A 100,736-nucleotide genomic window follows, 5' to 3' on the forward strand; every position below is an offset into this window, starting at 1 on the left:
CCCACAGCGTTAAGCTGGTAAGACCCCTCATAGACGATGAGGTTGATAGGTTCGGTGTGGAAGCGCGGCAACGCGTGGAGCTGACGAATACTAATCGGTCGAGGACTTATCCACACACTCTTAGCAAACATGCAGATCCAGTTTTCAGGGAATGAACGAATATAGTTAGTGAAGAACCGTGCAGAAATATCTGCACGGTTTTTTTGTTGTTTCTTTTTTTTGTCCCAACCCCTTCCTTTACGCTAGTAGCAATTGAGAGGAGGGAGAGAATGTCAGTTCATCCGCTGCGGTTATTGGCCCTGTTACTATTGGCGACATGTATCGGAATCGGTGCCTACACCATTTTAAAACCGCATGATGTGACTTATATTCAGTTGCGGCCAACGGTGGAAAAAGAAAGCGGACAATTGTTGGAGGCAAAAGATATGGAGCCGCTGACCTTGGCATTGGAAGGTCTTTTTCAAACAACTTCTGATCCCATTCCAGGACTGATTCCATGGACAGAGGCACAGGACCTGATCGGGCTGCCCTTTTCGCGTCAAGTGAAGGGAGGAAGACCTTTGTTGCCAAGTGATTTGGAGCTAGGCAATCAGAAGGGAAACGAAGCCTCGTTGGGAGACAAAAGAACCGGGATGAGCATTCCGGTGGATAATGTGGCAGGCGTCTCACCGCACATTTCCGCAGGAGAAAGAGTGCATGTCTACGCCTCGTTTGAAGATGAGGCAGGGGCGCACTCCGGTTTACTCCTGCAAAATATGCCTATTTTGGCCGTTCAACGGGAGATGGAAGGAGATCAACCGAAATTGCAGGCTGTTACCCTTTCTTTGACGAGAGAAGAGGCCGTTTTGCTAACGCATGCTCTTCATTACGGCAAGATCAGATTGGGGCTGGCTGCGGTAATGGACGACCACAAGGCGGGAATAGGCGATGCCAGCTTCGCCGCTGAGTTGATGAAAACCAAAAAACGAAGGGGCTTGGAAAAGGAGGAACAAGGGTGAAAAGGCGATTACTCATTGTAGACGATGATCGAGAGGCAACGCGTCTGCTAGCCAACCAGCTTGCGGGCAGTCAGTTGATCGAAATATGCGGGGAGGCTGCCAGCGTAGACGAGGCATGGGCAAAGCTGCAGCAATCCAGGCCGGATCTCGTTCTTTTGGGAGGTGTAAAAGAAACGGAAAGAGGCGTTTTGTGCCAGCAATTCCGCCTTGCTTTTCCTCATCTGTCTTTTATAGCAGCATGCTCGGCCAATGAGCTGGTGTGGGAGCCGTTTTTTCGAAACCTGGGTATTTGGGTAATCGCCAAACCGGTACAATCCGGACAAGTGGAAGCGCTAGCCATGATGGCTCAGAGCCCGGGCTTGGACGCCAGGATTCCAGCACAGCCTCCGCAACATTTTCCCAAAGAGCAACAAGGAGGCATGATTGACCCGCAAGACCAGTTTGCAGAACCTTCACCGGCGTTCAACGGTCAAACCAAGGCAGGGATCAAGCACCTCATTACGGTGTACGGCCCAAAAGGCGGCGTCGGAAAAACGTTTATTTCGCGCGAACTGGCGATCTTTTTTTCCACGCAAAAAAAGGAAGGGCGCCCTTTGAAAGTGCTGGCAGTCGATTTCAATCTCGACTTGGGGACGTTCGCCACCACATTGAATCTGCCCAGAACGCCCAATTTGTTTACGTGGGTACAAGATCTCGATAGCCAGCTCCACGCATTTGCTCAAAAGCGCGGCCTAGACCCGTATGCTGTCCGGCAAGAGGAATGGCAGGAGCTTGCTTCCGTGTTGCCGCTGTCTCCACAGCAGATCGAAAAGTACGTCGTTGAGCATACGGAATCGGGTTTGGGCGTGCTTACTTCCCCGAGAGATATTCGGCAAAGCTTTGAAATTCGCGATTATCATTTGTATCTCATCCTGGAGACGCTCAAACAGAGTAGCTACGATGTCATTTTGATTGATACTGCGCCCGATACGACTGATGCGACGATCCAAGCCCTCTTTTTTGCCGAGCATGTTGTGATGGTAGGCACTCCTGTAGTGGATTCGATCGAAAACATTCAACGCCTGCTGAAGCTGCTGAGAGAAGCAGAGTATCCGGAAGAGCGAATCCAGGTGTGCATGAACCGCTTGCAGCGAAAAGAAATGTTTACGCTGGAAGAAATCCGGGCTTATTTTCAGCTCCATCCAAGCAAGAGGATTTTTTCCATTCCTGACGATGGAGAAGTGAAAAAGTCGATTAACACAGGAGTTCCAGTCATGATGCAAGCCGGGCGAAGTGCCGCCAGGGAGGCCATTGAAACGTTAGGAAAGGCATTGTTTCCGGTTGACGAAGAAACAAAAAAGCCCGCTGTAAAAGGGAAGCAGAGCGAGAAGCCATCCCTTTTGCGCTGGTTGTGGGGCTAGGGAGGCGCTATGTTCGACAAACGACAATTGCTGGGGATATCCAATCAGTTGCCAAGAGGCCAGGAGCAGCGAACGATCGGGCGGGAAACGTCCGGGCCGCCTGCTACCTTGTTTGAAAAAAAGCAAGAGCCTGCACCCAGTCAGGAGCGGTCGATTGGCAGCGAGGCAGAAACGTTTGTTCGTACCCAAATTGTGGAGAAGTACGGCAGGCGTTTGTGGGAGGATAAGCATTCTCCCGCCTTCAAGAAAGAGTTGACAGCCGACATCAGAATGCTGTTGGAGTCGCAGGTGCCGCTTTCGTCCATGCATTTGGAGGCGGAAGTAAAACGACTGCTGCATTCCTTGACTGGCTGGGGAGCGCTTGATGAGCTATTGGAGGACCGGGATATTACGGAAATTTTGTTTCATCGCCATAATTATCTGGTAGTGGAACGCAAAAGTACCGGAAGGCTGGAAAAGCACGAGGCTGTCGTATTTCGCGACGAAGAAGAAATGCTGCAGTTGCTGGAACAAATTGCTGCGACGATGGGCCGGGAGTTTAATGAGACAAAGGCGGAGCTGCATACACAGCTTCCTGACGGCTCAAGGGTGGCAGCCACGCATCGTTCCATTTCGCCGGACGGGCACACGCTCACCATTCGCAAACACCGCGAGCTGCTCAGTGAAAGCGACTATTTGCGTTACGGGTCGATTTGCGCACCGATGCTCTTGTTTTTGCAAAGAGCCGTCGGTTTATCCAGAGCGTCCGGGATCGTCAGCGGAGGAACAGGCTCAGGCAAAACCCATATGCTGAACCTCATTTCCCAATACGTTCCTGAACATTTGAGCATCATCACGATTGAAGACGTGCTCGAGCTGAAGCTGCAGCATCCTTTTGTCCGCAGGCTTTTGGCAAAGCCGGCCAACTACGAAGGAAAAGGCGGCTTCTCCATTAAGGATTGCGTACGTTTATCGCTGCGCAAGCGTCCTGACGTCATTATGGTGGGCGAGACACGGGGAGGGGAAATTGTCGATATGCTGTGGGCGATGAATACGGACCACCCCGGTAGCTGGAGTACAGCGCATGCAAACTCGCCGCGAGCCTTGGTCGACTCTACGTTGCCGATTTTGTTTGGCAAGGCAGATGAAGTGTACAGTGCTGAGGAACGCAATCTGATGATTGGCTCGGCGTTGGATTTGATTGTCCAGGTAAAGCGGTTTGAGGAGGACGGCAGCCGCAAAGTGGTTGCCATCACGGAAGTTGTCGGCACAGGCCAATCGCACGAGGAATGGATAAAACGAGCGTGCAACGTCAAGCAGGTTGTGCCGGACCGGGTGTATTTGCAAGATATCTTTGTGTATGAAGCGACGGGGATCCAGGACGGAAAAGTAAAAGGGCATTTCAAGTGGACAGGCTATAGGCCTGAACGAATCATCAAGCGCTGGCAGGAAAAAGGATTGTCGCGGGAAGCAATTGAGGAAGTATTTTTTACAACGCCGATACAAGTCTAGGAGGGAAGGGACTTTGGCTGACATCAGCATGCCTGTCGCCATAGGAATTGGTTTTGCCACATTTTTGCTCGTCATTCCGCAAAACATGCATGTCCGTGAGCGAGCGGGCAAGCACGAGATTGTGGGATTGCTTCAGCGGGACAGAAAAACGGTCTGGAATCGGTTGGAGGAAAGGCTGGCGAAGTCACGCTCAGGCTGGGGAATCAACCACTATGTCACGCTGTCTTTTTTCTTGGGGGTTCTGTCGTTTGGGATAAGCAGCCAACTACTGCAATCGTGGTGGCTGGCGCTTCCCGCCTTGCTTGCTGGCGTCTTGTTTACAGAGCGTTTGGTCAGCGTGTGGGGAGCCAAACGCAAAGACAAATTTGAGGCTGGCAATATAAAAGCGATCCGCCTGATGGCAAGCTCGCTGCGTACGTCGCCCTCTTATTTGCATGCTTTTGAGCAGGTTGCGGCAAGCCCATTTTTAGACGGGATTGTAACGGCAGAGTATAGGCGAATTGTCGAGCTGCTCCGGGCACAGGTGCCATTGGAGCACGTTATGAATGACTTTTACGAGCGAACGGGATCAGCCGATGTCAAATATTTGGCTACGATTGTGCAAATCCAGCGAGAAATGGGTGGAGACATGGCGAAAACGTTGGATTTGGCGGCTTCCTCCATTTTGCGCCGCAGACAGTCGCTGCGCAGGCAAAAAGCCGCTATGGCCCAAATTGTCGCGCAAGTGAATCTTTTGAGCGTGATGCCCTTCATCTTCATTTTGGCGCTGTATGCAAACAATCCGCATCATTTTGATTCGCTGACAGCAACCGTAGGGGGGCGGCTGCTCATTTTAGCGTGCCTGGCGAGTATTTTGCTAGGGGGAGAAGCGATTCGCTACATGGCGCACAAAAGTGTGCACCGGGGAGGGTGAGCGTATGCTTGTGATTTGCGCTCTGATTGGGTTTGCCATCTTTCTTTATGGACTCCCTGCTTGTCTGGGCAAGGGAGCTTCTTTTTTCTCTAGCTTGTTTAGTCGAATTGAAATCGAGCAGCAGGCAGAGCTCGATCAAGCATTCGAGCGCCGACAAGCTCGCTGGACACTGGTTCGTCTGCTGGAAAGACACCCGCCGCTTCTGCAGCGGTTATGCAGATGGACGGGCATCCATGCTTCCAAAACGGAAGAAATCATCTCGCGGCTCCACCTGCCGATTCGTTTGGTCGAAGTGGTTTTGGCGAGGCTGATTTGCATGTGTCTGGTCGCCTCCTCTCTGTTAGCTCTTTTGCTGAAGCTGGCCCAAGGGGAAATGCTCGGGATAAAAACAGGGTATCCGTTGATGCTCAGCTTGGGGCTGTATTTGTTGCCGACGTTTTATCTCGACTGGATGGATAAGCGGGCAAAAGCGGAAATACGCGAACAAGTGCCCGTCTTTTTTGGGATCGTCCAATCGTTGGTCGAGGCAGGTATGCCGCTGCAAGGGGCGGTAAAGCAGACGGCTCGTCGCTTCAATGCCAGGCTGGGCCAAGAGCTTGCCAAACTGGAGGTCGCGGAAAAACGGCATGGATCGTGGAGAAAAGCATTGGAGGAACTGGCATTCCGCTGGGAGGTCGATGCGCTGACCACGATCGCTTTGGAGATGAATGAGGCAGTCACCAAGGGCGTCAGCATTTCGCAAATGCTGTCCGTGCAAATCGAGGAACAGGTGAGGCAGCAAGAGGATGAAGCAGCAGCTCATATGAACCGTTTGAACATTCGCCTGCTCCCTTTTGTGATTTTGTTTATGGGGGTTCCTTTGTTATTTCTCGTGATGGGCCCGGCATTGATGGGCATCGGAGAGCGGTTGTAAATATTTTTGCAAGGCTGCGCTGTCTTTTGGCAAAGTGAAAGTACGATCTGATAAAGGAGTGAAGGAGATGTTATTTATCGCAAGCTATTTCCAACGCTTTTGGAGCGAGGAAGACGGCGTAACGATTGTGGAAATGGTCATCATTGTGGCGGTGATCCTTATCTTGATTATTCCGACGCTGGCATCATTAGGGGAAGCTGAAGACGCCAAGCTGAAGGAACTGCAAGAAAAGATCAGCAAATGACAAATGTGCTTGTAGGCGGTCTGCTGACAATCGCCGCATGGTTTGACTGGAGGCATCGCAAAATTCCTAATACGCTCACGTTTTCCGCGATTGTGCTTGGATTTTGCTATCAGTGGCACACTGGATCGTTGTGGACGTCGTTATCAGGTGTGATGGGGGCATTTCTGCTGGCGGCCATCCCTGTAGCCAGCAAGGGCATGGGAATGGGTGACTTGAAGCTGCTCATGGCGATTGGGGCATGGAGCGGCTGGGCAGAGGTGTATCCGCTATTTCTTCACTCGATAGTTTTGTGCATTTTATTTGTCTTGCTTTATCCGCGCAGATGGTCCCGATTGGGAAAAAATTTGTTTGTGATGGCAGTGGGATGGACGGCGCATCGGCAGCTTTGGCTTCCCGGCGTAGAGAAAACGGCGTTCGCTTTTCCTTACGCCGTATTTTTGCTGGGTGCTTTTTTGCTCCGCCAGATGCTGCATAAGGTGGGGGCAGCCTGATGAAAACAATGCTGAGGCGATGGTTGCGGGACGAGCAGGGCAGTCAATTGATTGAGTTTGTCTTGATTTTTCCATTGGTTTGGCTGCTGATCGTGTTTTCGTTCGATCAGTTCACGATTTTGTACAACCGCCAAAAGGCTTTGGCAGCGGCATACGAGGCTGGCCGAATCGCTGCTGTGCAGCCCAATTTTGGACTGGCAAAATACCACGCGAGAGAGAGGGGCATGGCCGAGCTTGACCAAGGCATGGAGGTTGCCGAGCGCGATATTGTGCTGGAGCTGGACGGAGGCGGCTGGAAAAAAGGAAACCACTTTAAAGCTGAGGCGAAGGTGAGTTTTCGCTTGCTTGCCACGGGCGCGGTTTATGAGCTGTCCGAAAGCTATTACATGATGGTCGAAAATGCGGAGGACAAAAAATGACCGGGCTGTGGCAGCTTGCGGAGATACGCGCAAAAGAAGAGAGCGGGGCCACGATGATTACGATGCTCTTTTTTCTCTTCTGTTTGGGCAGCTTGTTGTCTTTGCTGTTGTTTTCGGAGCAGGCCGATTTTTTGGAAATGAACGTTCAGCATACTGCCGATCTGGTGACCAAAGGAGCGCGGGCTGCAGGTTTGTGGGAGTACACGGATACTGATGGGGAGACGCAGAGCAGACTTTATGCAACCAGTCAGGAAGCCGAGCAGGCAGATGCTGAAGTAATCAGGGGCGCTCGTGAGGAAGCAGCTATTTTATGGCGGCTGAACAAGTCCTCACTGGAGAGCAGGGCTGCCGGGGTTTCCGCCGTGCACCAAAAAGGGGAGCGAGCCTATTTGTATCGGCAAGGCATTTATCATTTGCAAGTAGAGGTAGAGCAGCGCATTCCTGTGTTTTGGGGAGAGCTGGATGTAAAAATAGCTCGTGTCTCGCAATCGGGAGTGTATGACTAAAGGGCTGGATAACGAAGCCGAGCACTGTTATTTTTGTCCCAATCACTCGTGGTAATTTAGGAGTATATTCCAAAAATGGGGATAGGAGTGAGGGGCAGTGCCGTCCAAAATTGTCGATCGGTACAAACGCATTCTTAACGGAGAGCAGAAACGCTTTTCCCCGTATGAATTTGAAGATGCGCAGTACCGCAAGCAGAAGGTCCAGTTAATCGTCCGCTATGCGATAGAAAACGTCAAAAAGTGGACGCCTGAGCAGGCGAGACGCGAGTTGAGTCTGGAGGATATAAAGCAATTGAAGCTGCATTTGATCCGCGAGTACATCGAGCCGCCGATCGAGGCAAAGGCGGAAGATGTGTACTACATTGTGGAGTAGAAGTGTTATTTGGTGCCGTTTTGTATCGCTTGGTATGACAAGGATTTGCGGGTGCTAAACGAGGATTAGATTGGTTATTTTTTGTCCCCAGAAGCAAAGTTTGTCCCCAGTTTGTCCCCAGCAGCAGCCTCTAGCATAGCCCCCAGCTTTTCAGCTGCAACCTGGTCAACAGTTCGCAGGAGGTGGCTGTAGATGTCCGCTGTGGTAGCCATCGTGCTGTGCCCTAAACGTCCGCTGATGACCTTCATTTGCACGTCAGCAGCGATTAGCAACGAGGTGGAGGTGTGGCGCAATCCGTGCGGGGTAAGGTGTTTCAAATTGTGTCTTTTGATAAAACGGCGAAAAATACCGCCGTTGTGTTCGGGATACCGGAGTTTTCCGTTGCTGGTGACAAACAGAAGATCGTCCGCTTTCCAAAGACTGCCGAGCGATAAACGAAGTTCCGTCCATTCTTTGCGATAGAGGCGTAGTATATCAAACACAAAGCGCGGGATCGTTATAGTTCGTTCGCTGTCTTCCGTCTTGGTTTTCTCTATCTTGACGCCCTGTCCCGAATAAGTTTTCGCAGCCCGTTCGATGCGAACCGTGGATGCCTCAAAGTTAAAGTCTGTCCAAGACAAAGCGGACAACTCGCCCAAACGCGCGCCCGTTGTAATCGCCAGCCACACAAAGACTTGGAATTGCAAAGATTCCTCCTTAAGTGCATCTAGTAGGAGGGAAATATCCGGCAAGTCGTAGTAAGTCTGCTGCGGTTTCTCTTTTTTCGGCCCCTTTACTCGGCGACAAGGGTTATCTTTAAGAATCTGCCAGTCAACCGCGACCGTGAACATGTTCCGCAGCAAGCGCAGCCGAAGTCGAATCGTGTTGGCTGAAAGCAGTCCTTCCCCGCGCGATCGTTTAGGGACTGTCTCCAGATATTTTACAAAGTCCTGGATATGGAGAGGTTTGATATCTTCCATCTTCATGTGTCCAAACAGAGGACCAGCCAAGTCGATCAATTGACGGTAGTTGATCTGTGTCCGCATCGCCAGCTTACCCGCCGAGTCAGCCATAAAACGCTCGGCAAACTCGGCAAACGTCATCTTTGCGGGCGCCACATACGTACCTGCCTCTACTTCTGCAACAAATTGAGCCAACATCTTTTCTGCTTCCCGTCGGCTCTTTGCCTGGACGGTCCGTTTGTGCCGGATGCGCTTGCCATCCGGTCCAAATCCACCACTTACAACAAGGCGCCAACTATTTTCTCCGCGTTTTTCGATTGACCCAGCCATGTTTACTCCTCCTATATAATAAATTCATTCATCTGGAGGAGCTCCTCCAGATCGGCCACCTGGATAACAAGGTTCTCCACTTCCCAGTAGTCCACCCCGCCATCGACTGCGCGTTGTCGGAGAGGCGGTAGGAAGATCCCAAACTTACCTGGCTTGTCCGCGCTCAAAATCATGTTCTCTAACGAAACTGTCATAGCCAACGAATCAGGAAGGAAATCTTCGATACCTAAACGTTCAAAGGGGGCAGCTACAGGGACGAAGACTTTCTCGCGATCCCACGGCAACTCGCCCTTGCGAAATGAGATCATGTATTTCTGTGGCACAAGACTCCCTTCGTGGTAGTCATAATAAACGCGAATTTTCATCGGATTATCACTCCTTGTCCTTTTTGCAGTTTTCGGTCAATAGCCATTCGAAACATCCGCTTCGCTTCATCACACCAGGTCGCAGGTTCAGCTTTCCGGTAGCGATTACGCTCACGTTCAATGCATGCTTGCTCCCATCGTCCTGTATTAATTCTGCGCTTGATCTGTTCCCAGCGGTCTTTTGCCATATCAAGCGGTACCCGGAAAGTGGATGCAATCAGATGGGGGAAGTCCCATTCGTATTCCGGCAGCGGCAACGTCTGGATCATGTGGTAAGGCATCATGGCATTTTTGGCAAAGTGTTCTGCTTGCTCTTCCAGGAGACCTCGGAACAGATCAGGAAAGCGAGTTTGATCGCCCGAGTGGCCTCGGAAAAGGTGCCCGAGTTCGTGGAAGAAGTGCTTGCGCTGCTCGTCCGCTGGCAGTGTGTTATCAATCACGATGCAGCGGAATTTCCCTTTTTCGAACGAAAACGAAGGAGCATCTTCGTAGCGAAGTTTGATATCAAGTAGCGATGCGATTTGCTCTTCTTGTATGTCCGCAGGCGACCCAATACCTATCGACTGGTAAAGCACTTGAATACGTCTTTCGATTTCGGTCGGCTTGTAAAAAAACCATTGCAGCATGTGTTTCCCCCTCAAAAACAAGAATATATGTTCGTATATTTAGTTGAAAAGAAAAGCCCAAAAGGGCTTTCATTATTGTTGATTATGAATGCTACTTCTTGTTGTTTTCTTCATCAGCTTCTTGTTCCAGTATCTCAATCAGTTTCAGTGCTTGTTTTCTTCTTTTTTCGTCCAACTGATCCCACTTGTGATACATGATCGTAGTAAGCTCATCTGATGACTGTTTATTGGAAGGAGATGGGTCGTCGGTACGCCCCAAAAGGTAGTCAACTTGCACTTCAAAAAAGTCAGCTATTTTTTGGAGAGTGGCGTAATCTGGTTCTCTTCTATCTTTCTCATAGTGGGATAGAGCTGCACGGGTGATTCCGAGTCTCTTGGCAAGTTCATCTTGTGTAAGTTTTAGTCTGGTTCGTAGTTCGGATATCCGTTCTCCGTACGCCATTGTATCACCACCTTATGGCTCCATTTTACTCTACAAAATGTATCGTAAAAATAACTGCGACGAAATGTATCTAAATTAGTTGACATGCTACGTTGTGTATCGTATTATTAAATCAACACCGATACACAACGTAGCAAATCAAGGAGGTGGCTAAAATGCGAACTAAGATGCTTAATCGTCGCAAGGCTTTGAAACTCACGCAAGAAGATGTAGCAAAGCGTGCGGGTATGACAAGAGCTAACTACGCTCATATAGAGCGCGGTAGACACAACCCAAGCATCGAACAAATGAAAATGATTGCAAAGGCTTTGAAAGTTAAACCTGATTTAAATTTTTTTGAAAAAGATTGCGACGAATCGTATCAAAAAAACTCTGACGAAGAACCACAAACCGCCTGAAAGGGCTTGGGTTCGACCTGTAAAGGAGGAAACAGCCATGGACCAGGTTACAATGACCGCGAAACAAACCGCCGAATATCTTGGGATCAGCTACTGGAAGCTGACCATGATGTGCAAGGCAGGGGAGATTCCTCATCTGCGTGCTGGCAACAGGATTCTGTTTCGAAAGGAAACCGTGGATCGCTGGATGGCGAACCAAGAAACGATGTCAATTCAATCCAAAAGTGATCTGCCGATAATCAGACTTGCAAGATCATAAGGGTGACGGACAAACACGAAAGGAGGCTCTCATGAACTTCTCAGACATCAACAGCCTGCACGAAACAAACAGCGCCAAGGAAGCAAACGAGTTGCTTCAAAAAGGATGGACACTCTACGACATCGAGAAGAAAAACGGTCGTTACACCTTCCTGCTGGTGAAGCTGTAGTAATCCATTTTAATATCCCATCCACACACAACTGCATAGAGCGCCGAAGAGCGGGAGCGAGCGACGATCCGTAAGGGGAGCCGTACCGGAATACATACAACCGTGTTAGCTGAGCAAGGTCAAAGGTCAGGTAAGGGAAACGGTTAGGTCACTGCCAAGACTCGACGCTGTATGCAGTTGTGTGACGAAAGCGAGGTGAAACATATGTCCAAAGTGCGGTTTCCCGAACTGGACGAAGCTATTGAAAAGTTCGTGAGCGCTCAAGCCGCCAAAAACATTGAAATAGTGTGCCTGGCCGACGAAGAAACTGCTCTATCCGATGACCTTTACGTAAGAAGTGTGTTGCTCACGGACGAGAGGGAACTGGTTCACTTCTATCAGATCTGCTTGGTCAGTGGATCGCGCTATAACTATACAGCCGTCGAGACAAACCGCATCAGTACGAGGTACATCCGCATGTACACGGAGTATCTGGATAAAAAAGAACGCCCCATCGTAACCGAGGGGGAGTCTGGAAGATGAGCATGTCCTAATCATACCTTGAAAACCAAATAGAAAAGAGGGGAACAGATGGGGAACAGTAGCACTACAGTTTCGCTTTACGCCCGTTCACGGATACACGACATCTGCGAATACGCATTCCGTAACCAAAGAACAGGCGAACACATGACGTACGAATCGCTTGGCAAGCAAATCGGCCGATCGGCCAGATGGGTGTCAGACGTGATTAACGGCCGGGCTACGCCGTCCCGAGAGGACGCAGAAGAATTCGTCAGGATCTGCGACAACCACCGCGCCATACGCATGCTGAAACACATGTACGGGGATGCCCCGCCGCCGACTGATCCGCGACTGCTAGGAGACTTTACAGGCGCTTTGTACAACCTGATTAAGCAGTGCCAGGACGTAATCGAGGCAGCCAATGAGGCAATCGAAGAGGGGCGACAGCAGCGCCCGTGGCAGCCAGTTACAGATGCTTATGAACGGAGTCTAATCCACCTTGGAAAGCAAATTGAGGACCTTTTCCAAGTGGGAGACGACGTACATATCCTGATGGACGAGCGGTACGGAATCGATCCGGTAGTGCATCAGAAGAACTGGTTGGTTGAGGCAAGGGCGAACGAAATTGTCGTGACCGATCCGCGCGAGTTGATGCGCAGAGAAAGGCAGGAACTTCTCTTTGCGGGAGGGACGTTGGTATGAGCCATCTGGAATGCTTGGATGGATTGGACGAAGAGCAACTGATCCATATTGTTGATGCGCTACTGGACACAGCTCGACGAAGTGAGCAGCACGGCATGATGGTGGACGCCCGAAAAAAACGGATCACTGCGGAAAAGGTGCTGCAGATCAAACAGCGGCGCGAAGAACAATGGATGAGGCGATTCTTCGGAAAGGAAAAGGGGGAAACAGCGTGAGCACTGAGACACTCCGCAAGCAATTGATCTTTTATCAGCGAATGATGATGGTTGCCAAAACCGCCGGAGATATGGTGGCTCACGAGGTGTACAAGCAAATTACCCGGAAGATCGCAGAAGAACTCAAACAAAAAGAAACGACGGCCTGCTCTCAACAGACCGCCTAAACAAATCAAACAAATATTCGATACTGGTAGCTTATCATGCCGCCGGAGAAAGGACAAGCCCATGAGCAAAACATTGTCTTCGCAGATCGCTGACATTCAGCGGGAACTGACGAATCTGGAACGGGAATATCGCGCCGCAGACGAAGAATGGCGTGCCGTAGACGTGGAATACGTCCGGTTGAAGCGGCTGCGCGAGGAACTAGATGTGCATAAGCGCGAGCTGTCGCATGAGATTGAGTGGCGGACGAGGGAGTTGACCGCGCTGCAGGAGGTGCTGAAACATGAGCGCATCATTGCCTGATGCTTGATTAGTCGAAACTGGGGCCCGGAGCCTCAGTCTGCCGGAACTGACCGCCCGGCACTGATGAGACAGGTCGTACATAAGCGAGGCAAGAAGTGTGGCGCAGTCTGTGGAGCTGCAACCGCCGCGTAGAGGTTGGGACGCGGCAGCCTCGTGACTAAACGAAAGGGGGTGCAAGCGTTGGAACGTGTAGGACGAGTCATCGAAAAAGTTCAGTATCTGTGCGACAGGCTGGAGAGACTTGAACGGCAGACGGACGATCATCACCAAACCACCGGACATATCTTGCGTGCATTTGCTTTTACGAAGACGAATTGGATGATCTGATTTCGGATGTCAAGTGGATCAAACAACAACTGGAAAGCTTTGTAGAAGATAGCGAGAAAAACGAATAAGACCCAGCGCGGCAACGCTGAGTCTCGGGTGAAACGTACGAAAAAACGCTTACCACTATCGTAACGGAGTAGCCCTCACAAATCAATAGGAGGGGTTCGCATGACAAAAAGTATCAGGTTGGTAACTCTTACCTTGAGGAACTTCAAGGGAGTGCGCGACTTCACGCTTGACACACAAGGAAGTGTGGATGTGTACGGAGACAATGCAGTAGGAAAGACAACGCTGTTCGACGCTTTTACTTGGCTCCTGTTTGACAAGGACAGCCAGAACAAGAAAGACTTTCAAATCAAGACGCTGGACGCACGCGGAAATGTGCTTCACGGACTGAATCACGAGGTGGAAGCCACGCTTTTGATCGACGGCAGCAAGACAACGCTGCGCAAGGTCTACTCCGAAAAATGGACGAAGAAGCGCGGTTCGGCGACCCCTGAATTCTCGGGTCATTCGACAGACTACTTCGTTGATGGTGTGCCAGTGAAGATGAACGAGTACAAGGAACGAGTAGACCAGATTGTCAGCGAGGATGTGTTCAAGCTCCTGACAAGCCCGACGTATTTTAACGAGCAGTTGAAGTGGCAAGATCGGCGCAAAATCTTGCTGCAAGTATGCGGGGACGTATCCGACGACGATGTGATTGCGAGCAACGTAAGTTTGGCGAAGCTTCCAAGCATCTTAAACGGTCGTAGCTTGGAGGATCACAGAAAGGTTATCGCCGCGCGCCGGGCCGAGATCAACAAGGAGCTGGATAAAATTCCAGTGCGGATCGATGAAGTAGTGCGATCAAAACCTGATACAAGCGGACTGGATGAACGTGATATTGAAGAGAGCATATTCACTTTGAGGATGCAAATCGAAGGAAAAGAGCTTGAAGAGTTTCGTATCCGTTCCGGCGGCGAGGTAGTGGTCAAGGAAAAGCGATTGCGGGAAATCGAAGGCGAACTGCTGGAGATTAAAAACCAACTGCAATCCGGCACACTGGAGAAAGTAGCAGCCAAGCGGCAAGTGGTATCAACCCTAAGAGGTCAGCACGACGACATCCAGCGGCAAATCAGCGACAAACGCTGGTCCGTCGACCGGAACAACCAACGTATCATTGCTACACAGGAGGAAGCAAGTCGACTGCGCCAGCAATGGCATGAAGTCAACAGCGAAACGTTTGAGCATCATCACGATACGAACTGCCCAACGTGCGGCCAGGCGCTGCCAGAGGAACAACTCCAAGCTGCTCATCAGAAGGCACAGGCTGATTTCAACCGTCGGAAGGCAGAACGGTTGGAGCAGATCACGGCAAAAGGAAAAGCCGCGGCGGAGGAAGCGAAGCGGTTGGAGCAAGAAAATGCCGCGCTGGCTGATGCGATAGCGGCTTTGGAACAACAAGCCGCTGTGAAAGAAAAGGAAATCCAATCCGCCGAATCAGAATTGACTGACCTGCAAGCAGGCGTCAGAGACGTAGAAAGCGATTCGCAGTACGTCCAGAAGAAGCAGGAAGCTGTGGTCATCCAACAGGAGATTGACCAACTCCGCGCATCTGTACAGGAAGCCGCGGCGAAAGTCCGGGAAGAAATCGCTACCATGAAAGCGCAAGTCCAAACCTTGGAGCAGGAGAAAGCGAAGTTTGCCCAGGTGCACGCAGCCGAACAACGTATCGCGGAGCTAGCGGCACGCGAAAGAGAGCTGGCCGCAGAGTACGAGCGACTTGAACAAGAGTTGTTCCTCACCGAAGAGTTTATCCGTACCAAGGTCAATCTTCTGGAGGAAAAGATCAACAGCCGATTCCAGTTTGCTCGCTTCAAGCTCTTCGAGCAACAGATCAACGGTGGACTGGCGGAAGTGTGCGAGACGACATACAACGGCGTCCCATACTCTGGCGGATTGAACAACGCAGCGCGGATCAACGTCGGTCTGGACATCATTAACACGCTATCCGAACACTACGGCATCACAGCGCCAATCTTTATCGACAACGCAGAGGCCGTGACGAGCCTCATCCAGACAGCCGGGCAGCAAATTCGCCTCATCGTCAGCGAAAAGGACAAGCAGTTGCGGGTCGAAACGGCAAACCGGGACATGAAGGAGGCGGTGTAGATGACTGACCAAACAAACGCAGTAGCGCAAAGAGAACTGACTCAATCCGAGCGGTTCATGAACAAGGTCGTTTCTGAGTTTAGTGCAAGCGTCGGAGTGATCGCCTTAACCGACTTTCAAAAGCGACTGGCTCAAAACTACTTCGTCGCGCTGGATGCCGTTCTGAAAACAACCGAAGAGAAACGCTTGAAAAAAGCAGAAAAGTACCGTGATCCACTGCCAGTTACTTGGGCCAATGTAAACATGGAGAAGCTAGCCCGCGATGTCGTGGCGATGGCTAGAGTCGGATTTGACCCGGCTCAGCCCAACCACATCAACCTGATACCCTTCAAAAACAACACTACGAACAAGTACGATATCGCCTTTATCGAAGGGTATCGCGGCATCGAGCTCAAGGCAACAAAATACGGTCTCGACGTACCTGATAACGTGATCGTCGAGTTGGTCTACTCCACAGACAAGTTTCGGCCCATCAAAAAAGACTGGAGGAACGAGTGCGAAGGATACGAGTTTGAGGTCACTAATCCATTTGATCGCGGAGAGATCGTCGGGGGCTTTTACTATCACCAGTACACACAAAAACCTCAAAAGAACAAGCTGGTCGTGATGAGCCTCAAGGATATCTTGAAGCGCAAGCCAGACCACGCAAGCCCGGAGTTTTGGGGCGGCCAAAAAGATAAGTGGGAAAATGGGCAAAAGGTAGGCAAGGAACAGGTCGAGGGCTGGTACGAAAAAATGTGCTGGAAAACCGTTTACCGCGCTGCCTATAGCGATATCACCATCGACAGCCAAAAGATCGACGATGACTACTTGCGCCTGAAACAACTCGAAACGGAGTATGCGGCAGCGGAAGTAGCTCGGGAAATTCGGGAGAACGCCAACAAAGAAGTGATCGACATCGAATCGGAAGTAACGGTCGTCGAGAATACATCGTCGAGGGTGCACGAAGATCAACAACCTGATCTCTTTGCTGCTCAACCTGCCGAAGGGCCTGGTTTCTGATGATCGAGATCAAACCACTCGGCTCCAGCAGCGCCGGAAACGCCTATCACATAACGGACGGATACACCGCCTTGCTGCTGGAGGCGGGTATTCGTTACAAAGACATTCAGCGTGCTTTGAACTTCCAAACCACGAAGATTGCGGGTTGCCTTATTAGCCACGAGCACGGCGACCATTGCAAGGCTGTCGCGGACATCGTAAAGGCTGGTATAGATGTGTACGCGTCCCAGGGCACGCTTGATGCTCTGGGGCTATCCAGCCACCGCGCCAAGCGGATTCGCGCCAAACAGCAACTCAGAATCGGTACATGGACCATCCTACCGTTCGATGTACAGCATGATGTGGCAGAGCCACTTGGTTTTCTGCTCGCGAATCAAGCAGGCGAGAAACTGGTGTTCATTACAGACAGCTACTATTGCCGATATAAGTTTCCTGGGTTAACGCACATCATGCTGGAGTGCAACTACAGCATGCAGATATTGGACCAAAACATTGAGTCTGGCCGCGTGCCAGCCATCATGAAAAAACGTCTTCTGCGGTCACATTTCAGCTTGGAGAACGCCAAGGACTTTCTGCTGGCAAACGATCTGTCCAAGGTGCAGGAAATTTGGCTGCTGCACTTGAGCGACAACAACAGCGACGAAGGGCTCTTTAAGCGCGAAATACAGGAGCTCACTGGCAAACCCGTTTTCGTTGCGAGGAGGTAGCCATGTGCCAGGAGACACGGTGGTTTCCACTCCCGGACCTGTACCGCACACTGGGCGATCCAGATACGCTCAAGCGATTTGCCGCAGCGTACATGCGGAGCAAGCATCCGGGGTGGAAGCCCACAAAACTGAGCAACTACAGAGTTTTGGCAGAAAGGAGCAGCTCTAATGGCCAGAAAACGCATGATTGACCCCAACTTCTGGATCGACGAAAAACTCGGTACATGCGATCCGATGGCACGCTTTACGTTCATGGGTTTGATAAGTCAGGCGGATGATGAAGGCAGATTGAACGGGCACCCGGCATTAATCAAGTCGTTAATATTTCCGTACGACTACGGTATTACTACTGAACAAGTAAATGAATGGTTAAGCGCTCTTCAAACCAGAGGTCTGATCGTTAGGTATGAGGTGTCTGGGCAGTCGTACATAAGCATCCCAAACTTCCTCAAGCACCAGACAATCAACAAGCCAACAGCCTCGAAACTACCAGCACCACCAGACGGAAATCAAGGCCCTGGCGGCGGTGGAGGCAACGATCCAGAACCACTACCGGATGACTACGGTAGCACTCCCTCCCAAAAGAAAAGAAAAGAAGTAGAAAAGAAAGAGAAAGGAAAAGAAGTAGAAGCAGAAGTGGAATCGACAACTGCCGACAACCCCTTCACTTTTTACGAAAAAAATTTTGGAGTGCTGGGATCATTCATTGCAGAAGAGATCAACGAGTGGTGCAAAACGTTAAGCGATGAATTGGTGATCGAAGCAATGAAGCGAACACTCTCTCAGAATCACCGCAAATGGAAGTACGCTGCTAGCATACTGAGAGATTGGCACGGAAAAGGGATTAAGACCGTTGCGGAGGCAGAAGCTGAGAAACAGCAGTTTCAACAGCAAAAGGGGCATAAAGTGGTTCCTCTTCGCGACAACCTCAAGGTGGACAAGCTGCCCGAAAGCGTCCAGTGGCAAATGCAGCAGGAGAAGGACGGGGCTATCCAACCGAGCAAAGGAAGGCTTCTGCAAGACGATCCTGTGATGATGGAAAAGCTCGAACGCATGAGAAAGTCAAGGACAGCAAGCAGGTAGGGGGGATGAACTTGAAACGACTTCAAACCTTTACAAACACTGAATTTGGTCAAATTCGCACCATCGACATCAACGAAAAAACATATGCGGTCGGAAATGACGTTGCAAAGTCTCTTGGATATGCGCGGCCATACGAAGCTGTCACCGCACATTGCAAGGGGGCGGTAAGTTACCGTGTCCTTACGGAAGGCGGAGAACAGGAAGTCAAGGTCATTCCAGAAGGCGATATCTACAGGTTGATCGTGAAAGCGGCAGATCAAAGCAAGAACCCAGCGATCAAAGAAAAGGCAGAACGTTATGAACGTTGGGTGTTTGATGAGGTTTTGCCCTCCATCCGCAAACACGGCATGTACGCCAAGGATGAGTTGCTGGACAATCCGGACCTGCTGCTGGAGGTCGTCTCCAAACTCAAGGAGGAGCGCGACAAGCGGATTGCAGCGGAAAGGCGTATCGAACTGGATCGTCCCAAGGTTGTCTTTGCAGAAGCACTAGAAACATCAAATTCAAGCATCCTGATCGGCGAACTGGCGAAAATACTCAAGCAGAACAGAATCGACATTGGCCAGAACCGTCTGTTTGCCCTCCTACGAGAGCAAGGGTACCTCGGCCGCAAAGGGGAGTATTACAACATGCCAACGCAGCGATCCATGGAACTCGGACTGTTTGAGATCAAGACACGTACCATCAACAATCCAGACGGAAGTGTGCGAGTAACCAAGACGACGAAGGTCACGCCCAAGGGACAGGTGTACTTCGTGAACAAGTTCAAAAACGAGAAACGGCCGGCATAGGAGGGTGACATGGGAATCAGAGTGAGTCAAGCGAATCGCGGACAAGCATTCGAGGAGGTACTGAATTTTACGAACGGCCAGTACGAGAGCGCAGGCATCGCACTCATTCACAAGCGGCCCACGCCGATTAAGGCAACGAAGACAAAAGGCAGCCGCGTGCTGGCCGGGTACTTCGAGGAGAAATCAACGGTCGATTATGACGGGGTGTACCGGGGCCGGGCCATCTACTTCGAGGCCAAGAGCACGCGTGAACGAACGAGATTTGACCTGGCGAACATCAGCAACCACCAGATTGAGCATCTGGAAAAAGCGGAACGAAACGGAGCTGTATGCTTCTTCTTGATCGAGTTTGCTGCCACGCACGAGGTATATCTTGTGCCACTTGCAACCATGAGGCATTACCTGCTTCATGCAGCGAATGGCGGGCGCAAGAGCATTCCCAAGGACGAGTTTGACGTATACGCGTTCGCGGTCGAGCGGACAAAACGAGCAGCACTGGACTATCTCCTGCTGGTGGACAAGCTACTGGGTCACGGTGCTGCATAGAGAATGAGGGAGAGTGTGGAAGATGAGCAGAGCGCGTACACCCAACAGATTCGGAACAGATATGCGGGCGCGCAGAAGAACAGAGCCAGCGCAGGCTGCACACAGCGAGTGCATCACCCGGCCTATGACGCCGGAAGAGCGCGCCTGGTTGGAGTCGCTGCCGAAGCCTCACAAAAAAGACAGGATCATCGGCATGAGCATTGCAGCGGAAAAGGCGATGAAACGCAAGCGCGGTCACACCGGATAACTCCGGCCGTGGCTACCAAACAGATCGAGGACAGACTTGTAAACCCGAACGGGCACAACAGGAAACACAAAAACAACGTGTCCGGCGGCCAGCTGTAACTTGTCGGACGGCTGCTCGATGGCAAACGGTATCTCCATCGCCTGCAAGGCATCTTTCAAGTAGGTTGCTTCTGACCATTGGACTGAATAGTAAAACGACTTTTCCATACGAAACACGCTCCTTTTTCACATCATATCGCACTAGGGAGGGTATCGCATGAATTATGTTGAGCCAATCAGGGACAAAGCAAAACTGGAAGAGCTGAAAGCACTCTTGAAAAAGCAGTCGGCGCGCAACGGATTTCTTTTGAACTTTGGCGTAAACACGGGTCTGCGGATTTCAGATATTCTCCCCTTGAAAGTTCGGGATGTGAGAGGTAAATCGCACATTTTGATTACCGAGAAGAAAACGGGTAAGCGAAAGAGGTTTAAGATCAATCAGCAGTTGCAGGCAGCAATTCGGGATTACACACATGGTATGGACGATGACGAGTACCTGTTTGCGTCCAGCAAGCGACCGCGACCGATCACACGGGTACGGGCCTACCAGATCATCAACGGAGCTGCGCGTAAGATCGGCTTGAGCGAGATCGGGACGCACACGTTGCGCAAGACTTTTGGGTACCACTTCTACCAGCGGACGCGGGACATCGCGACCCTGCAGATGATTTTTAACCACAGCCATCCGTCGATCACCCTGAGATACATCGGCATCACTCAAGACCTGATCGACGAGGCGGTAGATGGCTTTAGCTTGTAAGATACAAACGCTCAATTATGTTAAATCGGGGGTAAATCGCGTGAGAATGCTGTCTCTCTGCTCGGGAATCGACGGTATCGGTTTGGCAGCAAAATGGGCCGGGATAGAGACAGTGGCCTTTTGCGAGATCGAGCCGTTTCCGCAGAAGGTACTCCGCAAGCGATTCCCGGGAATACCGATATTCGATGACCTGCGGAAGCTGAACAGACAAAAACTGATCGAGGCAGGGGTGATAACCGATGATGGAAGCCGAACAATTGACCTTATTTGCGCCGGATACCCTTGCCAGCCTTTCTCCCACGCCGGGAAGCGACTTGGCGAGGCAGATGACCGCCACCTCTGGCCGGAAGTGTTTAGACTTGTGTGCGAGATCAGGCCCTCTTGGTATTTTGGAGAAAATGTTGCTGGACACGTCACATTGGGCCTCGACAGCGTACTTGCTGACCTGGACAGCGCGGGTTACACCGCAAGGGCGTTCCTACTTCCGGCTGCAGCCGTCGGTGCCCCGCACAGAAGAGACAGAGTTTTCATTGTGGGCTACACCGAGCGCTTCGGATTCAGTGGGTAGCCACGGGGGCGGACAGGGGAGATCGCTCAGGACCGACATAGCGAACTGGAAGAAAGGTGTGTGGCCTACTCCGCAAGCAAGAGATTACCGCAGCGGCGACAATCCAGACTCTCCGAGGGTAGCACGTAAAGCGGAGCAGGGATGGAGCCCCAACCTGAATGATGCGGTGAAGCTCTGGCCCACTCCCCGGGCGAACGATGCGGAAAAACGCGGCAATATTAACGCTGATGATCCGAGGAATGGGCTTCCGGCGGCTGTAAAACTTTGGCCGACCCCAAAAGCTACACTACGTGGGGATTGCCCATCCGAAAGAGAGCGGCGAACGCCAGACTTACATGCAGCCGTGAAGATGTGGCCGACTCCAAATGCCTCCGACCATAGGGATAGAGGAAATCTTTCAAGTCCGTGCATACAACGACGCATAGAGATTGGAAAGCAAGTGGAGCTGTCAATGTGTGTCTCGGATAAGAGTGGACAGCTCAATCCAGACTGGGTAGAAGCTCTGATGGGCTTTCCGATTGGTTGGACGGACATAGACCGCGACGAAACCGAGTCGCACTGGATCGACGAGCCGAGGTGGCCGGCAGGGCCGCAAGAGGAACAGCACGAGTGGGAGCCGCCGCGAGTGGCATCAGGTGTAAAGAACCGGGTGCCAAGGTTGAAAGCATGCGGCAATGCAGTGTTACCGGCGCACGCTTACCCGTTCATGGCGGCGATCAAAGCGGTGCATGATTCGGAAATATCTTAACAAACTGCTCAAAGAGGAAAGGAGAGGGAATCTTTGATTGTTGAGTGCATGGAAAAGCGTGCTGGAAAATGGGTTGAGGGCAATTGCTATGAAGTGCAAATAGGCCGCGATAGTAACGGCCGTTACATCAGAACGGCAGATGATGAGTTTATGTATTTCTACCAAGCAGATCAGGCTTTGATTCAAGGCGTAGAAGCAACATTCGAAATTCACGAGTAGTTTTACAAACTGTGTAGGGAGGAAAGACGGATGGACGAAAATCGTTGCGCGATTTGCGGAATTGAGCTTGATGAAAGTAGTTTTTATGATGACACCTGCGACGATTGCGCGGTCAAAGAAGGGCTGTTGGATACCGAGGATACACAATAGTTAGGGAGGCAAGCGCATGGCAGTCATGGAGTCGATGTATGATCTTGCGTCTAGGCTCCAACAACAAAGATTCAGCACCACGCAAGAAAAACTCACACAAATGGAGGTCGAGCGTTTCCTAACATCCGAAGGGATTCGCTTTGAACGAGAAAAGCACCTCTCCGATAGAGACATTCCGGATTTTCTTATTCAAACTCCATTCGGCAACGTGGTTTTGGAAGTTAAGACGCGATACCCTCGCAAGGCGATATACCGCCAGCTTGAACGGTACGCTGGACATCAAGAGGTAAAAGGATTGATCCTGCTGACAGGAACAAGCATGGGATTGCCGCCTATGATAAATGGAAAACCATCTATTGTTGCATCTCTAGGGGCAGGTTGGCTATGACCAAAACATACGGAAAACTTGCACTGATAAATGACAAGTGGGAAATGCGAGACATTCCGCCACACATCGCTATAAGGCTCAAGCAGTTATTTCCACGTATTCCGAAATGGCAGACGGGTACGTACACTTTTCCGAACGATAAGAGTCATTGCGCCGATCTGTCATGGTTCATAATCCGCTATCCGATGCGCATGTCTGATAGAGATCGAGAGGTTTTGGAAGGTGGACGAATCCAGTTTGAGAGGGACCAGGAACGAATGGAAACTATCATGCGGCCGGATTATGTTCCACCGTCCCGGGCAGGATTGCGGCCGGGCCAGAAGATCAGGCAGTATCAAGCGCAGGCCATTGAGTTATGTCTCACTCGACACTCTCTCCTGCTCGGTGATGACGTGGGACTCGGCAAAACCTACACAGCGGCAGGCATGCTGTTGGAAGGACAGGCACTACCAGCTGCAGTGGTTATGCAAACTCACTTGCAGGGTCAATGGCAAGAAAAAATCGAGGAGTTTACAACGCTGAAGGTTCACAAGGTCAAGGGAACCAAGCCGTATGACTTACCTGCAGCAGATGTCTACCTGTTCAAATATAGTCAGCTTCTGGGATGGATTGACACGTTCGGCGATGGCTTCTTTAGAACCGTTGTTTATGACGAGATACAAGAATTAAGGACAGGGACAGACAGCGGAAAAGGCCAGGCGGCACGACGACTATCCGAAGCAGCAACATATCGCCTTGGACTGTCTGCAACCCCGATTTATAACTATGGGGTGGAGATTTGGAATATCATGCAATTCATCGAACCGCACATCCTTGGAAGCTACGATGAGTTTTTAAGGGAGTGGTGCGTTGGCAGTCGTGAAGTTCGTGATCCAGATGCACTGGGAACATTCCTACGCGAACAAAACGTCATGCTACGGCGGACTAAACGCGAAGTGGGCCAGCAAATGCCACCTATCAACGTGATCGTCGAACATGTAGAACCAGATAACCAGACGCTCAAGTCCGTCGAAGACTTGGCGAGGCAGTTGGCTGTCAAAGCCACATTCGGCTCATTCACAGAGCGCGGCCAGGCTGGGAGGGAACTGGATCTACTTATGCGGCATGCAACAGGTGTCAGTAAAGCAAGGGGAGTGTCCAGGTACGTCAAGTTGCTTTTGGAGGCAGATATACCTGTACTGCTTATGGGCTGGCACCGTGACGTCTACGAGATTTGGCTGGAGGAGCTGGCGGATTATCAGCCTGCCATGTATACCGGCAGCGAAAGCGAGCGGCAAAAGGCTGAATCAGTTCGGAGGTTTGTGGAAGGCGAAACCAATCTGTTCATTATGTCGCTTCGGAGTGGTGCAGGGCTTGATGGACTGCAACATCGTTGCTCAACTGTCGTCTTTGGTGAACTGGATTGGTCTCCGAAAGTCCATGAGCAAATCATTGGTCGTCTTAATCGGGAAGGGCAGCAGGAACAGATCACGGCTATCTATTTGAATACTGACGAAGGTAGCGATCCTCCCATGGTCGAGATACTCGGAATCAAAGCGTCACAGGCCAAGGGGATTATTGATCCGGGCCAACAGCTTGAAGCCAAGCATTCGGATAAGAGTCGAATTCAAGCGCTGGCTCAACGATATCTGACAAAGGTGGAGCAAGCGCGAATAGCTGTGAATGCTGCGGCGATTTGACAAATCGGTAACTCAGGTAAGGAAGGAGCCACTACATGGACGACAACAAGGTCAAAATGAACCAAGATAAATGGTTTGCAATCATGGTGATCGGTATCGTCTTTTGTGTATCGGCTTGCACAGCAGTAGTTGCGTTTGCAGGGAAGTAACACAACATTACTTTTGGAAAGGCGGGATACGATGGCGGCAAAAGGAAGAGTCATTACCACAGTCAAATCAGAATTCCGCCTTTTCAGGCAACCGCACAAAATTGGTGATGTGATCGAAGTAAACGAGAAGTCCCTTCTCATCCTCGGGATCGAACGCTTCACTTTATACGGCTCAAGGTTAACGGTTTGGTACACATGCCAAAACCTTATGATGACGGACTATGTGTCGATGAAAAAGGCATATAAAGAACAGCATGCTGTCGAAGCCCACGTGAGACTAAAACATGATGATGATCGGATAAAGTGGTTCGAACTTGGAACTGTCCACTACATCAAAGGCCATGCTTACAAAATCCAGGAGTACACTGAAATACTCATCAAAGGGACGGATATCGAGGTTAGTTTCATAGTTCGGCCGATCTATCCGATCGACCGGAAAGAGGCAAAGGCGAAGCTGTTTTCAGAACGACGGAAAAAGCTGCAAATAGAAATTTTATAGGAGGGGAACGGGATGCAAGGACGTGAGATCAAGTTTCGGGCTTGGGATGGAAGCAAACTCATCAGCGTTGTGTATCCAAAAAGCAACTACAAATTTGAAGTCGATTGGGATGGGAAATTTAAACTCCATACCTTCCATGAACGTCAGGAGATCACTGACGAACACGGAGAGACTTGGAAGCAACCTATTTGGGAAACGGTAGAGAATGCTGTAATCATGCAATTCACCGGACTCCGTGACAAGCACGGCAAAGAGATTTACGAGGGCGACTTCTTTAAAATGGAAAATGATCTAGGCGTTGTTAGATATCGTAATGGTGGATTTTACGTTGACTGGAGTCCTCCAGTGACATTTGGATTACACGGTTATTTGTGGCTTGTACACGATAGGGGCGAAGTGATCGACAACATCTATGAGAACCCGGAACTGCTGGAGGTGGGCAAATGAAAGCAGGAAGGGAACTTGATGCGAAAGTAGCGGAGACGTTGGGGTGGAAAGTAGTCTACTACGACGGTATCCCGAATGTGTGGATAGGCGGCACTGATAACAGCAGCGGGGAGAACAAGGGGCTTCTCCCCCACTTCTCCCTCACCTGGGAAGGCATGGTCGTGCTGGTGGGGGAAGCGCGGAAGCAAGGTATCTATCTTGAATACTCGCACTCGCTGAACGGCGGGTACTACGGCGGAGCATACAGTTTTGATGACGGCGAGTATCAGATGGATTACTCCACAGAGCAAGCAGTACCGACAGCGCCACATGCTGTAGCTCTGGTTTACCTTATGGCAAAAGGAGTGATCGCGAATGCGTGACGCAGCAGAAGACTTGGCCATGTGCGAGGCCGCCACGCCGGGGCCTTGGAAGACGTCACAACACGATCAGTATTCGCTCGATATTGTCAGCATGCCTGAACAAGAGACTATTTGCTGGACCGATAGTTTTGGACAAGGTGCGCGTGATGGTCATTTCATCGCCGAAGCCCGTGAAGCGCTGCCGCACTGGATACAACGGGCGGTTGCGGCAGAGGCGGAAGCCCAGAGGTTTCGCGCAGCCTTAGAGAAAATTGACATTCATATCCGTTCAACTAGCGATGCTGTTCCGCACATCATTGAGACGTTGAAAAGAGCGCTGCCTGAGTATAAAGACTGGTGGGACATCGGAGAATAGCTTAACAAAAGAGAAATTGTGATGAGGTGAGGGCGTGAATAATCTTTGTGAGGTATGCCGGGAACATGAATATACACGGCTTTGCGATTATGCGGAGGGTACGGGAATCGTAACGAGTGTAGATTTTCAAGAAATGACGGAAACATGTGATAAGAAAATTTGCTCAAAATGCGCTGTAAATCTTTGGGCTAATTGCGATGTTTGCCCCGATCACGCTGAACAGGTTAAGAAAAAACTCACTTGATGAAAGTCCGCCAAAACAAAAAACAGCCCCCAGCCGGGAGCGCGTATATATGTTCGCCAAAACAATTATACCACGAGCAAACGGACAGGGGGAACGGAAGATGAGTGCTGTTGAAAAAGCAGAAACTGTGGTAAAATATCCCTTAGAAAAAGGTGTCAGGGTCATCATCATTGAAGACGGGAATGTCGTGGAGAACTACAAGCTCGAAGCTCACCACAGGTTTACGATCATCACCCAGGATGACAAACTGCTTGATACCGAAGATACCAGACGCAAACGTTATCGCAAAGCTAAATAAATGCCTGACTGAAAAGCAGAGGGCGTCAGAATGTTCACCCAATACGGGTGTGTTCTGGCGCTCTCTTTTGTTTTGCCCACCAAAGGAGGAACGAGCCATGGCGAAGATTCGCGACATCCTACAGTTCAAAAAGCGAAAAGAGAACAAACCGATTAGTTTCACGGATCATCTGGAGCGCGCAACGGAGCGCCAACGCAAGCCGCCGCCGAACAAGCCAGCCGAGGTTCTGACGATCGAGCAGCTTCGCAGGCTGATGGGTGATACCGGGCCAAGGCAGTTTCTAAAAGATAAAAACAAAGCACGCAAATAAACGCATTGGGGAGGGGTTCTCATGCACGATTTGCTTATGGATTATAAAAAGACTCGAAAAGGACTAAACGCCGCCTACGAGGCGCTCAGAGCGTCTGCTGAGGCCGGAAACGAAGATGCCATGGCAGAGCGTCAACTGATCGGCGAGATGCGCGGTGAAGTGGAGTGGATCATTGAGTGGTTGGAGACAGGTCGGCGTCCAGGTAACCGTCGTGGAGCAGAGCGCCAGGCCGCTTATCAGAGGGAGAAGCTTATGGACCCTGTCAAGATGCAGGCGTACGTTGCGCGAAGCACAGCAGGTAGCCCGGTGAACCTAACAGAGTGGGAAATGCAGCAGATCGAAGAGGCATTGTGCGTGTTGAGTGAGAGGGAAAGAGAGTGCTATGTGTTGGCTCACGGAGAGTGCTTCTCGTATGAAGCCATTGCCGATATGTTAGGAATCAGCAAAAGCAGCGTGGCCACGCACATCAAGCGTGCGCAGGCGAAAATATCTGAGCGACTGATGAACAGCTTATTCCTTGTGGGATAAGCTGTTTTTGTCGATATAAGGGGTGGAGGCGATACATATGGCATTAGACTTGACTGTAGATGCGCCGTGGATAACGACTGGTGCGATCAAGCTGGGGGTGTTTGTAGTAGGGCTTGCTGTTGCCCTGGCGTTGGTAAACACGCTAGCGCCAAAGTGGTTGCGGGGGATTTTGAGCGCCGCCGTCATGTTAGGAGGAATCTACCTGTTTTCTCTGTGGTTGAGTTGAAAAGCACGATTTTTGTCACACGAAAGCCACCTATAAGTGAAAGGAGCTTTTTCTTTCGTGAGAACCCCTTCCGTTACCGCCTCGGAAACGGGGCGGAGTTTTTCGTTAAGAGATAAACAGACCTCAGGTGTCAAATCAAAACTATCAATTAGGAAAAACGTACCAATCCCGTCTACATTATGGTAAAATAGGGTAAACAGATATAAAGGGCGGCAGTTCAGATGATGGACAAGTATTTTGGATTTAGAGCAGGATATATCCTTCTGGCGTACTTTGTTTTGAGAACGACGTTATTGGCTGGCAACGTTCCGTTGGCTGTTACTTTTGGATCGCTTGTACTTTTTCTGGTGCCTTTTGTGTTTGAATACTCAAGTATGCTGTCAGCTTCTTCTGTGGGAAGGATTGTTAGGGAAGTTGGGTTTTGGTTTTCAGTAGCAGGATTTTGCATTTCGCTCACATCGATGTTTTACGGAATTTATTTAAACCATTCATCAGTAACAGAAAATAAGATAGTGCACATATTAAATTACCCGATATCACTTGAAACCGTCTGGAAATTGTGTGGGTTTTGGTTAGTTTTGGGCTTGATTGATTGGATTGTATATAGCACTGAAGAAGAAAAGCGGTTCAGGGAAGAATTAAGGAACCGGGAACGCGAAAAACATGGTGCTATTTCGTTTCAAGAACGCGTAGATCATTACAAAGGACGAAAAGCAGAGGGTTAAGGCAAGGGAGGGGTTATAATGGATATGTTCGTCCACATTGCCCTGTTGGTGTATGTTGGGTTAGTCGTTGGTATTTATCTGAAATTCTTAGATAGCGGAGTTAAAGTGCGCCGGAGATCGCTATTATTCGTCTCAGCACTTCCGTTTATTATTGCTTACCTGCATGGTGGGGTGATGATTAAGTGCATAAAAGAACAACGTTCTGTTAGATTAAAACAATTCTTTTTTCCTGCGTTGAAGTTCCCTTTGCTCATAGGTGTTTTTATTGAATTATTCCTAGAAAAGCAAGCGCAGGCGGTTGCTGCTAGGTCAAGATCAATAGACAAAACCCGACGAGCAAACAAGAAAATCAGGAGCATTAATTCAGCTAGAAAATCAGTGGAATTTGACTTTAATATTATCAGAGATGCTACAAACTTGTATAAGAAAAAACTTATGCCAAAAGAAGCAGTGTAAAAAGCACCTGAACTATGGTGCTTTTCTTTGTGCTCACCAAAATGGTGGTGGTTATGTAGTGATGATTGAAAAGGTTGGCGACTACTTCGTTGATACAAGCACCGGTGAGAAGCTGATCCCCGAGACCATCCTCCGCCGTCAAACTGAAATCGTCAAGGTGTTCGATGCGTCAAAAGGCGGTCGGATGCCCAAGCATATAAAACTGCGTTCAGCAAGGGAGCAAAAGCGGTTGTACTACAATCAGCTTGACTTGCAGGAACGCGGTTTTTTGTTTTCGCTGTTATGCCTGATGGATTGGGAAACCAACCTCCTCGTTGGGGATGGGGAGAATGGCGAAAAAGGGAGGCCGCTATCGTGGTCCATGATAGACCAGATCGTCGGCGTATCCAAACCGTTTCGCATCAGGGTTGTGCGAAAGCTAGAGGAACACCGCGTCATCGGGTATATGGTCGTGGGTGGAAGGCGAGTGGGGATCGTGATTAACCCGCGCTATGCGCTGTTTGGGAGACATCCGGACGATGCGCTGCTGCAGGTGTTCGAGAGCGCAGCGGATGTGTGGGACGAAGATGATCTGGAGGCAGAAACAGCCGCGGATAATAGATATTTATAAGATATTCCGCGAGAGTTGAGAGCGATTGATCCCTAGAGTTACAAGGGTTTGATCGTGATTTCAGGGGGTAAATGCCGTTTACCTTTTTGGGCTGAAAGGTAAATCTCGTTTACCTCACTAACTTTTAGTTAGCAGATGATTTTCAAAACAAACTCAATAGGTGGTGGTGATGATGTAGATGGCAAAGGCGAGAAGCCCGAACCGAGAACGCGCCCTGCAAATATGGCTGGAACGCAAGGGCGACATAACCAATCGCGAACTTGCTGAAATGCTGGGCGAGAAGGAAAAAACGATCAGCAACTGGAAGAGCCGTGACAAGTGGATTGTAGTACTACAAACAGGTGAATGTAGTACTACAATCAAACGTGAGTCAAAGGCCGGAGCGCCAAAAGGGAACAAAAACGCCGTGGGAAACTCGGGAGGAGCTGCGCCGAAGCGCAACTCGAACGCCGTCACCCACGGCTTTTTTCGTAAGTTTTTCCCGGAAGAGACACTGGAGATCATGGAGCAGATCGAAACTAGGTCTCCACTGGACATGCTCTGGGACAACATTGTGATCCAGTACACGGCGATCATCCGGGCGCAGCAGATCATGTTTGTCCGCGATCAACAGGACGAGACGCGAGTGTTAAAAAAGCAAAAGGATGGCGAAACATCGTTTGAACAAGAGTGGGAATACCAGCACGCTTGGGACAAGCAAGCGACGTTCCTCCAGGCGCAGTCACGCGCTATGGCGACGTTGCAGTCGTTGATCCGGCAATACGAGGACATGTGCAACAAGGGGCTGGCGACCGAAGAGCAGCGCTTGAGGGTGGAGAAGTTGAAGCTGGAGGTTGGGAACCTGCGTGGGGATTCCGACGGCGATGCACACGCTCAAAACAGCGGGTATGCTGCGGCACTGGACGCGCAGGCAGCAGAGGTTTTCGCGGATGAGGTGAACAGCAACGATGAAGAGGCGTAAGAAAACCACGTCGTTCAAGTTCGTGCCTTTTAGCCTCAAGCAAAAAAAGTTGCTAATGTGGTGGACGGACAGCAGTCCGTATCGCGACTATGACATGGTGATCGCCGAGGGTGCGATCCGGTCGGGTAAAACCATCGGTTGCATTGATTCGTTTATCACCTGGTCGCTGGCAAAACATCGCCAGCAAAACTTCATCGTGGCCGGGAAGTCGATGGGCGCGCTCAAACGTAACGTCCTGGAACCGATGTTTCAGATTCTGACGGCGAAGGGAATCGACTATCACTATCACCGCTCAGAAAACCCGCATATCATCATCGGCACGAACACCTACTACCTATTCGGCGCCAACAACGAGGCCAGCCAGGATACGTTGCAGGGGCTGACGGCAGCCGGAGCATACCTGGATGAGGTGGCGCTGTTTCCGCGCTCGTTTGTCGATCAGGCGATAGGCCGTTGCTCGGCAGAGACCGACGGCAACGGGGCGAAGATATTCTTCAACTGTAACCCTGCCGGGCCGTATCACTGGTTCAAGACCGATTTCATCGACAAAGCGAAGGAAAAGAAAATCCTTGTGCTCCACTTTACGATGGATGACAACCTGAGTCTCTCCGAGCGCACGAAAGAGCGCTTTCGACGAATGTTCAGCGGAGTATTCTTCAAAAGGTACATTCTCGGTTTGTGGGTGATGGCTGCGGGCATCGTATATGACATGTTTGATGAGGATGTTCATGTCGTTGACGAATTGCCTGATTCGTTCGATAGGCTGTTTGTCGGCGGTGACTACGGGATGAACAACCCGACGACATTCCTGTTGATTGGCCAGAAGGGTACGGACTTTTACGTCATCAGGGAGTATTACTACGGGGCTGGTCAGAAGAAGAAGAGTACGAGCGAAGAAGAATCACAAGCGCGGCAAAAGACCGTTTCGCAATATGCAGATGAGTTTATTCACTTTCTTGGCTCGGACAAGCCCGAGTATATTTTCCTTGATCCATCGGCAGCAGCGCTTATCATCGAGTTCAAAAAGCGCGGTTTCTCCATCAAGGGCGCGAGTAACGATGTGATCGACGGCATTCAATTGGTCCAACAGTTACTGGATGGACATGAAGGTCGTCTTTTTGTGCATCGTTCATGTGTCAACCTAATTCGGGAGTTTTTTTCCTACCTATGGGACCCAAAAGCACAGGCAAGGGGAGAAGACGAGGTGGTAAAAGAGAACGACCACGCGCTGGACGCGCTGCGGTATGCACTGTATACCATGTGGCATCTGCTGCGTAAGACGTCCAAACGCGAAGAAAGACGACGTAACGGGGGAGGAGGCTGGATTTAATGTCGGACGCTACAGGGTGGTACCCGATTGGCAAGGCAGAGAGTGGCGGCGAAAGCCAGCAGCTAGTTACCGATCAGTTTGAACATGAGTACGACGAACACAAGCTGATACGACCAACACTTGACCCGTTGGCATGCGTGCAGGTAGTAAAGCAGAGCAATATCATCCCGCAGTGTGTCGAAGCGTACAAGACAAACGTCACTGGATATGGCTATTCGCTGGAGTACCTGCCAGGCCAAAGTGATGACACTGCGAAGGCTGAATGGGATGTTGCCGACCGTTTTATGCAGACAGCCAATCTGGAGGAATCGGTTGAACAACTGTTGAGCCAGCTAGTCGAAGACATTGAGCATTGCGGTAACGCGTATATCGAGGTGGCGCACGGCGGCGGATTGCCTGCCATATACCGGATTCCGCCGGAGTATATGCGCTGCACGGCACCGCTAGAAAAGGTTGACATGAAGTACCGACGATTGGTGCAGGGAAAGGTTGAAGAATTCACGCAATCCAAATGGGTGCGAAGATACGCGCAGAAGAGAGGGGCCAGCATTACGTGGTTCCGGGAGTTCGGAGCACCTGGAGAGGGAAACGAAGTCATCCACCTGCAGCTCGGCAACGGTACGTATGGCGAGCCGCGATGGTCGGGCAACTCGCCGGGCGTAGTCGGTTCGAGGAAGGCGGAGGAACTGAATCTCGACTACTTTGACAACGGGCGCATGCTGGCGATGATCTTGACTGTCATGAACGGGGAACTGGCCCCGAAGTCGATTGAGGCCCTGAAGGCAGCAAAGGGGAAGGGCTCACACGGCGGTATCCTATATCTCGAAGTACAGGGCTATGACAAGGGTCTTACGGGCGAAGAAAAGGAGAAAACGAGCATCAAGCTGGACAAATTGAACGACCTTCTCCAGCAAGATGCTCTTTTTCTTGAGTACAACCGAGAAAAGCGGAAGGAAACACGATCTTCTTTCCGTCTGCCGCCTATCCTAACTGGCGAGTCGGAGGACTACAACCGTGCGACTAGCGACAATGCCCGCCGTATCGCGGAGGAACAAGTCTTCCAGCCATACCGAAAGTGGCTCATGGACGAGATTTTCAACAAACGCCTACTTCCTTCGATCGGTGTTTACCGGGTAAAGGCGATCCTTCGCAGCCCGAAAATCAGTGACCCAGAAGAGCGCAAGGCCATGCTGGATTACCTGGCCGACCGGGGGATTTTGGTTGTCCGTGACCTCATTCCGATCGCAGAAGAAGTGTTGGGAGCTGTCATCGACGAGGGCCGTTACCCAGCAGGCTATCTGGACACGCCGATCTCGCAGCTTACCCCTGCACCTGATTCGTTCGGGGTATTGGAACATGGCGCAGACCCGGAAGAAAAGCTGGCTACGGTTGCCAAGCGATTGCTCCGAGAAACGAGGGATCGCCAGCATGTGTGACCAGTGCCTGTACCTGATTGCCAAAGCTGACGATGATGATTTTCTCGATAGCCTTGACCTGACCCATGCCGAGCGCGCGTTGCTGGATAAGCTGTACAAAGAGGGCGAGGAAGCAATCGCTGACATACTGGAGTTGCAAGGAAAGGCACTCGACGAAGCGATCCAGGAACTGAGCGACGAGTTGGCTGTAGACGCTGATGAGTTGTGGAAAGTGATTGTCGCTGTCCAGGCAGGAGACTTTTTTCAGGAGAAGTTCGAACAAGCTGTTTATGACGCATTCATGCCGCTGTTCCATCTTGCAGGAGAATCCGAGGCAATAGGGATTAACCCGGAGGCAAAGTGGGAGCAACAGAACAAGGCAGCAGCCAAGTTCGCCAAGAAGCTGAAAAAGCTAGTACCTGCCATGAACAACACTGCAGCCGATCACATGCTGCGTTCTTTCCAGCGCGCGATCGAAAGCGGCGAGACACCAGCAGAACGCGCTATGCTGGTCAAAGAGGTAAGCAAGCAGGCAGCCAACGGCGAGGAAGGGCCGTTCTCGATGACTCGCGCCGTGAGGGTATCGCGGACGATTTCTACTGCGGCGGCAAACGGCGGTAAGCTGGAGGGCTGGAAGCAGTCTGGTCTTGTCAAAAAGAAGCGCTGGCGTGCTGCGAACAACAAGCGCACGCGTGATACGCATAAAAGGGCTAATGGCCAAGTCAGGAAGCTGGATGAGCCTTTCAAAGTAGGAAAGAGCAAACTGATGTATCCAGGTGACCCTGACGGCAGACCGGAAGAATTCATTCATTGCCGTTGCACGATGCAATCTTTATTCGACTAATAAAAGGGGGTGAGAAAGATGAGGTCGATACCAGGTAGCACAGAAGATGTAATTCTTACGCGACCAGAGAGGGGGTGAATATAGTGCCATATGCACTAAAGGACGCAAAGATTACGCATATCTCCTTGGTAGACAAGGGAGCCAATGGCCGCCCGTTCGCGATCATCAAGGAAGAGGGCAAGGAGCCGTTGCAAAAGGATATCCGCATCGCCAAAGCGGACAAAGCCAAGCAGATCGTGTACGGCCTTGTCTATGAGCCAGACGTCGCAGATGCTCACGGTGATATGATGACCGCCGAAGAGATCGAAAAGGCAGCTCACGGCTTTATGGAGCGACAGAACACCTACAACATCGACAAGCAGCACGATCTTGAAGCTGATAAAGGCTATGTGGTCGAGTCGTACATTGCCCCGCTGGACATGGCTCTTGGCGATCAGGAAATCAAAAAAGGGTCATGGGTCGCTGGTGTTAAGGTGACGGACGCCGATACATGGGAACAGATCGAGAAAGGCGAAATCACTGGTTTTTCCATGTGGGGAGTGGGGAAACGGGAGAAGATTGAGGGAGCCTCTTCGGATACCGACGATGAAACGGTAGAGAAGGGGCTTTTGCATTCGATTGCCAAAGCTGTCTCCCGCATCATCAAAGGTGATGTCAAAGACAAGTACGAGCGGAATAAAAAAACAAACGACTTTTGGAACGCTTGGAATGCCTTTGAAACCACTATCCGCCGTTACAACTGGCAAACTGATCGATATGAGTTTGAAAGCGATCCTGAAAAGGCAAGGGAAGCTATTCAGGACTTTGCTGATATTTTGCAAGAAATTCTCGGCGCAAGCGATATTGCCAAAGCGTTGGGCAAACCGCCTGTAGAGATTGCCAAGGCAGGCAAGAAGCTATCCGCAGCTCGCTTGGACAAATTGAAGCAAGTCCATACCACAATCACTGACCTGCTGGCCGAAGTAGACGACCAGACAGGAAACAAGGAGGACGATGACGTGAAAGCAGAAGACATTCAAAAGGCAGTAGAGGCGGCTATGACGCCTATTACCAAACAGTTGACCGACCTGCAAGCAGAAGTGGCTGAGTTGAAGAAGGCCGAAAACGGCGGGGAGACTGGCGGACAACAAACCGATCCGGCCACTGCCGCGTTGACTGACGCGATCACAAAAGCGCTGGAGCCACTCTCGAAGCAAGTCGAGACACTGGGTCAAGAAGTGCAGTTTATTAAGAACGCACGTGGTGCCAGCCAACAGACACCAGGTGATGGCACAATCCAAAAAGATGACGGCAGTTCCTTTGCTGGGCTGTTGTAAGGAGGAATGAAGAGCATGAATAAAAACGGACAGATCATCAAATCTGCAACAGTAACAACAAACGACTCTTCGGCGCTCAACTATAAACAAGTCGAAAAGTTCATGGACATGGCGTATGACTCCACAGCTTTCTTGAAAGGTATCCGACACGAGACGCGGACGTCGGCTCAAGGAACTATCGACAAGATCGGGGTGACTGGTCGGAATCTCCGTTCGAAGGTTGAAGATGTCATGGCGACGAACACAAAAAAGCCAACCTTCCCACAAGTGCCTTACTCGGTTACGCCTGTTGTTCTGCCGTTCGAGATCACGGAGGAGTTCATTCGTCAGACGCAGCGCGTGCGCGGACAAAATGCGGAAGAAGTCATTCTTCGCCACATGACACTGAACTATGGCGACAATATGCAGGACCTGGGCTTTAACGGCGACACCGCAACAGATTCCGGCAACCCTGACTATGACTTTTTGAAGATCAATGACGGCTGGCTGAAGCTGGCGAAGGCAAACGGGAACTACATTGATTGGGCAACGATCTCCGCCAGCGAGAAAAAGGGTATTCTGTTTGAGTTGGAGCGTGCCATTCCGACACGCCAGCGCACGGGCGGCACCTTCAAATACTTCATGCACCCGAACACCTACTCCAAGCGACTGCAAAAGCTGGCGGAGCTGGATAACTCGGCGGCAGTGCAACTGCAAATCACTGGCGGAGTGAAAAAGATCAACGCCTACGACGTGGAGGAAGTCCCGCACATGCCAGAAGGCGCGATCCTGTTCACGTACCAGCCGAACTTTGTCATGGTGCATACCTATGACATGCAGATTCGCAAGACGACGGAGGGCAAAGAAGCCATCTACGCTGACAAACGTTTCTACGCGATCCACTCCGACTTTGACCCGATCTTCGAGGAACCAGCAGCGGTTGCCTACGTCGAAGGGGTGGAGTTTTGATGCTCGTTAAATTTATCGGAGCAAACGCCTCGCTGCAAGCTTACGGTTATCGTTTTGAGAAGGACAAGCTTGTGCGGGTGGATGACGCCAAGGTTCTTGCGAAACTGAAAGAACGCAAGGATTTTGAACTGCTGGAGGAAGTGAAGCCTGCTAGCCGTAAGAAAGCTGAGGGCAAATCAGAAGAGGGTGGAACCGATGCTGACGCCGGAGAAGGTAAAGCAGCAGAGTAGCACACGGGCCGTTCAGGAAATGACTCCTGAGCGGCTTTCTTACCTCATCGACGAGGCCAAAGTGCGCATTGAGTTGTTCACATCGCGACCGTTCGTAGATGATGACGGCCGTCTGGAAGTCGCTCATTTTCGCTTGGTCGAAGCGATGGCCCTCACGGATAATGACGAGGTACTTGGTGCAGAGGCGCGCGGCATCACATCAGAGTCCGATCAGGGCTACTCCTGGTCGGTTGATCGGGCAGCTGTGACGACAGGCAGTCCACTGGTCGACTCGCTGCTGCGCCAGTGGATGGCATACACAGCTGAGGCGACCGATGGCGGTAACATAAAGGTGATGCTGCTGTGAACCATCGGATGAACGATCAGATCGTTCTGAGACGCACAGAAACGGCCAGAGACGCGCGCAACAGGATTAGCACAATAGAACTACCCTCCCGAATAGTTATGGGCTGTATACGGGCCGTAGAGTCGTCCTGGCAACGTCCGGCGAACGCTGACCCGGTGACATGGGAGTATAAAGCCACACTCGGGTTTTTGCTGACCGAGGATGTCCGCAAAGACGACGTGCTGGAGTTACCGGGACGGGGTGATTTTGTGGTTGTAGCAGTGACGCCCGGCCGCCGCCTGCTGTCTGTTATCGCCATCCAGGAGAAGCGAGGTGCCGAGTAGTGGACTTCCGAGAGTTTCAAAAACGGATGGAAAAGCTGCATCGAGGCGCGCCGCAGGCACTTGAGCGTATCATGTACCAGTTGGGCGAAGAACTGCTTAACCATGTCATCGAGGAACTGAGCCGCCAGGACTTGATCGATACCGGGACACTCTGGAACTCCTTTTCTCAGGGCGATCCCAACAACGTCTGGGAGTTTGACGGAGATCGAGACACCTTGACGCTTGAGGTCGGCTCCAACCTGACATATGCCGAGCACCTCAACGACGGGTATACGATCAATAAGCCGTATTTCGTGCCGGGGTACTGGAACAGTGTGGGTAGGTTTATTTATGATCCATCCGCAAAGAGCGGTTTCACGGTGAAACCACGTAGTTTCATCGGCAGGAAATACTTTGACATCGCGCTGCAAAACTTCCGGGGCGGGATGAAGGCACTGCTAGAAAAACTGCTGCAAGCTGAACTGGAAAGGATGGTGAAGTGATGGAAAACCGTGAGTTGTCGTGCATCATCGACTTGTTAAACGAGGCGTACCCGGACCTCGCCATCCTGGATAGCTTGGATGTGTGGCTATCTGGCAAGTTTCAGCCGCCGATTGTGTTTGTTCAGACGCAGGAAGTGACTGAGCGCGGCAACACTCTGACGTCGTACAAAGTGATCTCCGACGCCGGGATCGTGTTGCACCACCCAAAACGTAAGGTCGGCGGTCAAGAGGTGTACGAGCCGATCTCTACCGATCCGCTGCGGCAACTGCTTCGCCGCGAGCGATACAGCTACCGGGGCAAGACGGACGGTTTGTATATCGACATCGACAACACGTCGTTTCGAGTCCGCTCGGACAAAAAAGACCGGACGGAAATCACCTTTCGGTTCGAGTACAAAGTAGCGATTCCGCGCCCGCAAGTCGAGAAAATCAACACATTTGAAATCGAGGGGGACTGGTCATAGTGGCTGTCCGAAAAGAACAGAGTAACGATGCTCCTGAGATCAGCAGAACAAAGCAGGAGTGGATTGAGAGCGCAGCATACATCAAGGCAGAACGCTTTGAAGTAGCGGGCGCTCTTTTTGATGTGAAAGACAATCAAGCGGTGGCCGAGAGCGAAGTAAAGCGTCGGATCGCCAAGTACAAAGGCGGTGTGTAGTCATGACCATTCAACGTGAACGGCCGGGGGTAACGGTCGAACTGATCGCAAAAGCAAAAGAACGCGTCGTGCCAAAGAGCGGCGTCGTGCTGGTTCCGTACCAGGCAGAGTGGGGGGCGCCGGATACAATGGTCAAGATGACCGGGTATGACGAGCGCATTTCAGAAACCTTTGGCGAGGTTGATGTGATCGAGCTGGCAGCCGAGGGCGGGGCAACCATCATCGGCTATCGCATGACAAACGGCAACGCGGTAAAAGCGGCCTATACACAGGCTGATGCTATCCAGATCGAGGCGTTGTATCCGGGCACAAAAGGCAACAGTATCGCCGTATCCATCAGTGCTTCAACGGCAGAACTGGGCAAAAAAGAGTTGCAGGTGAAAGGGCCGATCAAGACCGAGAAGTTCTCCTTTGCTGATGCGACAGAACTGGTAGCCAAGACTGCCCAGTCCATCTACGTTCGTGTCTCCAAGATCGGAGACACACCAATCACAGACGTTGCCGAAACTCTGCTGACAGGTGGCGTCTCTGGCAACGCTGGCCTGGCTCCAACCGATGCCACCAAGCTTTTTGCTGCTGTATCCGGCGCTGACTTTGATGCCATGTATCTGCCGTTCGACGATCCGGCTGTGCAGGCGGCAGCCAAGCAGTTTATGAGCGATCGTCGTACGCTGAATAAAAAGCTGAGTACACTGGTCATCGGTGGGAGCAGCAATGACGACGAAAACATGACCAAGCACACGGAACGCTCTGTCGCGCAAAACGCCCGTTTTGTCGTCAATTGCGCCATCGCAGGCCAGCACAACAACGGAAAAGTGTACGGCAGCTTGCAGTGGGCGGCGTGGGTAGCGGGCATGATCGCGGCAACGCCTGCCCACGAGTCTTTGACCGCGGTCGTCGTGCCGCTGAAAAAGGCACTGAAGGATTGGGGCCACACCGAAATCCTGAACGCCCTCAGCACCGGGACATTGATTGCGACACGGGATGGAGACGTGTACATCATCGAGAGTGCCGTAAACACACTCTCCGTACTCGGCCCGAAAGACCGCGAAGACTACGGCAAAATCCGCGTCAGCATGACACTCGATCAGATCGTCAACGACATCAATGCCGTGGGCAAAAAGTACAAAGGCAGATTGAGCAACAACGACCTGGGCGGCGCGGTGTTCGTCTCCGCGGTCAACGCCTATATGACCGTTCGTGAGCAGCAGGGCGCGATTGATACGGGCTGGTCGTTTACGGACCTGAAAAACGGCGAGGGCGACCGCCGAGGCTTCTTGCTGAAAGCCAAGCCGCTCGATGCCATCGAATACTTCGACATCGACTGGGAGGTGCTGTAGATGGCTATTGCACGCGATATCAAACTGAAAAACTGCCAAGTCTACGACGACAACGGCGATCCCATCTACGGGACGCTGGAGGGCAGATTCGTCCTCAAAGTCGAGTACGGCGACACGAACCGTCTGCAAAAAGGCAAAATCCAGACGATCAACGACTGGCACGTCGAAGTGACCCTGACGATCACGGCAACCAACGCCGCGCTGAAATACTACTGCGTTGAGCAACTGACACAAGGCAAGACACCTGTCCTGCCGTTTTTGATAGGCGAGACACTGGACAAAGAGGCGGGCAATACAGAGCGCGTCCGCATTTCCAACATTGTGCTGAACCCAGAAGAGTTGACCTTGTGGGAAGCGAAGGCTGATGGCAACGATAACGCGACGTATGAGATCAAAGGCATGTCCAACGAGAAGCCAGACTATCTGGACGAGCTGCCTGAATACATCGAATAGGGGGAGAAAACCATGAGTAAACTGGAAAAATACTTGGCGAAAGCACAGGAGCCTGTACAACGTCGTTCAGTCACCGTCACCATCGACGGCGAAGAGTGGAATGTGCGGCAACTCACACTGCTTGAAGAGCGCGTTTGCTTCCGACATGCGGTCGATAGGGAGGGTGGCTTCGACTCTTACAAGTACAACGATGCTCGGATCGTTAAGGCCACCGAACACGACTTCCCGTGGAATAGCAAAGAGTTGTTGCTGGCGTATCGGGCAAAAGACAAGTTCGACCTGCCAGCAAAACTCTTTGAGCGTGATCCAGAAGGCTATCTGGCACTGTTGCAAAAGGTAAACGAAGTGAACTCGAAGGTGAAGTCAGAGCAGGAAGTGGTGGAAGAGCTAAAAAACTCATCCGAACCGACGGAGAAGCAAGCCACCTCTGTCGGGCTTTCCTCAGCGGACGAGGACGACCAGTCGATCTCGTAGAGTACGAAGTCGAGCCGTACATGCAGAAGCTGTTTATCATGGCGTGTCAGGCAGTAGAAGCTGAGGAGATGGAGAAGGCGGGGCAATAGCCTTCTCCAACATTTAAGCGAGGTGATAATGAAATGTTCCTTTCTGAACGACGAATTCGAGAAATCGTGCGAGAAGAGATTGCAAATCAGCGTGCGGTTGACATCAACACAACCATAAAGATGGTGCAAGATCCAATCTTGTCTGAAAAGATAAAGGAAAGCGTTATTCAGTCTCTGACCGAGTCGCTTGAAGCTGCTTGTGATACTCCATTACGGCATACGTAGCCAGTCGAGCCGCCAATTTTGTCATTGACACAGCAAATTCACTCTCTGGATTTTTGAGTGAGTTGATGTGTTTTTGGATGATTACTTCTTCAATGGCTTGAAAATCGATCTCTTTCATTTGTCTCACCCCCTTCCAGCAGCTACCATTCAACAGAAAAGATGGGGAATCCTGTCGGAAAGTGTATTGATTCTACCTTCTTAAAACATGTGGTCACGAAGAGAGAAATAACGAAGACACTCCCGACCGAGAGTGTCTTCGTGCTATAATCTTCCATGTACAATAGAATCGGCTCCTCAAGGGTGGTCGGCTCATCCCCAGTAGAAAGGGGGTGAGGCTGATGGAGGTCTATCAAGCGCTGTCATTGATGTTCATGTTCGGTATGTTCATCTTGGCTTTGCTGACTTACCTCAAAAAGAAATAGACCGCCCTTGAGCTTGGAAGGCCAGGCGGTCTTTTCGCTGATTAATTGAGCCGCCCCCCTGGGGGGAACGTCTATTGTGCAGGCCGTAGGTGTTGCGAGCACCTACGGTCATTTTTATTGTAAGCGAGTTATACGACTTATATAACCAATATTACTGCAATGTTTCAGTTACAGCAATGTTTTTAATTCTTTATTTGCATAGAGCAATTGGTAACAGAATGAAACGATAAAGACGCTCTCACTCGGGAGCGTCTTTTTGTATCTCTTCGATACTTCGGATAAGTTTAGTCTCATAACTGTCTTGTTCGCCAGTTGCAGTTTCGTATCTTTTGATCCAGAACTCCTTTTGTGCATACTCGCCGTCAATACCCGGTATTTGAGTCAGATAATCAAAAAACTTGTTCAATGCATTTTCTTCTTTGGACTTCAACTGTTGTAGTCTACTCCTGATATTAACTATCGCGTTAAGGTGTGATTCGAAATTTGGGCTTGATTCATCATAAAGTTCTTCAACTACTTTTAACTGATGCTCAGCATCTTCGCGGTTCATCCTAGCTTCAATATACTCATCGTACAGTTCTTCTGCCAGATAGTCTTCTAGGTATACACCTAATAAAAAATCGAGTGATTCACCTAGTATGTACCTTAATTTAAACAGAGTTTCAAGGTTAGGTTGCCCTGCTCCTTTTTCAAATCGACCATAATACTGCTGAGATATGCCTAGCTTTTCAGCCATCTCCTTTTGGGTGAACCCTTTTTTCTCGCGGAGCCACTTTAAACGTTGCGAAAAAATCATCATAAAAAACACCTCATAGTATTGACCTTAAAACATATAGTTGTATAATTAAAACATAAAAGTGAAAGGAGGAAATCAAATGGCTATACCAAAAAACAAAATTGAATACTATCGAAGGATTAATTTCCTTACTCAAAAAGAAGTTGCTAAGCACTGCGGTATTTCTCAGCAATACTACAACAAGATCGAAAATGGAAATTGCCGGCTATCTATCGACATCGCTGTAAAGCTAAAGGAATTGTTTAAGTTAAGTACTATTGATGAACTGCTTGGTGAAGTTGCGTAAACATATTGTAGTAAAAGGTAAACAAAAGGGCAAGGAGGCTGGAAAATGAGCACTCAATTAAAATTATTTGAAGGTCAAGAAGTGATGATACTGTTTAAAGAAGATGTTAATTTTGACTTTCACGGTGATTTTCTAATCTTGGCTAAAAGCGTTTCGACAGTTCTTGAATATGCAAGGACCGAAGAAGTAACGAAGTTTTGCAAAAAAGGACAAGTGTTCATTGTTAAAAATAGCGATATTTCGGTTTCGGCGTTAAACCGAATCCGAAAATTAAATAACGCAGGTGAAGCATTTATCACAAACCTTGCATTGAATCGTGTTCTTGGTAAGTCTGAAAAACCAAAGGCTGAGCCGTTTCAAGATTGGCTATACGAGGACATGCTTCCATCCGTACAGAAGCACGGCGCATATCTGACGCCAGAGAAGCTAGAGGAAGTTTTGCTGAACCCTGATACACTAATACGTCTGGCGACTGATCTGAAAGCAGAGCGCGAGGCACGTATCGCAGCACAAAAACAAATCGAAGCTGACAAACCAAAGGTCATTTTTGCAGAAGCTGTCACTACAAGTAAGACAAGCATTCTGGTTGGTGAACTTGCCAAAATCCTTAAACAAAACGGCATACAGATTGGACAAAATCGTCTTTTTCAATGGCTGCGTGAAAATGGCTACCTGATAAAGAGAAAAGGAACTGACTACAATATGCCGACACAAAAGTCGATGGAAATGGGGCTTTTTGAAATCAAGGAGACTAGCGTCACTCATTCAGATGGTCACATTACCATAAGCAAGACGCCTAAAGTTACGGGGAAGGGGCAGGTATATTTCATAAACAAATTCAAAGATGGAAACGTCGCATGAGGGGATATGATAACCATGGTAGAAAAACAAAATAAAAAGTCCATCTTCTCAGTTCTTGGCGGGACAAGAAGATGAACTCATAAATAACCGGGGCAACGCCCTTTACATAACAGTATATCACAGACAGCACGGTTGTAAACGTGGTGTTGCCTCCGAAGTTTAAGGAGGAACCGGAGTTATGAGCAAAGTCATAGGCTCGAAAGAAATTGATTTAATCAAAAAAATATACCAAACCCACCCTCCAAGAGACATAACAACATATAGTCAGATGTTCCACCACCTCAGATTCGATTGGAGGAAAGTTGCCGAAGACAATAGATATATATCGCCACAAGTGATTGTTGACGTACTTAAAGATCAGCCTGATGACATTCGATTGGACTTTCTTGCCCAAGTGATATGGGCCATCATAAAAGGGAAATACGAGCAACTGCTCGACTATGCGTTTGGTCAGCCAGTTCACTAAATCGCGAAAGCACACTCAAACTCGGGTGTGCTTTTTGTCGTATCTTGTCGGTTGTTCCCGAACTGTTTGGACTGACTCATTAAAGGAGGTGGGGTAGAATGTAGGCGGGAGGGGAAAACATGCTAACCTTATTAGGTTTCATCCTGATTTTTATCGGTGTAATACTATTTTTCATAAACTTAATAAGTGGTTTGTTTAAAAAAACAAAACATGTAGAAGGTAGATTTTTGACCAATTTACTAGCCGACACAGTTGGTTTTCTCGTAAGTATTACATTGCCGTTATTAATTGCGTTACTTGGTTGGTCAATTGTTTACTACACAATTTATTAGTGAAGGCACCTATCAAGGTGCCTTTTGCTTTGGATTAAAAGGGGGTAATAAAGTGGGTACCGTTGTAGGAATCACCGCGCAATTACAGGCACGAAACCGCATTACACCAGAGCTTGCGGAAGTTGTCAAAATGACCCGAAAAACCGTAAAGGAAATGATGGGGCTGGATGATGCCACCGAACAAATGATAAAAGAAATGCGCAAGATGAAGCAAGAGGCAGAACGGAGCGCTTATGGTTTTAACCGTGAATTAGAAAAGATGCAGCGTGAGATTCAAGACTTGAAGCGACAACTAGGTGGACTCGATTCCACAAGGGCAATGCCAAAGGTCACAATCGATGACCAGGCAAGGCGTGAGATCGAAGCGATCCGTCAAGAAGTGCAAGCGCTCAATGCAGAAAAAGCCAGAATACAAACCGAGGTAGCAAATGCAGGTGGAGGATTAGCAACAGGCGGAATGATAGGAGCAGCTTCTGCTTATTTCGGGGCTGGATATATCGATAGCCTAATCCTGGAGACGCAAGCCAACGCCAGACGAGCGTTGTTGGGAGATACACCGGAAGAGTTGGCTCAGTATCAGCGGCAAGCTCAAGAGTTGGCGATGATTAATCCCAACGTGGACCGCACCTATATCAAGGACTTGATGACGCAGGCAACACGCTTTGACGGTGTACATGGGGCTGAAATTACAAAGCAGGCTTTGCAACTCAATGCGATCAGACCAGACATGGGCGGCGTCGAAGAGTATCAAAAGGCGATGATCGCGATGCAACAAGCGTGGAAGGATATTACGGATGTCGGTAGGTTTGGGGATACGCTTGCCGAGATTACGCGCACAACAACTGACATTCGCGGAGAAGCGCTAGACTCCATTGTTGAATATTCAACCCAGGTAACTAAATTTTTGGACACGCCAGAAAAGTTGGCAGCGCTCATGAAAGAAATGAATCAACTTTGGTCGATTGATAAGGGGTTCGACGCTTTAAAAGAGTCAACGTTGAAGCTGTACAACCAAGGCGACCTAACAAACGTACTCAAAACGGCATACGAGACCCAAGGTCTGTCTGCGGAGGAAGCCCAAAAACGATCTGAAGCTGAAGCCAAGAAAATCACAGAGCTAATTAACTCTGGGTCTGCAGCAGATCAGCAGTTCGCGGTAGGTGCGTTGATGCAACAGTTCGGGGGGATTCAGAATCAAAAAGTTCTCCAGAATTTACTTAACGAGTTAGGGGGTGGTCCTGGAGAAGACCTGGGGAAAGAGATGTACCAGAAAATGATAAGTGCCGCTGGGCGTATAGGGATGGCCGACCCAAGTCAATTCAATTACAACGGGGTACTGGAGCAGTCGTTTAAGACGTTTCAGGCAAATGATCCACTGAGAGGATTTTTGGAGGCTAAAACCATGCTGTCCAATGAGCTTATCGCATTAGGGACAGTGATAGCGGAAGACCTTGAACCAGCTATGAGATGGGCTGCGGATGCAACAAAAAAATTCAAATCATTTTTGGACGGACTTCCAACTGGTGCAGCAGTCGGAGTTTTAGGAACAGGGCTCATTGCTACTACAGCCTCCCTGTATTTATTCAAAAAGGCTATCGAAGGGGTGGGAGATCGCATTAGAAGAAGTGTGGGCGGCGAAATGCCAGACGTCGATCTCCCCGGCGGCCCCGACAAGCGAGGAAAAGGTGGCAAAGGCGGCGGCAAAAAGCGCCAGTGGTGGAACCCAATGAGCTGGGGAGGTAAAGATGATCCGGCAAAGAAAGCGTGGCAAGCGGCAGAAGAGACCAAAAAGATGGCATATGGAGGTTCGGTGCCACCGGAAGCCACGAAGTCCGGCTGGCGCGAAAAGCTAAGGAGCGTCGGCGGGCTGCTACCGGACGGTGATACAGTTGCAAAAGGCGCAAAAAGCGCCTGGGAAGGAGTAAAGTCAACCGGGGGCTTTCTCGCTCGAAAACTGCCGTATATCGGCGCGATCATTGGCGCGGGCCAAATACTCACCGCTGATGACAAACTGGATATGGCGGGCAAGGTCGGCTCAGAAGCGCTTGGGGGCTGGGGCGGCGCTGCGGCAGGCGCTGCGATAGGTTCGGTTGTGCCTGGGCTTGGTACGGCCATCGGCGGGATTGTCGGCGGCATTGCTGGCGCGTTTGGTGGCGGCGCTCTCTTTGACAAAGTGAAGACGTACTGGCAGGAAGCTCCGCCAACCCCAGAAGTACCGAAAATGTACAAGCCCGTGCCGCAAGAATTTCGCGATCAGATTCGTGCACAGGTACAGCCGCCCGTGCTTGGGCCGCCGATTCCGGTCGTGCCGCCAGTGAAGGCGCAGGAAGAAAAGCCGAAACTCGCTTCTCTGACGATCTCAGCTATGCCGATCACACTCAAAGCGGATGGCGTGCTGCAGGATGTCGCTGGCATGCTCCGGCTGCTACGTGACCCGTCCGTCTCGAACGAAATCAAGAGAATCATTGAGAAGGCCTTCATCGACTCACTGGAAACACGAGGGGGTGCGGTGACATGATACGACTTCAAGGAAAGTACCGCCTGACGTTCCCGGTCACGCCTGCTGAAATCGAGTTTCGCGGATACGGCAACGACACAGAGAGCACGACAAGCATCACGCTGCTGACATCAAACCGCATATCTGGCCGCCGCCCCAAGTCAATTGCCTTTGAATTTTTCTTGCCGGGCGACATCGAGGCTGACTTTATCGAGGTGCAGGGCTATCAGGGGCCGCGCGCCTGGCTTGCAGGTATCGACCGACTTGTTGGCACTGAGGTGCTCTTGACTATCGACGAGCTGGACCTTGCGTGGAATGTGTTAATCGGCCCTGTAGATGGTCGGTTCACGGGCAAATACGTCGACTTTCATGGCTCAATTGAACTGCCGTTGTTTGTCAAAGACGAGTTCGTCACATGGAGCAACCAGACACAGGTTTTGAGTCCGGCCAGCGTGATTGCCAAGCAACAAAAGGCACGGCCCAACACCAGCGGGAAGAAAGCTAAAAAGGCGAGTACGACAGGGTTTATTAGCGACCCGGCCCTCCAGCAGATACAACGTAACCGTATCGACAAGAAGATACAGGACTTCAAGCTTTCGCGTGTACAGTGAGGTGATTGAACATGAAAGTCATCTACGGCAAAGAGTCGGCGCGCTACGACCTGACCAGTCACGTACTGGAGCTGTCTTGGTCCTCGTCGCGCGGCCAGATCGCACAGAGCTGCGACTTCAAGATACGAAACGCCCCGCCGTTACAATCGGCGGGTTTTTTGATGGTCTTTTCGGGTTATGACCTGAAAGAATCGCAGCAGTTTTTTCACGGCCCTATCGTACGCTTTGAACGCGACGACAAGACAGGTGACCTGTCCGGCACCGCCTACGAGCTGAGTTGGTATCTGCAAAAAAACGAAACCTCCCGGATCAAGCTGAACGGCGATGCCGGAACCGAGCTGGCGCGCATCATCAAGGCGGCTGGGGTCAACTTCAGTTGCCCGCCCTTTGGCTTTACGACCAAAGAGCGCATCTCGCCGCAATCGTACACGGCGCTGTTTACCTCGCTGACCGAACAGGCCTACGAAAAGACTGGCTTCCGGTACTTTGTGCAGCACCAGCGTGATGAGTTGACCGTCCTGCCGGAAGGCCAGAACAGCGTCGTGCCGATGTTCAAGGCAAGTATGCTGGAGAACAGTTCGACAGGCGAGAGCATCGAAGAGGTGTACACGGTCGTGACCGTTGAGAGATACAAAGATGACAAAGTGGCCGCCAGCGCCACGAAAGAGAGTGCAGACCTTATCAAGCAGATCGGCCGCATGGAGAAGGTCGTCGACGCGGGCGAGGACAAAAATGTAGCGGCGATTGCTTCAAGGCAGTTGGCTAACCTGTCAAAGCTGCCAAAAACGCGGTCGATCACGGCCAGGCATGAAGACAATAACGCAGCCCGTATCCGCGCGGGCTGGGCTATCAAGATCATGGAAAAAGACAACAAGACGATCACAGACTGGATCGTGACGAGCTGCAACGCGCACTGGAAGGGCGGCCAATACACGATGGACTTGCAATTGGAAAGGAGGACGTAGGATGCAGTCAGTCATTGCAAAGCTGAAAGGCCAGGCTCAAGACGGCCTGCAAAACACACAGGGCGAGTTTGGCGTGCTGCTGTCGCTATCGCCCTTGTCCGTCAAACTCGACGAAGACCCGGCGCCGCTGGAAGAGGACGAGCTGGTTAAACTCAACCCGACGTCATGGCTGCCGGAGGATGTAGGCAAGAAAGTGGCCCTGCTGCGCTGTACAAACGGCCAGTACCTTCTGCTCGGGGTGGTGGGGTAGATGTTTCCTGAACTGACAGGCGACGAGTCTCAACTGGTGCAGTCTCCTGATAACCCGATTCCATGGACGTACAAGTTCGACTGGCAGACGAAGCAGTTGATGCAGGGCCCAGACGGTCGCTATCTCCGCACGGCGACATACGCGGAGTACCTGGAGGAGACAGCAAAAAAAATCCTCAATACGCGGCGTTTTCGGTACGAAATCTACTCCGAGCGATACGGTGTGGACTATCTCTACCAAGTCGGACGCATGCCGTCCGGTATGTCTCTGGCCGTCATCAAGACACAGGCGGAGGAAGCTCTGGAGGCACACAGCGAGATTGAGCGGGCTGAGGTCGTGGATATCAGGTTTGACGGCAATCGGATCGTATTTGGCCTGGAGATCGAAGGCACACGAGGCACAACCAGGACGGAGGTGGACGCATGGCAACGATAGACAAACCAGAAATGCCGATTTTGCGAGAGACACCCGATCAAATCTACCAGCGGATCGCAAACCGGATGGCGGCACTCGCCCAGCAGCGAGGGGATACGCCCCCAGCGACGGAAGAGGGCGAGGTATTCTACGACTTCGACTACCCGATCGCGGTAGAGATCAGCGAGCAGCAGCAGCTTTTCGAGTATGGCTTTCTCCAGCGTTTCTTGCCGTGGTCGGACGGCGAATTTCTGGACGCAACAGGCGTATTTTTCGGGCTGCCACGCAACGAGGAAGAAACAGACGATGCCTACAGGCAGCGCCTCATCGACCGGGCGCGCAGCGATGAAGGCGACGGACGCCGCCAGGACTACGAACGTTGGGCGCGAAACGTGGACGGCGTAGGCGGAGCCGTTGCGATTGAAAAGGCGCGGCACGATCTTTCCATCGATGTGTATATCACGGATATGGAAGGACAGCCAGCCACGCCTGAATTGGCCGGGCAGGTTCGCAGCAAACTGGAAGACAAACGGCGTGCGCTGCACGATCTGCAGGTGCTTCCGGCGAATATTTTCCCCGTAACGGTCGCCGTGAAGGTAATTTTGCGACCGGAAGCCGAACTGGCCCAGGTCGAAGAACAAATCGCCTCGCAAGTGAAAACATACCTGAAAGGGCGTTCCCAGATCGTGTACCAGCAGATCGGATCGCTCTTTTTCGTGGACGGCGTAGAGGACTTCACCGACTATACGCTGAACGGCGAGGAAGCCAACCTGACCGTGCCTGCTGATTCTGTCGCCACTCTGCAACTGGTGGTGACGACATGATCCCTGAACGGTACAGACAGATGGTGCCGCCTTACTGGTATGAGAATGAGGTTGCGGAGTATCATTTCGAAGGAACGGCTTCAGCGGTGGACGCTTTTCACGCACAGAGGGAGGACCTGCTGCAGCAGCTCACTCCGTGGTCGGCCACGTGGGGATTGGATATTTGGGACTGGATTTACTTCGGGAAAAAGCAGCTTTTGAGCGTGGAGGAGCGGCGCAAGAACATCCAGCAGAAGCATTGGGCGTACCTTGGGTTTACACCAAGCGTACTGCGGGCGATTGGCTACAGTTCATCGGCCAGCAAGCAAGTTCAGATGGTCGAGGATTTTGACAAGAAAGTAATCCGGTACGTCTACCCGGTCGAGGACCGATTCGATACCAAAAACGCGGTTCAGGCCGTCGAAAAAATCCGGCCTGTTCATTGCAATGGGGTTGCTTTTGAACCTGTGTCAGCGGAGCGTATCGAGCTGCGGGACGTGCTGATCGTTGGCATCAAGGAGTACCACAAGGTAAGGGAATTTCGCGTGGGGATGACCCCGATTAAAAGATACGAGGAGGTCGTCAGATGATTGCACAAAGCTACTTGCAGACTGTACGCGACGATCTGCTGGCGCGGGTGACGGGCGGGGATATTTTGTTGAACAACACCGTCTCTGTCCCCGTTCAGGCTGTAGCGATCTCGTCGCATCCGGTTGCTGGTATGCAGGATGCGATTGCGCTGCAGGTGTCCGCGCAGCACGTTGCCAGTGTTCCGGTGATTACGAGCGCAAAGTTGCGGACCAGCACGGGTGCGGTCGTTGCGGAAAAGACGGCCGGCATCGAAATGAACGGCGCGCAGTTTGTGAACCTGACGTTTGTTTTTGAAGTGAAGGGAGGGGCGTAGGGTGACGTACATTGCGAAAACGGACTGGAAGCAGGATGATCCGGTAACGGAAGTGGATATTAATCGGTGGGAGAAAGGAATCGCAGACGCACATGCAGCCATCGACACGATGCAGCCGATGATCTACAACCACGAAACCCGTATCAAAGCCCTGGAAAGTTCCCTGGCGAACGATCTCCGCGACAACCTGTTTTCTTTTGATTTCGCGTCGACTGTGGGGTTGAAGATCGAAGCAGGCTGGTTAGATCAGGCGCATGCGCAGTTGGTGATAAAGGCATGAGTGTAAGATCATGGAATCCTGCCAATAACGGCCATTTGCGGAAGGAAGGGGGAGGAACATGCCTGTAGTTACGTTACAAAAAACTAATTCCGTTGCAGTCGATACGTATTTGTATCAAGGAAATCCAACAAGCAACAATGCAACTTCCGATACTCTTTGGGTTGGTAATGGCGCGTCAGTCAATACCGTTGGGCGTGCACTTTTAAAGTTTGATCTTGGGTTGATTCCTAACGATGCAATTATTAACAGCGCAACTCTAAATATCACTATATCATCAACGCCGACATCTTCACGCGAATGGCGATTACATCCTCTTGTTGCGGATTGGGTAGTTGGTTCTGTTACCTGGAGCACACAGCCAGCCTTCGATTCATCAAAGTATGTGAGCAAAATACAATCCAACACAACAGGCGCAACTACAATTGATGTAAAAACATTAGTACAAGATTGGGTCAACGGGTCATACGTCAACTACGGATTTTTAATCAAAGATGCCGACGAAACTACCTTAAACACTTCGTTTGCGTTTCGTTCCTTCGAATACGTAACAGCAGCCAACCAACCTCAACTCACCATCGACTACACAATCCCGACAACAGGAAAAAAACAGGTTGAATATATATCAACCAGAACACCCGTTTATCAGTCAAGTTCAAGTAGCATAACAATCCCATGGCCCACTGGTGTACAGGTAGGGGATACTGTTTTCGCTCAAATTGCAATTTCTTCAAACTCCTACACAGTGACTCTTCCTTCTGGCTGGAAGCTCGAATATACCGTTAATTCATCACCGTATCGTTTCATTATTGCCTCCAAAGTCCTAGAATCAGGAGATACATCACCGACTTTTTCGGTAACTTCTCCTGTAACGTGGTACGGCACGTTACATCTATTTAGAAATGTAAAATCTGTTAATAAAATCACTGGCAGGGAGTCGGGCAATACGACACAATTACAACCGACACTTTCCAGCCTGACGGCTACTGTCCCAAACACAATTGCCGTGATTTTTAACGGTATGTATTCTTCTTTGCCAGGTAAAACAGTAACGGAACCTCTGAATTTCGCTGAAAAATTGGATACCGGCTCTAACGGATACTTCCTTCAAATGTGCTATAGGTATATGCACGAAAAGCTTACACTCACTCCAAGTGAGGTAGCGTGCAACACCAGTTCTAGCACATCTTATAACGGAAGCTTTTTAATGATGTTAGAGCCGATTGCAAATAATCCACCAAAGCTCACACTCACGTCACCTGCCGATAATCTCTCATTAGCGGAAGGTAGCACGTTTCCAATCGCGGGCGAGGCCAGCGACGCCGACAACGGCAATGTGGTTACTGTAAAGTACAAGATCAACAACGGCACAGCGAGGGCTATCGCCTCCGGCGTATCGGACGGCAGCAGCCCTCTTTCGTTTGCCAAGAGCCTTACCTACAGCAACAAGCGTCTATGGGACGGCGCGGTCGATGTTACCGGGGCGGACCTGGCTGAAAACGTCGATCACGTCCTTACCGTATGGGCCGAGGACGACCAGGGCGACAAGAGCGAGGAAGTGACCCGCAAGTTCCAAGTGATTTGGAACCGCCCGCCTACGATCAGCGGCGAGAACAGCAACCTCGGCATCATGGAGGAACCGCCATCGGTCGAGTATACCGTCACAGACCCGGAAACCAACCCGTTTACGATCACCGAGAAGATCAACGGCGAGGTGATCCGCACGTTTGCTGGCGCAGCCGGGCAGCAGGAGACGGTCACGATACCGCCTGATATGTGGCTGCGGCTTGAGCCAGGCGTGCAGCACGCGCTTACGATAGAGGCATCGGACGACCAAGGCATGACCTCTACGCGCACCTACACGCTGACGCGCTTCGTGGACAAGATCGTGTTTTCGCTGGATTTCGCGACTATGCAGCAAGAGACGAAAGACTTTTTCACGACAGACGTTGCCGCGAAAAGACTTCTGCTCACACCGATTTGGGACCTGCCCCCGGGCGCAATCCTGCTCGTCGAGGTCTGCAACAACGCCTACGATGCGGAGCCGACGTGGGAAGACGCAACCATTGTGGTCAAGCTCAACCGCGCGCATCTGTTTTCTAACGAGACAAAGACGGCAGACAAGTGGGGTATCAACTTCCGGTTCCAGATCGAAAAAGGCTCTGCCACACAGCCTATCTACCTAAAAGGCGTGGGAGGTGCTTTCGATTGAACATCCAGGTATCAAACGTCCGGCCAGTAAGCGCGATCCAAGAGGAAAAGCTGACACTGGAACAAGAAAAAGCGGTTCTCCAGCAGAGAGTCTCGGAGCTGTCGCAAGACAAAACAACGCTCATGCTGGCTATCACGGACATGTACGAGATGATCTTATCGTTGCTGCCGGAAAATCAAGAAGACTAGGAGGGGCTGCACCATGCAATCTATCGCTCAGATTTACGCTGACCTCATTCGCGATGGACTTAAAACCATCGAGCAAGTACCCAACAAAATTCGCGCCGAAGTCGAGGCGCTGGTAAACGCCAATGCAGACGCTTAAACAAGCTGCAGAGGCGTTTTTATTTTGGCTGTTGCTGAGCTTGAAAGGAGGTGAAACGCGCATGGCTATCGCCACCATTTACGCAACGCTGATCCTTGAGGGATACAAGACCTTTGCGCAAGTACCTGCGTTGATTAAGCCGGAGGTCAAGCGTCTGCTGGAGTCCCTGGGCTATCCAGACCTTGCTCAGTAGCTTATATTTTGACATCAAGACTGTCAGCCAGCCTCGTGCCTAGCGAGGCTATTTTCGTTGCCCAGACGGGAGAGAGGAAGAGAGTGAATGGAGAACTTTATCAAAACGGGAGTTGCTATCGGAGGCGCGGCAGCCTCTTTTCTTTTTGGCGGCTGGTCAGCACTGCTTTCCGTGCTGTTGACGTTCGTGGTCATCGACTATATCAGCGGCGTGGTCGCAGCGGGCGCAGAAGGCAAGCTTAAAAGCAAGGTCGGTATGATCGGTATCGCTCGCAAGGTCTTTATCTTTGCAATGGTTGCTATCGCGCACTTGGTCGATACGGCGCTGGGAGATCAGCACGTTTTGCGTGACGCGACGATCTTTTTTTACTTGGCCAACGAGCTTCTGAGCATCATCGAAAACGCAGGGCGCGTAGGGCTTCCAGTTCCCGCGCCGATCCAGAAAGCGGTTGAAGTGCTGAAAAGTAAGGGGGATGCACAACGATGACCCAACAGGAGTTTATCGCAAAGATCGCTCCGGCAGCCGTTGCAGACATGCGCAAAACGCGCGTGCCTGCCTCGCTGACTATTGCGCAAGCCATCCTGGAGAGCAACTGGGGCAAAAGCGGTTTGACGACAAAGGCCAATAACTTGTTTGGCATAAAGGGCACAGGGCCAGCGGGCAGCGTCTCTATGCCAACAACGGAGTACGTGAGCGGTAAGGCCGTCAAAGTAAACGCCAATTTCCGGAAGTACAACTCTTGGGCCGAGTCCATCGCTGACCACTCAGCGCTGATCCTCAAAGGCACAAGGGACAAGCCTACGCGCTATCATAGCGTGCTGGGCGCAGACTACAAGACAGCCTGCCAAGCGATCTGGAAAGGTGGGTACGCGACCGATCCGGCGTATCCTCAGAAGCTAATCGCTTTGATCGAGCGGTATGGTCTTGCTCAGTACGATGTGGATAAGTCACAAAAAACTGTAGATAACCCTGTAGATAAGGTATCGGTCGAGATCAACGGTAAGCGCCTGGCGGTGACGGGCCACCTCAAAGACGGCGTATCTTGGTTGCCAGTTCGCGCGGTTGCAGAGGCAGTCGGCGGCAAGGTGGAGTGGTGCGCCGCGACCAGGCAGGTGACGGTCAACGGACAGGACGTGACCGAGACCATCGAGAGTGGAGCAGCGTATGCTCCGGCGCGCGAGCTGGCAGCGATACTTGACCTGCAAGTGGCATGGAATCAGGCTACCAAAACAGTGGAGCTGTCAACTGGACGTGCGTAGCATGAAGAAGACCATAAAACAGGGGGATCAAGATGTCGTCCAACAAACAAGCCGATCAAAAAACGAAAGAGGCATTGCAAGTATTGCAGAGCGCAGGAGTCATCCAGACGCCGGCATATTGGCTCCAAAACGCCTACGAGGGCGGCACTGTACGGGGCGACTATGCTGCCCTACTCATCCAAAACATGGCTAAAAAGCTGGCTACCGACACGCCAGCCCCGGCGCAACCCAAGCCAGAGCAACCGAAACCCGAGCCGCAGCCGGAACAGCCAGCCAAGCAGCCGTTGCCCTGGAACGAGATTGAGAAGCTTACCAAGGCAGCGTCCGTGCATATCGACGTTGGTTTTGGCGGCACAGGAGTGCTGCTGGCTGGCGGTCTGATATTGACCGCGCGGCACGTATCTAAAGGCCGGACGTCTATCCGGGTTAAAACAAGCTCGCGCACCTGGCTGGACGCCACGCTGGTTGCTGAGCGTCCGCCAATCGGCAAAGATAGCGTAGATATTGCGCTGTATCGAGTCGAGAGTCCACCAAAGGGACTGCCGTACCTGCCACTGTCTACCGTACCGATCAGCAGCGGCCAAAAGCTCCTGACTGTTGAGGCTGAGTACACAGAGTGGATCACGCGCACGGGCGAGCTGTGCCAGGTGAGCACGACAAAAGAGCCGTGGGAGTTTGATTGTTCGATCCCAGCCCAACATGGAAACAGCGGCGGCGCTGCGGTCAACGAGTACGGCGAGGTTGTCGGTATCCTCGTCAATATCGCATCTGTGGGCATCCAAAGAGGTAGCGTGCGCCAAAGTGTACCAGGCTGCGAAGCTGTAAACCTACAGCATCCCGTGGTCGCTGCGTGGCTACAGAAGTATGTGTAAGTAGCAAAGCCCTCCTTTGCGGGAGGGCTTAAAATATCTTTGCGATAACAACAGCATCTTTTATCAGGATTTCTCCATCGTCCGGATCGTCATGCTGACCTTTTTGGTTGCCAGCTACTATGTAGCAGTGATATGTTGTAAAGTACTGTTCGCACTTTTTGGTAAGGTCTGCACCTTCCAAGCGACCAAACCCAGGAAGGTAAGGTCTGGTTTCGCTAAAGTCTCCCAAGTACCACGCCGAAGTGCCGTCCAGTACTTCCAGTTCTTCGTACTCTTCTGTGCCATACTCCGGAAACTCTCTTTCGTCCTCACGGTCTGGGTTGTGGCGGCTCCATTCACATTCTTCGCCGATCTCACGCTCTTTATCTTCGTACCGGATGCCGAGGTAGTAGTACTTGTCCTCGTTAGCGGCGTAGATTTCTTTTACCTTTTCGTACATTTCCACGATGTTCACTTTTGTTCACTCCCCTTTGTTTTTGTTTGTCATCCCTTGTTGTTATCTTTATTATACCTATTCCTTTACTTTAGGTAAAGGGGAACAGATGCGAACGCAATGTTAACTTTTTGGTTCGAACAGATGCTTGATCGTCTCATACCGCCACCTTTTGCCTTCGTCGAACGGCGGCAGCGTACCACGGTTTTTGCGATCAAGTATCGCCGACTTTGTAACGCCCAAAGCTCTTGCAAGATCCGCCTGATTGTACATGCCGGCAATATCACCAGGCGCATACTTACGCCCGTCAGGGCTGACGAGATAATCGTCAACGATCTTCCAACCACTCCACACTCCGGTTCCTGTCCACTCATTGCTGCTCATTTTTTCGTTCCTCCAGTACTTCTATATATGGTCTATGGTATTTTTCTTCCAATCTTCTTCTCGCAGATATTGCATCCTGTAGATCAGAGTATCTTCCGCCGTACATCCGTTTGCCCTTGATTGATATACTTACTTCGTAAGCCTCTTTGCCTTTTCTCACTCGCTTATGGATGCCTTTGTAGCCAGTTCTACTATCGCTCCGAACTTTTTTCGTGAGTAGTGGCACTTGCACGCCGTCTACAGTATGTTCTTCTTGCAAAACCTTACGAGCCGACTCTGCCTGGTCTACACGCCCGCATCCACAAGTAACTGCTTCGCCTCTGCGCAGGGTCGTTGCGTTGGTCTTTATTTCTCCGCCGCAGTCACATCGGCAGAGCCAGACTGCACTCCCGCTGGCGGTTGCTCCGTCCCGTTTTATGACCGTCAGCTTGCCAAAGCGTTGACCAGACAAGTCCAGAGCGTTTTTGGGCGTTTGTGTTTTGAGACAACCACAAGACTTTTTTCGACCACTAAGCAGTTGGTCTTTTGTCGCAACCGTTTCGTTGCCACAGTCGCACTTACACAACCATGCTTCTTCTTTACGCATTTTTTCCGGCAGTCTTTCGACGGCGATCAGTTTGTTGTACTGATCCCCTGGAGATACAGAGCGTGGTGCGTTTAGTTTGGGTTCTTTTTGCCCTTTTTTAGCTTTCGCGACACGGCGACCGCCGCGAAGATGTCCGCATGATAACGTGTGACCGCTGCGCAGAGCGTTGCTTGACACTACTATCTGCTTACCGCAGTCGCAGCGACACAACCAAAAGGAGTGGATAGCTTTGCCTGCACTCTTCTTTTCGTAAGATCGTTCCAGGACGGTCAAGTAGCCATACCTGTGACCAGTCAGATCGATCACCTGCGTTTCTGACACACGCTCACCCTTGAAGCAACCGCAAGACTGTGTGTTGCCGCTTCTGAGGCTTTCCATTCGCGCAATAATTTCTTTTCCGCAGTCACACCGACACAAATAGCGGCGTTTGGTCTTTATTTGCTCCACTTCTTTTATCACTGTGAGGCGTCCGTACTTTTCGCCCGTTATGTCTATCTTTTTTGCCATTACGCGAACACACTCAAGACTTCTTGATAGCTTACATCTTTCCAATTGCCGTTATCGACCTTCACGTATCCGCGCTCCTTGGAGTTATCGTACTGGTAGTAGCCGTTTTCCAACTCAAAGTACTTGTTGCCCAGCCAGTCAGTCTCGTCTGTCTCGATAAAAGTGCGTGCCAGCTTGTAGGTTGGGTGTGTCCCGGTGATTTTCGCCAGCCATGTTTTCTTGCCCTTCTTGTCATTGCGGAGTCGGAACGGCGTCTTTACGGTTTTAATCTCTGCCCAAGCCTGGCGGAGTGCTCCTGCCAGATACTCGCGGACTTTGCCGCCAAACTTTGCAATTGCGCTCTTTGCGATCTCCCATGCTCTTGCCATGACTTGTTTCATGCCTTTTCGCTCCTTCGTTGATTTCTTGTCTTTATTATACTCAACCCTTTACTATAAGTAAAGGGGAACGAAGGCGAACATAGTGTTAACTTGCATAAGAGAACAAAACCCGCTCTGGCGCACGCCGGGCGGGTTCCTTTTTCTGAGTCGATCTTTTGTTATGCGTCATCGTCGAATAAGTGAGGCTTATGATACTTTTCTTCTGCTGCTTTCCGCGCTGCGATCGCATCCTCTTTCTTGGCATAATAGCCAAGGCTGACTTGCTTGCGCTGTATGCCGATGTATGCCCGCCACTTTTGCTTGCTCTCAACCCATGTAACGCCTTTGTGCCCGCTCTTGTTGTCTTTGTGCATCTTGGCGATTAGCGCCGTTTTTCGAGTGCCGTTTACACGATCTTGGGCCAGATGTTGCATCATGCCTTGATGTCTCTTTGCTGCTTGTTTGCATCCGCAGCTCTTGTAGCGACCGGCGCGTAGAGACACTCCCAGCACGTAGGTTGTGTTTCCGCACGAGCATAAACACTCCCAAAGTAGGGTGTTGTACTGGTTTCGGCGGTCGCTAAGTTTGATGACTGTTAGATCGCCGAACACTTGCCCGGTCAGGTCTATGCGCCGCGAATCTATCCGTTTCATGACTTGCTCACCTCCGACTGCGTTACTTCGCAAAGAAGGACGAATTGAAAGATAATGACTTTGAAAGGTGATCTGCAGTAAGGGGCGGTTCGCAAAACATAAGAGGATAATTTGTGCATAAAAAAATACAGACCCCGAGCAGAAGGAACCCACGCCTTTCAGCGCTGCCGTCATAGACGACCTTCTGTTAGTCTCGCGCACGTCTGTACTTATATTATAGACACCAGCAAGGGATTTGTAAACATTATTTTCTCACAAATTCCACAAAATGGTTCATCCAAGAATACTCTTTGTGTAACTCTTCATCTGTAATCGGCACAGGGAATAATTTCAGGCCATAAGATGAGTAGTTTCCATCACGTTTATAAATGAAAGGTTTAAGCTGTTCGATGTACGTAGATTCATGTAGACCTAATTTGTTTATTTCAAGCGCTTGAAATAAAGAGCTTACTATGGCATCTGCGAGCTGAAGATTTTTTGATTGTCCTTTGGCCACAGGTTTAACTGATTGAATTACATTCTTTCGAATCTTATTACCTTTTTGATTTGTTACCTCGTGTATGTACTTCTCCAAGTCAGCATAGGATGTATTTGTTCTATTTTCAAATATGAGATTAGCTTTCCCGTAATTGTCCCCGATTAGCCATGTAACTCTCTCTAACAAATACCTTGTGCAATAGTTGTACAATAATGGTCTTATTTTTAATCGAGTATGTTCACCTAAAGCTTCTTTCTTCATGGCAACATAGGTGCAACGAAATAAGCCAGCGTCTGTGATAGTCTTTATTACAAATTTTCGTTTATCATGAGACAAATTTGTGAAATGCAACGGCTTAGTTGACTCGATCCGCATGAAACTCTTTCCTGTTTTGTGGAACAAATGTATGATAGGAGAAAAATTACATTGATCTGATGCAAATATCAGGAGGTAATGGCATGTACGTGCTTCGCGTAATGAAACCGATTCCCTATGAACATGTGGAGAACATACTTAACGTCCCATTTCAAATTACATATGACCATGACCGGGGAACGATTGTGTTGGTGGATGGTGACGGCAAAGTGGTTGATACCGAAACCATGAAATGGATAGGCCATTATCTCGTCTATGCAGCCGATAAAGCGAAATCAGATAAACATCTGCACCTACACGAAAATGATTGGGATAATGCTGAAATCAAGCAACGCCTTTTTAATCGTCAAAAAGGTCGTTGGTATGTATACTGCGATAACTGTCAGGCTCGACTCGATTCTTATAAGGATTATTCGTATTTTACATTATCAGTTCCATACAAACGGCAATCTGGAGGAATCTGGACTCGTCACTGTTCAGAAGAATGCGCCAACGATTACATGGCAAAAAAGCAATAATCGCGCGAGTCATCCACATCCCTCATCATACTCCACTAATGTGGGGTATTTTTTATTTGCATGCTCGCATCTTGTTCGCATATAATACGAACATAAGTTCTGTTTTGGGGGGGCGAACAGTATGAAAAAGCAACTGCAACGAGCCATAGACCAGCAGCATCATATCCAGATCATCTACCTGGGCAGCGACGGCCGGACGACAAAGCGCACCTTGCGGCCGCTGGAGATCGTTGGCGACAGATTAAAGGCGTACTGCCTCACAAGGCGAGCGCCGCGCGTGTTTTTGATCGACAACATCCTCGCATGCCAGGCGGTGGTGATCCGCCATGCTGTCTGATACTGAGCGCAAGGTGCTGCGGATCATCGGCAACTACACGGTCGGGCGGCGACGCACGCCTACAGTTGACGAGCTGTGTATCAAGACGGGCCGTAGTCGCGGCGGCATCATGACCGTGCTGGAAGTGCTGGCGCGCGAGGAATACATCGAGTGGAACCGTATGCAGCCGGACGACATTGAACTGCTCGAAGCATGGGAAAGGAACGGTGTGTTGAAGTGGCCTCTAAGATAAGAAACCCGACCGTTGGTCGTTTTGTCCTGCCGCAACAGCGGGAACTGTACCTGCAGATGCGCGAGGACGAGAAGCTGGTACCGATGCCAGTGCTGGAGCAAGACGAGCTGGAATCAATGCAGTACCTCATCCGCGACTCGGCGCGTGAAGATTACGCCGTCACAGTGACCTGGTGGCAGCCGACAAAAGGCGATCTCGGCAAAATCTGCTCCATGTGGGGCGTCGTAAAGTGGATCGACCAGAACGGCCGGAGAATCAAGCTGGCGAATGATGAGGACTGGCGGTGGATACCGATTGATGCTATCGTTAGTGTTCGTACATAAGCAGGAACCCGCCTTGTTTATAGGGCGGGTTATTTGCTATTCAAATCTCCTAATCTCCCAACTCAAAAGATTTACGAAGTCGAGGAGATCTGCGCAGGCAGTCATCACAAATTTGCGGGCGTGGTTGTGGTCTACCGCACTTTACGCAGTTGGTCATATGCTCTTACCTACCTGTTCCAACACCTTGATAAACAGGGGAGACAATTGGATCAGGATGTATCCAAGTCCCGCGTTTTGGATGGTTGACCAAGCCCGATCGGCCTGCCCAAACATGAAGAAGAAACAACCTCCGATCATGACCACAGATGCAACAGGCAGCGAAATGGCAACAAGTATCTGCGTCAGTGGATCGAGTGCATGAGCTAGCACCTGAAGCGTTGTGCCAGCCACAACCTGTGTAGCGGACGCTGTAAGGCTCTCTGCGGCGCTTGCATGGGCAGCCGTGGTGAGGGCGAGGGGGATCAAAGTCCCGGCCTTCACGAGCGTATCTGTAACCTTTTTCAACTCCTTCTTTTTCTTCTCTGGCAGCTTCCACGTCCCATCCATAAAATCCCGAAACTTGATAACCTCTGTTCTAGCCATTATGACCACTCCTCACTTGATGTCTTCGATGCAGTAAACCTGCGCGGGTAGCCCCTTACACATCTCCTCGAAGCGTCTTACACGGCTCTTGCTGACCGTGACAATGTGCAGAGTCGGAAAGTAACCGAATTGCTTCTGAAAGCCCCCTCGATCAAACAATTCCCGATAACGCTTGATCTTTGCCGCGTTCTCCGTCATGGATTGCGTGTTATCCACTTCCAAAAACTGATGGACTCTGTTCTTTAGGAAGTGAACGTCTGTGATGATCGTGGTGGTTCCGTCCGTAACCTTGATCTCATGCCGCCAGTTGATGGGGCAGCGCATGTAGAAGAAGAAGTCGTTACGCATAAGTGTATGCCTGACCTGCAGCGTGCGCTTGACGATCTTTTGGGATCCGATCATCTGCCTGCCAGCTCGGTTCAGGTGGTAAACGGCCCCGTATCCTTCCTCGCGAAAGCTGCACAGGTAATCTTCCATCTGCTTGAGTACCTTCTGCGCGTTCCTTTCGCCGCCGAGTTGATGCAGCCTCTGGAGATGGCTTCTACTCAAAAAACCGAATCTGTCCAAGCTGTGCAGTATCTGTTCTTGTCGCTCTATTCGCTTCGCTGTTGCGGTCAACATCGACATGCTCCTTTCTTGGCCTGATAACAACATGTGGCTTTACACTCTGCCGGATGGTTTGTGGCTCGATAAACGGCGTCTGCACGATCTGCCGCTTGTCGGCCGTCTGGTATATGGCGCGGCCCCTGATCTCCGGCAGCAACTCGGCTCCGGTTTCGTCGAGTACGACCCGGGATGCAGTTGCTGTCTGCACACGAAAGCATAGCTTGGCGTCGCTGTTTTGCTTGCACTGGCGTGGTATGACGTCACCCGTCGGGTACTGTGTGGCGAGTATCTGTCGGTAACCAAGCCCGGCACCAAGCCGCGCAATCTGGCTCATGTAAGTCTGGCAGCGTTCCTTCAAAGCTCGTTCTTCTTTGGTTACGGCCTCATCCGGGTTCAGCTCTCCGACCTCGTCAACGATCACAAAGTGCCGAATCGGGTCTTTTGCCTCCTGGACGTTCTTGACTCCGCACTGTTTGAAAGTCTGCTGTTTTGCTCGCATTTCTTCGACAACAGCCAGCAACGCCGCCTCTGCCTCTTCGGGTTCCTCTGCATAGTGAACGACCTGCTTTATATCGCGGTAGCCTGCAAACTCCACGCCGCCTTTCAGATCGACCAGCGTAAAGCGCACATGTTCCGGCTGCTGCGACAACAGAGTGGCAATCAGCATGTTCAGGTAGTTCGACTTGCCGTACCGGGTAGCGCCGCCGACAACCATGTGCGGTATCTGCTCGAAGTCATGCTGGATGATAGTGTTGCCTTCGCGTATCTGGCCAACGGGTACAGACCAACTGCCGGACGCCGGAACGTCCTCATACCTCACCAGCGCGGGTAGAGGGCGGTTGTAAACCTTCACTTTGAGTAGTCCGTCATACGACAGTTCCACTTCTTTCCTCGCTGCCTTTTTCTTCGCGAGCAGTTCTTTAATCTGGGGGAGCAGGGGCCGCTCGCGATCCAATGCCTTGACGTCTGACCAGGTAAACTGCAACGTTGTCTTACGGTTATTCAGACCGTCTTGGATGTGGTTCAGCTTCGCCTGGTAGTCCTCGAAACTGCGACCGAGGGGAATCCTGTACCTGTACTCTGTTCCCCATGCGTGATTCACTTTTTTGACGAGCTGCGCCGTGTAGGTTTTGTCTTTGTCTCTGACGTTGAGGCCAGTCAAGGAAAAAATCTTGTTCAGTTTCTCACTGTCGTTCGATACACCAGACTGTCGAAGATGAGCGTACAGCGCCACACTTCCCATGACTGCCGACGACACGATTTCCAAAAGCAAACTGCACCACCTCACTGTTGTTTCTGCAAGAAACAGTTGCGTAAAAAACGAACTCGTACTCTGGCGCAAAACAATTGTGGCTGCCGCGTTTTCCTGTTCGTTCTCACGTTCGCGGGATACGCCAGCGATGCGAATGGTAAAGCGAACAGCGTTGCGAATCATCTTTGGAACTATCTGATGCTGCACGGATTGTCCGATATTCCAAAATAACTTTCCGAAATGGGTTTAAAATTTATGAACTTGTCCAACCCTTATGATGAGGTGATCTTATGTTTGGACTAGGAAAGGAACGTTCGAAACTTGGTAAATACTTGGACAAAAAAGGCATTTCGCAGCGATGGCTAGAAAAAGCAGCTAAGCTCAGCAAGACAACGGTCAGTCATTTGTGTTCAAAGGGGGATTACATCCCTTCCGGAAGCACAATGAAGAAAGTATTAGACGCTCTTCGTAAAGAAGGGCATAAAGTTGACCAAAAGGATTTTTGGCGAATGTAAAGAGCCCCTCCCGAACGGGAAGGGCATATTTTTTGCGAATGTTTGTTTGGTTTTGCGGGGTTTGTCCCCAATTTGTCCCCAATTTCCTTTTAAGATCGCGATTAATGCTGATATTACAAGGTTTTTTGTGCTTATTGTGTACTACATTGTGGAGTATGCCTACCCGCATCTACCTCGCCTGCCGGAGAAGCAACGGGTGCTGTGGGTTTATCAGGAGGTATTGTCAGGCATTCGCCGCCATTTTCCTCCTGCCTATTTCCAGAGCGTCAAGGGCGAGGAGCGCGCCAAAGTGTGCGTCGATTACATGTGCCAGCACTTGCTGAAGCTGTCTGATATGCGCGAGCTGCCCAGACTGTTCAGCAAGACGGAGCGGGCTTATTCGCTCCTGAAAAAATTCAAACTGAAAATTCTTGTCGATACGCTGTACTTTTCTCCTTTCGACATGGTGACGGAGATGTACCCGGAACTGAGCGATCCGGTTTATTGGGAAGCTGAGTAAAAATATTTGCCAACGCCCTCTGTCTTTTTTTACGGTATACATAGTTTCATTGGCTTATAAGCACATGAAACGGCCGTACTCTACAGGTGAGAGAAGGAGGCGTTGCGCATGGCAACAGTAGAGGCTCACCACCAGCGCTCTGCATCCGTGGAGCAGCTTCTTGGGCGGCATGTACGCTATCAGAAGCACAAGCCCGGCAGGCACCTTTCATTGGAAAGGCTGCCGCTGGGAAGTTTCCAAATCGAAAGCTTTCATCGATTTGGGGACAGGGTTGTACTCAATGACGGGCTGATTGTGATGGAGAATGCTCCAACCGTCATCGAGCGGGGAGGAAGAATTGCACTGCTTTTCGCTACAGGAGAGGAGCTTTACCTGTGGGCTGAGTAGTGCGAAAAAATCGCCCTTGCACGGATGCGTGCGGGGCGATCCAAAATTCACAAACCCGTTACAAAAATTGACAAAAAAGATTTGACGAGTGACGAAAGATGTTACAAAATGTCTATTATTATATAAAATTGTAAAAAATTAGGGGGTGCTTTAACGTGTTGGCAAAGAGCGCAATCGAACTGGTCAACCGCTGCTATCAGGAGACAAATGGTCTGAAATTGGTGTCATTGGAAGAACTGAAAGAGGCATTTATCGCTTACGTTTTCGGCGACTACCAGGAGGAGTTCATGGTTCAGTATGATCTGGAAGAGTTTTATGAACATCTGAATCAGCTCCAACTGTCCAACTGCCGCAGAGACTTTGATAAGGCAGTAGAGGAATGGTATATCGTCGAGTATGGAAACGGTTATAGCGATGCGAACTATCACGACATTCTGTTCACGCTGGTGAAAGACGCAGTGGTGCAGTACCAATCGCAAAATCGGACAGCACTCATCCGAGACGTAACCAAACTTTTAACCATGCCAGATGGATTTGTCGCCAGGTGGAAGAGCGGCTTGCTGAAAGAACGTTCACTGCCTCACTACTTTAAATACTTGATGAAGCTGGGGGTTCGCAGTCAGACAGATATTGAAACATTGGTTGATATGTGGCTGCTTGAATACCCAAACGCCTTTGATAAAAAGCAGCAGGAGTTGTTCGCCAACCCACCGCGCAGAGGGAGACCGAACAATGTAGAGCTAGCGCTGCTCATTGACCTGGCAACCAAAGTCAAGCCGGAAATGACCCCACAAGAGCGGGAGCGTCTGCGGAAAATTTACTACTACCACCGCAAGTCACTCACTGTCAGGGAAATGGTTGAGAAATTCGAGAAATACCTCATGGGAAAAAATAAATCGAATGATTCCCAGGTGGGGTAGTCATGTTTCACCAAATGAGCCGTTTCGTCTCCAAATTCCGTGATTTGGAACAGCAGGAGTTTACGCATACTTCCGAAGAAGAACGGCAATGGAGACTGCTCAAGGAAAAGCTGGCTTCCCCTCATACGGTGGAACAGCAAGAGGCGATCATTCGCAAATGCATCGCTGTAACCAGCTTGTACCCGCAGGCAGGCGCCAGTTTTGTGGCCGGCAATATTGCGTACGCCTGGGCGGGACAAGGAATACCCGTGACGCTCTGCGAGATGCCAAATCAAACTTCTTACTTCTACTTCGCTCTTGATTACGAACGCAGAGTTCGATCACTCAAGAATTTTTCTCCAACATCATTGCTCCTCATGCAAAATAACCAACTTCGCATCCAGATCGACACCCCTTTTCATGGTCAGCAAGAATCTTCCCGCATGGATATAGCCAACTGGATACTTCGAGTAAGCAAAGACAGTCCGATTGTTTTCATAGATATCTCTTCTCACTGGAATCAAAGCGAGGCAAGGCAAATTTTCGAAATAGCTGATGAAGTGTGGGTTGTTTTTGATACAGATATCGCACGTCTTACTCGCTTGTTCCTGGTAGAGACAGCCCCGAGCTGGTGGGTGACAGAGAAAAGCAAATTGAGATTTATCGCAAACAAATGGAATGCACATTTTGCGCGTTCAACTGTCATGAAAAAAGTAAAAGGGACGCTCTCACTCTGGGGCCAGACCTTTCCGCAAATTGATTACCAGATTCCACTCGTTGATGAAGAGAAAGCCGCGATGGCACACGTAAAGGCCAACTTTTTGCTGGAGCTTTTTCCAGAACAAGAAAGTGAGTTTCAATCGCTGATTTACGCTCACAAAGGAAGGGTGTTATGAAAAAGCAAACGATGCTCGTTATCTGCCTGATCTCGTTTCTCCTGGCAGGCTCCTCCTTCTATGCAGCCACCCAGTATATTGATGCGCTGGCAACGGAAAAACTGTTTGCCCCAGTCGTAAAAGTGGCTGCCGGAAAGGAAATTTCTCCTTTTGAGCCGATTACAGAAGACGATGTGGTGCTAGTACAGGAAGAAATTGATGAAATCCTCCCAGAAGCGGCACGAGATATAACCGCTGTGATTGGCAAAAGGAGTACGCAAACCATTTATCAAGGTGAGCAACTGTTAACAACCAAGCTGACAGATTCACAGCTTCTGCCGGAAAAAGGTGAGGCGCGGTATGAGTTTCCATTGCTCTCGATTCAGCCTTTGACAGAGCTGCGCAAGGGCGACCACGTGAAAATCTGGGTCAAGTACAAGAGCCTGGCCGAATTGCAGGATTACCCTGAGCCTGTGCAATTCAAAAAGACGAATGACACGGCGGAGTTTCTGTTTGAGAGCCAACTGGCCAGCGTAAGAGACAGCAATGGCACCGAGATCTACACTCTGAAACCAAGCCTGTTGCCTTCTCCAGATCAGATGGATGCGGTCTTCAACGGCTCTCGCGAAAAGCCTCAGTCGAATAGCGAGAAAAAATATCACGATTATCGGGTGCAGCCCACCGCACTACCTGCTTTTCTAGGATTCAATCTAACGGATCGAGAGTACGTAATCCTTAACGAAGCAATGTCATACGGCATGCTGCAGGTAGGCCATATCATGGTTTCAAAGGAGCAAGCGTCATGAAAATTTTAGTTTGTTATCCGATGAAGTCGTTAGCCAAGACGTATATGCCGACTGCGAGCGAGGTGTTGGTGGCTGAATCATCTGAGGAGTTCCCCCGGTTGGCTCACCTGTACCAGCCGGACGCGACCGTCGTTTTTTCCGAGATGTATGCAGCACCGGCGTGGGAATGGCTTCCCTCCGTTCGAAGTGTACTGCCTGCTCACTCTCCGCTGATTATCGTTCCATTGTATCGGGATGAGCAAATCATTGCCCAAGTCACAGAGAAACTGGAGCTTGAAATGGTGTACGTACTGTCTGCCCAGCTTTCACAGGAAGAGATTCGCAGCAAAATCAGCCTGATCCTGGGCTTTGTCCATGAAAGGAAGGAACACCAAAGCAGCGAAAGCGGCGGCCAGGTCTACGCCCTCATGAGTTATGGCGCATCGGGAATTACTACGTTTTGCATCAATTACCCGATTTTGCTCGCCAGACAGTACCCGACCAAAAGTATTGCCGTTCTTGACATGAACGTTGCAAAACCCGATTTAACCCGCTTTTTCAAGCTTCAGCAGCATCAGTTATCTCTGTTTCGTCCAAATTTATTGGATTACCAGACAGCACTTAGGCGAAACTGGCGCAGCGTCTGCAAACAGAGCGCTCATATGCCCAATCTGTATTACGCGCACGCAGCCAGCAAATGGCGGAGTGCGGAGCTAAGCAATATGCTTGCGGCTTTTCGCCTGCAATTCGACCATGTGTATGTCGACTGGGGGTACTGCTTCCCGGAGTCAGAGACCATGCAGCGTTTGCTTTTCACGGCTGATCGCAATCTGTTGTTTGTTCGCGCTGATCCCTTTGGCATCGAAAGCGCGAAAGAGTGGCTTAAGCATTGGCGAGAAAAAGGTGTACAGTGCGAGGTTTTGCTAAGCCATCAGGAGCCAGGCCAGCCTTATCGGATTGGAGAAGATATCCCGCTCTACGGTGTGGTTCCTCGCATATCGCCAAGCAGGCTGATGCAATCCCAGCGAAGCAGCAGTGTGTTGATCGAAGAGTTTTTCCCGCCCAAATCGTACATCAGCAGTCTCAAGGAAATTGCCAAAGCAGACCTTGCTGAAAAAAGCGTGGTGTACAGTTGATGAGAGTAGCAGAGCTGAACAGGGGCACAGCCAATTTGCACGACATTGAGGAAATAAAGCAGGCGGCTCGAGATTACTTGAATCACTTTGGCAAAACGCGCGAAGAAAAGCTGGAGATGCAGCAAATTCTCTCTTTGGCCGAGCAAGGAGACCGCGACAGCCACAACCATATTATTTTGCGCTTGCAGCATTACTTTGAAGAAGTGCTCAAGCGTCCGATATCAGAGGAAATTTTGCCGCATGTCAACGGCTACGAAGGCCTTGTGTTTTCGACCTATGGCTGGGGAATACTTGACGCCGTTCTGCATTTGTCTCCGTGGGTAGAAGAAGTGCGGATAGGCGCTGATCGACGAGTAGCGTACCTGGAACAAGGAGTGAAAAAGTTTCTCTCTTACACTCCTACCTGGAAGGAAGTCGAGATACTTCAACAAAAGCTGACGAATGCTGCCGGTCTGTCTTTTAACGAGAAAAAACCTCGTCTGAGCGGGTATCTCCATGCTCTTAAAGCTCGGTTAACCATGTTTACTTTTCCATATTCAAGAGTGCCCACGATTCTTGTCAGGCGGTTCACGACTCCGGATTTCTCGCTTGACCAGCTTCGGACACAGCCTCGGCCGACTTTTGACGAGCCTGTGCAATGGCTGCTCGAACAGCAAGTGCACGGACGGGGCAACGTTCTTGTCATTGGACCGATGGCTGCCGGGAAAACAACCTTGATGATGTGCATGTTGAAGCTCAAGGACCCGCTGACAGAGTACATTACCATTTTCGAAAGCGAGCATGAGATGCGATTCGCCGATGTATGGCCGGGCGAAGTCATTGAACTGCAAAATGTGGAAGAAATCGGCATTGAGCTGAGCAACTGCTTCAAAGATATGTACCGTTCAACAGCCAATACGATTTTGATCGGTGAAATCCGCGAGCCGATCGAAGCGTACCATTTTGTCAATGCGGGAATCAGAGGGACGGATGCTACGATTGCGGCAATGCATGAACGTTTTCCCCATAAAGCTTTACATGACCTGACAGACCTCGTTTATCAGTATGGGGGACGAAGTGTCGAGTTGACGCAAGAAAGGATCAGCAGGGCAGTCAATTTTGTAAACTCGCTTACCTATCGAAATAACGGTCACCGTTTTGTCGATGCCATTCATGTTACGGAATGGAACGACACTTTCAATCGCGTCGAATCGATCCCGCTAGTCAGTCGCAATGTGCAAACGGGTGCATATGAATGGACAGGAAAGCAGCTAAGTCCTCATCTGGTGGAGTATATGTGCTACGTCGGGAGAGCGAACATTGATGTATTGAAAGAACTACGTCTTACTGATCTGGGCAGGCAGCTATGATTTATTCGCTACTCATTCCGATGGTCGTCTGTCTGTTTATCGGTTTTATGTTCACCGGAGTGTACTTGTACCATAACTGGACTGCTCCCCGAGTTTTCTTTCCCCGCACGGTAGAAGCATGGAGAGAAAAATTTTTGCAGCATGCCACCAGGCGGATGCTGTATGAGCGATACGATCGGTGGTGTCAGATAGGGGGAGGTACACCCGTGGCTCATCTGCTGCTTTCCTTGATTGGTGGTGTCGCGGGATTTGCTTCGGGAGTCTTGCTGGGCAACCTGATTGTCTCTCTGTCTTTGTTTCTCTTGTTTCTTTTACTGCCTACTCTTTTGCTGTACGCCCGTTATACGGTTCGGATCAACAAAAAAATCAGTTCATTTTGCCGCTTTGTGGAGCTTTTTGCCCGCTATTATAACAGCCGGAAAAATATTGTGCTGACTTTTCGGGAAATGATTGAAGAATGTCCGAAGGAGCTTCTGCCAGATTTGCTCCTGCTGAACAACACCCTTGCCGATGGCGGGAATCCTACAGTAGCGGTAGAACGCTTTGCGCAAAGGCTGGATCATCCATGGGCATTTGATTTTGCCATGTACATCGCCAGTGGGTTGGAGGGGGAGACCGAAGACATTCAGGTACCTCTGAACCGATTGACGAATGAAATGTTTGTGCAGCAGGACGAAAAACATGAGCGGGACAGCGAAATATACTCGATCTGGATCAGCCTTTTAATCGTCATTGCCATCTGCATATGCTTGATTCCTTACAACCAGGGATTGTTGAAAGATTCGTATCGGCTTTATTTTTACACCCCTGACGGACAGGCTATTTTAGCGCTGGCGGTAACCGTCTGGTCATTCTCCATCCTGCTTGCGTTCATTTGGGGGAGGAGGTATCGGTAATGCAGTTGCTCGTCATGTACACGTGGTTGGGTTTGGGTTCTTTATTTATGTTTCTCGCTGTCTTCTTCGTCGGAAAGTATTTGGTGCAAAGCCAAAGGCCTGCGCTGTTCATCTCTGCGAAGTGGTGGAAAAAGTGGGAGAGGACGGTCAAATCTGACGAAGATGAACAATGGGAACAGTTGCTTTCCCGGGCAGGGAGGCCATTTGGTTGGGGAAAAGCCGAGTGGCTGTTTCTGCAACTGCTGTGTGGAAGTGCCGTTTGCATTCTCGTTCTTCTCTGGGCAATTTTGTGCCGTGTTGAATCATTTCCGCTTTTGTCGATGTGTCTTGCTTCGGGAGGGGGGTACTTCCTTCCGTACCTGGCTCTGAAGATGTGGGCGGGCAATCGCGAGGATATGCTGAGCACAGACATAGCCCGCTTCATCAACCGTTATGTAACCTTGCTGGAAAATCAGGTGCCTGTCTACAATGCCATGGTAAAAGCGGCAAGACCTACGAGAAAGCTGAAAGAGTATGTCCCAACTTTGTCAGAGTGGAACAAAGATCCGGATGAAGCGTTGGAAAGCTTCAAACGCAAGCTGGGGGTCGATGATGGCGTTATTCTCGTTTCCAGCATGCGCACTATTGAGCAGCTAAGCGCGGGACAAGTCAGTGTAACGATGCAGCGCATGGAATGGGCCGTCGATCAGCGCAGGATGTTTCGCCATCGCAAAAAAATAAAATCGCTAGGTATCGGCTACAGTGTCATCGTTTACCCGGCTTTTTACATGGGGTTGTTGGTTGCTATGTTTCCCTGGTACAAGCTGCTGACAGAAATTTTGGCCAAGTATTTAACCTAAAGGGAGGCTAAGCGCTTGACCAAACTGTTGTCCATTATCATGTGCATCGTATTCACTTTGGGAATCATCGTGTCGAGCCTCTCGCACATCAACGCATCAGTTGTTCAGGATGGCGGACTGCGAGATCGAGCAGTTGATTGGATTGATAAAGCGATACCGTAGCATGGCTTTTCTAGTTAACTACTAAAAGGAGAGTGCCACAATGTCGAAAATGTTTTTTATTTTCCTTGCGTGCGTCATGGTCCTGGGGATCGGTGTAAGCTCTTACGGCAATGAACTATCGCCCGCTGCAAACGATTCTGCCGAAAGCATTAACCGTTCCATCACATCACTGAATTACGACACAAGAAATGAAAACATCAACTTCAAAATGCAGAACGGCACAGCCTATACGTCAAACTGATGCTGCACCATCATGTTTTTCTCATTATCGTCGTAATGGCAGGGAGCTTGTGCGCGTTCCTATGGAACTTGCAGCCAGAAGAACAGCTTCGTGAGACTCAACAGGAAAGGGTGTATCGAGCTGCGACGGTTATCTTTCATTAAAAAAGAAAACAGTCGTCTCGTAAGCGATGGTCAAAGCAAAAGTATTTCTCGTTTGCCTGATGGTGCTGCTGTTCGTAATTTCCGGAGTAGGAGCCTACCATCTGTACGCCATGGAGAGAGCCATTGCTCGTGGCATATATGCGGATATTCTCGATGACATGCAGGATATCGGCTATTTGGACCCGGCTTTGGCAGAATACTATACCAAAAAAATGGCCGAGCTTGGCTGGGACGTAACAGCAGATGTATTTGCGGGTAGCTGGCCGCGAACGATGGGAGAGCGGGCACGTAAAGAGCAAAAAGAGTCCGTCACGCTTACTGTTACGGTTACGCCGTCCAACGTGGCAAAATGGCTGAATGCATTTGTGGAGGGCGATACTGCCTTTTCTTTTACAGGGAGCCGCCCCTCCGAATATTTTGACCCAGGGTGGTAGTCCATGAATAAAATGATTAGCATGTTGGTTTTGCTTGTTCTCGTACTGCCTCTTACGGTGGGGGTGCTTTTTACAGGTCCCGACAACCTCCTGTCGGCTTGCAAGCAGTTTTTCGGTGATCTGCTCGTCCAGGTGACGAGATTCGGTACAGCCTGATGGGACAGCTTGTTGCCGTTATTCTCAATGTCATGCTGTTGTTGATGGTGAGTCTGGGGCTATTGCAGGTACACACGGTCGTGCAGGCGGAAAATGAGCTGATGGAGGTCAGCGCTGCTGCTACAAAATACATCAGCAACCGCGGAGGGACCAATGAAAGCTTGCTGCAGGAGGAAGTGCGGGCTTTTATCGCAAAGGAACTGGTGGAAAAGCGGTTTTCCTTGTCCGAGCGGGAGATGTCTGTAAGTGTGACGCGCACGCATTCGGCCGATCCTGTTTTATGGAGTCATGCAGACGAGTTTTCCCTTGTTTTGACCATTCCCTATCCCGGTTTTACTTCATGGATTCTCGCACCTGCTGAAACGTTGCAGGTCACTCGCCAGGGGACGATTAACGTCATGGACTACGATCTGTAAACATGTGCACTCTCGATAGACGAGAGGACTGCATTAGGAGGATATTCATACGGGGATTAACATTTTATCTATATCGGCGCTGTTGCTTTTTTTGCTGATCGGTACGTTTGTCGTCGATGCTGATATGGCGATGCAGAAAAAAACGGAAATAAAAATGCTGCTGGAGCTGGCCAATCATCATGCCACCTTTGCAATTGATCCTGTCTTGAAGACAGAGGGCGTCATCGATTTGCTGGAAGACGAGGCGCTACAGCGCTTTGACCGCAGGATGAGCGAAAATGGCGGGTATCAGCGCCAGCTCCATTCATACGTGCCAGGAGCGAAAAGCGTGACCACCGACCCGATTCCATTTGTGCGTCATTACGTGGATTTCCGCGCTTGGCGGCAGGATCTGACGTTGCGGCTGCAGTACAACGGAGACAGCTTCGTCACCGTGAGCGCGACGCCAGGAGCTGTCCGCCAAGGGGGCGGTCAACTGCAAATTACAGTTGTGACCGAGCGGGGAGAAGAGCTGCAGCTCGCTCCGAAAAAGATGGTGGGACCGTCCCACATCGTTGTCGCTTACGTGGACGAGAGGCCGTTCCTGCCGATGCTGCCTGGGCATTCCTTTCCAGTGGTTTCGGTGGAGGAAGTGAAGTTTTAGCTTGAGGCGGCTCTGGTGCTCTGTCCATCGATGCCGCCATCGTCTGCTGGACTGACTGTCAAGCACTGATTTTTAGATTAAACCAAAAAATATTAACTTTTTTATGAGTGTTTGACAAATTTTTACAAACAACGACATCGTGAATTTATTAACATATAATTATGTCGGTATATTTACAATTAGGAGTGTGGGTTGCGTGTTGGACTGGGAGAAAGTTGAACAAGAGTATTTAACAGATCGTCACTTCCATCTTACATACTGTGAGGATGGGTACGATATCGAAGGAAGCGTTTGGAAAAAGAAAAATAGTCAGGGATGGGATGTATTATTTTCTGATAACTTTCATGATCTAGGTTCATCAGATACATCAGAAGATATAGTTATCTTTCATTATGAAAAAGATGAACTGGATGTAGAAGAGATTAACAATCTGTTTGCCAGTTGGGTAAATGAGGTCTTGTTACCTCGTGCTAAGGATAAGTCGCAATATAAATATCAGGAGATGTAAGAATAGAATGGAGGATGCACGTTTCATATGTTCAAAAAGATAACAGCGCTACTATTAGCTATAGCTGTATTTACTGGTTGTGTAGGGATTTCTGAAGTGGCTTCTGCCAAAGAATTTAAAACACAATCAAGTCCTGTTGTGGACTCCAAGAATAAAGTTGAATTAAAGAGTAATAAAGAAAAAAGAGTTGCACCAATTGTTGCTAGAATTATTGTGTCAGCCGCAGGATATGCCGTCAAAAAACTTGGAAAAAAGGTAGCAGATGATGTTTGGCCGGTAGTCAAAAAAAAGCTAGATGATTTGTTAGAAAAAGCTGAGGATATCTCGATAAAAGGCCCTGGTGGCGGAGAAAGGGTCTTTGCAATATTCGATAAAAATAAAGAAATTTTCCGTTTGGATGCTAAGTTATTAAAAAAACCGGATGGCTATTACCTGTGGGTTCATTACCATATTACCCCTGATATGTCTGAACATCATGATATTGCTGAAATTTATATGGGCAAAAATAAGCCAGCCGGATGGTAATGCATATCTTTTTTTGATAGGTAATCTGACCAAATATTTCCTGGTGTGTACTCTTTAAGTGACCTATGCACAATTAGTTAGGTTAAAAATGCCGACAAGAGTAGTAATTCATTTTAAAATTCCCTCGCTACGGCGGGGATTTTTTTCGTTCTGTCGAGTGATACAGGATAGGAATGTCCTTTGAAGAATCCCTTAACATAAATTGTAAGTTAGGGGTAAATAAAAATGTTCGATGAGCGAGTTGCAATCCCCTAACCTATTTCTCATCCACCCAAAACAATTTTAAAACAGCTCCAAAACAGTCGAGCCAGCAAAAATCGCCCATTTGCACAAATAACAAAACCCGACAGTAACGACATACTCAAACAGCAAATCCTTGAAAACTAACGGTTTTTCCTGTTTGGTGAAGCTGTACTTGCATATCATGAACCCTGCGATGCCCGAAGCAATTGACAGGAGGTCTTCCATATTTCTCTCCCCTTTAGAACAGACAAGCGTACGTGCCATCAAAAAAGCTCAATACATTTTGGTAACTTATTCCACATAAGAATATAAGTCCCTGCACAATCCTGCATCATCTAGGCGCTGGCGCGAATCAAATTTATACCGTTATCCACAACCAAAGCACCTAAAAGGTACCACGAGCAACTTGCAAGCTCCTTCTGAATCACTGGCCAAAATCTACCACCGTAAATCATAGCATCGAGTCTTTGCCATAAAGTATCGCTAAAAAGCACGCCCCCAAAGCACGGTCCCAAAGCACGCCCCCAAAGTACGGCCCTAGAACACGGCTCCAAAGCACGGCTCCAAAGCACGGCTCCAAAGCACGGCTCCAGAGCACCGCCCCAGAGCACGGCCCCAGAGCACGCCCCCAGAGCACGGCTCCAAAGCACGGCTCCAAAGCACGCCCCCAAAACATGCCCTCAAAGCACAACTCCAAAGCACCGCCCCAACCCATCCCCCACCCCCCACGAAAGATTAGTCAGACTTATTTACAAATTGCGAATTATTCTGTTAATATGTAAGAAAGTGCTTAGCCAGCTTGCGATTGTAAGGAGGTAGCACTCCGAACGTCCCGCATGGCCGGTCCGTTAAGCATGATAAAAGTGGGGTTTTTGATTTGTTTGATAAAGATACCATTTATATCGTGGGCGATGCGCAATCTTCATCCAACAATCCGATAACGCAGCAGTTCAGTGCTTTTTTTATCGGGTTGGTCGTGGATACTACCAACGACAAAATCGTAGATGCGGCTTGTTCGTCTACGGTGCAACTGACGTCTGACTTTGCCCGGTCGATTTTTATCGGCCACTCCATCTTTGCGTCAGAGGAGATTGGGGAAGAGATTCGCTATCGGTATTTTGGATCTTCGCAAAAAACATTGATTGCTGCATTCAAGGATGCGCAAAAGAAGTACAAACAGGCTGTTTCCGCGAGAAGTAAAGCAGAAGTCACCAAGTGAATAAGAAAACAACTGCTGCTTTATTTATTCGTATGCACGGCATACACGTAAGTAAAACCCAGCAAATGCCATGAGGAGTGTGCATTTGCTGGGTTTTTTGCTTATAGGGAAAGTCCGTCGCTTCCGCCCGGGATGCGAACAAAACAGCTTTTGCCCACCAGCTTGTTCACGGATTTCTGAGTTAAAGGAGGAGAGTCCTTGCTATCTTTTGTCTTCCGCAGATTTATCTCCATGATCGTTACGCTGTGGCTCATTGTTACCGTTACTTTTTTTCTGATGCACGCGGTGCCCGGGTCGCCTTTTGAAAAAGAAGGAAAAGCGCTGAACGCGACAGTGGAGCAAAACCTCAACGCCTACTACAACCTGGATAAGCCGCTCGTTGTCCAATATGTTTTGTATTTGCAAAAGCTGGTGCAGTTTGATTTGGGGCCGTCGACGGCGAATGCTTCCGATACCGTCAACAAAATGATTGCCCGCGGTTTTCCGGTTTCGTTCCAGCTTGGGGTGATTGCCGTCGTGTTTGCCATTTTCTCGGGGGTAGGGCTTGGCGTAGTTGCTGCGTTGCGCCATAACCGTTTGATTGATTACGCCGCGATGGTGATTGCCGTTCTCGGGATATCCATTCCCAGCTTTGTCGTCGCGCCTTTGCTGATTAAATATTTGGCTGTCGAGTGGAAGCTGCTTCCGACAGCGACATGGGGATCGTGGCAGCATGTGGTGATGCCTGCGCTGGCGTTGGCGTTTGGGCCGATTGCGATTATCGCTCGTCTGACGAGGACAAACATGCTGGAGATATTGACGCAGGAGTATATCGAAACGGCCAAAGCAAAAGGGCTGAAGCCTGCCACGATTGTGTTCAAACACGCCTTGCGCAATGCGATTTTGCCCGTCGTCACGCTGCTTGGTGCGCTCATCGCCAACGTGTTGACAGGGAGCTTTGTCATCGAGAAAATTTTTGCGATTCCGGGGATGGGCAAATACTTCGTAGCGGGGATTATCAACCGCGACTATTCCGTCATCATGGGTACAACCGTGTTTTACAGCGCCCTGCTGATTTTCATGATGTTTGTCGTCGACGTTTTGTACGGCATTATTGATCCGCGAATCAAGCTATATCGAAAGGAGAGCGAAGGATGATCGTTTCTGACGACTTGTTTATCCCGATGCGCAAAGACAACCTCAATTCGGAAGCGATTGTGCGACCTCAACTGACATTCTGGCAGGAAGCCTGGCAGCGGCTGAGAGGAAACAAGCTTGCTTTGATGGGACTTGTCATCATTATTGTGCTCGGCGTCATGGCTACCATTGGTCCTTTGATATCGGGACACGAGTATGCCAAACAATCCATTCTCATGAAAAACAAAGCGCCGTCCGCGACGAACTGGTTTGGTACCGATGATTTCGGACGCGATGTATTTACCCGTGTATGGTACGGGGCGCGCATTTCCTTGTTTGTCGGTTTTATGGCTGCACTCATCGACTTTTTCATCGGTGTCTTGTATGGCGGAATCGCTGGTTATTTGGGTGGGCGAGTCGATAACATCATGATGCGCTTCGTCGACCTCCTCTATGGATTGCCTTATTTGCTGGTGGTCATTTTGCTGATGGTAGTCATGGGGCCAGGGCTTGGAACAATTATCGTCGCGTTGAGCGCTACGGGCTGGATCGGTATGGCTCGGACCGTTCGCGGACAGGTGCTGCAAATGAAAAGCTCCGAATACGTGCTGGCGGCAAAGACGATGGGAGCGAAGCCGTTTTACATCATTCGCAAGCATTTGCTGCCCAATACGATTGGCATCATTATCGTCTACGTCACTTTGTCGGTTCCATCCGCGATCTTTGCGGAGGCGTTTCTCAGCTTCCTCGGTCTCGGCGTGCAGGCTCCGATGGCGAGCTGGGGCGTGATGGCCAACGACGGGCTTTCGACCATTTTGTCCGGTCACTGGTGGAGGCTGTTTTTCCCGGCCTTCTTCATTTCATTGACGATGCTTGCGTTCAACGTGCTCGGTGATGGCTTGCGCGATGCGTTCGACCCGAAGGCAAGGAGGTAGACGACGTGGAGAAAACGGAAAAATTGCTGGAAGTAAGCGGTTTGCGCGTCACGTTCAAGACGCACGGAGGAGAAGTGAATGCAGTCCGTGACGTGAGTTTTTCCTTGAACAAAGGGGAAACGTTGGCGATTGTCGGCGAGTCCGGCTGTGGCAAAAGCGTAACGGCCAAAAGCATCATGCGCCTCGTACCGGAGCATATCGGAAAAATCGCTGGCGGCAGTGTGATGTTCAAAGGCAAGGACTTGGTTGCGTTGCCGGAAAAAGAAATGCGCGAGCTGCGCGGGCGGGAAATTTCCATGATCTTTCAGGACGCCATGACCTCGCTCAACCCGACCATTTCCATCGGAGAGCAGATCATGGAAGGGATCATTCGCCATCAAAAAGTCGCCAAGAGCGAGGCGAGGCGGCAGGCTATCGAAATCCTGACGCTGGTCGGAATCGCCAACCCGGAAAGCCGTCTCAAGCAGTACTTGCACCAGTTCAGCGGCGGGATGCGTCAGCGGATCATGATTGCGATTGCGCTTGTTTGTCGACCGTCCATTCTCATAGCGGATGAGCCTACGACCGCACTCGACGTCACGATTCAGGCGCAAATCATCGACCTGTTCAAAAGCATTCAGCAAAAAACAGGGGTATCCATCATCATCATTACGCACGACTTGGGCGTCGTCGCCAAGATTGCCGATCGGGTCAACGTCATGTACGCGGGCAAAGTGGTAGAGTCGGGGCCTGTACGCGACATTTTTTACAATCCGCAACATCCGTACACGAAAGGCTTGCTCGCGTCGATGCCGCGTCTGGATGCGGATCGCTCGATACCGCTCAGTCCGATTCCCGGCACTCCGCCTGATTTGTTCGCACCTCCGCTTGGATGCGCGTTTGCGGCGCGCTGCGACTATGCGCTGGAGGTGTGCCGGAACTATCAGCCGGCGGAAACGAACGTGCACAACAAGCACTCCGTATCCTGTTGGCTGCAAGATCCGCGTGCGAAAAAAGTGCTGGCCGCCATGCAGGCGCCGACGGGAACTTGAGTCGGCGGCACCGGGCAGCATCTGACAGCACCTGGCAGAGATAGTGAGGCTCGCCATCTGGTGTAAAAGAGGGTGTCGTCTATCGGCGCTATCCTTTTACGACATATAAAAACTATAAGGGGGAAGAAAAAAGTGAAAAAACTATCGACTATCCTGCTTTCCGCTTCACTGGCTGTTTCCGTGTTCATGGCCGGATGTAGCTCGGGGCAAGCGCCAGCGAACAACGAATCGGCACCGCCTACGGAAAACAATCAGCAGACGCCTTCGCCAGAAGACCAAGCGGCAAAGCTTTTGCTCCTGAACAACATCAAAGAGCCTACCTCTTTGGACCCGCCGCTCGGATTTGACGAGCCGTCCTACAACATTTTGAACAACCTGATGGAAGGGTTGACGCGCCTGGACGAGAACCAGAAGCCGCAGCCGGCAGCAGCTTCCGAGTGGAAAATTTCCGAGGACGGCAGGACGTACACGTTTACTTTGCGCGACAACAAATGGAGCAACGGCGAGCCAGTAAAGGCACAAGACTTCGAGTACGCCTGGAAGCGCATGCTTGACCCGGCGCTTGCCTCTCCGGCTGCCTTCCTCGCTTTCATTATTGAAGGGGCAGAAGCATACAACAGTGGCAAAGGCTCTATTGACGATGTAAAAGTAAAAGCACTGGACGACAAGACATTGGAAGTCGTACTGGCGCAGCCTGCTTCCTGGACGTTGCTTCTGGCGTCCAACCCGGCGTTTTTCCCTGTGCACAAGGCGACAGTGGAAAAAGACCCGAAGTGGGCGGCTGAGGCTTCTACCTTCGTGGGCAACGGGCCGTTCAAGCTGACGGAGTGGAAGCATGACAGCGAATTGAAAATCATGAAAAACGAGAACTACTGGGATGCGGCAAACGTAACGTTGGCCGGCGCTGTCTGGAAAATGATCGACGACGAGAATACCGAGTACCAAATGTTTACGAACGGAGAGCTGCACAGAACTACAACCGTTCCGGCAGACATGGCTGACCAACTGTTCAAGGAAGGCAAAGTGTACGTAAGAGACGGCGCAGGCACCGAGTTCTACCGCTTCAATGTGACCAAGGAGCCGTTTGACAACGCCAATATCCGTAAAGCGTTCAGCCTGGCGATTGACCGCCAGACTTTGGTTGACCACGTGTTGATGCGTCAGCAAAAGCCGGGTACCGGATTCGTTTCCTTTGGCTTGCCGGATGCCAACGGCGCGGGTGATTTCCGTCAGGTAGGCGGCGACCTGGTGAAGTTCGACGCAGCAGAAGCAAAAAGGCTGCTGGAGCAAGGGATGAAGGAAAAAGGCTACACCACCTTGCCAGAAGTAACGCTCACCTATCGCAGCGGCACAGCCAACGAAAAAACAGCCCAGGCCGCTCAGGAAATGTGGAAGCAAACGCTGGGTGTAGATGTGAAGCTGCAAAAAGTAGAAGGGCAAGTATTGACCGATATGCAAAAGAAACTGGAATACCAGATCGCCCGTTCTTCCTGGTTGCCTGACTTCGGGGATGCGATCAACTTCCTGGACATCTTCCAGTCGAAAAACAGCAGCAACCGCACTGGCTGGGCTAATGCGGAGTACGACAAGCTGATCGAAGGCGCGTACAAAGAGCCAGACGATGCCAAACGTCTGCAAATGCTGCATGACGCTGAAAAAATCTTGCTGAACGAGGCGCCAGTAGCTCCACTCTACTTCTACAACACTTCGCTTTTGACCAGCGACCAGGTCAGCGGAATCCAAAGCTCTTCTCTCAGCTACACGGATTTGAGAAAAGCGGTCGTGAAGTAAACTAAGTTGGCCGGGAGAAGTCATTTCAGGCGGATGGAATGACTCTCCCCCCTTTTTTGCTGAATTTTTCAATAGTGCTATAATTTAGTTTGTCTTAGCGAAAAAATACAGATAAAGAAAGCACACGTGCTAGAAAAGATGGAGGAAAATATGATTATTCAAGCCATCGAAGTGAAGAGAATTTCTGTTCCGCTCAAAAAACCGTTTAAAACGGCATTGCGCACGGTGAACAGCCTGGAGTCCGTACTGGTCAAAATCACGTGCGACAATGGCATGGTTGGGTGGGGAGAGGCTTCCGCTACGGTCGTCATTACCGGGGACAGTATCGAGAGCATCGAGTCCGCTATTTTGAACACGATGAAGCCGCAACTGATCGGCCTCAACCTGGTTGCCTACGAGTGCGTTTTCCAGACATTGCACCAATCCATGGTGGGAAACACGAGTGCCAAGGCGGCGGTGGACATCGCGCTGTACGATCTGATTTCCCAACGGGCGGGCATGCCGCTGTACCAGTTTCTCGGCGGGTACCGCGACCAGTTGGAGACCGACTATACGGTCAGCGTCAATTCGCCAAAAGAAATGGGCGAGGATGCAGCAGCTTATTTGCAGCAAGGCTTTAACGTGCTGAAAATCAAGGTGGGCAAGGACAATATCGAGGATGACATTTTGCGCATCCAGGAAATACGCAAATCCGTGGGCAATCAGGTGAAGATTCGTCTTGATGCCAACCAGGGATGGAACGTGAAGGAAGCGATTCAGTCGATTCGCAAAATGGAGGACATGGGACTGGGCATCGAACTGATTGAACAGCCTGTAAAAGCGCATGATCTGGAAGGCTTGAAGCGGGTTACAGATTCGGTCGATACGCCGATCATGGCTGACGAAAGTGTATTTTCGCCGGCGCAGGCGCTGCAGGTTTTGCAAAACCGCGCAGCCGACATGATAAATATCAAGCTGATGAAGGCGGGAGGCATTTTCAAAGCGCAATTGATTAACCAGTTGGCTGAAGAACACGGCATTCCATGCATGGTTGGCAGCATGATCGAATCGCGTCTGGCCGTATCGGCGGCAGCGCACTTCGCAGCCAGCAAGAAAAACATCACCCGCTTTGACTTCGATGCTCCGCTGATGCTGTTGCACGATGGCATTGATGGCGGCGTGACCTACGAGGGCCGCCTGATGACCATGCCGGAAGCGCCGGGACTCGGCATCCGTTCGGTCAGCTTGTGGGAAGGGGGAGAACAGGAATGAAATCAGCAATCGTATCCGTTTCGGTCGCGACTGTATGGACAAAGCCGGAATCTCCACGTGACATCGATCAGGCGGCTATCGCCGTTCCGGTTGACGCGCGCGGCTGGCTGCAGTCGCTGTCTATCGACGAAAAGCTTGGCTTTTACGACAACAACGCCATTCAGACGCAAGCGCTGTTCGGCACTCGCGTAGAAATCGTCGAGGAGCAGGGCGAGTGGGCACACGTCCTGATCCCGGACCAATCGACCAGCAAAAACGAGATCGGCTATCCGGGCTGGATTCCGTCACGCCAGCTTTCTCCATGGTCTGCTGCTTTTGACGTACAGGATGGGCAAAAGCTGGCGATGGTGACGGCGGCCTTTAGCCGTTTGCACACGCTGGAGCGAAAGCCGGGCATCGAGCTTGCGTTCCTGACCAGGCTGCCGCTCGTCGAGGACGGCGCCGAGTGGGTGAAGGTAGCGGTACCGGACGGCGAAGCGCTTTTGCCAAAAGCAGACGTAGCGATCGTACGCGCAAACGAGCCGATCGAGCTGGCTGGCAACCGCGGCGAAGCCATCGTGGAGGCCGGCAAGCGTTTCCTCAACCTGCATTACTTGTGGGGAGGCATGTCCTCCTACGGGTATGACTGCTCCGGCTTTGCCTACAACATGCACCGCTCCGTAGGTATTCAGATTCCCCGCGACGCCTCCGATCAGGCGAGAGACGGCCTGCTGGTGGAAAAAGCAGATTTGCTTCCGGGCGACCTGCTGTTTTTTGCCCATGAAGAAGGACGCGGCAGAGTGCATCACGTCGGCATTTACATGGGCAATGGCGAAATGATTCATTCGCCTGACTCGCGCAGCGCTATCGAAATCGTCAAGCTGGATGGCTACAAGCTGAAAAAGGAGCATGCAATCTCCAGACGATACTGGTAAAAGGATAACGGGGGAGGATTGGCCAGATGGAAAGAAAAAAGCTGGTCCAGGTAAAGAACCTGACAAAAACCTTTACGCTTGGCAAAGGACTCTCGCTGAAGGCGGCTGACGACGTCTCCTTTGACATATACGAAGGGGAGACATTTGGACTGGTAGGCGAATCTGGCTGCGGAAAATCAACGACAGGCCGCACTATCATCGGTTTGTACCAACCGACCTCCGGGGAGGTGCTGTTCGACGGGCTGAACGTGCACAAAGCCTCTGCGGGCGAGCGGAGCAAGATTACGAGAAACATCCAGATGATTTTCCAAGACCCGTACGCGTCACTGAATCCGCGAATGAATATCGCCGAAATTATCGGAGAAGGTCTGCAGTTGAACGGGCTGTACAAAGGCAAGGAGCGGGCGAAGCGGGTCATCGAGCTGCTGGAAATGGTCGGTTTGCAAAAAGAGCATGCCAACCGTTTCCCGCACGAGTTCAGTGGAGGGCAGCGGCAACGGATCGGGATCGCCCGGGCGCTTGCCGTCAATCCGAAATTCGTTATTGCGGATGAGCCGATTTCGGCATTGGATGTTTCGGTACAGGCACAGGTGGTCAATCTGATGAAAAATTTGCAGCGGGAGCAAAACTTGACCTACTTGTTCATCGCCCACGACCTCGCGATGGTCAAGCATATCAGCGACCGGATCGGCGTGATGTATTTGGGCAACATGGTCGAGATGAGCACGAGCGAAAAGCTCTATGAATCCCCCAAACACCCGTACACGCAAGCATTGCTGTCGGCCATTCCCGTCCCCGATCCCGATCTGGAAAAAAGCCGTGAGCGGAAGATTATCGAAGGCGATGTCCCAAGCCCGATCAACCCGCCCAGCGGCTGTGTGTTTCGCACGCGCTGTCCGGTGGCAAAAGAGGTGTGCGCCCAGAAAAAGCCTGTCTGGCAGGAAGTGGACACCAATCATTTTGCTGCTTGTCATCTTTATCAATAAAAAGCATATCGCTGTTACAGCATTCGACATTTTTCTTCAGCCGTCCCTCATGCAAGGGATGGCTTTTTGTCGAGCGGTCGCGTTTCTATATTAAGGAAGGTTTACCAGCAAGGATTTAAGGGGAGAACTGTTAATATTCTGTAAACTGGCAGGAATCAAACAAGTTTTGTCGAAATACGGTTACAGTAAACAACTTCGTAACTCGCCTAACTTCATCGTGAACTCCCATTCCAGAGAAGTGAGGGTTGCATATGACTTTGAGTACCTCCTCATTCCATTCCACTCCCCGTCGCTGGCGGGAAGTAGAAACACAGTTGGGAATCGTCGTGCCCAGGTCGCTCCGATCTGACACTTCCGCCCTGCTGTTTTTGGAAAGCGTCGCTGCAACACCCATGTTGGACAAAGAAGAAGAGTTGGCGTGCCTGATTCGCTATCAGCAGCACGGCGATATGGAGGCACGTGAAACGATTGTGCGCGCGTATTTGCGCTATGTTGTCAGTACAGCCTTGCGCCATTTGAAAAGAGGCATGCCTTTCCTGGATCTGATTCAGGAAGGCACGATTGGATTGTTTACCGCCATAGACAAATTCGATGTGGGACGCGGCGTACGTCTCTATCATTACTCGCATTGGTGGATTTCCCAGGCGATCACCCGTGCGATCAACGACAAAGGCACCTTGATCCGCATTCCTGTCCACATGCATGAACAGATTCGCCAATATCAAAAGCAAGTATTGCATCTGATTCACGCTCTGAACCGCACCCCGGATCGACACGAGATTGCAGGACTGCTCGACATACCGTTGGAAAAAGTCGACGCGATCGAGCAGGCGCTGATGATGAAAATGGAGTCGATTGATGCCGAGCTGGACAGCGAAAAATGGCAGGCAGAGCATGACGAAGAATGTCTCAGCTATGCCGAGATCATGGACGATGGATTGTCCTCGCTGGACGACTGGATTGAAAAGGTGGACTTGCGTTCGCAAATGCATGCGGCATTGGAACGGCTCAGTCCCCGCGCCCAGGAGATTATCTCCATGCGCTACGGCCTTCACGACGACCATGTGTACACGCTGGAGGAAGTGGGCAAAATGTTCGGCCTGACCCGCGAGCGAATCCGCCAGATAGAAGCGACGACGATTGACCGACTGCGAACGCAAAAAGCGTCGAAAGTGTTGAAAGACTATTTGACCTGATGTCTTCACCAGCCCCCTCTTTTTTGGAGGGGGTTTTTTTGCATGGAAACGTGCAAGTGTCAGTTCAAACAGCGGAAGGCGCGTACGTTCGTCTTCTTGTGGTAAACTGATAGAGGCAGTTTGATTTTTGCATGGAAGAAGGAGGATCGCCAGATGAGCGATTATTTGATAAGAGCAACCGGATTCAACGGACATGTGCGGGCTTTTGCCGCGCGCACAACAGGGATTGTAGAAGAAATGCGCCGTCGCCACGACATGTGGAACACAGCAACCGCCGCGACAGGACGCACATTGACGGCGACTTTGATGATGGGCGCCATGTTAAAAGGAAACGAAAGCCTCTCTGTCAAAATAAAAGGGGGAGGGCCGATCGGCCAGATCGTCGCGGAGGCCAATGCCGATGGAGACGGCATCGCCTACGCTACCAACCCGCAGGTTCATTTTGAGCTGAATGAAAAAGGCAAGCTGGACGTTGCGCGCGCAGTCGGGACAGATGGCTTCGTGTACGTGACGAAAGACCTTGGACTGAAAGAGCCGTACCAAGGCAGCTCGCCGATCGTCTCCGGAGAGATTGGCGAAGACATCACGTACTACTTTGTGACGTCGGAGCAAACGCCGTCTGCCGTAGGGGTGGGCGTGCTGGTCAATCCGGAAGATCGCTCCGTTTTGGCGGCTGGCGGGTTCATTCTCCAGCTTTTGCCGAACACCCCTGAAGAAGTTGTGGCGAAAATCGAAGAACGGCTGGGGCAACTTCCGCAAGTATCCCGCATGATCGGCGAGGGGCTGACGCCAGAGGAAATTTTGGCGCGCGTCCTGGACGAGCCGAAGTACCTGAGCCGCACAGACATTCAATTCAACTGCAAATGCAACGAGGACAAAGTCATCCAGGCTCTGATTAGCATGGGACGTGAAGAGATGGAGAGTCTGCTTGAAGAACAGGGCGAAGCGGAAGTTCACTGTCATTTTTGCAACGAACGATATCATTTTGACAGAACCGCGCTGGAAGACATCATGAAAGACATGTAGGCAAAAGTCGCGCGGCGTCTGCTAGGGGAGAGGATGGCATGACCAATGTAAAAGGGTTGTGGGCATTCATCGGGGCGCTTGTTTTGTTGCTGCTTGCCGTGACCTGGGCCTGGTACCAGTCGTCAGGCAAGCTGCAGCCTGCGGCCATCGTGGGGGATGTGACCATTAGCGAAGCCGAGTACGTGTCAGCGCTCAAGCAAAAATTCGGGAAGCAGGTGCTCGACGACCTGGTGAATCGCGAGGTAGTTTTCCAGGAGGCAAAACGGCTGGGAATCAGCGCGGATCCGAATCAGGTCGAGCGGGAGCTGGCGCAGATTCGGGACAGCTACGGCAGCCGGACAGACAGCGAGTTTCAACAGGCGCTGCAAAAGCAGGCTGGAACGACTGTCGATGCCTTGAAGCGGGAGATTACCTATCAAATTTTGCTGCAAACGTTGGCCACCAAAGATATCTCCATCAGTGACGACGAAGTGTTGAAAGTGTACGAAAGCAGGGCAGAGCGCTATACGCGGCCGATGCAGCTACGCCTGTGGCAAATTGCGGTCGCATCGCAAAAAGAGGCGGAGCAGGTTCAGGCCGAACTCAAGCAGGGCGCCAACTTCCAGACGCTCGCCAAGGAACGCTCCATCGACAGCAGAACAGCGGCGATTGGCGGCGATTTGGGCTGGGTATCGTTGCGCGACCACCAGTTGCCTGACGAAGCGTGGAACGCGATAGAAAAGCTCAAGGCAAAAGAAAACAGCGAGCCGGTCAAGGTCGACGACAACTACGTGATCTATCACCTGGAGCAAAGCAGGGAGGCTACACAGCGGTCGTTCGAAGAGGTAAAAGAGGAATTGCGCCGGGAAATTGCTTTTGCGCAGGTAGAATCTCTCGATACTGTCCTGGAACGGTTGCGCAAATCGGTAGGGGTTCAGATTTCTGGGCAAATGCCTCATTGACCAATTGGGCAACCGTTGATATAATTATGACAATAAATCCTAGCGATTTACTCGGTTATCAAAAAATAAGGGGGCAGGACATATGCGCGTGGCGAATTCCATTACTGATTTGATTGGATTTACTCCGCTTGTGAAGCTGAATCGTGTTGTCACCGAAGATATTGCAGACATTTACTTGAAGCTTGAGTTTTTCAACCCGGGCAGCAGCGTGAAGGACCGTATCGCGCTGGCGATGATCGAGGCGGCCGAAGCAGACGGCAGCCTGAAGCCGGGATATACCATTATTGAACCGACGAGCGGAAATACAGGGATCGGACTTGCGATGGTGGCTGCGGCAAAAGGCTACCGCGCTATCCTGGTTATGCCGGAGACGATGAGTATCGAGCGTCGCAACCTGCTTCGCGCATACGGCGCTGAACTGGTTCTCACCCCAGGAGCGGAAGGCATGGGCGGGGCTATTCGCAAAGCCGAAGAGCTTGCGAAGGAAGACAGCACCTACTTCATCCCGCAACAATTCAAAAACAAGGCCAACCCGGCCATCCACCGCGATACGACAGCGCGCGAACTGCTGGAGCAAGCAAAAGAAATCGGCGGCGTGGACGCCTTTATTTCCGGAATCGGAACAGGCGGAACGATCACAGGTGTCGGGCAGGTGCTGCGCGAGCACTATCCGAACGTGCACATCGTAGCAGTCGAGCCGGCAGCTTCCCCGGTTTTGTCCGGCGGCAAGCCAGGTCCGCATAAAATCCAGGGGATCGGAGCGGGCTTTGTTCCGGAAATTCTCGATACGCAAATTTACGATGAAATCATCAAGGTAGAGAACGAGGAAGCTTTTGAAACAGCGCGCCGCGTTGCCCGTCAGGAAGGCATTCTGGGCGGCATTTCCTCCGGGGCGGCGATCCATGCTGCGCTGCAGGTGGCAGCGAAGCTCGGCAAAGGCAAAAAAGTCATCGCCATCATCCCGTCCAACGGTGAACGCTACCTGTCCACTCCTCTGTACCAATTCGAGGATTGATTGGCAGCAAAATACGAGAGGCCACGTCATGCCATTTTGGCGGCGTGGTCTTTTCTTTTTGCCTGGCGCGACTATATAATGAACGGATAAATAGTGAAAAAACCGGAGCGTGAAGCGAAATTGATGTTCCCTACCTTTGCAGAATGCCAGACGTACGCTTTGACATATCCATTGGTTCCGCTTGCTCTTCGCGGCAAATGGTCTTCTGAAATCGACCCGTGGCAGGTGCTGACCACACTGCAGCCTTCCGTGCAGGATGCCGTCTTGCTGGAAAGCGGCCGAGTGGGAAGGTACACTTTTTTGGCCTACCAGCCTGTAGCTACGTTGCGCAGTCAGCGGGGCGAAACGATCGTGGTCTATCCCGATCAGCAGGTAGAAAATATGGAGGCGGAGCAACCGCTTGATGCATTGCGCAAGCTGCTTGCCCGCTACCGTACGCCTGTCGTTCCAGATATGCCTGATTTTTCCGGCGGAGCAGTAGGCTATCTCAGCTATGATATGAACCGCTTTTTTGAGCCGACCCTTCCCCAGATCGCGACGGACGACTTACAGTTGCCAGACCTGTATGTTATGATAATGCAAGACCTTGTTGTCTTCGATCATCAGACGCGGGAGATCGTATGTCTGACTCATTTGTCTGCAAAAGAGTTGAGCGAAGAGACTTATCGACAAGCCGCAAAGCGACTGGAAAAACGGTTGGCGTCACTGGAAAAGCTCGTCGCCGAAGCCGATACGGTGGACTGGGATGCGCTGCGCAAAAGACCGTTGGTGCAAATGACGCCAGCGTCTGTGTCGTTCGCAAAAGACCAGTTCGAAGACGCCGTGCGCCGGGTGCAGGAGTATATTGGCCAGGGTGACGTGTTTCAGGTGAATCTGTCCGTGCGGCAGAGCAAACCGATCCAGGTGACTGCGCCCGATGTGTACAAGGTGCTGCGCAAGCTGAATCCGTCCCCGTATATGGGCTATCTCAGCTTTCCGGAATTTCAGTTGGTCAGCGCTTCCCCGGAGCTGCTGGTCAAAGTAAAAGGCGGCGAGGTTCACACGCGTCCCATCGCAGGCACTCGTCCGCGCGGGCAAACCGACGAACAGGACGAAGCATTGGCCCGCGAGCTGATCGACAATGAAAAGGAACGCGCAGAGCACGTCATGCTGGTGGACCTGGAGCGCAACGATTTGGGGCGCGTCTGCCGCTTTGGCAGCGTGGAGGTCAGCGAGTTCATGGTCGTGGAGAAATACTCCCACGTCATGCATATCGTCTCGCACGTAAAAGGAGAGCTGGCAGAGGGCAAAGATGCTTTCGACGCCGTGGCCGCAACTTTCCCTGGCGGTACGATTACAGGAGCGCCAAAAGTGCGGACGATGGAAATCATCGAGGAGCTGGAGCCAGTCAAGCGCGGCGTGTACACGGGATCAATCGGCTGGTTTGGCTTTAACGGAGATGTCGAGGTCAACATCGCGATCCGGACGATGGTCGTCAAGGACGGGATGGCTCACGTGCAGGCAGGGGCAGGCATCGTGATTGACTCTGTCCCGGAGGCAGAGTACGCCGAGTCGCTGAAAAAGGCAGAGGCGTTATGGAAGGCCCTAGAGATTAGCGAGCAGAGAACGATGAGTTGAGAGGAGATGAGTGTAAGATGATTTTGATGATTGACAACTACGATTCCTTTACGTACAACCTGGTGCAGTATGTCGGTGAGCTGGGCGAGGAACTGCAAGTGTACCGCAACGACAAAATTACGCTGGCAGAAATCGAGCGGCTGGCACCTGATTACTTGATGGTGTCGCCTGGTCCTTGCACGCCGAACGAAGCGGGGATCAGCATGGAGGCCATTTCTCATTTTGCCGGAAAAATCCCGATTTTGGGCGTGTGCCTGGGACACCAGTCGATCGGCCAAGTGTTTGGCGCAAAAGTCATTCGCGCCGAGCGATTGATGCACGGAAAAACGTCTCCGGTCTTTCACGACGGCAAAACGATTTTCCGGGATATTCCTTCCCCTTTTACAGCGGCACGCTATCACTCCTTGATCGTGGAGGAAGCCTCCATCCCGCGTGAGCTGGAGATTACGGCCCGGACGGCCGAAGGGGAAATCATGGCGATTCGCCATCGCGAGTATCCGATTGAAGGTGTGCAGTTCCACCCTGAATCAATCATTACGGAGCACGGCAAGCAGCTTTTGCAAAATTTCCTCACCACCTATGCGCGCCATACGACAGGATAACGTTAGATAGAGGACAAAAACCGCCTTTTTTCGGGCGGTTTTTTATTTTACAGACTCTTCATGCAAGGTTTACCATCTCTCGACATTCGGCTTGTACAATGAAGCAAAAGATGGCGAAAGAGGAGAGATGAAGAATGGATGTAAATCGTCGACAGTTTTTGACTTATCTGGGTGCAGGTACGGCAGCGCTGGCATCAATGGCAACAGGGATTCCAGCCTTGGCAGCAGGCAGTACCTTGTCTGGGAAAACAGCCGATCATCTGTTTGGTCTCGATACGAAAAACCACAACTTTAACCCCAAATTCAAAGAAATTCATCCGACGACAAAAGACGATGTCGTGCTGCCAGACGGATTCAAGTACGATGTCATCGCTTCCTACGGCGATAAAATCAATGCGGCCGGAGATACGTTTGGCTTCAACAGTGACTTCACCTGTTTTCTGCCGATTGAGGGCAAGTCAGACCACGGACTGCTGTGGGTGAACCACGAATATTTAGGAGAGTTGGAATATTACGTAAACGGATACGACTACTTGCATGCCGATCCGGACGACAACAAGCGCACGCCTGAGCAAATCCGGAAATACTTGTACGCGCTCGGCGGCTCCGTCATCGAAATCAAAAAAGAGCAAGGAACGTGGAAACTGGTTGCCGACTCCAAGTACGGACGCCGCGTCAGCGGGCTGACTAAGCACGTCCTCACTGGCCCGGCCGCTTCCATCGCGAAAGAAGTGACCGGAACGTTTGCAAATTGCTCCGGTGGAGTGACTTTATGGAATACCGTTCTTTCCTGTGAGGAAAACTACATGGACGTTGTAGGCGATTGCAAGCTGCCTGAGGCTGAGCATTATGGCTGGGTCATCGAAGTAGATCCGTTTGATCCGAAATCGACGCCGAAAAAGCATACGGCTCTCGGCCGCTTCTCCCACGAGAATACAGCGATGGTGCTGGCGCCGACAGGACAACTGGTTGTGTACATGGGCGACGATGCCAAAGACCAGTATGTGTACAAATACGTCTCCAAAGCGAAGTACGATCCGAAAGCAGGGAAAAGCAATTCGAAGCTGCTGGAAGAGGGGACGTTGTATGTAGCCAACTTCGGCAAAGGAAAATGGATCGCTTTGGATTACGTCACCAATGACGCTTTGAAAAAAGCGGTGGATGGAGAGGGCAAGCCGCTGTTTGCCTCCCAGGCTGACGTGTTAATCAACTGCCGCGAAGCCTCCAAAGCGGTAGGGGCAACACCGATGGATCGCCCGGAGGATCTCGAAGTCCATCCGATCGACGGTTCCGTCTTTATCGCCCTCACCAATAACGACAAGCACGGCAATTTTTACGGACAAATCGTGCGCCTGTTCGAAAAAGACAACAACCACGCCGGCGGAGAGTTCAGCTTTGAAATTTTTGCAGCGGGCGGTCCGCAAAGCGGTTTTGCTGCGCCGGACAACATGGCGTTTGACAGCGCAGGCAACCTGTGGGTCGTGACCGATATTTCTTCTTCCTCCATGAACAGCGGTATCTACAAGTCGTTTGGCAACAACGGGGTATTTTTCATTCCGACCTCGGGCAACAACCAGGGACAAGCCGCACAGTTCGCCTCTGCTCCCGTAGGCGCGGAAATGACAGGACCGTGGTTTACGCCTGACGAAAAAACGCTGTTCTTGTCGGTACAGCATCCAGGCGAAAACCTCAAGGACTACAGCCAGCCAACCAGTCATTGGCCAAAGGGCGGAAATGCAGTAGCTTTGCCGAGCGTGATTGCCATTACGGGTTTCTAGGACAAGGAGTGTAGTGCACCATGCTATCGAGCATCGGGATTCCCGGATTGATCTTGATTTTGATTATCGCGCTGGTCATTTTCGGACCGAGCAAGCTGCCGGAGATCGGCCGTGCTTTTGGCCGGACGCTGACAGAGTTCAAGTCAGCTACCAAAGACTTGACCAAGGACGACGACGAGGCAAAAGACAAAGCCGTGGAAGAAACGGCCAAACGAATCAACTAATCCGGCTTTGAGGCTTTGTGGAAAAGGCGGTGCGTGCAAGAGGCGCACTGCCTTTTTGCAGCACAGCGCGTAAGGGGGAGTGCGTGTGAACCAAGAGATGCCTGTTCTTGAGCATGTGACTGACTTGCGGCGCAGGCTACTGATTGTGGCAGCGACGCTCGTCGTCAGCATGATCGTCTGCTTTTTGTTTGTCGATCACATATATTTGGCATTGTCGAATCATTCGGGCGAAAAACTGGCGATTCTCGGTCCCAGTGACATTTTGTCGATTTATGTAAAGCTGTCTGCAGTCGGGGCGGTGGCGATCACGATTCCTGTCGCTGCTTACCAGGCGTGGCGCTTTGTAGTCCCGGCGCTGGAGGAGCGGGAGCGAAAAGTGGCGCTCATGTATATCCCCGCCCTGTTTCTGCTGTTTTTGTTCGGCTTGTCTTTCGCTTACTTCGTCTTGTTTCCGCTGATGTACCAATTTGTGCTGGGGTTGTCCAACGGGAATTTTGAGCTGGTGATTACGGCCAATGACTACTTCACCTTCATGCTCAATCTTTGTTTGCCGTTCGGGCTTTTGTTTGAATTGCCGGTGGTGGTTCTTTTTCTCAGCCATCTGGGCATACTGAATCCGCAGCGGCTGGCGAAAATGCGCAAGCCCGCCTACCTGGTGCTGGCGATCATTTCGATTACGATTACGCCGCCTGATTTTTTGTCCGATATTATGGTGATCGTGCCGCTGATCGTGCTGTACGAAATCTCCATTACCATCTCGCGCGTCATACATGGAAAACGCACTCGGGAAACTGCGCTTTCGCCGGAAAATATGGTATGATGCTCTCGACTATGTTATCGGGAGAGGGCAAAGATGCACGTTTATGTAAACGGGACGATCTGTCCGGCACATGAGGCGAGCGTATCGGTTTTGGATCACGGGTTTTTGTACGGCATCGGGCTGTTTGAGACGATGCGTGTTTACGACCGTCAACTGTTTTTGTGGGACGAACATTTTGCCCGGCTTCATTCCGGGCTTTTGGCGTTGCAGATTCAACCCATATGGTCAAAAGCGGAGCTGGCGGACGCGATTCTGCAAACGGTTGAGGCCAATGAACTGCGGGATGCGTATGTCCGCCTCAGCGTTACCGCCGGACCGGAAGGAGTAGGCTTGGTGACAGGCGGCTACGAGCGTCCGTCGCTATTTGTATTTGCCAAGCCGGTTGCGCCGCTTGCATTTCCGCCCCAGCCCAAGCGGTTGCAGACTTTAGCGCTTGTGAGGCAGACGGCGGAAGGACATCAGCGTTTCAAATCGCACAACTACCTCAACAATGCGCTGGCTCGCCAGGAGCTGGGTGCGCGCACGGATACGGAAGGGCTGTTTTTGACGCACGACGGCTTTCTCGCGGAAGGCATCGTCAGCAATCTGTTCTGGGTCAAGAACGGGCATCTGTTCACGCCTTCGTTGGATACGGGCATTCTCGACGGGGTGACCCGCCGCCATGTTTTGCGATTGGCCGAGCAGTTGGCGATCCCGACAACGGAAGGACGGTATCGGCTGGAAGAGTTGCTTGCGGCCGATGAAGTTTTCACCACCAACTCCGTGCAGGAAATCGTCCCGGTGGCAGAAGTAGACGGACAGCTAGTCGCATCGACCTACGGAAAATACACACGCGAACTGCACTTGGCCTATCGTCAGTCTGTAGCGACCGGAATGTAAATTATGGTATGCTACTAATCAATATGCGAAGACGGAAAAAGGGAGTAGGTCCATGAAGTACAATCCATTTCGAATCCATGCGGCAACCGTTGACGAGATGCTGGCGGAGCTTGCCCATCGAGGGATTTTTGGCGATCAGGCCGAGCGGTTGGCCGAGTGGAGAGCGGGTCTGATGATCCACGTGGAAAACATGAGTGAAGCTGTCGCGGAAAAGGTGCGGCTGGACATGCTTTCCGCCGGGGCCGAGGCCGTTGTGTCCGGGCAGCCGGGCGCAACTGACAAAAAGCGGCTGCTTTTGCTTGCGGGACCAAAGCAGTTGGAGCAGGCGCTGTCGCAACTGGAAAAACGGGATGAGGAGCTTGCAGCCGTGGCGGCAGAGGTACGGGAGGCTTTGGCGATGCCTGCGCGGCTGCGGGCCAGACGGGAGCTGAATTGCGGCCGTTACACCCTTCCGCTTGGCGAACGGACGCTGGTAATGGGCATCCTCAATGTGACGCCCGATTCCTTTTCGGACGGAGGGCGCTTCGTGGACCTTGACCACGCTTTGGCGCAGGCGCGCGCGATGGTCGAAGCGGGAGCGGACATCATTGACATCGGGGGCGAGTCTACGCGTCCGGGAGCGGAGCCGGTCGGGGAGGCAGAGGAGCTGGACAGGGTGCTGCCAGTGATTCGCCGTTTGTCCGCCGAGCTTTCTGTCCCTTTGTCCATCGACACGTACAAAGCCGCTGTAGCGGAGCGGGCGCTTGATGCCGGGGCGCATATCATCAATGACGTTTGGGGAGCAAAGCGCGATCCGCGCATGGCGGAGGTGGCTGCGCGGCGCGGGGTGCCGATCATTTTGATGCACAACCGTACAGACACGGACTACCGGGACTTTTACTCCGATTTTGTCAGAGATTTGCGCGAGTCTGTGCAAATTGCCCTGCAAGCGGGTGTGCGCGAGGAACAGATTATTCTCGATCCGGGGATCGGCTTTGTCAAAACGGTCGAGCAAAATCTCGAAACGATGCGCAGACTCGACGATCTCGTCGCCCTCGGGTACCCGGTTTTGCTCGCGACTTCGCGCAAACGGATGATTGGCCACGTCCTCGACCTTCCTGTGGACGAGCGGGTGGAAGGGACAGCCGCGACAGTTGCGCTCGGCGTCGCCAAAGGCTGCCACATGGTACGGGTGCACGATGTCAAAGAGATGAAGCGGGTTACGAAGATGATGGACGCGATGCTGAAGGGGGGCATTTGACGTTGGATAAAATTTACTTCAACGGCATGTCGTTTTACGGCTACCATGGCGTGTTTGGAGCAGAGGCGGAGCTGGGTCAACGTTTTTACGTCGATCTGGAGCTTTCTGCCGATTTGTCGCAGGCAGGCGCAAGCGATGAGCTTCAACATACGATCAATTACGCCGATATTTTTATTTGTGTGCAAAAAATTGTCGAGGGCGAACGGTTCAACCTGGTTGAAAAGCTGACGGCCGTCATTGCCGAGCGGCTTTTGACGCAATTTCCTCTGCAAGAGGTCAAAGTCAAGGTGACCAAGCCGAACCCGCCGATCAACGGGCATTATGAATCTGTCGCCATTGAGATGACGCGCAAAAGAGAGGATTTTGCTTCATGAGTGTAATTGCGTATCTGGGGCTTGGCTCGAACCAGGGCGACCGGGCAGAAAAGCTGCGCCAGGCGATCCGGAAGCTTGCTGCGCACAGAGGGATTCGCGTGCTGCGTACATCGTCTGTGTACGAGACTGAGCCGTTCGGCTACGTCGAGCAAGAGGCGTTTTTGAATATGGCCGTAGCGGTAGAGACAGAGCTTTCCCCGGAGCAGCTTCTGGAGACCGCCTTGTCGGTGGAGCGGGAGCTGGGACGCATTCGAACCATCCGCTGGGGACCGCGTACAATCGACATTGATCTTCTCTTGTACGGTACATCCTCTGTGTCGCTGGAGCATCTTGTCATCCCGCATCCGGGTCTTAGCCAGCGTGCTTTTGTGCTTGTTCCGTTGCGCGATATTTGGGAGGGCGGGGTTTTGCCCGGCCACGACCAGACTATTGACCATTATCTTTCCTTATTGGTAGAAGATCACAAGGGGGTACGAGAGTGGGGAGCAATCAACTGGGAAATCGGATCAGATCCTTCCGGAAGCTAAAAGGGTATACACAACAATCGCTTTCGGAAAAGCTGGGAGTATCATTGTCGTTTGTCGGATCGCTTGAGCGGGGAACCCGTACGCCGACAGAGCCGGTACTGCGCAAGATCGCCAGCACTTTACAGGTCGACTATGAAGAATTATGTGCTATAAATAAATGATAGATCGTTTGGATGGGTCTCTCCTCTCCAAGAACCCGTGGATCGGGAATAAGGAGGTCGAAATAGATGAAAATCGGTAACATCGAATTGAAAAACAACGTCGTTCTCGCCCCGATGGCAGGTGTGTGCAACCCTGCTTTTCGTTTGATTGCCAAGGAGTTCGGGACTGGCCTGGTATGCGCCGAGATGGTCAGCGACAAAGGAATCGTCCACGGCAACAAAAAGACAATCGACATGTTGTACGTCGACGAGCGCGAGAAACCGCTCAGCCTGCAGATTTTTGGCGGCGACAAGGAAACATTGGTGGAAGCGGCGAAGTATGTAGACCAACATACGAACGCAGACATTATCGACATCAATATGGGGTGTCCCGTTCCGAAAATTACGAGCTGTGACGCAGGTGCCCGCCTGCTGCTTGATCCGAATAAAATTTACGAGGTCGTCTCTGCTGTAGTCGATGCCGTGGAGAAGCCGGTTACGGTGAAAATGCGTCTGGGCTGGGACGAAGAGCACCTGTACGTGGTGGAAAATGCCAAGGCTGTTGAGCGCGCAGGCGGCAAGGCCATCGCCGTCCATGGCCGCACGCGTGTGCAAATGTACAAGGGCCATGCGGACTGGAGCTGGATCGGGCGCGTGAAGGAAGCCGTTTCGATTCCGGTCATCGGCAATGGCGATGTCGCGACACCGGAGGATGCAAGACGCATGCTCGACACGACCGGCTGCGATGGCGTCATGATCGGACGCGCCGCACTCGGCAATCCGTGGATGCTGTATCGGACCATCCAGTACTTGACGACAGGAGAGCTTGTGCCCGAGCCTTCCGTACGCGAAAAAATCGACATCTGTCTCTTGCACGCCGAGCGTCTGATTGCGCTGAAAGGTCCGCGCGTAGGTGTGCTGGAAATGCGCAAGCACGCCGCATGGTATTTGAAAGGGCTGCGAGGCTCTACCCATACGAAAAACTTGGTGAATGCCGTGGAGACAGAAGAAGAGCTGCGTCGGGTTTTGACGGACTATGTCGAGTGGGTTGAGAACTATGCAGGCGACCTGGAAGAGCCGCAGGAATCAGCGCGCGACGAGGCAGTCAGCTACTAAAATGGTTGTTTGTTCCAGACATTGACAAGGGTTCCTTCATATCCTATAATACTCCGTAATATTGGGAGCCAAGCTGCCAGTCCACTCTGGCAGCTTTACCTTTGAACCCTCACAGTTATTGTGTTCTGCTGTATATTGTATAGAACAACTACATATAATCCTTTGTACTTTACCCAGTGCAAATGGAATCATTTTTTAAAACGGGGGAATTGAACCATGTCTGAAAAAGAAGTTTTCCTGACACCAGAAGGTTTAACAAAACTGGAGCAAGAGCTTGAAGATTTGAAAACGGTTAAACGCAAGGAAGTTGCAGCAAGGATTAAAGAAGCGATCAGCTTTGGAGATATCAGTGAGAACTCTGAGTACGAAGAAGCAAAGAATGAGCAGGCGTTCATCGAAGGCCGCATTCTGACGCTGGAAAAAATGTTGCGCAAAGCCACCATCATCACCAATGAAGATGTGGACACAGGCGTAGTCAGCGTAGGATCGAGAGTGAAGCTGAAAGACCTGGAGTATGGTGATATTGTCGATTACACCATCGTAGGCTCTGCCGAATCCGATCCGATGAACAACAAGATTTCCAACGAGTCTCCTGTAGGCCAAGCGCTTTTGGGCAAGAGCAAGGGCGCGATCGTCGACGTGAACGTACCTGCAGGCGTCATTCAGTACGAGATTCTCGATATTAACCTGTAAGCAGTTCATCCATGGCGTACCTTTTACGAGGTACGCCGTATCACTATTTGACCGTGCTGTACAATATTGTTAAATCAGGTATTTTTTAGAGGAGTGAGCAAAAATGGCAAACGAGCAAGACCTGCAGCAAGAAGAGCAGCAACAGGAAGGACTGCACGAGCTTCTGCAAGTGCGTCACGACAAAATGAATCAAATTCGCGAGTGGGGCTTTGATCCGTTCGGGAAAAAGTTCGAGCAAACCCACCACGCTGCTGATATTGTGAAAGCATTTGGCGACAAGACCAAAGAAGAGCTGGAAGCAGAAGAGCATGTTGTTACGATCGCAGGCCGCCTGATGGCAAAACGCGCGATGGGCAAAGCGAGCTTCGCCCAGCTTTTGGACCGTTCCGGCCAAATTCAAATCTACGTGCGCCAGGACACTATTGGCGAAGAGGCGCACAAAGTGTTTGAGATCAGCGATATCGGCGACCTGATCGGCATTCGCGGTGTTGTTTTCAAAACAAAAACAGGCGAGCTCAGTGTCAAAGCAAAAGAGTTTACCTACCTCTCCAAGTCGCTGCGCCCACTCCCTGAGAAATACCACGGTTTGAAAGACATCGAAACGCGCTACCGCAAGCGCTACGTGGACTTGATCGTGAATCCCGAGGTGCGCGATACGTTTATTACGCGCAGCCGCATTTTGACCTCGATGCGCCGTTATTTGGACAACCTTGGCTATCTGGAAGTGGAGACACCGACTCTCCACGCAATTGCCGGCGGTGCTTCTGCGCGTCCGTTCGTTACGCACCACAATGCGTTGGACATGCAGTTGTACATGCGTATTGCGATCGAGCTGCACTTGAAACGCCTGATTGTCGGCGGACTGGAAAAGGTGTATGAAATCGGTCGCGTTTACCGGAACGAAGGAATTTCTACACGCCACAACCCTGAGTTCACGATGATTGAATTGTACGAGGCGTATGCCGACTACCAGGACATCATGACTCTGACAGAAGAGATGATCGCCCATATCGCACAGGAAGTATTGGGCACCACGAAGATCGAATACCAAGGCAATGAGATTGATCTGACACCAAAATGGCGCCGTGTGCACATGGTTGATCTGATTAAGGAAAACCTCGGCGTAGACTTCTGGAAAGAAATGAGCGACGACGAAGCGCGTGCACTGGCAAAAGAGCATGGAGTAGCTGTCGAGCCTCATCATACCTTTGGGCACGTTGTGAACGAATTTTTCGAGCAAAAGCTGGAGCATACGCTGATTCAGCCTACGTTTGTGTACGGTCACCCTGTAGCGATTTCTCCATTGGCGAAAAAGAACGATGAAGATCCGCGCTTCACCGACCGTTTCGAGCTGTTTATCGTCGCTCGCGAGCATGCGAATGCGTTCACAGAGCTGAATGATCCGATTGACCAGCGCGAACGCTTTGAAGCGCAGCTTCTGGAAAAAGCGGCGGGCAACGACGAGGCGCATGAAATGGACGACGATTTCATTGAGGCGCTTGAGTACGGTATGCCGCCAACAGGTGGTTTGGGAATCGGAATCGACCGTCTGGTCATGCTGTTGACCAACTCGCCTTCTATCCGTGACGTATTGCTGTTCCCGCATATGCGTGCGCGTGACTAATTGCCGTAAAAGCCGTTTGAAGGTTATTCAAACGGCTTTTATTTTTTACTTGCACTAAAAGACGTATAGTGGTACATTAATAACTGTTCTTCTTTGGTACATAATCGATTGCAGCCCTAAACAAAATAATGCTTGCTTTTTTGATGGGGTATGTGATAGATTAATGAAGTCGCCGTTAAACAACTTAAAAAAGTGGTTGACACGACTTGGACAACCTGATAAGATGAAGTGGTTGTTGCGAAAATGCTCTTTGAAAACTGAACAGCGAAAGCGTTGATGAGTCTATCATTAATGATTTGCCAGCTTTGAACCAGTAACAAACTTTATTGGAGAGTTTGATCCTGGCTCAGGACGAACGCTGGCGGCGTGCCTAATACATGCAAGTCGAGCGAGTCCCTTCGGGGGCTAGCGGCGGACGGGTGAGTAACACGTAGGCAACCTGCCTCT

138 protein-coding genes, 2 rRNA genes and 3 pseudogenes are annotated in these 100,736 nt (G+C 51.0%); 126 read left to right on the forward strand and 17 right to left on the reverse strand.

Going from position 1 to position 100,736, the window contains the following annotated elements; translation table 11 throughout:
* From AC27IT_RS16845 to AC27IT_RS16895, 11 genes and pseudogenes are all read left to right on the forward strand, one after another.
* A 23S ribosomal RNA gene (locus AC27IT_RS16845) occupies positions 1–114 on the forward strand; the annotation flags it as partial.
* Between the two features lie 155 nt (positions 115–269).
* Positions 270–998 (forward strand): Flp pilus assembly protein CpaB, encoded by a 729-nt coding sequence (gene cpaB, locus AC27IT_RS16850; protein WP_005831499.1) that lies wholly within the window; start codon positions 270–272, stop codon positions 996–998.
* Complete coding sequence (locus tag AC27IT_RS16855) at positions 995–2,398, forward strand: CpaE/TadZ family protein (RefSeq protein ID WP_283858514.1); 1,404 nt, start codon at positions 995–997, stop codon at positions 2,396–2,398. Before cpaB ends, AC27IT_RS16855 begins: the two co-directional genes overlap by 4 nt.
* 9 nt (positions 2,399–2,407) lie before the next feature.
* Positions 2,408–3,889, forward strand: coding sequence for a TadA family conjugal transfer-associated ATPase (locus AC27IT_RS16860; RefSeq protein ID WP_005831496.1), 1,482 nt, complete (start codon positions 2,408–2,410; stop codon positions 3,887–3,889).
* A gap of 13 nt (positions 3,890–3,902) precedes the next feature.
* Complete coding sequence (locus tag AC27IT_RS16865) at positions 3,903–4,802, forward strand: type II secretion system F family protein (protein ID WP_283858515.1); 900 nt, start codon at positions 3,903–3,905, stop codon at positions 4,800–4,802.
* Positions 4,803–4,806: 4 nt separating this feature from the next.
* On the forward strand, positions 4,807–5,715 hold the full coding sequence (locus AC27IT_RS16870) for a type II secretion system F family protein (RefSeq protein ID WP_283858516.1): 909 nt from the start codon (positions 4,807–4,809) through the stop codon (positions 5,713–5,715).
* A gap of 67 nt (positions 5,716–5,782) precedes the next feature.
* Positions 5,783–5,959: a hypothetical protein gene (locus AC27IT_RS16875; RefSeq protein ID WP_007786427.1), complete on the forward strand. Its 177-nt coding sequence runs from the start codon at positions 5,783–5,785 to the stop codon at positions 5,957–5,959.
* Positions 5,956–6,450, forward strand: a complete 495-nt coding sequence (locus AC27IT_RS16880) for an A24 family peptidase (RefSeq protein ID WP_005831488.1) — start codon at positions 5,956–5,958, stop codon at positions 6,448–6,450. Before AC27IT_RS16875 ends, AC27IT_RS16880 begins: the two co-directional genes overlap by 4 nt.
* Complete coding sequence (locus tag AC27IT_RS16885) at positions 6,450–6,869, forward strand: TadE/TadG family type IV pilus assembly protein (RefSeq protein WP_005831486.1); 420 nt, start codon at positions 6,450–6,452, stop codon at positions 6,867–6,869. Before AC27IT_RS16880 ends, AC27IT_RS16885 begins: the two co-directional genes overlap by 1 nt.
* On the forward strand, positions 6,866–7,375 hold the full coding sequence (locus AC27IT_RS16890; protein ID WP_327944896.1) for a hypothetical protein: 510 nt from the start codon (positions 6,866–6,868) through the stop codon (positions 7,373–7,375). Before AC27IT_RS16885 ends, AC27IT_RS16890 begins: the two co-directional genes overlap by 4 nt.
* Positions 7,376–7,472: 97 nt before the next feature.
* Positions 7,473–7,745 (forward strand): annotated as a pseudogene (locus AC27IT_RS16895) (DUF4046 domain-containing protein); the annotation flags it as partial.
* A 77-nt stretch (positions 7,746–7,822) separates the two neighbouring features.
* Here the strand turns inward: AC27IT_RS16895 and AC27IT_RS16900 are convergent.
* The 4 genes from AC27IT_RS16900 to AC27IT_RS16915 all read right to left on the reverse strand — a co-directional run bounded on the left by AC27IT_RS16900 (position 7,823) and on the right by AC27IT_RS16915 (position 10,452).
* Complete coding sequence (locus tag AC27IT_RS16900; RefSeq protein WP_487091930.1) at positions 7,823–9,019, reverse strand: tyrosine-type recombinase/integrase; 1,197 nt, start codon at positions 9,017–9,019, stop codon at positions 7,823–7,825.
* An 11-nt stretch (positions 9,020–9,030) separates the two neighbouring features.
* Entirely contained in the window at positions 9,031–9,384 is a 354-nt protein-coding gene (locus AC27IT_RS16905; RefSeq protein WP_487091931.1) for a hypothetical protein, read from the reverse strand.
* Positions 9,381–10,010, reverse strand: coding sequence for an ImmA/IrrE family metallo-endopeptidase (locus AC27IT_RS16910; RefSeq protein WP_487091932.1), 630 nt, complete (start codon positions 10,008–10,010; stop codon positions 9,381–9,383). The genes AC27IT_RS16905 and AC27IT_RS16910 overlap by 4 nt, the downstream gene beginning before the upstream one ends.
* 91 nt (positions 10,011–10,101) lie before the next feature.
* The gene (locus AC27IT_RS16915; protein WP_487091933.1) at positions 10,102–10,452 is read right to left on the reverse strand and encodes a helix-turn-helix domain-containing protein; all 351 of its coding nucleotides are present in this window, start codon (positions 10,450–10,452) and stop codon (positions 10,102–10,104) included.
* Positions 10,453–10,607: 155 nt separating this feature from the next.
* Here AC27IT_RS16915 and AC27IT_RS16920 point away from each other — a divergent pair, with 155 nt between their 5' ends.
* The 15 genes from AC27IT_RS16920 to AC27IT_RS16990 all read left to right on the forward strand — a co-directional run bounded on the left by AC27IT_RS16920 (position 10,608) and on the right by AC27IT_RS16990 (position 20,021).
* Positions 10,608–10,850 carry a helix-turn-helix transcriptional regulator gene (locus tag AC27IT_RS16920; RefSeq protein ID WP_487091934.1) on the forward strand — a complete coding sequence of 81 codons (243 nt, stop codon included), beginning with the start codon at positions 10,608–10,610 and terminating at the stop codon, positions 10,848–10,850.
* A 37-nt stretch (positions 10,851–10,887) separates the two neighbouring features.
* On the forward strand, positions 10,888–11,109 hold the full coding sequence (locus AC27IT_RS16925; protein ID WP_487091935.1) for an excisionase family DNA-binding protein: 222 nt from the start codon (positions 10,888–10,890) through the stop codon (positions 11,107–11,109).
* A 31-nt stretch (positions 11,110–11,140) separates the two neighbouring features.
* Positions 11,141–11,278 carry a hypothetical protein gene (locus tag AC27IT_RS16930; RefSeq protein ID WP_171506274.1) on the forward strand — a complete coding sequence of 46 codons (138 nt, stop codon included), beginning with the start codon at positions 11,141–11,143 and terminating at the stop codon, positions 11,276–11,278.
* 204 nt (positions 11,279–11,482) lie between these two features.
* Entirely contained in the window at positions 11,483–11,800 is a 318-nt protein-coding gene (locus tag AC27IT_RS16935; protein WP_487091936.1) for a hypothetical protein, read from the forward strand.
* 48 nt (positions 11,801–11,848) lie between these two features.
* On the forward strand, positions 11,849–12,481 hold the full coding sequence (locus AC27IT_RS16940; protein ID WP_483073059.1) for a helix-turn-helix domain-containing protein: 633 nt from the start codon (positions 11,849–11,851) through the stop codon (positions 12,479–12,481).
* On the forward strand, positions 12,478–12,696 hold the full coding sequence (locus AC27IT_RS16945) for a hypothetical protein (RefSeq protein ID WP_487091937.1): 219 nt from the start codon (positions 12,478–12,480) through the stop codon (positions 12,694–12,696). Before AC27IT_RS16940 ends, AC27IT_RS16945 begins: the two co-directional genes overlap by 4 nt.
* Entirely contained in the window at positions 12,693–12,863 is a 171-nt protein-coding gene (locus AC27IT_RS16950) for a hypothetical protein (protein WP_487091938.1), read from the forward strand. The genes AC27IT_RS16945 and AC27IT_RS16950 overlap by 4 nt, the downstream gene beginning before the upstream one ends.
* Positions 12,864–12,924: 61 nt before the next feature.
* Entirely contained in the window at positions 12,925–13,164 is a 240-nt protein-coding gene (locus tag AC27IT_RS16955) for a hypothetical protein (protein WP_487091939.1), read from the forward strand.
* A 495-nt stretch (positions 13,165–13,659) separates the two neighbouring features.
* The gene (locus AC27IT_RS16960; protein WP_487091940.1) at positions 13,660–15,645 is read left to right on the forward strand and encodes an ATP-binding protein; all 1,986 of its coding nucleotides are present in this window, start codon (positions 13,660–13,662) and stop codon (positions 15,643–15,645) included.
* Entirely contained in the window at positions 15,646–16,647 is a 1,002-nt protein-coding gene (locus tag AC27IT_RS16965) for a recombinase family protein (protein ID WP_487091941.1), read from the forward strand.
* Positions 16,647–17,354: an MBL fold metallo-hydrolase gene (locus AC27IT_RS16970; protein WP_487091942.1), complete on the forward strand. Its 708-nt coding sequence runs from the start codon at positions 16,647–16,649 to the stop codon at positions 17,352–17,354. Before AC27IT_RS16965 ends, AC27IT_RS16970 begins: the two co-directional genes overlap by 1 nt.
* Positions 17,355–17,522: 168 nt before the next feature.
* Positions 17,523–18,437 carry a DnaD domain-containing protein gene (locus tag AC27IT_RS16975; protein ID WP_487091943.1) on the forward strand — a complete coding sequence of 305 codons (915 nt, stop codon included), beginning with the start codon at positions 17,523–17,525 and terminating at the stop codon, positions 18,435–18,437.
* 11 nt (positions 18,438–18,448) lie between these two features.
* The gene (locus tag AC27IT_RS16980) at positions 18,449–19,228 is read left to right on the forward strand and encodes a phage antirepressor (RefSeq protein ID WP_487091944.1); all 780 of its coding nucleotides are present in this window, start codon (positions 18,449–18,451) and stop codon (positions 19,226–19,228) included.
* A 9-nt stretch (positions 19,229–19,237) separates the two neighbouring features.
* Entirely contained in the window at positions 19,238–19,774 is a 537-nt protein-coding gene (locus AC27IT_RS16985) for a Holliday junction resolvase RecU (protein ID WP_487091945.1), read from the forward strand.
* A gap of 22 nt (positions 19,775–19,796) precedes the next feature.
* On the forward strand, positions 19,797–20,021 hold the full coding sequence (locus AC27IT_RS16990) for a hypothetical protein (RefSeq protein ID WP_487091946.1): 225 nt from the start codon (positions 19,797–19,799) through the stop codon (positions 20,019–20,021).
* Here the strand turns inward: AC27IT_RS16990 and AC27IT_RS16995 are convergent.
* Positions 20,009–20,227, reverse strand: a complete 219-nt coding sequence (locus AC27IT_RS16995; RefSeq protein WP_487091947.1) for a hypothetical protein — start codon at positions 20,225–20,227, stop codon at positions 20,009–20,011. The genes AC27IT_RS16990 and AC27IT_RS16995 overlap by 13 nt on opposite strands.
* Positions 20,228–20,276: 49 nt before the next feature.
* Between AC27IT_RS16995 and AC27IT_RS17000 the strand changes: the two genes are divergently transcribed.
* From AC27IT_RS17000 to AC27IT_RS17155, 32 genes and pseudogenes are all read left to right on the forward strand, one after another.
* Positions 20,277–20,819: a site-specific integrase gene (locus AC27IT_RS17000; protein ID WP_487091948.1), complete on the forward strand. Its 543-nt coding sequence runs from the start codon at positions 20,277–20,279 to the stop codon at positions 20,817–20,819.
* 46 nt (positions 20,820–20,865) lie between these two features.
* Positions 20,866–21,363, forward strand: a pseudogene (locus AC27IT_RS17005) (DNA cytosine methyltransferase); the annotation flags it as partial.
* Positions 21,364–21,838: 475 nt separating this feature from the next.
* Positions 21,839–22,135: a hypothetical protein gene (locus AC27IT_RS17010; RefSeq protein WP_487091949.1), complete on the forward strand. Its 297-nt coding sequence runs from the start codon at positions 21,839–21,841 to the stop codon at positions 22,133–22,135.
* 33 nt (positions 22,136–22,168) lie between these two features.
* Positions 22,169–22,354 (forward strand): hypothetical protein, encoded by a 186-nt coding sequence (locus AC27IT_RS17015; protein WP_487091950.1) that lies wholly within the window; start codon positions 22,169–22,171, stop codon positions 22,352–22,354.
* Positions 22,355–22,520: 166 nt separating this feature from the next.
* Positions 22,521–22,892 (forward strand): hypothetical protein, encoded by a 372-nt coding sequence (locus tag AC27IT_RS17020; protein WP_487091951.1) that lies wholly within the window; start codon positions 22,521–22,523, stop codon positions 22,890–22,892.
* Positions 22,889–24,571: an SNF2-related protein gene (locus AC27IT_RS17025; RefSeq protein ID WP_487091952.1), complete on the forward strand. Its 1,683-nt coding sequence runs from the start codon at positions 22,889–22,891 to the stop codon at positions 24,569–24,571. Before AC27IT_RS17020 ends, AC27IT_RS17025 begins: the two co-directional genes overlap by 4 nt.
* Positions 24,572–24,751: 180 nt before the next feature.
* Positions 24,752–25,219, forward strand: coding sequence for a hypothetical protein (locus AC27IT_RS17030; protein WP_487091953.1), 468 nt, complete (start codon positions 24,752–24,754; stop codon positions 25,217–25,219).
* 12 nt (positions 25,220–25,231) lie between these two features.
* On the forward strand, positions 25,232–25,666 hold the full coding sequence (locus tag AC27IT_RS17035; protein WP_487091954.1) for a YopX family protein: 435 nt from the start codon (positions 25,232–25,234) through the stop codon (positions 25,664–25,666).
* A complete protein-coding gene (locus AC27IT_RS17040; protein ID WP_487091955.1) occupies positions 25,663–26,028 on the forward strand; it encodes a hypothetical protein in 366 nt (121 codons plus the stop codon). Before AC27IT_RS17035 ends, AC27IT_RS17040 begins: the two co-directional genes overlap by 4 nt.
* Positions 26,021–26,383 carry a hypothetical protein gene (locus AC27IT_RS17045; RefSeq protein ID WP_487091956.1) on the forward strand — a complete coding sequence of 121 codons (363 nt, stop codon included), beginning with the start codon at positions 26,021–26,023 and terminating at the stop codon, positions 26,381–26,383. Before AC27IT_RS17040 ends, AC27IT_RS17045 begins: the two co-directional genes overlap by 8 nt.
* A 344-nt stretch (positions 26,384–26,727) precedes the next feature.
* Positions 26,728–26,925, forward strand: coding sequence for a hypothetical protein (locus AC27IT_RS17050; RefSeq protein WP_171506256.1), 198 nt, complete (start codon positions 26,728–26,730; stop codon positions 26,923–26,925).
* A 97-nt stretch (positions 26,926–27,022) separates the two neighbouring features.
* On the forward strand, positions 27,023–27,235 hold the full coding sequence (locus tag AC27IT_RS17055; protein ID WP_487091957.1) for a hypothetical protein: 213 nt from the start codon (positions 27,023–27,025) through the stop codon (positions 27,233–27,235).
* Positions 27,236–27,256: 21 nt separating this feature from the next.
* Positions 27,257–27,763 (forward strand): sigma-70 family RNA polymerase sigma factor, encoded by a 507-nt coding sequence (locus AC27IT_RS17060; protein ID WP_487091958.1) that lies wholly within the window; start codon positions 27,257–27,259, stop codon positions 27,761–27,763.
* A 37-nt stretch (positions 27,764–27,800) separates the two neighbouring features.
* On the forward strand, positions 27,801–27,989 hold the full coding sequence (locus AC27IT_RS17065) for a hypothetical protein (RefSeq protein WP_487091959.1): 189 nt from the start codon (positions 27,801–27,803) through the stop codon (positions 27,987–27,989).
* A 221-nt stretch (positions 27,990–28,210) separates the two neighbouring features.
* Positions 28,211–28,714 carry a hypothetical protein gene (locus AC27IT_RS17070; protein ID WP_487091960.1) on the forward strand — a complete coding sequence of 168 codons (504 nt, stop codon included), beginning with the start codon at positions 28,211–28,213 and terminating at the stop codon, positions 28,712–28,714.
* An 18-nt stretch (positions 28,715–28,732) separates the two neighbouring features.
* Positions 28,733–29,170: a hypothetical protein gene (locus AC27IT_RS17075; RefSeq protein ID WP_487091961.1), complete on the forward strand. Its 438-nt coding sequence runs from the start codon at positions 28,733–28,735 to the stop codon at positions 29,168–29,170.
* 61 nt (positions 29,171–29,231) lie between these two features.
* Positions 29,232–29,780: a hypothetical protein gene (locus tag AC27IT_RS17080; RefSeq protein ID WP_487092008.1), complete on the forward strand. Its 549-nt coding sequence runs from the start codon at positions 29,232–29,234 to the stop codon at positions 29,778–29,780.
* 178 nt (positions 29,781–29,958) lie between these two features.
* Complete coding sequence (terS, locus tag AC27IT_RS17085) at positions 29,959–30,741, forward strand: phage terminase small subunit (RefSeq protein WP_487091962.1); 783 nt, start codon at positions 29,959–29,961, stop codon at positions 30,739–30,741.
* A complete protein-coding gene (locus tag AC27IT_RS17090) occupies positions 30,728–32,071 on the forward strand; it encodes a PBSX family phage terminase large subunit (protein ID WP_487091963.1) in 1,344 nt (447 codons plus the stop codon). Before terS ends, AC27IT_RS17090 begins: the two co-directional genes overlap by 14 nt.
* A complete protein-coding gene (locus AC27IT_RS17095; protein WP_487091964.1) occupies positions 32,071–33,507 on the forward strand; it encodes a phage portal protein in 1,437 nt (478 codons plus the stop codon). Before AC27IT_RS17090 ends, AC27IT_RS17095 begins: the two co-directional genes overlap by 1 nt.
* Complete coding sequence (locus tag AC27IT_RS17100) at positions 33,500–34,330, forward strand: phage minor head protein (RefSeq protein WP_487091965.1); 831 nt, start codon at positions 33,500–33,502, stop codon at positions 34,328–34,330. The genes AC27IT_RS17095 and AC27IT_RS17100 overlap by 8 nt, the downstream gene beginning before the upstream one ends.
* A gap of 83 nt (positions 34,331–34,413) precedes the next feature.
* On the forward strand, positions 34,414–35,646 hold the full coding sequence (locus AC27IT_RS17105) for an XkdF-like putative serine protease domain-containing protein (RefSeq protein WP_487091966.1): 1,233 nt from the start codon (positions 34,414–34,416) through the stop codon (positions 35,644–35,646).
* A gap of 15 nt (positions 35,647–35,661) precedes the next feature.
* The gene (locus AC27IT_RS17110; protein ID WP_487091967.1) at positions 35,662–36,594 is read left to right on the forward strand and encodes a major capsid protein; all 933 of its coding nucleotides are present in this window, start codon (positions 35,662–35,664) and stop codon (positions 36,592–36,594) included.
* On the forward strand, positions 36,594–36,824 hold the full coding sequence (locus AC27IT_RS17115) for a hypothetical protein (RefSeq protein ID WP_487091968.1): 231 nt from the start codon (positions 36,594–36,596) through the stop codon (positions 36,822–36,824). Before AC27IT_RS17110 ends, AC27IT_RS17115 begins: the two co-directional genes overlap by 1 nt.
* Complete coding sequence (locus AC27IT_RS17120; protein ID WP_487091969.1) at positions 36,790–37,170, forward strand: head-tail connector protein; 381 nt, start codon at positions 36,790–36,792, stop codon at positions 37,168–37,170. Before AC27IT_RS17115 ends, AC27IT_RS17120 begins: the two co-directional genes overlap by 35 nt.
* Before the next feature lie 155 nt (positions 37,171–37,325).
* On the forward strand, positions 37,326–37,493 hold the full coding sequence (locus AC27IT_RS17125; protein WP_260507524.1) for a hypothetical protein: 168 nt from the start codon (positions 37,326–37,328) through the stop codon (positions 37,491–37,493).
* Complete coding sequence (locus tag AC27IT_RS17130; RefSeq protein WP_487091970.1) at positions 37,493–37,975, forward strand: HK97 gp10 family phage protein; 483 nt, start codon at positions 37,493–37,495, stop codon at positions 37,973–37,975. Before AC27IT_RS17125 ends, AC27IT_RS17130 begins: the two co-directional genes overlap by 1 nt.
* Positions 37,975–38,439: a hypothetical protein gene (locus AC27IT_RS17135; protein ID WP_487091971.1), complete on the forward strand. Its 465-nt coding sequence runs from the start codon at positions 37,975–37,977 to the stop codon at positions 38,437–38,439. The genes AC27IT_RS17130 and AC27IT_RS17135 overlap by 1 nt, the downstream gene beginning before the upstream one ends.
* Positions 38,439–38,633 (forward strand): hypothetical protein, encoded by a 195-nt coding sequence (locus AC27IT_RS17140; RefSeq protein ID WP_487091972.1) that lies wholly within the window; start codon positions 38,439–38,441, stop codon positions 38,631–38,633. Before AC27IT_RS17135 ends, AC27IT_RS17140 begins: the two co-directional genes overlap by 1 nt.
* A gap of 2 nt (positions 38,634–38,635) precedes the next feature.
* A complete protein-coding gene (locus AC27IT_RS17145; RefSeq protein WP_487091973.1) occupies positions 38,636–39,973 on the forward strand; it encodes a phage tail sheath subtilisin-like domain-containing protein in 1,338 nt (445 codons plus the stop codon).
* Positions 39,974–40,426 (forward strand): hypothetical protein, encoded by a 453-nt coding sequence (locus tag AC27IT_RS17150; RefSeq protein ID WP_487091974.1) that lies wholly within the window; start codon positions 39,974–39,976, stop codon positions 40,424–40,426. It abuts the gene before it with no gap.
* Positions 40,427–40,438: 12 nt separating this feature from the next.
* On the forward strand, positions 40,439–40,900 hold the full coding sequence (locus tag AC27IT_RS17155) for a hypothetical protein (protein ID WP_487091975.1): 462 nt from the start codon (positions 40,439–40,441) through the stop codon (positions 40,898–40,900).
* Between the two features lie 252 nt (positions 40,901–41,152).
* Here AC27IT_RS17155 and AC27IT_RS17160 read toward each other — a convergent pair whose 3' ends face one another.
* Positions 41,153–41,332, reverse strand: coding sequence for a hypothetical protein (locus AC27IT_RS17160; RefSeq protein WP_487091976.1), 180 nt, complete (start codon positions 41,330–41,332; stop codon positions 41,153–41,155).
* 253 nt (positions 41,333–41,585) lie between these two features.
* On the opposite strand from AC27IT_RS17160, the gene AC27IT_RS17165 reads away from it, so the two are divergent.
* Complete coding sequence (locus tag AC27IT_RS17165; RefSeq protein ID WP_231504337.1) at positions 41,586–41,636, forward strand: putative holin-like toxin; 51 nt, start codon at positions 41,586–41,588, stop codon at positions 41,634–41,636.
* Between the two features lie 238 nt (positions 41,637–41,874).
* Here AC27IT_RS17165 and AC27IT_RS17170 read toward each other — a convergent pair whose 3' ends face one another.
* The gene (locus tag AC27IT_RS17170) at positions 41,875–42,435 is read right to left on the reverse strand and encodes a helix-turn-helix domain-containing protein (protein ID WP_487091977.1); all 561 of its coding nucleotides are present in this window, start codon (positions 42,433–42,435) and stop codon (positions 41,875–41,877) included.
* Between the two features lie 76 nt (positions 42,436–42,511).
* On the opposite strand from AC27IT_RS17170, the gene AC27IT_RS17175 reads away from it, so the two are divergent.
* The 19 genes from AC27IT_RS17175 (at position 42,512) to AC27IT_RS17265 (ending at position 55,958) form a co-directional block, all read left to right on the forward strand.
* On the forward strand, positions 42,512–42,718 hold the full coding sequence (locus tag AC27IT_RS17175) for a helix-turn-helix transcriptional regulator (RefSeq protein ID WP_487091978.1): 207 nt from the start codon (positions 42,512–42,514) through the stop codon (positions 42,716–42,718).
* Positions 42,719–42,763: 45 nt separating this feature from the next.
* On the forward strand, positions 42,764–43,579 hold the full coding sequence (locus AC27IT_RS17180) for a phage antirepressor KilAC domain-containing protein (protein ID WP_487091979.1): 816 nt from the start codon (positions 42,764–42,766) through the stop codon (positions 43,577–43,579).
* Positions 43,580–43,757: 178 nt separating this feature from the next.
* Positions 43,758–44,045 carry a hypothetical protein gene (locus AC27IT_RS17185; protein ID WP_487091980.1) on the forward strand — a complete coding sequence of 96 codons (288 nt, stop codon included), beginning with the start codon at positions 43,758–43,760 and terminating at the stop codon, positions 44,043–44,045.
* 384 nt (positions 44,046–44,429) lie between these two features.
* The gene (locus AC27IT_RS17190; RefSeq protein ID WP_487091981.1) at positions 44,430–46,895 is read left to right on the forward strand and encodes a hypothetical protein; all 2,466 of its coding nucleotides are present in this window, start codon (positions 44,430–44,432) and stop codon (positions 46,893–46,895) included.
* Positions 46,892–47,485 carry a hypothetical protein gene (locus tag AC27IT_RS17195; RefSeq protein WP_487091982.1) on the forward strand — a complete coding sequence of 198 codons (594 nt, stop codon included), beginning with the start codon at positions 46,892–46,894 and terminating at the stop codon, positions 47,483–47,485. The genes AC27IT_RS17190 and AC27IT_RS17195 overlap by 4 nt, the downstream gene beginning before the upstream one ends.
* An 11-nt stretch (positions 47,486–47,496) precedes the next feature.
* Entirely contained in the window at positions 47,497–48,450 is a 954-nt protein-coding gene (locus tag AC27IT_RS17200) for an XkdQ/YqbQ family protein (protein ID WP_487091983.1), read from the forward strand.
* Position 48,451: 1 nt separating this feature from the next.
* Entirely contained in the window at positions 48,452–48,700 is a 249-nt protein-coding gene (locus tag AC27IT_RS17205; RefSeq protein WP_221842936.1) for a hypothetical protein, read from the forward strand.
* Positions 48,701–49,135 carry a DUF2634 domain-containing protein gene (locus AC27IT_RS17210; protein WP_487091984.1) on the forward strand — a complete coding sequence of 145 codons (435 nt, stop codon included), beginning with the start codon at positions 48,701–48,703 and terminating at the stop codon, positions 49,133–49,135.
* The gene (locus AC27IT_RS17215; protein ID WP_487091985.1) at positions 49,123–49,938 is read left to right on the forward strand and encodes a baseplate J/gp47 family protein; all 816 of its coding nucleotides are present in this window, start codon (positions 49,123–49,125) and stop codon (positions 49,936–49,938) included. The genes AC27IT_RS17210 and AC27IT_RS17215 overlap by 13 nt, the downstream gene beginning before the upstream one ends.
* A complete protein-coding gene (locus tag AC27IT_RS17220) occupies positions 49,935–50,507 on the forward strand; it encodes a hypothetical protein (RefSeq protein ID WP_487091986.1) in 573 nt (190 codons plus the stop codon). Before AC27IT_RS17215 ends, AC27IT_RS17220 begins: the two co-directional genes overlap by 4 nt.
* Positions 50,504–50,821: a hypothetical protein gene (locus tag AC27IT_RS17225; RefSeq protein WP_487091987.1), complete on the forward strand. Its 318-nt coding sequence runs from the start codon at positions 50,504–50,506 to the stop codon at positions 50,819–50,821. Before AC27IT_RS17220 ends, AC27IT_RS17225 begins: the two co-directional genes overlap by 4 nt.
* 1 nt (position 50,822) lies before the next feature.
* Positions 50,823–51,101, forward strand: a complete 279-nt coding sequence (locus AC27IT_RS17230) for a hypothetical protein (protein ID WP_487091988.1) — start codon at positions 50,823–50,825, stop codon at positions 51,099–51,101.
* 58 nt (positions 51,102–51,159) lie between these two features.
* Complete coding sequence (locus AC27IT_RS17235) at positions 51,160–53,310, forward strand: DNRLRE domain-containing protein (RefSeq protein ID WP_487091989.1); 2,151 nt, start codon at positions 51,160–51,162, stop codon at positions 53,308–53,310.
* Entirely contained in the window at positions 53,307–53,498 is a 192-nt protein-coding gene (locus tag AC27IT_RS17240) for a hypothetical protein (protein ID WP_487091990.1), read from the forward strand. The genes AC27IT_RS17235 and AC27IT_RS17240 overlap by 4 nt, the downstream gene beginning before the upstream one ends.
* 13 nt (positions 53,499–53,511) lie before the next feature.
* Entirely contained in the window at positions 53,512–53,634 is a 123-nt protein-coding gene (locus AC27IT_RS17245; RefSeq protein ID WP_005837523.1) for an ASCH domain-containing protein, read from the forward strand.
* Between the two features lie 61 nt (positions 53,635–53,695).
* Positions 53,696–53,827, forward strand: a complete 132-nt coding sequence (locus tag AC27IT_RS17250) for a CD1375 family protein (RefSeq protein ID WP_277813210.1) — start codon at positions 53,696–53,698, stop codon at positions 53,825–53,827.
* A gap of 87 nt (positions 53,828–53,914) precedes the next feature.
* Positions 53,915–54,313 (forward strand): phage holin family protein, encoded by a 399-nt coding sequence (locus AC27IT_RS17255; RefSeq protein WP_487091991.1) that lies wholly within the window; start codon positions 53,915–53,917, stop codon positions 54,311–54,313.
* Positions 54,310–55,086, forward strand: coding sequence for a glucosaminidase domain-containing protein (locus tag AC27IT_RS17260; protein ID WP_487091992.1), 777 nt, complete (start codon positions 54,310–54,312; stop codon positions 55,084–55,086). The genes AC27IT_RS17255 and AC27IT_RS17260 overlap by 4 nt, the downstream gene beginning before the upstream one ends.
* Positions 55,087–55,118: 32 nt before the next feature.
* Positions 55,119–55,958, forward strand: a complete 840-nt coding sequence (locus AC27IT_RS17265) for a S1 family peptidase (protein WP_487091993.1) — start codon at positions 55,119–55,121, stop codon at positions 55,956–55,958.
* A gap of 28 nt (positions 55,959–55,986) precedes the next feature.
* Here AC27IT_RS17265 and AC27IT_RS17270 read toward each other — a convergent pair whose 3' ends face one another.
* The 6 genes from AC27IT_RS17270 to AC27IT_RS17295 all read right to left on the reverse strand — a co-directional run bounded on the left by AC27IT_RS17270 (position 55,987) and on the right by AC27IT_RS17295 (position 59,733).
* Complete coding sequence (locus AC27IT_RS17270; protein ID WP_487091994.1) at positions 55,987–56,412, reverse strand: hypothetical protein; 426 nt, start codon at positions 56,410–56,412, stop codon at positions 55,987–55,989.
* A gap of 102 nt (positions 56,413–56,514) precedes the next feature.
* Positions 56,515–56,775 carry a DUF3653 domain-containing protein gene (locus AC27IT_RS17275; protein ID WP_487091995.1) on the reverse strand — a complete coding sequence of 87 codons (261 nt, stop codon included), beginning with the start codon at positions 56,773–56,775 and terminating at the stop codon, positions 56,515–56,517.
* A complete protein-coding gene (locus AC27IT_RS17280) occupies positions 56,762–57,868 on the reverse strand; it encodes a hypothetical protein (protein ID WP_487091996.1) in 1,107 nt (368 codons plus the stop codon). The genes AC27IT_RS17275 and AC27IT_RS17280 overlap by 14 nt, the downstream gene beginning before the upstream one ends.
* The gene (locus AC27IT_RS17285; RefSeq protein ID WP_487091997.1) at positions 57,868–58,248 is read right to left on the reverse strand and encodes a hypothetical protein; all 381 of its coding nucleotides are present in this window, start codon (positions 58,246–58,248) and stop codon (positions 57,868–57,870) included. The genes AC27IT_RS17280 and AC27IT_RS17285 overlap by 1 nt, the downstream gene beginning before the upstream one ends.
* Positions 58,249–58,406: 158 nt before the next feature.
* A complete protein-coding gene (locus AC27IT_RS17290) occupies positions 58,407–59,054 on the reverse strand; it encodes an HNH endonuclease (protein ID WP_487091998.1) in 648 nt (215 codons plus the stop codon).
* 70 nt (positions 59,055–59,124) lie between these two features.
* A complete protein-coding gene (locus AC27IT_RS17295; protein WP_487091999.1) occupies positions 59,125–59,733 on the reverse strand; it encodes a DUF3800 domain-containing protein in 609 nt (202 codons plus the stop codon).
* An 83-nt stretch (positions 59,734–59,816) separates the two neighbouring features.
* Here AC27IT_RS17295 and AC27IT_RS17300 point away from each other — a divergent pair, with 83 nt between their 5' ends.
* The 4 genes from AC27IT_RS17300 (at position 59,817) to AC27IT_RS17315 (ending at position 61,143) form a co-directional block, all read left to right on the forward strand.
* Positions 59,817–60,251 carry a hypothetical protein gene (locus AC27IT_RS17300; RefSeq protein ID WP_487092000.1) on the forward strand — a complete coding sequence of 145 codons (435 nt, stop codon included), beginning with the start codon at positions 59,817–59,819 and terminating at the stop codon, positions 60,249–60,251.
* 121 nt (positions 60,252–60,372) lie between these two features.
* Positions 60,373–60,588, forward strand: coding sequence for a WYL domain-containing protein (locus tag AC27IT_RS17305; RefSeq protein ID WP_487092001.1), 216 nt, complete (start codon positions 60,373–60,375; stop codon positions 60,586–60,588).
* Positions 60,578–60,820, forward strand: a complete 243-nt coding sequence (locus AC27IT_RS17310) for a LexA family transcriptional regulator (RefSeq protein ID WP_487092002.1) — start codon at positions 60,578–60,580, stop codon at positions 60,818–60,820. The genes AC27IT_RS17305 and AC27IT_RS17310 overlap by 11 nt, the downstream gene beginning before the upstream one ends.
* Positions 60,805–61,143, forward strand: coding sequence for a YolD-like family protein (locus tag AC27IT_RS17315; protein WP_487092003.1), 339 nt, complete (start codon positions 60,805–60,807; stop codon positions 61,141–61,143). Before AC27IT_RS17310 ends, AC27IT_RS17315 begins: the two co-directional genes overlap by 16 nt.
* 153 nt (positions 61,144–61,296) lie before the next feature.
* Here AC27IT_RS17315 and AC27IT_RS17320 read toward each other — a convergent pair whose 3' ends face one another.
* The 3 genes from AC27IT_RS17320 to AC27IT_RS17330 are packed head-to-tail and all read right to left on the reverse strand — an operon-like array spanning position 61,297 to position 63,604.
* Entirely contained in the window at positions 61,297–61,725 is a 429-nt protein-coding gene (locus AC27IT_RS17320) for a hypothetical protein (protein WP_487092004.1), read from the reverse strand.
* Positions 61,726–61,737: 12 nt separating this feature from the next.
* Complete coding sequence (locus AC27IT_RS17325; RefSeq protein WP_487092005.1) at positions 61,738–62,379, reverse strand: replication-relaxation family protein; 642 nt, start codon at positions 62,377–62,379, stop codon at positions 61,738–61,740.
* Complete coding sequence (locus AC27IT_RS17330) at positions 62,267–63,604, reverse strand: FtsK/SpoIIIE domain-containing protein (protein ID WP_487092006.1); 1,338 nt, start codon at positions 63,602–63,604, stop codon at positions 62,267–62,269. Before AC27IT_RS17330 ends, AC27IT_RS17325 begins: the two co-directional genes overlap by 113 nt.
* 269 nt (positions 63,605–63,873) lie before the next feature.
* Between AC27IT_RS17330 and AC27IT_RS17335 the strand changes: the two genes are divergently transcribed.
* The 18 genes and pseudogenes from AC27IT_RS17335 to AC27IT_RS17420 all read left to right on the forward strand — a co-directional run bounded on the left by AC27IT_RS17335 (position 63,874) and on the right by AC27IT_RS17420 (position 74,991).
* Entirely contained in the window at positions 63,874–64,098 is a 225-nt protein-coding gene (locus tag AC27IT_RS17335) for a helix-turn-helix domain-containing protein (RefSeq protein ID WP_487092007.1), read from the forward strand.
* 136 nt (positions 64,099–64,234) lie between these two features.
* Positions 64,235–64,597 (forward strand): annotated as a pseudogene (locus AC27IT_RS17340) (DUF4046 domain-containing protein); the annotation flags it as partial.
* A 108-nt stretch (positions 64,598–64,705) separates the two neighbouring features.
* On the forward strand, positions 64,706–64,984 hold the full coding sequence (locus tag AC27IT_RS17345; protein WP_005831480.1) for a hypothetical protein: 279 nt from the start codon (positions 64,706–64,708) through the stop codon (positions 64,982–64,984).
* Between the two features lie 155 nt (positions 64,985–65,139).
* A complete protein-coding gene (locus AC27IT_RS17350; RefSeq protein WP_005831478.1) occupies positions 65,140–65,904 on the forward strand; it encodes a hypothetical protein in 765 nt (254 codons plus the stop codon).
* Between the two features lie 2 nt (positions 65,905–65,906).
* Entirely contained in the window at positions 65,907–66,779 is an 873-nt protein-coding gene (locus tag AC27IT_RS17355; RefSeq protein WP_005831476.1) for a P-loop NTPase family protein, read from the forward strand.
* Positions 66,776–67,564, forward strand: coding sequence for an SAF domain-containing protein (locus tag AC27IT_RS17360; protein WP_005831475.1), 789 nt, complete (start codon positions 66,776–66,778; stop codon positions 67,562–67,564). Before AC27IT_RS17355 ends, AC27IT_RS17360 begins: the two co-directional genes overlap by 4 nt.
* Entirely contained in the window at positions 67,561–68,679 is a 1,119-nt protein-coding gene (locus AC27IT_RS17365) for a CpaE/TadZ family protein (protein WP_005831473.1), read from the forward strand. Before AC27IT_RS17360 ends, AC27IT_RS17365 begins: the two co-directional genes overlap by 4 nt.
* The gene (locus AC27IT_RS17370) at positions 68,679–70,028 is read left to right on the forward strand and encodes an ATPase, T2SS/T4P/T4SS family (protein WP_025843815.1); all 1,350 of its coding nucleotides are present in this window, start codon (positions 68,679–68,681) and stop codon (positions 70,026–70,028) included. The genes AC27IT_RS17365 and AC27IT_RS17370 overlap by 1 nt, the downstream gene beginning before the upstream one ends.
* Before the next feature lie 206 nt (positions 70,029–70,234).
* The gene (locus AC27IT_RS17375) at positions 70,235–70,924 is read left to right on the forward strand and encodes a hypothetical protein (protein WP_283858519.1); all 690 of its coding nucleotides are present in this window, start codon (positions 70,235–70,237) and stop codon (positions 70,922–70,924) included.
* Positions 70,924–71,763: a hypothetical protein gene (locus tag AC27IT_RS17380; protein WP_283858520.1), complete on the forward strand. Its 840-nt coding sequence runs from the start codon at positions 70,924–70,926 to the stop codon at positions 71,761–71,763. Before AC27IT_RS17375 ends, AC27IT_RS17380 begins: the two co-directional genes overlap by 1 nt.
* A gap of 15 nt (positions 71,764–71,778) precedes the next feature.
* Complete coding sequence (locus tag AC27IT_RS17385; RefSeq protein ID WP_197187061.1) at positions 71,779–71,925, forward strand: hypothetical protein; 147 nt, start codon at positions 71,779–71,781, stop codon at positions 71,923–71,925.
* Between the two features lie 40 nt (positions 71,926–71,965).
* Entirely contained in the window at positions 71,966–72,166 is a 201-nt protein-coding gene (locus AC27IT_RS17390; RefSeq protein WP_005831465.1) for a hypothetical protein, read from the forward strand.
* A gap of 169 nt (positions 72,167–72,335) precedes the next feature.
* Positions 72,336–72,743 (forward strand): hypothetical protein, encoded by a 408-nt coding sequence (locus tag AC27IT_RS17395; protein ID WP_005831463.1) that lies wholly within the window; start codon positions 72,336–72,338, stop codon positions 72,741–72,743.
* A 3-nt stretch (positions 72,744–72,746) separates the two neighbouring features.
* Positions 72,747–72,899 (forward strand): hypothetical protein, encoded by a 153-nt coding sequence (locus AC27IT_RS17400; RefSeq protein ID WP_005831460.1) that lies wholly within the window; start codon positions 72,747–72,749, stop codon positions 72,897–72,899.
* Positions 72,899–73,315 carry a hypothetical protein gene (locus AC27IT_RS17405; RefSeq protein WP_283858521.1) on the forward strand — a complete coding sequence of 139 codons (417 nt, stop codon included), beginning with the start codon at positions 72,899–72,901 and terminating at the stop codon, positions 73,313–73,315. Before AC27IT_RS17400 ends, AC27IT_RS17405 begins: the two co-directional genes overlap by 1 nt.
* Before the next feature lie 124 nt (positions 73,316–73,439).
* A complete protein-coding gene (locus AC27IT_RS17410; protein WP_369750413.1) occupies positions 73,440–73,958 on the forward strand; it encodes a hypothetical protein in 519 nt (172 codons plus the stop codon).
* A 196-nt stretch (positions 73,959–74,154) separates the two neighbouring features.
* Entirely contained in the window at positions 74,155–74,466 is a 312-nt protein-coding gene (locus AC27IT_RS17415) for a DUF3986 family protein (RefSeq protein WP_007786408.1), read from the forward strand.
* 27 nt (positions 74,467–74,493) lie between these two features.
* Entirely contained in the window at positions 74,494–74,991 is a 498-nt protein-coding gene (locus tag AC27IT_RS17420) for a YpjP family protein (protein WP_238503975.1), read from the forward strand.
* Between the two features lie 282 nt (positions 74,992–75,273).
* On the opposite strand, the gene AC27IT_RS17425 is transcribed toward AC27IT_RS17420, so the two are convergent.
* Positions 75,274–75,459, reverse strand: coding sequence for a hypothetical protein (locus AC27IT_RS17425; RefSeq protein ID WP_005833714.1), 186 nt, complete (start codon positions 75,457–75,459; stop codon positions 75,274–75,276).
* A 652-nt stretch (positions 75,460–76,111) separates the two neighbouring features.
* On the opposite strand from AC27IT_RS17425, the gene AC27IT_RS17430 reads away from it, so the two are divergent.
* The 26 genes from AC27IT_RS17430 to AC27IT_RS17555 form a co-directional block, all read left to right on the forward strand.
* A complete protein-coding gene (locus AC27IT_RS17430) occupies positions 76,112–76,453 on the forward strand; it encodes a DUF3870 domain-containing protein (RefSeq protein WP_005833711.1) in 342 nt (113 codons plus the stop codon).
* Between the two features lie 198 nt (positions 76,454–76,651).
* Positions 76,652–77,590, forward strand: a complete 939-nt coding sequence (locus AC27IT_RS17435; protein WP_283858522.1) for an ABC transporter permease — start codon at positions 76,652–76,654, stop codon at positions 77,588–77,590.
* Between the two features lie 26 nt (positions 77,591–77,616).
* Positions 77,617–78,504: an ABC transporter permease gene (locus tag AC27IT_RS17440; protein ID WP_369750419.1), complete on the forward strand. Its 888-nt coding sequence runs from the start codon at positions 77,617–77,619 to the stop codon at positions 78,502–78,504.
* 5 nt (positions 78,505–78,509) lie between these two features.
* Positions 78,510–79,535: an ABC transporter ATP-binding protein gene (locus AC27IT_RS17445; RefSeq protein ID WP_005833705.1), complete on the forward strand. Its 1,026-nt coding sequence runs from the start codon at positions 78,510–78,512 to the stop codon at positions 79,533–79,535.
* 132 nt (positions 79,536–79,667) lie between these two features.
* Complete coding sequence (locus AC27IT_RS17450) at positions 79,668–81,326, forward strand: peptide ABC transporter substrate-binding protein (RefSeq protein ID WP_283858523.1); 1,659 nt, start codon at positions 79,668–79,670, stop codon at positions 81,324–81,326.
* Between the two features lie 150 nt (positions 81,327–81,476).
* Positions 81,477–82,577, forward strand: a complete 1,101-nt coding sequence (locus tag AC27IT_RS17455; RefSeq protein WP_283858524.1) for a dipeptide epimerase — start codon at positions 81,477–81,479, stop codon at positions 82,575–82,577.
* Positions 82,574–83,491, forward strand: coding sequence for a C40 family peptidase (locus AC27IT_RS17460; RefSeq protein ID WP_005833698.1), 918 nt, complete (start codon positions 82,574–82,576; stop codon positions 83,489–83,491). The genes AC27IT_RS17455 and AC27IT_RS17460 overlap by 4 nt, the downstream gene beginning before the upstream one ends.
* Before the next feature lie 26 nt (positions 83,492–83,517).
* Positions 83,518–84,477 carry an ABC transporter ATP-binding protein gene (locus AC27IT_RS17465; RefSeq protein WP_005833696.1) on the forward strand — a complete coding sequence of 320 codons (960 nt, stop codon included), beginning with the start codon at positions 83,518–83,520 and terminating at the stop codon, positions 84,475–84,477.
* A 251-nt stretch (positions 84,478–84,728) separates the two neighbouring features.
* Entirely contained in the window at positions 84,729–85,673 is a 945-nt protein-coding gene (locus AC27IT_RS17470; RefSeq protein ID WP_007787227.1) for a sigma-70 family RNA polymerase sigma factor, read from the forward strand.
* 153 nt (positions 85,674–85,826) lie between these two features.
* Complete coding sequence (gene hslO, locus AC27IT_RS17475) at positions 85,827–86,699, forward strand: Hsp33 family molecular chaperone HslO (RefSeq protein ID WP_005833694.1); 873 nt, start codon at positions 85,827–85,829, stop codon at positions 86,697–86,699.
* A 38-nt stretch (positions 86,700–86,737) separates the two neighbouring features.
* On the forward strand, positions 86,738–87,640 hold the full coding sequence (locus AC27IT_RS17480; protein WP_025843821.1) for a peptidyl-prolyl cis-trans isomerase: 903 nt from the start codon (positions 86,738–86,740) through the stop codon (positions 87,638–87,640).
* Positions 87,641–87,722: 82 nt separating this feature from the next.
* Positions 87,723–88,655 (forward strand): cysteine synthase A, encoded by a 933-nt coding sequence (gene cysK / locus AC27IT_RS17485; RefSeq protein ID WP_005833690.1) that lies wholly within the window; start codon positions 87,723–87,725, stop codon positions 88,653–88,655.
* 123 nt (positions 88,656–88,778) lie between these two features.
* Complete coding sequence (gene trpE, locus AC27IT_RS17490; protein WP_007787231.1) at positions 88,779–90,272, forward strand: anthranilate synthase component I; 1,494 nt, start codon at positions 88,779–88,781, stop codon at positions 90,270–90,272.
* Between the two features lie 17 nt (positions 90,273–90,289).
* Entirely contained in the window at positions 90,290–90,874 is a 585-nt protein-coding gene (pabA, locus tag AC27IT_RS17495) for an aminodeoxychorismate/anthranilate synthase component II (RefSeq protein WP_005833684.1), read from the forward strand.
* A 134-nt stretch (positions 90,875–91,008) separates the two neighbouring features.
* Positions 91,009–92,652: a PhoX family protein gene (locus tag AC27IT_RS17500; protein WP_025843822.1), complete on the forward strand. Its 1,644-nt coding sequence runs from the start codon at positions 91,009–91,011 to the stop codon at positions 92,650–92,652.
* A gap of 20 nt (positions 92,653–92,672) precedes the next feature.
* The gene (gene tatA / locus AC27IT_RS17505) at positions 92,673–92,876 is read left to right on the forward strand and encodes a twin-arginine translocase TatA/TatE family subunit (RefSeq protein WP_025843823.1); all 204 of its coding nucleotides are present in this window, start codon (positions 92,673–92,675) and stop codon (positions 92,874–92,876) included.
* Between the two features lie 85 nt (positions 92,877–92,961).
* The gene (gene tatC, locus AC27IT_RS17510) at positions 92,962–93,696 is read left to right on the forward strand and encodes a twin-arginine translocase subunit TatC (protein WP_025843824.1); all 735 of its coding nucleotides are present in this window, start codon (positions 92,962–92,964) and stop codon (positions 93,694–93,696) included.
* 33 nt (positions 93,697–93,729) lie between these two features.
* Positions 93,730–94,575, forward strand: a complete 846-nt coding sequence (gene pabC / locus AC27IT_RS17515) for an aminodeoxychorismate lyase (RefSeq protein ID WP_025843825.1) — start codon at positions 93,730–93,732, stop codon at positions 94,573–94,575.
* 52 nt (positions 94,576–94,627) lie between these two features.
* Positions 94,628–95,815, forward strand: a complete 1,188-nt coding sequence (gene folP, locus AC27IT_RS17520; RefSeq protein ID WP_283858525.1) for a dihydropteroate synthase — start codon at positions 94,628–94,630, stop codon at positions 95,813–95,815.
* A gap of 2 nt (positions 95,816–95,817) precedes the next feature.
* Positions 95,818–96,189, forward strand: a complete 372-nt coding sequence (gene folB, locus AC27IT_RS17525; protein ID WP_005836206.1) for a dihydroneopterin aldolase — start codon at positions 95,818–95,820, stop codon at positions 96,187–96,189.
* Positions 96,186–96,716, forward strand: coding sequence for a 2-amino-4-hydroxy-6-hydroxymethyldihydropteridine diphosphokinase (gene folK / locus AC27IT_RS17530; protein ID WP_005836204.1), 531 nt, complete (start codon positions 96,186–96,188; stop codon positions 96,714–96,716). The genes folB and folK overlap by 4 nt, the downstream gene beginning before the upstream one ends.
* A complete protein-coding gene (locus AC27IT_RS17535) occupies positions 96,668–96,877 on the forward strand; it encodes a helix-turn-helix domain-containing protein (RefSeq protein ID WP_005836203.1) in 210 nt (69 codons plus the stop codon). Before folK ends, AC27IT_RS17535 begins: the two co-directional genes overlap by 49 nt.
* A 66-nt stretch (positions 96,878–96,943) precedes the next feature.
* Positions 96,944–97,972: a tRNA dihydrouridine synthase DusB gene (gene dusB / locus AC27IT_RS17540; RefSeq protein ID WP_005836201.1), complete on the forward strand. Its 1,029-nt coding sequence runs from the start codon at positions 96,944–96,946 to the stop codon at positions 97,970–97,972.
* 216 nt (positions 97,973–98,188) lie between these two features.
* On the forward strand, positions 98,189–98,665 hold the full coding sequence (gene greA, locus AC27IT_RS17545; RefSeq protein ID WP_005836199.1) for a transcription elongation factor GreA: 477 nt from the start codon (positions 98,189–98,191) through the stop codon (positions 98,663–98,665).
* Positions 98,666–98,768: 103 nt separating this feature from the next.
* Positions 98,769–100,289: a lysine--tRNA ligase gene (gene lysS / locus AC27IT_RS17550; protein WP_005836197.1), complete on the forward strand. Its 1,521-nt coding sequence runs from the start codon at positions 98,769–98,771 to the stop codon at positions 100,287–100,289.
* 323 nt (positions 100,290–100,612) lie between these two features.
* Positions 100,613–100,736 (forward strand): 16S ribosomal RNA (locus tag AC27IT_RS17555); the annotation flags it as partial.

This window comes from Brevibacillus sp. YAE8 (assembly GCF_057543335.1).

Bases quoted from the DNA above. Each gene is read 5' to 3' on its own strand.
- cpaB (WP_005831499.1), top strand. From the start codon at position 270: ATGTCAGTTCATCCGCTGCGGTTATTGGCCCTGTTACTATTGGCGACA.
- AC27IT_RS16860 (WP_005831496.1), top strand. From the start codon at position 2,408: ATGTTCGACAAACGACAATTGCTGGGGATATCCAATCAGTTGCCAAGA.
- AC27IT_RS16870 (WP_283858516.1), top strand. From the start codon at position 4,807: ATGCTTGTGATTTGCGCTCTGATTGGGTTTGCCATCTTTCTTTATGGA.
- AC27IT_RS16875 (WP_007786427.1), top strand. From the start codon at position 5,783: ATGTTATTTATCGCAAGCTATTTCCAACGCTTTTGGAGCGAGGAAGAC.
- AC27IT_RS16880 (WP_005831488.1), top strand. From the start codon at position 5,956: ATGACAAATGTGCTTGTAGGCGGTCTGCTGACAATCGCCGCATGGTTT.
- AC27IT_RS16885 (WP_005831486.1), top strand. From the start codon at position 6,450: ATGAAAACAATGCTGAGGCGATGGTTGCGGGACGAGCAGGGCAGTCAA.
- AC27IT_RS16890 (WP_327944896.1), top strand. From the start codon at position 6,866: ATGACCGGGCTGTGGCAGCTTGCGGAGATACGCGCAAAAGAAGAGAGC.
- AC27IT_RS16900 (WP_487091930.1), bottom strand. From the start codon at position 9,019: ATGGCTGGGTCAATCGAAAAACGCGGAGAAAATAGTTGGCGCCTTGTT.
- AC27IT_RS16905 (WP_487091931.1), bottom strand. From the start codon at position 9,384: ATGAAAATTCGCGTTTATTATGACTACCACGAAGGGAGTCTTGTGCCA.
- AC27IT_RS16910 (WP_487091932.1), bottom strand. From the start codon at position 10,010: ATGCTGCAATGGTTTTTTTACAAGCCGACCGAAATCGAAAGACGTATT.
- AC27IT_RS16915 (WP_487091933.1), bottom strand. From the start codon at position 10,452: ATGGCGTACGGAGAACGGATATCCGAACTACGAACCAGACTAAAACTT.
- AC27IT_RS16920 (WP_487091934.1), top strand. From the start codon at position 10,608: ATGCGAACTAAGATGCTTAATCGTCGCAAGGCTTTGAAACTCACGCAA.
- AC27IT_RS16925 (WP_487091935.1), top strand. From the start codon at position 10,888: ATGGACCAGGTTACAATGACCGCGAAACAAACCGCCGAATATCTTGGG.
- AC27IT_RS16930 (WP_171506274.1), top strand. From the start codon at position 11,141: ATGAACTTCTCAGACATCAACAGCCTGCACGAAACAAACAGCGCCAAG.
- AC27IT_RS16935 (WP_487091936.1), top strand. From the start codon at position 11,483: ATGTCCAAAGTGCGGTTTCCCGAACTGGACGAAGCTATTGAAAAGTTC.
- AC27IT_RS16940 (WP_483073059.1), top strand. From the start codon at position 11,849: ATGGGGAACAGTAGCACTACAGTTTCGCTTTACGCCCGTTCACGGATA.
- AC27IT_RS16945 (WP_487091937.1), top strand. From the start codon at position 12,478: ATGAGCCATCTGGAATGCTTGGATGGATTGGACGAAGAGCAACTGATC.
- AC27IT_RS16955 (WP_487091939.1), top strand. From the start codon at position 12,925: ATGAGCAAAACATTGTCTTCGCAGATCGCTGACATTCAGCGGGAACTG.
- AC27IT_RS16960 (WP_487091940.1), top strand. From the start codon at position 13,660: ATGACAAAAAGTATCAGGTTGGTAACTCTTACCTTGAGGAACTTCAAG.
- AC27IT_RS16965 (WP_487091941.1), top strand. From the start codon at position 15,646: ATGACTGACCAAACAAACGCAGTAGCGCAAAGAGAACTGACTCAATCC.
- AC27IT_RS16970 (WP_487091942.1), top strand. From the start codon at position 16,647: ATGATCGAGATCAAACCACTCGGCTCCAGCAGCGCCGGAAACGCCTAT.
- AC27IT_RS16975 (WP_487091943.1), top strand. From the start codon at position 17,523: ATGGCCAGAAAACGCATGATTGACCCCAACTTCTGGATCGACGAAAAA.
- AC27IT_RS16985 (WP_487091945.1), top strand. From the start codon at position 19,238: ATGGGAATCAGAGTGAGTCAAGCGAATCGCGGACAAGCATTCGAGGAG.
- AC27IT_RS16990 (WP_487091946.1), top strand. From the start codon at position 19,797: ATGAGCAGAGCGCGTACACCCAACAGATTCGGAACAGATATGCGGGCG.
- AC27IT_RS16995 (WP_487091947.1), bottom strand. From the start codon at position 20,227: ATGGAAAAGTCGTTTTACTATTCAGTCCAATGGTCAGAAGCAACCTAC.
- AC27IT_RS17000 (WP_487091948.1), top strand. From the start codon at position 20,277: ATGAATTATGTTGAGCCAATCAGGGACAAAGCAAAACTGGAAGAGCTG.
- AC27IT_RS17010 (WP_487091949.1), top strand. From the start codon at position 21,839: ATGTGTGTCTCGGATAAGAGTGGACAGCTCAATCCAGACTGGGTAGAA.
- AC27IT_RS17020 (WP_487091951.1), top strand. From the start codon at position 22,521: ATGGCAGTCATGGAGTCGATGTATGATCTTGCGTCTAGGCTCCAACAA.
- AC27IT_RS17025 (WP_487091952.1), top strand. From the start codon at position 22,889: ATGACCAAAACATACGGAAAACTTGCACTGATAAATGACAAGTGGGAA.
- AC27IT_RS17030 (WP_487091953.1), top strand. From the start codon at position 24,752: ATGGCGGCAAAAGGAAGAGTCATTACCACAGTCAAATCAGAATTCCGC.
- AC27IT_RS17035 (WP_487091954.1), top strand. From the start codon at position 25,232: ATGCAAGGACGTGAGATCAAGTTTCGGGCTTGGGATGGAAGCAAACTC.
- AC27IT_RS17040 (WP_487091955.1), top strand. From the start codon at position 25,663: ATGAAAGCAGGAAGGGAACTTGATGCGAAAGTAGCGGAGACGTTGGGG.
- AC27IT_RS17045 (WP_487091956.1), top strand. From the start codon at position 26,021: ATGCGTGACGCAGCAGAAGACTTGGCCATGTGCGAGGCCGCCACGCCG.
- AC27IT_RS17050 (WP_171506256.1), top strand. From the start codon at position 26,728: ATGAGTGCTGTTGAAAAAGCAGAAACTGTGGTAAAATATCCCTTAGAA.
- AC27IT_RS17055 (WP_487091957.1), top strand. From the start codon at position 27,023: ATGGCGAAGATTCGCGACATCCTACAGTTCAAAAAGCGAAAAGAGAAC.
- AC27IT_RS17060 (WP_487091958.1), top strand. From the start codon at position 27,257: ATGCACGATTTGCTTATGGATTATAAAAAGACTCGAAAAGGACTAAAC.
- AC27IT_RS17065 (WP_487091959.1), top strand. From the start codon at position 27,801: ATGGCATTAGACTTGACTGTAGATGCGCCGTGGATAACGACTGGTGCG.
- AC27IT_RS17070 (WP_487091960.1), top strand. From the start codon at position 28,211: ATGATGGACAAGTATTTTGGATTTAGAGCAGGATATATCCTTCTGGCG.
- AC27IT_RS17075 (WP_487091961.1), top strand. From the start codon at position 28,733: ATGGATATGTTCGTCCACATTGCCCTGTTGGTGTATGTTGGGTTAGTC.
- AC27IT_RS17080 (WP_487092008.1), top strand. From the start codon at position 29,232: ATGATTGAAAAGGTTGGCGACTACTTCGTTGATACAAGCACCGGTGAG.
- terS (WP_487091962.1), top strand. From the start codon at position 29,959: ATGGCAAAGGCGAGAAGCCCGAACCGAGAACGCGCCCTGCAAATATGG.
- AC27IT_RS17090 (WP_487091963.1), top strand. From the start codon at position 30,728: ATGAAGAGGCGTAAGAAAACCACGTCGTTCAAGTTCGTGCCTTTTAGC.
- AC27IT_RS17095 (WP_487091964.1), top strand. From the start codon at position 32,071: ATGTCGGACGCTACAGGGTGGTACCCGATTGGCAAGGCAGAGAGTGGC.
- AC27IT_RS17100 (WP_487091965.1), top strand. From the start codon at position 33,500: ATGTGTGACCAGTGCCTGTACCTGATTGCCAAAGCTGACGATGATGAT.
- AC27IT_RS17110 (WP_487091967.1), top strand. From the start codon at position 35,662: ATGAATAAAAACGGACAGATCATCAAATCTGCAACAGTAACAACAAAC.
- AC27IT_RS17115 (WP_487091968.1), top strand. From the start codon at position 36,594: ATGCTCGTTAAATTTATCGGAGCAAACGCCTCGCTGCAAGCTTACGGT.
- AC27IT_RS17120 (WP_487091969.1), top strand. From the start codon at position 36,790: ATGCTGACGCCGGAGAAGGTAAAGCAGCAGAGTAGCACACGGGCCGTT.
- AC27IT_RS17135 (WP_487091971.1), top strand. From the start codon at position 37,975: ATGGAAAACCGTGAGTTGTCGTGCATCATCGACTTGTTAAACGAGGCG.
- AC27IT_RS17145 (WP_487091973.1), top strand. From the start codon at position 38,636: ATGACCATTCAACGTGAACGGCCGGGGGTAACGGTCGAACTGATCGCA.
- AC27IT_RS17150 (WP_487091974.1), top strand. From the start codon at position 39,974: ATGGCTATTGCACGCGATATCAAACTGAAAAACTGCCAAGTCTACGAC.
- AC27IT_RS17155 (WP_487091975.1), top strand. From the start codon at position 40,439: ATGAGTAAACTGGAAAAATACTTGGCGAAAGCACAGGAGCCTGTACAA.
- AC27IT_RS17160 (WP_487091976.1), bottom strand. From the start codon at position 41,332: ATGAAAGAGATCGATTTTCAAGCCATTGAAGAAGTAATCATCCAAAAA.
- AC27IT_RS17170 (WP_487091977.1), bottom strand. From the start codon at position 42,435: ATGATGATTTTTTCGCAACGTTTAAAGTGGCTCCGCGAGAAAAAAGGG.
- AC27IT_RS17175 (WP_487091978.1), top strand. From the start codon at position 42,512: ATGGCTATACCAAAAAACAAAATTGAATACTATCGAAGGATTAATTTC.
- AC27IT_RS17180 (WP_487091979.1), top strand. From the start codon at position 42,764: ATGAGCACTCAATTAAAATTATTTGAAGGTCAAGAAGTGATGATACTG.
- AC27IT_RS17185 (WP_487091980.1), top strand. From the start codon at position 43,758: ATGAGCAAAGTCATAGGCTCGAAAGAAATTGATTTAATCAAAAAAATA.
- AC27IT_RS17195 (WP_487091982.1), top strand. From the start codon at position 46,892: ATGATACGACTTCAAGGAAAGTACCGCCTGACGTTCCCGGTCACGCCT.
- AC27IT_RS17200 (WP_487091983.1), top strand. From the start codon at position 47,497: ATGAAAGTCATCTACGGCAAAGAGTCGGCGCGCTACGACCTGACCAGT.
- AC27IT_RS17205 (WP_221842936.1), top strand. From the start codon at position 48,452: ATGCAGTCAGTCATTGCAAAGCTGAAAGGCCAGGCTCAAGACGGCCTG.
- AC27IT_RS17210 (WP_487091984.1), top strand. From the start codon at position 48,701: ATGTTTCCTGAACTGACAGGCGACGAGTCTCAACTGGTGCAGTCTCCT.
- AC27IT_RS17215 (WP_487091985.1), top strand. From the start codon at position 49,123: ATGGCAACGATAGACAAACCAGAAATGCCGATTTTGCGAGAGACACCC.
- AC27IT_RS17220 (WP_487091986.1), top strand. From the start codon at position 49,935: ATGATCCCTGAACGGTACAGACAGATGGTGCCGCCTTACTGGTATGAG.
- AC27IT_RS17225 (WP_487091987.1), top strand. From the start codon at position 50,504: ATGATTGCACAAAGCTACTTGCAGACTGTACGCGACGATCTGCTGGCG.
- AC27IT_RS17235 (WP_487091989.1), top strand. From the start codon at position 51,160: ATGCCTGTAGTTACGTTACAAAAAACTAATTCCGTTGCAGTCGATACG.
- AC27IT_RS17245 (WP_005837523.1), top strand. From the start codon at position 53,512: ATGCAATCTATCGCTCAGATTTACGCTGACCTCATTCGCGATGGACTT.
- AC27IT_RS17250 (WP_277813210.1), top strand. From the start codon at position 53,696: ATGGCTATCGCCACCATTTACGCAACGCTGATCCTTGAGGGATACAAG.
- AC27IT_RS17255 (WP_487091991.1), top strand. From the start codon at position 53,915: ATGGAGAACTTTATCAAAACGGGAGTTGCTATCGGAGGCGCGGCAGCC.
- AC27IT_RS17260 (WP_487091992.1), top strand. From the start codon at position 54,310: ATGACCCAACAGGAGTTTATCGCAAAGATCGCTCCGGCAGCCGTTGCA.
- AC27IT_RS17265 (WP_487091993.1), top strand. From the start codon at position 55,119: ATGTCGTCCAACAAACAAGCCGATCAAAAAACGAAAGAGGCATTGCAA.
- AC27IT_RS17275 (WP_487091995.1), bottom strand. From the start codon at position 56,775: ATGAGCAGCAATGAGTGGACAGGAACCGGAGTGTGGAGTGGTTGGAAG.
- AC27IT_RS17280 (WP_487091996.1), bottom strand. From the start codon at position 57,868: ATGGCAAAAAAGATAGACATAACGGGCGAAAAGTACGGACGCCTCACA.
- AC27IT_RS17285 (WP_487091997.1), bottom strand. From the start codon at position 58,248: ATGAAACAAGTCATGGCAAGAGCATGGGAGATCGCAAAGAGCGCAATT.
- AC27IT_RS17290 (WP_487091998.1), bottom strand. From the start codon at position 59,054: ATGACGGCAGCGCTGAAAGGCGTGGGTTCCTTCTGCTCGGGGTCTGTA.
- AC27IT_RS17295 (WP_487091999.1), bottom strand. From the start codon at position 59,733: ATGCGGATCGAGTCAACTAAGCCGTTGCATTTCACAAATTTGTCTCAT.
- AC27IT_RS17300 (WP_487092000.1), top strand. From the start codon at position 59,817: ATGTACGTGCTTCGCGTAATGAAACCGATTCCCTATGAACATGTGGAG.
- AC27IT_RS17305 (WP_487092001.1), top strand. From the start codon at position 60,373: ATGAAAAAGCAACTGCAACGAGCCATAGACCAGCAGCATCATATCCAG.
- AC27IT_RS17310 (WP_487092002.1), top strand. From the start codon at position 60,578: ATGCTGTCTGATACTGAGCGCAAGGTGCTGCGGATCATCGGCAACTAC.
- AC27IT_RS17320 (WP_487092004.1), bottom strand. From the start codon at position 61,725: ATGGCTAGAACAGAGGTTATCAAGTTTCGGGATTTTATGGATGGGACG.
- AC27IT_RS17325 (WP_487092005.1), bottom strand. From the start codon at position 62,379: ATGTTGTTATCAGGCCAAGAAAGGAGCATGTCGATGTTGACCGCAACA.
- AC27IT_RS17335 (WP_487092007.1), top strand. From the start codon at position 63,874: ATGTTTGGACTAGGAAAGGAACGTTCGAAACTTGGTAAATACTTGGAC.
- AC27IT_RS17345 (WP_005831480.1), top strand. From the start codon at position 64,706: ATGGCAACAGTAGAGGCTCACCACCAGCGCTCTGCATCCGTGGAGCAG.
- AC27IT_RS17355 (WP_005831476.1), top strand. From the start codon at position 65,907: ATGTTTCACCAAATGAGCCGTTTCGTCTCCAAATTCCGTGATTTGGAA.
- AC27IT_RS17360 (WP_005831475.1), top strand. From the start codon at position 66,776: ATGAAAAAGCAAACGATGCTCGTTATCTGCCTGATCTCGTTTCTCCTG.
- AC27IT_RS17365 (WP_005831473.1), top strand. From the start codon at position 67,561: ATGAAAATTTTAGTTTGTTATCCGATGAAGTCGTTAGCCAAGACGTAT.
- AC27IT_RS17370 (WP_025843815.1), top strand. From the start codon at position 68,679: ATGAGAGTAGCAGAGCTGAACAGGGGCACAGCCAATTTGCACGACATT.
- AC27IT_RS17380 (WP_283858520.1), top strand. From the start codon at position 70,924: ATGCAGTTGCTCGTCATGTACACGTGGTTGGGTTTGGGTTCTTTATTT.
- AC27IT_RS17390 (WP_005831465.1), top strand. From the start codon at position 71,966: ATGTCGAAAATGTTTTTTATTTTCCTTGCGTGCGTCATGGTCCTGGGG.
- AC27IT_RS17395 (WP_005831463.1), top strand. From the start codon at position 72,336: ATGGTCAAAGCAAAAGTATTTCTCGTTTGCCTGATGGTGCTGCTGTTC.
- AC27IT_RS17400 (WP_005831460.1), top strand. From the start codon at position 72,747: ATGAATAAAATGATTAGCATGTTGGTTTTGCTTGTTCTCGTACTGCCT.
- AC27IT_RS17405 (WP_283858521.1), top strand. From the start codon at position 72,899: ATGGGACAGCTTGTTGCCGTTATTCTCAATGTCATGCTGTTGTTGATG.
- AC27IT_RS17410 (WP_369750413.1), top strand. From the start codon at position 73,440: ATGGCGATGCAGAAAAAAACGGAAATAAAAATGCTGCTGGAGCTGGCC.
- AC27IT_RS17420 (WP_238503975.1), top strand. From the start codon at position 74,494: ATGTTCAAAAAGATAACAGCGCTACTATTAGCTATAGCTGTATTTACT.
- AC27IT_RS17425 (WP_005833714.1), bottom strand. From the start codon at position 75,459: ATGGAAGACCTCCTGTCAATTGCTTCGGGCATCGCAGGGTTCATGATA.
- AC27IT_RS17440 (WP_369750419.1), top strand. From the start codon at position 77,617: ATGCGCAAAGACAACCTCAATTCGGAAGCGATTGTGCGACCTCAACTG.
- AC27IT_RS17455 (WP_283858524.1), top strand. From the start codon at position 81,477: ATGATTATTCAAGCCATCGAAGTGAAGAGAATTTCTGTTCCGCTCAAA.
- AC27IT_RS17460 (WP_005833698.1), top strand. From the start codon at position 82,574: ATGAAATCAGCAATCGTATCCGTTTCGGTCGCGACTGTATGGACAAAG.
- AC27IT_RS17465 (WP_005833696.1), top strand. From the start codon at position 83,518: ATGGAAAGAAAAAAGCTGGTCCAGGTAAAGAACCTGACAAAAACCTTT.
- AC27IT_RS17470 (WP_007787227.1), top strand. From the start codon at position 84,729: ATGACTTTGAGTACCTCCTCATTCCATTCCACTCCCCGTCGCTGGCGG.
- hslO (WP_005833694.1), top strand. From the start codon at position 85,827: ATGAGCGATTATTTGATAAGAGCAACCGGATTCAACGGACATGTGCGG.
- AC27IT_RS17480 (WP_025843821.1), top strand. From the start codon at position 86,738: ATGACCAATGTAAAAGGGTTGTGGGCATTCATCGGGGCGCTTGTTTTG.
- cysK (WP_005833690.1), top strand. From the start codon at position 87,723: ATGCGCGTGGCGAATTCCATTACTGATTTGATTGGATTTACTCCGCTT.
- trpE (WP_007787231.1), top strand. From the start codon at position 88,779: ATGTTCCCTACCTTTGCAGAATGCCAGACGTACGCTTTGACATATCCA.
- pabA (WP_005833684.1), top strand. From the start codon at position 90,290: ATGATTTTGATGATTGACAACTACGATTCCTTTACGTACAACCTGGTG.
- AC27IT_RS17500 (WP_025843822.1), top strand. From the start codon at position 91,009: ATGGATGTAAATCGTCGACAGTTTTTGACTTATCTGGGTGCAGGTACG.
- tatA (WP_025843823.1), top strand. From the start codon at position 92,673: ATGCTATCGAGCATCGGGATTCCCGGATTGATCTTGATTTTGATTATC.
- pabC (WP_025843825.1), top strand. From the start codon at position 93,730: ATGCACGTTTATGTAAACGGGACGATCTGTCCGGCACATGAGGCGAGC.
- folP (WP_283858525.1), top strand. From the start codon at position 94,628: ATGAAGTACAATCCATTTCGAATCCATGCGGCAACCGTTGACGAGATG.
- folK (WP_005836204.1), top strand. From the start codon at position 96,186: ATGAGTGTAATTGCGTATCTGGGGCTTGGCTCGAACCAGGGCGACCGG.
- dusB (WP_005836201.1), top strand. From the start codon at position 96,944: ATGAAAATCGGTAACATCGAATTGAAAAACAACGTCGTTCTCGCCCCG.
- greA (WP_005836199.1), top strand. From the start codon at position 98,189: ATGTCTGAAAAAGAAGTTTTCCTGACACCAGAAGGTTTAACAAAACTG.
- lysS (WP_005836197.1), top strand. From the start codon at position 98,769: ATGGCAAACGAGCAAGACCTGCAGCAAGAAGAGCAGCAACAGGAAGGA.